At 72.3% G+C, this 109,467-nt stretch carries 109 protein-coding genes and 1 pseudogene (2 of these 110 cut by a window edge); 55 read left to right on the top strand and 55 right to left on the bottom strand.

The annotated features are described in order from the left end of the window. Window positions 1-197, bottom strand: partial view of an aldehyde dehydrogenase family protein gene (locus tag ACU4ZT_RS14355; RefSeq protein WP_445337417.1) — the 5' end (the start) only. It extends 1,294 nt beyond the left edge of the window; 197 of the gene's 1,491 nt are visible here — the first part of the coding sequence; the start codon lies at window positions 195-197; its stop codon lies off the left edge, out of view. A gap of 251 nt (window positions 198-448) precedes the next feature. On the opposite strand from ACU4ZT_RS14355, the gene ACU4ZT_RS14350 reads away from it, so the two are divergent. Beyond that, complete coding sequence (locus ACU4ZT_RS14350) at window positions 449-679, top strand: RNA-binding protein (protein WP_063071588.1); 231 nt, start codon at window positions 449-451, stop codon at window positions 677-679. Further along, window positions 660-1,037, top strand: coding sequence for a hypothetical protein (locus tag ACU4ZT_RS14345; protein WP_063071589.1), 378 nt, complete (start codon window positions 660-662; stop codon window positions 1,035-1,037). The genes ACU4ZT_RS14350 and ACU4ZT_RS14345 overlap by 20 nt, the downstream gene beginning before the upstream one ends. A gap of 19 nt (window positions 1,038-1,056) precedes the next feature. Here the strand turns inward: ACU4ZT_RS14345 and ACU4ZT_RS14340 are convergent, their stop codons facing one another. The 4 genes from ACU4ZT_RS14340 to ACU4ZT_RS14325 all read right to left on the bottom strand — a co-directional run bounded on the left by ACU4ZT_RS14340 (window position 1,057) and on the right by ACU4ZT_RS14325 (window position 6,284). Continuing rightward, window positions 1,057-2,892 (bottom strand): glycoside hydrolase family 35 protein, encoded by a 1,836-nt coding sequence (locus ACU4ZT_RS14340; RefSeq protein WP_445337416.1) that lies wholly within the window; start codon window positions 2,890-2,892, stop codon window positions 1,057-1,059. 83 nt (window positions 2,893-2,975) lie between these two features. Further along, window positions 2,976-4,328, bottom strand: a complete 1,353-nt coding sequence (locus ACU4ZT_RS14335) for an ABC transporter substrate-binding protein (RefSeq protein WP_414748929.1) — start codon at window positions 4,326-4,328, stop codon at window positions 2,976-2,978. Between the two features lie 61 nt (window positions 4,329-4,389). Beyond that, a complete protein-coding gene (locus ACU4ZT_RS14330) occupies window positions 4,390-5,340 on the bottom strand; it encodes a carbohydrate ABC transporter permease (protein ID WP_445337415.1) in 951 nt (316 codons plus the stop codon). A gap of 2 nt (window positions 5,341-5,342) precedes the next feature. Beyond that, a complete protein-coding gene (locus ACU4ZT_RS14325) occupies window positions 5,343-6,284 on the bottom strand; it encodes a carbohydrate ABC transporter permease (RefSeq protein WP_063071593.1) in 942 nt (313 codons plus the stop codon). Between the two features lie 110 nt (window positions 6,285-6,394). Between ACU4ZT_RS14325 and ACU4ZT_RS14320 the strand changes: the two genes are divergently transcribed. Continuing rightward, window positions 6,395-7,465 carry a LacI family DNA-binding transcriptional regulator gene (locus ACU4ZT_RS14320; RefSeq protein ID WP_270981335.1) on the top strand — a complete coding sequence of 357 codons (1,071 nt, stop codon included), beginning with the start codon at window positions 6,395-6,397 and terminating at the stop codon, window positions 7,463-7,465. A 10-nt stretch (window positions 7,466-7,475) separates the two neighbouring features. Here the strand turns inward: ACU4ZT_RS14320 and ACU4ZT_RS14315 are convergent, their stop codons facing one another. Further along, entirely contained in the window at window positions 7,476-8,573 is a 1,098-nt protein-coding gene (locus ACU4ZT_RS14315) for a polysaccharide lyase domain-containing protein (RefSeq protein WP_445337414.1), read from the bottom strand. 230 nt (window positions 8,574-8,803) lie between these two features. On the opposite strand from ACU4ZT_RS14315, the gene ACU4ZT_RS14310 reads away from it, so the two are divergent. Both ACU4ZT_RS14310 and ACU4ZT_RS14305 read left to right on the top strand, forming a co-directional pair. Further along, window positions 8,804-9,940, top strand: a complete 1,137-nt coding sequence (locus tag ACU4ZT_RS14310; protein WP_445337413.1) for a glycosyltransferase family 9 protein — start codon at window positions 8,804-8,806, stop codon at window positions 9,938-9,940. 66 nt (window positions 9,941-10,006) lie between these two features. Then, window positions 10,007-10,501, top strand: coding sequence for an HIT family protein (locus ACU4ZT_RS14305; RefSeq protein WP_445337412.1), 495 nt, complete (start codon window positions 10,007-10,009; stop codon window positions 10,499-10,501). A 72-nt stretch (window positions 10,502-10,573) separates the two neighbouring features. On the opposite strand, the gene ACU4ZT_RS14300 is transcribed toward ACU4ZT_RS14305, so the two are convergent. From ACU4ZT_RS14300 to ACU4ZT_RS14285, 4 genes are all read right to left on the bottom strand, one after another. Then, window positions 10,574-11,869 carry an alpha/beta hydrolase gene (locus tag ACU4ZT_RS14300; RefSeq protein WP_063071598.1) on the bottom strand — a complete coding sequence of 432 codons (1,296 nt, stop codon included), beginning with the start codon at window positions 11,867-11,869 and terminating at the stop codon, window positions 10,574-10,576. A 143-nt stretch (window positions 11,870-12,012) separates the two neighbouring features. Beyond that, on the bottom strand, window positions 12,013-13,377 hold the full coding sequence (locus ACU4ZT_RS14295; RefSeq protein ID WP_270981340.1) for a glycoside hydrolase family 26 protein: 1,365 nt from the start codon (window positions 13,375-13,377) through the stop codon (window positions 12,013-12,015). 111 nt (window positions 13,378-13,488) lie between these two features. Then, complete coding sequence (locus tag ACU4ZT_RS14290) at window positions 13,489-14,505, bottom strand: glycoside hydrolase family 26 protein (RefSeq protein WP_414748744.1); 1,017 nt, start codon at window positions 14,503-14,505, stop codon at window positions 13,489-13,491. Between the two features lie 167 nt (window positions 14,506-14,672). Beyond that, window positions 14,673-15,167 (bottom strand): luciferase domain-containing protein, encoded by a 495-nt coding sequence (locus ACU4ZT_RS14285; RefSeq protein WP_445337411.1) that lies wholly within the window; start codon window positions 15,165-15,167, stop codon window positions 14,673-14,675. A gap of 57 nt (window positions 15,168-15,224) precedes the next feature. Here ACU4ZT_RS14285 and ACU4ZT_RS14280 point away from each other — a divergent pair, with 57 nt between their 5' ends. The 3 genes from ACU4ZT_RS14280 to ACU4ZT_RS14270 all read left to right on the top strand — a co-directional run bounded on the left by ACU4ZT_RS14280 (window position 15,225) and on the right by ACU4ZT_RS14270 (window position 16,814). Continuing rightward, window positions 15,225-15,659: a DUF6264 family protein gene (locus ACU4ZT_RS14280; protein WP_445337410.1), complete on the top strand. Its 435-nt coding sequence runs from the start codon at window positions 15,225-15,227 to the stop codon at window positions 15,657-15,659. 52 nt (window positions 15,660-15,711) lie between these two features. Beyond that, a complete protein-coding gene (locus ACU4ZT_RS14275) occupies window positions 15,712-16,323 on the top strand; it encodes a hypothetical protein (RefSeq protein ID WP_270981345.1) in 612 nt (203 codons plus the stop codon). A gap of 113 nt (window positions 16,324-16,436) precedes the next feature. Then, a complete protein-coding gene (locus tag ACU4ZT_RS14270) occupies window positions 16,437-16,814 on the top strand; it encodes a hypothetical protein (RefSeq protein ID WP_414763953.1) in 378 nt (125 codons plus the stop codon). Window positions 16,815-16,902: 88 nt separating this feature from the next. Here ACU4ZT_RS14270 and ACU4ZT_RS14265 read toward each other — a convergent pair whose 3' ends face one another. The 13 genes and pseudogenes from ACU4ZT_RS14265 to arsB form a co-directional block, all read right to left on the bottom strand. Further along, the gene (locus ACU4ZT_RS14265) at window positions 16,903-17,607 is read right to left on the bottom strand and encodes an SDR family oxidoreductase (protein WP_043584090.1); all 705 of its coding nucleotides are present in this window, start codon (window positions 17,605-17,607) and stop codon (window positions 16,903-16,905) included. A gap of 87 nt (window positions 17,608-17,694) precedes the next feature. Further along, window positions 17,695-19,095 carry a PfkB family carbohydrate kinase gene (locus ACU4ZT_RS14260; protein WP_445337409.1) on the bottom strand — a complete coding sequence of 467 codons (1,401 nt, stop codon included), beginning with the start codon at window positions 19,093-19,095 and terminating at the stop codon, window positions 17,695-17,697. Beyond that, window positions 19,092-21,068 (bottom strand): glycosyltransferase, encoded by a 1,977-nt coding sequence (locus ACU4ZT_RS14255; protein ID WP_445337408.1) that lies wholly within the window; start codon window positions 21,066-21,068, stop codon window positions 19,092-19,094. The genes ACU4ZT_RS14260 and ACU4ZT_RS14255 overlap by 4 nt, the downstream gene beginning before the upstream one ends. Next, complete coding sequence (locus tag ACU4ZT_RS14250; protein WP_414763956.1) at window positions 21,065-22,126, bottom strand: glycosyltransferase; 1,062 nt, start codon at window positions 22,124-22,126, stop codon at window positions 21,065-21,067. Before ACU4ZT_RS14250 ends, ACU4ZT_RS14255 begins: the two co-directional genes overlap by 4 nt. Then, window positions 22,123-23,217 (bottom strand): glycosyltransferase family 9 protein, encoded by a 1,095-nt coding sequence (locus tag ACU4ZT_RS14245; protein WP_445338665.1) that lies wholly within the window; start codon window positions 23,215-23,217, stop codon window positions 22,123-22,125. The genes ACU4ZT_RS14250 and ACU4ZT_RS14245 overlap by 4 nt, the downstream gene beginning before the upstream one ends. A gap of 27 nt (window positions 23,218-23,244) precedes the next feature. Further along, window positions 23,245-23,736: pseudogene (locus ACU4ZT_RS14240) on the bottom strand (D-glycero-alpha-D-manno-heptose-1,7-bisphosphate 7-phosphatase); the annotation flags it as partial. A gap of 213 nt (window positions 23,737-23,949) precedes the next feature. Further along, window positions 23,950-24,600 (bottom strand): DUF2238 domain-containing protein, encoded by a 651-nt coding sequence (locus tag ACU4ZT_RS14235; protein ID WP_414763957.1) that lies wholly within the window; start codon window positions 24,598-24,600, stop codon window positions 23,950-23,952. Then, window positions 24,594-25,439, bottom strand: coding sequence for an endonuclease/exonuclease/phosphatase family protein (locus ACU4ZT_RS14230; protein WP_445337407.1), 846 nt, complete (start codon window positions 25,437-25,439; stop codon window positions 24,594-24,596). Before ACU4ZT_RS14230 ends, ACU4ZT_RS14235 begins: the two co-directional genes overlap by 7 nt. A 70-nt stretch (window positions 25,440-25,509) precedes the next feature. Then, entirely contained in the window at window positions 25,510-26,553 is a 1,044-nt protein-coding gene (locus ACU4ZT_RS14225; RefSeq protein ID WP_445337406.1) for a DMT family transporter, read from the bottom strand. Continuing rightward, window positions 26,534-26,905 (bottom strand): ArsR/SmtB family transcription factor, encoded by a 372-nt coding sequence (locus ACU4ZT_RS14220; RefSeq protein ID WP_094127602.1) that lies wholly within the window; start codon window positions 26,903-26,905, stop codon window positions 26,534-26,536. The genes ACU4ZT_RS14225 and ACU4ZT_RS14220 overlap by 20 nt, the downstream gene beginning before the upstream one ends. A 74-nt stretch (window positions 26,906-26,979) precedes the next feature. Beyond that, entirely contained in the window at window positions 26,980-28,305 is a 1,326-nt protein-coding gene (locus tag ACU4ZT_RS14215; RefSeq protein WP_445337405.1) for an FAD-dependent oxidoreductase, read from the bottom strand. A gap of 28 nt (window positions 28,306-28,333) precedes the next feature. Continuing rightward, entirely contained in the window at window positions 28,334-28,759 is a 426-nt protein-coding gene (locus ACU4ZT_RS14210) for an arsenate reductase ArsC (protein WP_063071610.1), read from the bottom strand. A 29-nt stretch (window positions 28,760-28,788) separates the two neighbouring features. Next, window positions 28,789-29,898 (bottom strand): ACR3 family arsenite efflux transporter, encoded by a 1,110-nt coding sequence (gene arsB / locus ACU4ZT_RS14205; protein WP_445337404.1) that lies wholly within the window; start codon window positions 29,896-29,898, stop codon window positions 28,789-28,791. Window positions 29,899-30,002: 104 nt separating this feature from the next. On the opposite strand from arsB, the gene ACU4ZT_RS14200 reads away from it, so the two are divergent. Next, a complete protein-coding gene (locus ACU4ZT_RS14200; protein ID WP_063071612.1) occupies window positions 30,003-30,353 on the top strand; it encodes an ArsR/SmtB family transcription factor in 351 nt (116 codons plus the stop codon). A gap of 30 nt (window positions 30,354-30,383) precedes the next feature. Here the strand turns inward: ACU4ZT_RS14200 and nhaA are convergent, their stop codons facing one another. The 6 genes from nhaA to ACU4ZT_RS14170 all read right to left on the bottom strand — a co-directional run bounded on the left by nhaA (window position 30,384) and on the right by ACU4ZT_RS14170 (window position 36,435). Then, complete coding sequence (gene nhaA / locus ACU4ZT_RS14195) at window positions 30,384-31,685, bottom strand: Na+/H+ antiporter NhaA (protein WP_445337403.1); 1,302 nt, start codon at window positions 31,683-31,685, stop codon at window positions 30,384-30,386. 67 nt (window positions 31,686-31,752) lie between these two features. Then, entirely contained in the window at window positions 31,753-31,920 is a 168-nt protein-coding gene (locus ACU4ZT_RS14190; protein WP_445337402.1) for a hypothetical protein, read from the bottom strand. A gap of 142 nt (window positions 31,921-32,062) precedes the next feature. Further along, window positions 32,063-32,374 carry a hypothetical protein gene (locus tag ACU4ZT_RS14185; RefSeq protein ID WP_131798120.1) on the bottom strand — a complete coding sequence of 104 codons (312 nt, stop codon included), beginning with the start codon at window positions 32,372-32,374 and terminating at the stop codon, window positions 32,063-32,065. After that, window positions 32,367-32,921, bottom strand: a complete 555-nt coding sequence (locus ACU4ZT_RS14180) for a hypothetical protein (RefSeq protein WP_445337401.1) — start codon at window positions 32,919-32,921, stop codon at window positions 32,367-32,369. Before ACU4ZT_RS14180 ends, ACU4ZT_RS14185 begins: the two co-directional genes overlap by 8 nt. A gap of 217 nt (window positions 32,922-33,138) precedes the next feature. After that, on the bottom strand, window positions 33,139-34,668 hold the full coding sequence (locus ACU4ZT_RS14175; RefSeq protein WP_414748725.1) for a SulP family inorganic anion transporter: 1,530 nt from the start codon (window positions 34,666-34,668) through the stop codon (window positions 33,139-33,141). Between the two features lie 231 nt (window positions 34,669-34,899). Beyond that, the gene (locus ACU4ZT_RS14170) at window positions 34,900-36,435 is read right to left on the bottom strand and encodes a SulP family inorganic anion transporter (protein WP_414763963.1); all 1,536 of its coding nucleotides are present in this window, start codon (window positions 36,433-36,435) and stop codon (window positions 34,900-34,902) included. Window positions 36,436-36,999: 564 nt separating this feature from the next. On the opposite strand from ACU4ZT_RS14170, the gene ACU4ZT_RS14165 reads away from it, so the two are divergent. Then, the gene (locus ACU4ZT_RS14165) at window positions 37,000-38,697 is read left to right on the top strand and encodes a ribonuclease J (protein WP_445337400.1); all 1,698 of its coding nucleotides are present in this window, start codon (window positions 37,000-37,002) and stop codon (window positions 38,695-38,697) included. Window positions 38,698-38,969: 272 nt separating this feature from the next. Here the strand turns inward: ACU4ZT_RS14165 and bla are convergent, their stop codons facing one another. Then, entirely contained in the window at window positions 38,970-39,968 is a 999-nt protein-coding gene (gene bla, locus ACU4ZT_RS14160; protein ID WP_445337399.1) for a class A beta-lactamase, read from the bottom strand. A 278-nt stretch (window positions 39,969-40,246) separates the two neighbouring features. Between bla and ACU4ZT_RS14155 the strand changes: the two genes are divergently transcribed. The 3 genes from ACU4ZT_RS14155 to ACU4ZT_RS14145 all read left to right on the top strand — a co-directional run bounded on the left by ACU4ZT_RS14155 (window position 40,247) and on the right by ACU4ZT_RS14145 (window position 42,692). Continuing rightward, window positions 40,247-40,912: a DedA family protein gene (locus ACU4ZT_RS14155; protein ID WP_445337398.1), complete on the top strand. Its 666-nt coding sequence runs from the start codon at window positions 40,247-40,249 to the stop codon at window positions 40,910-40,912. 371 nt (window positions 40,913-41,283) lie between these two features. Then, entirely contained in the window at window positions 41,284-41,766 is a 483-nt protein-coding gene (locus ACU4ZT_RS14150) for a TIR domain-containing protein (protein WP_445337397.1), read from the top strand. Continuing rightward, entirely contained in the window at window positions 41,763-42,692 is a 930-nt protein-coding gene (locus tag ACU4ZT_RS14145) for an HIT family protein (protein WP_445337396.1), read from the top strand. The genes ACU4ZT_RS14150 and ACU4ZT_RS14145 overlap by 4 nt, the downstream gene beginning before the upstream one ends. 82 nt (window positions 42,693-42,774) lie before the next feature. Here the strand turns inward: ACU4ZT_RS14145 and ACU4ZT_RS14140 are convergent, their stop codons facing one another. Then, window positions 42,775-44,268, bottom strand: coding sequence for a toll/interleukin-1 receptor domain-containing protein (locus tag ACU4ZT_RS14140; protein WP_445337395.1), 1,494 nt, complete (start codon window positions 44,266-44,268; stop codon window positions 42,775-42,777). A gap of 174 nt (window positions 44,269-44,442) precedes the next feature. On the opposite strand from ACU4ZT_RS14140, the gene ACU4ZT_RS14135 reads away from it, so the two are divergent. Continuing rightward, the gene (locus ACU4ZT_RS14135) at window positions 44,443-45,522 is read left to right on the top strand and encodes a glycosyltransferase family 9 protein (RefSeq protein WP_445337394.1); all 1,080 of its coding nucleotides are present in this window, start codon (window positions 44,443-44,445) and stop codon (window positions 45,520-45,522) included. A 21-nt stretch (window positions 45,523-45,543) separates the two neighbouring features. Here ACU4ZT_RS14135 and ACU4ZT_RS14130 read toward each other — a convergent pair whose 3' ends face one another. Next, window positions 45,544-46,137 carry a hypothetical protein gene (locus ACU4ZT_RS14130; protein ID WP_445337393.1) on the bottom strand — a complete coding sequence of 198 codons (594 nt, stop codon included), beginning with the start codon at window positions 46,135-46,137 and terminating at the stop codon, window positions 45,544-45,546. Window positions 46,138-46,222: 85 nt separating this feature from the next. Next, window positions 46,223-47,287, bottom strand: coding sequence for a S66 family peptidase (locus ACU4ZT_RS14125; protein ID WP_414748720.1), 1,065 nt, complete (start codon window positions 47,285-47,287; stop codon window positions 46,223-46,225). Between the two features lie 91 nt (window positions 47,288-47,378). Between ACU4ZT_RS14125 and ACU4ZT_RS14120 the strand changes: the two genes are divergently transcribed. Then, window positions 47,379-47,549: a type II toxin-antitoxin system ParD family antitoxin gene (locus tag ACU4ZT_RS14120; RefSeq protein WP_107490182.1), complete on the top strand. Its 171-nt coding sequence runs from the start codon at window positions 47,379-47,381 to the stop codon at window positions 47,547-47,549. 60 nt (window positions 47,550-47,609) lie between these two features. On the opposite strand, the gene ACU4ZT_RS14115 is transcribed toward ACU4ZT_RS14120, so the two are convergent. Next, a complete protein-coding gene (locus ACU4ZT_RS14115; RefSeq protein WP_445337392.1) occupies window positions 47,610-48,278 on the bottom strand; it encodes a response regulator transcription factor in 669 nt (222 codons plus the stop codon). 124 nt (window positions 48,279-48,402) lie between these two features. On the opposite strand from ACU4ZT_RS14115, the gene ACU4ZT_RS14110 reads away from it, so the two are divergent. The 3 genes from ACU4ZT_RS14110 (at window position 48,403) to ACU4ZT_RS14100 (ending at window position 51,515) form a co-directional block, all read left to right on the top strand. After that, window positions 48,403-48,681, top strand: a complete 279-nt coding sequence (locus tag ACU4ZT_RS14110; RefSeq protein WP_445337391.1) for a GlsB/YeaQ/YmgE family stress response membrane protein — start codon at window positions 48,403-48,405, stop codon at window positions 48,679-48,681. A gap of 408 nt (window positions 48,682-49,089) precedes the next feature. Then, window positions 49,090-51,009 (top strand): ABC transporter ATP-binding protein, encoded by a 1,920-nt coding sequence (locus ACU4ZT_RS14105; RefSeq protein ID WP_445337390.1) that lies wholly within the window; start codon window positions 49,090-49,092, stop codon window positions 51,007-51,009. A 44-nt stretch (window positions 51,010-51,053) separates the two neighbouring features. Then, on the top strand, window positions 51,054-51,515 hold the full coding sequence (locus ACU4ZT_RS14100) for a hypothetical protein (protein WP_414748716.1): 462 nt from the start codon (window positions 51,054-51,056) through the stop codon (window positions 51,513-51,515). 25 nt (window positions 51,516-51,540) lie between these two features. On the opposite strand, the gene ACU4ZT_RS14095 is transcribed toward ACU4ZT_RS14100, so the two are convergent. After that, window positions 51,541-52,413: a sugar phosphate isomerase/epimerase family protein gene (locus ACU4ZT_RS14095; RefSeq protein ID WP_445337389.1), complete on the bottom strand. Its 873-nt coding sequence runs from the start codon at window positions 52,411-52,413 to the stop codon at window positions 51,541-51,543. A gap of 177 nt (window positions 52,414-52,590) precedes the next feature. On the opposite strand from ACU4ZT_RS14095, the gene ACU4ZT_RS14090 reads away from it, so the two are divergent. From ACU4ZT_RS14090 to ACU4ZT_RS14080, 3 genes are all read left to right on the top strand, one after another. Beyond that, window positions 52,591-53,322 (top strand): ThuA domain-containing protein, encoded by a 732-nt coding sequence (locus ACU4ZT_RS14090; protein WP_063071630.1) that lies wholly within the window; start codon window positions 52,591-52,593, stop codon window positions 53,320-53,322. Next, window positions 53,319-54,395, top strand: coding sequence for a Gfo/Idh/MocA family protein (locus tag ACU4ZT_RS14085; protein WP_445337388.1), 1,077 nt, complete (start codon window positions 53,319-53,321; stop codon window positions 54,393-54,395). Before ACU4ZT_RS14090 ends, ACU4ZT_RS14085 begins: the two co-directional genes overlap by 4 nt. Window positions 54,396-54,507: 112 nt before the next feature. Then, window positions 54,508-55,113 (top strand): nitroreductase family protein, encoded by a 606-nt coding sequence (locus ACU4ZT_RS14080; RefSeq protein WP_063071632.1) that lies wholly within the window; start codon window positions 54,508-54,510, stop codon window positions 55,111-55,113. A 118-nt stretch (window positions 55,114-55,231) separates the two neighbouring features. Here the strand turns inward: ACU4ZT_RS14080 and ACU4ZT_RS14075 are convergent, their stop codons facing one another. Continuing rightward, window positions 55,232-55,639 (bottom strand): hypothetical protein, encoded by a 408-nt coding sequence (locus tag ACU4ZT_RS14075; RefSeq protein WP_414748711.1) that lies wholly within the window; start codon window positions 55,637-55,639, stop codon window positions 55,232-55,234. Next, entirely contained in the window at window positions 55,636-55,779 is a 144-nt protein-coding gene (locus ACU4ZT_RS14070) for a hypothetical protein (RefSeq protein ID WP_175345459.1), read from the bottom strand. Before ACU4ZT_RS14070 ends, ACU4ZT_RS14075 begins: the two co-directional genes overlap by 4 nt. Window positions 55,780-56,021: 242 nt before the next feature. Here ACU4ZT_RS14070 and ACU4ZT_RS14065 point away from each other — a divergent pair, with 242 nt between their 5' ends. Further along, entirely contained in the window at window positions 56,022-57,404 is a 1,383-nt protein-coding gene (locus ACU4ZT_RS14065) for a serine hydrolase domain-containing protein (RefSeq protein WP_445337387.1), read from the top strand. Between the two features lie 189 nt (window positions 57,405-57,593). Next, complete coding sequence (locus ACU4ZT_RS14060; protein WP_445337386.1) at window positions 57,594-59,018, top strand: acid phosphatase; 1,425 nt, start codon at window positions 57,594-57,596, stop codon at window positions 59,016-59,018. An 88-nt stretch (window positions 59,019-59,106) separates the two neighbouring features. On the opposite strand, the gene ACU4ZT_RS14055 is transcribed toward ACU4ZT_RS14060, so the two are convergent. From ACU4ZT_RS14055 to ACU4ZT_RS14040, 4 genes are all read right to left on the bottom strand, one after another. Next, window positions 59,107-60,771, bottom strand: a complete 1,665-nt coding sequence (locus tag ACU4ZT_RS14055; RefSeq protein WP_445337385.1) for a catalase — start codon at window positions 60,769-60,771, stop codon at window positions 59,107-59,109. Window positions 60,772-60,884: 113 nt separating this feature from the next. Next, entirely contained in the window at window positions 60,885-62,813 is a 1,929-nt protein-coding gene (locus ACU4ZT_RS14050; protein ID WP_445337384.1) for an amidase, read from the bottom strand. Window positions 62,814-62,946: 133 nt separating this feature from the next. Continuing rightward, window positions 62,947-63,129, bottom strand: a complete 183-nt coding sequence (locus ACU4ZT_RS14045; protein WP_445337383.1) for a PspC domain-containing protein — start codon at window positions 63,127-63,129, stop codon at window positions 62,947-62,949. Window positions 63,130-63,195: 66 nt separating this feature from the next. Then, window positions 63,196-63,627: a hypothetical protein gene (locus tag ACU4ZT_RS14040; RefSeq protein ID WP_445337382.1), complete on the bottom strand. Its 432-nt coding sequence runs from the start codon at window positions 63,625-63,627 to the stop codon at window positions 63,196-63,198. A gap of 204 nt (window positions 63,628-63,831) precedes the next feature. On the opposite strand from ACU4ZT_RS14040, the gene ACU4ZT_RS14035 reads away from it, so the two are divergent. Continuing rightward, on the top strand, window positions 63,832-64,425 hold the full coding sequence (locus ACU4ZT_RS14035; RefSeq protein ID WP_063070759.1) for an ANTAR domain-containing protein: 594 nt from the start codon (window positions 63,832-63,834) through the stop codon (window positions 64,423-64,425). A gap of 137 nt (window positions 64,426-64,562) precedes the next feature. Here the strand turns inward: ACU4ZT_RS14035 and ACU4ZT_RS14030 are convergent, their stop codons facing one another. Next, on the bottom strand, window positions 64,563-65,558 hold the full coding sequence (locus ACU4ZT_RS14030) for a sigma-70 family RNA polymerase sigma factor (RefSeq protein WP_445337381.1): 996 nt from the start codon (window positions 65,556-65,558) through the stop codon (window positions 64,563-64,565). Between the two features lie 251 nt (window positions 65,559-65,809). Here ACU4ZT_RS14030 and ACU4ZT_RS14025 point away from each other — a divergent pair, with 251 nt between their 5' ends. Then, a complete protein-coding gene (locus ACU4ZT_RS14025; protein WP_445337380.1) occupies window positions 65,810-67,342 on the top strand; it encodes an amino acid permease in 1,533 nt (510 codons plus the stop codon). A gap of 144 nt (window positions 67,343-67,486) precedes the next feature. On the opposite strand, the gene ACU4ZT_RS14020 is transcribed toward ACU4ZT_RS14025, so the two are convergent. The 3 genes from ACU4ZT_RS14020 to ACU4ZT_RS14010 all read right to left on the bottom strand — a co-directional run bounded on the left by ACU4ZT_RS14020 (window position 67,487) and on the right by ACU4ZT_RS14010 (window position 73,962). Then, window positions 67,487-68,290 carry a DNA-formamidopyrimidine glycosylase family protein gene (locus ACU4ZT_RS14020; protein ID WP_063070762.1) on the bottom strand — a complete coding sequence of 268 codons (804 nt, stop codon included), beginning with the start codon at window positions 68,288-68,290 and terminating at the stop codon, window positions 67,487-67,489. A 93-nt stretch (window positions 68,291-68,383) separates the two neighbouring features. Beyond that, window positions 68,384-73,228 (bottom strand): DNA glycosylase AlkZ-like family protein, encoded by a 4,845-nt coding sequence (locus tag ACU4ZT_RS14015; RefSeq protein ID WP_445337379.1) that lies wholly within the window; start codon window positions 73,226-73,228, stop codon window positions 68,384-68,386. Window positions 73,229-73,320: 92 nt separating this feature from the next. Beyond that, complete coding sequence (locus tag ACU4ZT_RS14010) at window positions 73,321-73,962, bottom strand: alpha/beta hydrolase (RefSeq protein ID WP_414748703.1); 642 nt, start codon at window positions 73,960-73,962, stop codon at window positions 73,321-73,323. Window positions 73,963-74,166: 204 nt separating this feature from the next. Here ACU4ZT_RS14010 and ACU4ZT_RS14005 point away from each other — a divergent pair, with 204 nt between their 5' ends. Further along, the gene (locus tag ACU4ZT_RS14005; protein ID WP_043668722.1) at window positions 74,167-74,721 is read left to right on the top strand and encodes an NUDIX hydrolase family protein; all 555 of its coding nucleotides are present in this window, start codon (window positions 74,167-74,169) and stop codon (window positions 74,719-74,721) included. A gap of 90 nt (window positions 74,722-74,811) precedes the next feature. Here the strand turns inward: ACU4ZT_RS14005 and ACU4ZT_RS14000 are convergent, their stop codons facing one another. From ACU4ZT_RS14000 to ACU4ZT_RS13985, 4 genes are all read right to left on the bottom strand, one after another. Continuing rightward, window positions 74,812-75,435 (bottom strand): TetR/AcrR family transcriptional regulator, encoded by a 624-nt coding sequence (locus tag ACU4ZT_RS14000; protein ID WP_063070765.1) that lies wholly within the window; start codon window positions 75,433-75,435, stop codon window positions 74,812-74,814. A gap of 200 nt (window positions 75,436-75,635) precedes the next feature. Further along, window positions 75,636-77,183, bottom strand: a complete 1,548-nt coding sequence (locus ACU4ZT_RS13995) for a DEAD/DEAH box helicase (protein WP_414763986.1) — start codon at window positions 77,181-77,183, stop codon at window positions 75,636-75,638. A gap of 235 nt (window positions 77,184-77,418) precedes the next feature. Then, window positions 77,419-78,066 carry a DUF1684 domain-containing protein gene (locus ACU4ZT_RS13990; RefSeq protein ID WP_063070775.1) on the bottom strand — a complete coding sequence of 216 codons (648 nt, stop codon included), beginning with the start codon at window positions 78,064-78,066 and terminating at the stop codon, window positions 77,419-77,421. A gap of 85 nt (window positions 78,067-78,151) precedes the next feature. After that, window positions 78,152-78,691, bottom strand: a complete 540-nt coding sequence (locus ACU4ZT_RS13985) for a hypothetical protein (protein WP_063070767.1) — start codon at window positions 78,689-78,691, stop codon at window positions 78,152-78,154. Between the two features lie 69 nt (window positions 78,692-78,760). Between ACU4ZT_RS13985 and ACU4ZT_RS13980 the strand changes: the two genes are divergently transcribed. The 3 genes from ACU4ZT_RS13980 (at window position 78,761) to ACU4ZT_RS13970 (ending at window position 80,372) form a co-directional block, all read left to right on the top strand. After that, a complete protein-coding gene (locus ACU4ZT_RS13980; RefSeq protein WP_063070768.1) occupies window positions 78,761-79,261 on the top strand; it encodes an EVE domain-containing protein in 501 nt (166 codons plus the stop codon). After that, on the top strand, window positions 79,245-79,841 hold the full coding sequence (locus ACU4ZT_RS13975) for a 2-phosphosulfolactate phosphatase (protein WP_414748702.1): 597 nt from the start codon (window positions 79,245-79,247) through the stop codon (window positions 79,839-79,841). Before ACU4ZT_RS13980 ends, ACU4ZT_RS13975 begins: the two co-directional genes overlap by 17 nt. Window positions 79,842-80,069: 228 nt before the next feature. Beyond that, window positions 80,070-80,372, top strand: coding sequence for a DUF427 domain-containing protein (locus ACU4ZT_RS13970; RefSeq protein WP_414748701.1), 303 nt, complete (start codon window positions 80,070-80,072; stop codon window positions 80,370-80,372). 10 nt (window positions 80,373-80,382) lie between these two features. Here ACU4ZT_RS13970 and ACU4ZT_RS13965 read toward each other — a convergent pair whose 3' ends face one another. Genes ACU4ZT_RS13965 through ACU4ZT_RS13940 form a run of 6 tightly spaced genes read right to left on the bottom strand, consistent with a single transcriptional unit; the run spans window position 80,383 to window position 84,975 of the window. Then, the gene (locus ACU4ZT_RS13965) at window positions 80,383-81,096 is read right to left on the bottom strand and encodes a CGNR zinc finger domain-containing protein (protein WP_445337378.1); all 714 of its coding nucleotides are present in this window, start codon (window positions 81,094-81,096) and stop codon (window positions 80,383-80,385) included. Then, window positions 81,093-81,590 (bottom strand): SprT-like domain-containing protein, encoded by a 498-nt coding sequence (locus ACU4ZT_RS13960; RefSeq protein WP_063070772.1) that lies wholly within the window; start codon window positions 81,588-81,590, stop codon window positions 81,093-81,095. The genes ACU4ZT_RS13965 and ACU4ZT_RS13960 overlap by 4 nt, the downstream gene beginning before the upstream one ends. Before the next feature lie 36 nt (window positions 81,591-81,626). Next, window positions 81,627-82,157, bottom strand: coding sequence for a hypothetical protein (locus ACU4ZT_RS13955; RefSeq protein WP_063070773.1), 531 nt, complete (start codon window positions 82,155-82,157; stop codon window positions 81,627-81,629). A gap of 10 nt (window positions 82,158-82,167) precedes the next feature. Then, window positions 82,168-83,352: a PQQ-dependent sugar dehydrogenase gene (locus ACU4ZT_RS13950; RefSeq protein ID WP_445337377.1), complete on the bottom strand. Its 1,185-nt coding sequence runs from the start codon at window positions 83,350-83,352 to the stop codon at window positions 82,168-82,170. Window positions 83,353-83,395: 43 nt separating this feature from the next. Beyond that, window positions 83,396-84,253 (bottom strand): spermidine synthase, encoded by an 858-nt coding sequence (locus tag ACU4ZT_RS13945; protein ID WP_445337376.1) that lies wholly within the window; start codon window positions 84,251-84,253, stop codon window positions 83,396-83,398. A gap of 53 nt (window positions 84,254-84,306) precedes the next feature. After that, on the bottom strand, window positions 84,307-84,975 hold the full coding sequence (locus ACU4ZT_RS13940) for an MBL fold metallo-hydrolase (RefSeq protein ID WP_445337375.1): 669 nt from the start codon (window positions 84,973-84,975) through the stop codon (window positions 84,307-84,309). Window positions 84,976-85,280: 305 nt separating this feature from the next. Between ACU4ZT_RS13940 and rpoB the strand changes: the two genes are divergently transcribed. The 26 genes from rpoB to rplX form a co-directional block, all read left to right on the top strand. Continuing rightward, window positions 85,281-88,769, top strand: coding sequence for a DNA-directed RNA polymerase subunit beta (gene rpoB, locus ACU4ZT_RS13935; RefSeq protein ID WP_063070778.1), 3,489 nt, complete (start codon window positions 85,281-85,283; stop codon window positions 88,767-88,769). Between the two features lie 47 nt (window positions 88,770-88,816). Beyond that, window positions 88,817-92,716: a DNA-directed RNA polymerase subunit beta' gene (locus ACU4ZT_RS13930; protein WP_063070779.1), complete on the top strand. Its 3,900-nt coding sequence runs from the start codon at window positions 88,817-88,819 to the stop codon at window positions 92,714-92,716. 141 nt (window positions 92,717-92,857) lie between these two features. After that, a complete protein-coding gene (locus tag ACU4ZT_RS13925) occupies window positions 92,858-93,334 on the top strand; it encodes a hypothetical protein (RefSeq protein ID WP_254654464.1) in 477 nt (158 codons plus the stop codon). A gap of 179 nt (window positions 93,335-93,513) precedes the next feature. Next, window positions 93,514-94,362 (top strand): amino acid ABC transporter substrate-binding protein, encoded by an 849-nt coding sequence (locus tag ACU4ZT_RS13920; protein WP_063070781.1) that lies wholly within the window; start codon window positions 93,514-93,516, stop codon window positions 94,360-94,362. Window positions 94,363-94,406: 44 nt separating this feature from the next. Then, window positions 94,407-95,072, top strand: a complete 666-nt coding sequence (locus tag ACU4ZT_RS13915) for an amino acid ABC transporter permease (protein WP_414763991.1) — start codon at window positions 94,407-94,409, stop codon at window positions 95,070-95,072. Continuing rightward, entirely contained in the window at window positions 95,059-95,889 is an 831-nt protein-coding gene (locus ACU4ZT_RS13910) for an amino acid ABC transporter ATP-binding protein (RefSeq protein WP_063070783.1), read from the top strand. The genes ACU4ZT_RS13915 and ACU4ZT_RS13910 overlap by 14 nt, the downstream gene beginning before the upstream one ends. A 73-nt stretch (window positions 95,890-95,962) precedes the next feature. Further along, window positions 95,963-96,946, top strand: coding sequence for a hypothetical protein (locus ACU4ZT_RS13905; RefSeq protein ID WP_063070784.1), 984 nt, complete (start codon window positions 95,963-95,965; stop codon window positions 96,944-96,946). Between the two features lie 19 nt (window positions 96,947-96,965). Further along, complete coding sequence (locus ACU4ZT_RS13900) at window positions 96,966-97,391, top strand: DUF6121 family protein (protein WP_270981773.1); 426 nt, start codon at window positions 96,966-96,968, stop codon at window positions 97,389-97,391. Between the two features lie 264 nt (window positions 97,392-97,655). Beyond that, window positions 97,656-98,030: a 30S ribosomal protein S12 gene (rpsL, locus tag ACU4ZT_RS13895; protein WP_012039312.1), complete on the top strand. Its 375-nt coding sequence runs from the start codon at window positions 97,656-97,658 to the stop codon at window positions 98,028-98,030. Beyond that, the gene (gene rpsG / locus ACU4ZT_RS13890; protein ID WP_012039311.1) at window positions 98,030-98,500 is read left to right on the top strand and encodes a 30S ribosomal protein S7; all 471 of its coding nucleotides are present in this window, start codon (window positions 98,030-98,032) and stop codon (window positions 98,498-98,500) included. The genes rpsL and rpsG overlap by 1 nt, the downstream gene beginning before the upstream one ends. Before the next feature lie 47 nt (window positions 98,501-98,547). Then, entirely contained in the window at window positions 98,548-100,662 is a 2,115-nt protein-coding gene (fusA, locus tag ACU4ZT_RS13885; RefSeq protein ID WP_063070785.1) for an elongation factor G, read from the top strand. Between the two features lie 112 nt (window positions 100,663-100,774). Then, the gene (tuf, locus tag ACU4ZT_RS13880; RefSeq protein WP_063070786.1) at window positions 100,775-101,968 is read left to right on the top strand and encodes an elongation factor Tu; all 1,194 of its coding nucleotides are present in this window, start codon (window positions 100,775-100,777) and stop codon (window positions 101,966-101,968) included. Window positions 101,969-102,125: 157 nt separating this feature from the next. Further along, window positions 102,126-103,094, top strand: a complete 969-nt coding sequence (locus ACU4ZT_RS13875) for a DNA topoisomerase IB (protein WP_063070787.1) — start codon at window positions 102,126-102,128, stop codon at window positions 103,092-103,094. Between the two features lie 439 nt (window positions 103,095-103,533). Then, window positions 103,534-103,842: a 30S ribosomal protein S10 gene (rpsJ, locus tag ACU4ZT_RS13870; protein ID WP_012039307.1), complete on the top strand. Its 309-nt coding sequence runs from the start codon at window positions 103,534-103,536 to the stop codon at window positions 103,840-103,842. 8 nt (window positions 103,843-103,850) lie between these two features. After that, window positions 103,851-104,504 (top strand): 50S ribosomal protein L3, encoded by a 654-nt coding sequence (gene rplC, locus ACU4ZT_RS13865; RefSeq protein ID WP_063070788.1) that lies wholly within the window; start codon window positions 103,851-103,853, stop codon window positions 104,502-104,504. Window positions 104,505-104,506: 2 nt separating this feature from the next. Beyond that, entirely contained in the window at window positions 104,507-105,163 is a 657-nt protein-coding gene (rplD, locus tag ACU4ZT_RS13860; protein WP_063070789.1) for a 50S ribosomal protein L4, read from the top strand. Further along, window positions 105,160-105,459: a 50S ribosomal protein L23 gene (gene rplW / locus ACU4ZT_RS13855; RefSeq protein WP_012039304.1), complete on the top strand. Its 300-nt coding sequence runs from the start codon at window positions 105,160-105,162 to the stop codon at window positions 105,457-105,459. Before rplD ends, rplW begins: the two co-directional genes overlap by 4 nt. Before the next feature lie 22 nt (window positions 105,460-105,481). Further along, a complete protein-coding gene (rplB, locus tag ACU4ZT_RS13850) occupies window positions 105,482-106,321 on the top strand; it encodes a 50S ribosomal protein L2 (RefSeq protein ID WP_063070790.1) in 840 nt (279 codons plus the stop codon). 12 nt (window positions 106,322-106,333) lie between these two features. Continuing rightward, complete coding sequence (rpsS, locus tag ACU4ZT_RS13845) at window positions 106,334-106,615, top strand: 30S ribosomal protein S19 (protein ID WP_063070791.1); 282 nt, start codon at window positions 106,334-106,336, stop codon at window positions 106,613-106,615. A 25-nt stretch (window positions 106,616-106,640) separates the two neighbouring features. Further along, a complete protein-coding gene (rplV, locus tag ACU4ZT_RS13840) occupies window positions 106,641-107,033 on the top strand; it encodes a 50S ribosomal protein L22 (protein WP_063070792.1) in 393 nt (130 codons plus the stop codon). Beyond that, window positions 107,033-107,830 carry a 30S ribosomal protein S3 gene (rpsC, locus tag ACU4ZT_RS13835; protein WP_012039300.1) on the top strand — a complete coding sequence of 266 codons (798 nt, stop codon included), beginning with the start codon at window positions 107,033-107,035 and terminating at the stop codon, window positions 107,828-107,830. Before rplV ends, rpsC begins: the two co-directional genes overlap by 1 nt. 2 nt (window positions 107,831-107,832) lie before the next feature. Beyond that, window positions 107,833-108,252 carry a 50S ribosomal protein L16 gene (gene rplP, locus ACU4ZT_RS13830; protein ID WP_063070793.1) on the top strand — a complete coding sequence of 140 codons (420 nt, stop codon included), beginning with the start codon at window positions 107,833-107,835 and terminating at the stop codon, window positions 108,250-108,252. Further along, the gene (gene rpmC / locus ACU4ZT_RS13825) at window positions 108,252-108,578 is read left to right on the top strand and encodes a 50S ribosomal protein L29 (RefSeq protein WP_063070794.1); all 327 of its coding nucleotides are present in this window, start codon (window positions 108,252-108,254) and stop codon (window positions 108,576-108,578) included. The genes rplP and rpmC overlap by 1 nt, the downstream gene beginning before the upstream one ends. A gap of 2 nt (window positions 108,579-108,580) precedes the next feature. After that, on the top strand, window positions 108,581-108,877 hold the full coding sequence (gene rpsQ, locus ACU4ZT_RS13820) for a 30S ribosomal protein S17 (RefSeq protein WP_063070795.1): 297 nt from the start codon (window positions 108,581-108,583) through the stop codon (window positions 108,875-108,877). Between the two features lie 28 nt (window positions 108,878-108,905). Beyond that, window positions 108,906-109,274: a 50S ribosomal protein L14 gene (rplN, locus tag ACU4ZT_RS13815; RefSeq protein ID WP_012039296.1), complete on the top strand. Its 369-nt coding sequence runs from the start codon at window positions 108,906-108,908 to the stop codon at window positions 109,272-109,274. Between the two features lie 2 nt (window positions 109,275-109,276). Next, window positions 109,277-109,467 carry the 5' portion of a 50S ribosomal protein L24 gene (gene rplX / locus ACU4ZT_RS13810; RefSeq protein ID WP_063070796.1) on the top strand. The gene runs 169 nt beyond the window's last position, so 191 of the gene's 360 nt are visible here — the first part of the coding sequence; it begins with the start codon at window positions 109,277-109,279; the stop codon falls past the right edge of the window.

The raw sequence follows: 109,467 nt of genomic DNA, 5'->3' as shown, positions 1-109,467 counted from the left end.
GGCGGCATCGCGGCCCAGGCGGCGGATGCGGCGACCGAGCGGCGCACCGCGGCGTCCACCTCCTCGGGGCTCGACGCGTCGATGTCGCCCACGGGCGAGCCGTCGCGCGGATCCGTGATCCGCAGCGTCCCGGGTCCGGCCTCGGGCTCCTCGGGGTCGATCAGGGCGTCCAGGTCGAGTGCGGTGTCCGTGGTCACAGGTCTCCTCGCGGGGTCGGCGGCCCGCGGATGCGCGGCCGGGGGCGCTCGCGCGCCACCCGGCCCGTACCCACTTCCCCGGTGTCCCACACGGGGCGTCGGCTCCTCCCCGAAGTCCGGATCCGCCCCTGGTCCCCGGATGCGCTGGTCGGCTACATTGGGCGCGCACCCGCCGACATGGTGCGTCCATGACACCGCGATGGGCGCCCTCGTCCGAGAAGCACGGCGTTCCCCAGGACGACCAGGTCCACATGCTCCTCCATCCGAACTACGTCCAGCACCTGCGCAGCGAGGAACCTGATGGCGGACGCATCACGCTCTACATCGGCCACCCCCATGGTCAGACGGAGCGCGAGGTGGAGATCCTGGTGAGGACGTTCCCCGGAGCACGGCGGGAGGCACTTGTCTTCCACGCCATGCCGCTGGGCCCGAAGTACCGCCGTTATCGAGAGGAGCACCCGGATGGCCGACATGACGGATGAGGAGTACGAAGCCCTCGCCACGCGACTCACGGATCCCGACCGCCCCGTCGAGGCCATGGGTCCGCCGCTGACGGGCGAGGCCGCGGCCGCCTACGGGCGCGCCTTCATGCTCCGCGAGTACGGATCCATGGAGGCCATCGAGAAGGCGATCGAGGATGCCCGGCGGTACGACGCCGAGAAGCGCGCGACCGCGGACCCGGACCCGAGCCCCGCCTCCGAGTCGGTCGTCCGCGCCGTCATCTCCGCCGCCGACTCCGCGGCCTTCCGCGAGCTGGAGCGGCGCAGCGGGCTGGAGCAGGCGGAGCTCGTGCGCCGCGCGGTGCACGAGCTCCTCGTCGCCGAGAAGCTCGTCAGCTGAGCGCTCCGGCCGCGCCCGGCTACGGCTCCAGGTGCCCCAGCTCCGGCTGCGCCAGGAACGCCACGATCGGATCCGCCGCGGCACCCGTCTCGAACACGACGAGGTCGTTGCGGCCCGCGCGGAGCTGCGCGCCCGGCACGTAGAGCGTGTGCTGCGGGCCGCGGGTCCAGTAGCGGCCGAGCGCGAAGCCGTTGACGAACGCGACGCCCTTGCCCCACGAGCGCGTGTCGAGGAAGAGGTCGGCGGGCGCCTCCAGCTCGAACGACGCGTGCGCGAGCACGGGCCCGTCGAGGAAGCGGACGGGCGCATCGGGCTCAGCCGACGCATCCGCGTCCGGCACCTCGGCCCCGCGCGGCGCGTCCGCGATGACGGCCGCCGACGCCACCGCCGCGGCCATCGCGCCGAGGTCGAGCGGCAGGCTCTCCCAGTCGACGAGCTCCTCGCCGTCGAGCGTCGCCGGCCCGATGAGGCCCTTCGCCTCGCCGATGCGCACGCCGTAGTTGACGCGCCCCTGGTCCTCCACGAGCACCTCGAGCATCCGGCCGGGCGGCACCGCGATCGCCGTCTCGTGCTGGTCGCGCTGGATCACGCCGACGCGTACGCCGTCCACCGACACCACGGCGCGGTCGCGCACCTCGCCGAACGACAGCACGCGCGCATCGTCGGACGCGGGCAGCGCGACGCGGTGCAGCGCGAACCCGCGGAACACGCCGAGCGCGTCCATCGACGGCACGGCGGGCGTCGCGCGCCAGGCGGCGGGATCCGCCACGAGGTCCGCGAGCGGCACGACCGCGTCGAACGCCGTCCGGAACGCGGGCGCGTCGCCGCGCTGCGCGGGCACCTCGTCGGGCACGGACCGGTAGCGGGCGATCACGTCGCGGAACGCGAAGAACTTAGCGCTCGGGGATCCGGTCTCGTCCAGCGGGGCGTCGTAGTCGTACGAGGTGACGTGCGACTGGTAGGTGCCCTTGTGGTTGGCGCCGTTCGTGAAGCCGAAGTTGGTGCCGCCGTGGAACATGTAGATGTTCACGGACGCGCCCGCGGCGAGCAGCGCGTCGAGCTCGGCGGCGGCGTCGGCCGCGGAGGTCGTGTGGTGGTGCTCGCCCCAGTGGTCGAACCAGCCGTCCCAGAACTCGCTGCACATGAGCGGGCCGGTCGGCTGGTGGCGGCGCAGGGTGGCGAGGCGCTCGGTGGCGCGCGAGCCGAAGGATCCCGTGCGGTGCAGCTCGTCGAGGCTGCCGCGGGAGAGCATCTCGTCGGTGGGCTGGTCGACGGTCGTCAGCGGCACGATGATGCCGGACTCGCGCGTGAGGTCGACGAGGTGCCGGAGGTAGTCGGCGTCGTCGCCGTACGCGCCGTACTCATTCTCGATCTGCACGAGGATCACGGGCCCGCCCATGTCGATCTGCCGCGGCGCGACGATCTCGTACACGCGGCGGAGGAACTCGTCGACGGCCGCGAGGTACAGCGGGTCGCTGCGGCGGACGCCCACCGCGGGATCCTCGAACAGCCAGCCGGGGAGCCCGCCGCCGTCCCACTCCGCGCAGATGTAGGGGCCGGGGCGCACGATCGCGTGCATGCCCTCCGCGTGCACCAGGTCGAGGAAGCGGCCGAGGTCGAGGCCGTCGCTCGTGTCGAACGCGCCGCGCTCGGGGGAGTGGGCGTTCCAGGCGACGTACGTCTCGATGGTGTCGAGGCCCATGAGGCGGGCCTTGCGGATCCGGTCGGCCCACTGGTCGGGGTGCACGCGGAAGTAGTGGAGCGCGCCCGCGATGACGCGGTGCGGTCGGCCGTCGAGCTCGAAGTCGTCGGCGCCGATGCGGAAGCGGGTGCTGGTGGCGGGGAGGCCGGGCATGGTCGTGTCCTCAGGGGTGCGGGATGGCAGGGGAGAGGGGAGGCGCGACTCGCGTCGCACCTCCCCTCGTCGTGCGGGTGCTGCTACTTCACGTCGACGGTGAAGCCCTGCTGCTGGCCGTACTCGGCAGCCGCCTTGCCCCACGCCTCGAGGACGGGGTCGAGCGAGGTGCCGCCGGAGTACGCCGACGAGGCCGAGTCGCTGAAGATGCTGTTCGTGTAGACCTGGAAGGGCAGGTACTGCCAGTCCGGGACGACCTCCTTCGAGGCCGCGCTGAGCACCTCGTTGATCTTCTGCCCGCCGAAGTACTCGGGCGCCTCGGCGAGGAACTCGGGGCTGTTCAGGTCGGCCGTGGTGGAGGGGAAGCCGCCGGCGTCGAAGGAGATCTTGCGACCCTCCTCGTTCGCGGTCGTGAACTTCGCGAACTCCGCCGCGACGAGCTTGTTGGCCGACTGCTGCATGACGGCGATGGAGGATCCACCGCTCTCCGCGGTCGCGGTGTCACCCGCGGTGTACTGCGGCATGGGGGCGACGCGCCACTGGCCGGAGCCCGCGGTGGCCTGCGCCTCGAGGTTGCCGGGCATCCAGGCGCCGGTGATCAGCGTCGCGATGGATCCGTCGCCGAGGCCGCGGAACCACTCGTCGGTCCAGCCGGGCGTCTGGGCGAGCGAGCCGCCCTCGACGAGCTTGTTCCACATGGCCGTGTACTTCTTGGCGCCCGCGTCCTGCATGTCGATGGTGACCTTGTCGCCGTCGACCTTGTAGGGCTTGCCGCCGGCCTGCCAGATCATGCTCGTGGTGAAGCCGGCGTCGCCGGAGTCGCTGGTGATGTACTGGTTCGGGTCGGCGGCGTGCATCTTCTCCGCCGCGGCGACGTACTCGTCCCACGTGGTGGGGACGGCGATCTGGTACTTGTCGAAGACGTCCTGGCGGTAGAACATCGCCATGGGGCCCGAGTCCTGCGGCAGCGCGTAGAGGGCGTCGCCCTCGGTGACGGCGTTCCAGGTGGACGCCGTGAACTGGTCCTTCAGGTCCGTGTAGCCGTAGCCCGAGAGGTCGGCGAGGGACTTGCCGAGCGCGAACTGCGGGATCGCGAAGTACTCGATCTGCGCCACGTCGGGGGCGCCCTTGCCCGCCTTGATGGCGTTCTGGAGCTTCGTGTACTGGTCGGCGCCGGTGCCGACGTTCTGCACGTCGACCGTGACCTTCGGGTGCGCCTTCTCGAACGCCTCCGCGATCGGCTTGATGGCCGGGGCCCAGCCCCAGACGGTGATGGAGGACTGCGTGTCGAGGGCCTTCGCGAGGTCGTCGGCCGAGGCGGAGTCGGCGCTGGCGCCGCCGGATCCGGAGGAGCACGCCGCGAGGGAGCCCGCGAGGACGATGCCGAGGCCGAGCGCGATGGCGCGCTTCGCCCTGCGGGGGAACGAGATGGACATGGTGGTGCCTTTCACTTCTTCGTGGTGGTGAGGGGAGGTGCGGAGGAGCTGTCGGAGGGCGCTACGCCTTGACGCCGCCGGCCGAGAGGCCGGACTGCCAGTAGCGCTGGAGGAAGAGGAACGCGATCACGATCGGGATGATCGCGAGGAACGAGCCCGTGATGACGAGGTTGTAGATCGGCTGGCCGCCCACGGTGGTGGACTGCGCGTTCCACTGGTTGAGGCCCACCGTGAGGGGGTACCAGCGGGAGTCGCTCAGCATGATCAGGGGCAGGAAGTAGTTGTTCCAGGTCGCGACGATCGAGAACAGCAGCACCGTGATGAGGCCGGGCGACAGGAGCCGCAGGCTGATCGTGAAGAAGGTGCGGATCTCGCTCGAGCCGTCGATCCGCGCCGCCTCGAGGATCTCCTCGGGCACCGAGTCGACCGCGTAGGTCCAGATGAGGTACAGGCCGAAGGGGCTGATGAGCGACGGCAGGATGATCGCCCACGGGGTGCTCGTGAGGCCCATCTGGCTGAAGAGCAGGAAGGTCGGCACCGCGAGGGCGGTGCCGGGGATCGCGACGGCGCCGAGCACCACCGCGAACACGATCTTCTTGCCCGGGAAGTCGAACTTCGCCAGGCCGTAGCCCGCGAGGGTGGCGAGCAGCGTGGCGCCGCCCGCTCCGACGACCACGTAGATCAGCGTGTTGCCGAGCCAGCGCACGAACTCGCCGTTGCCGTACGTCAGCACGCCCAGGATGTTGTCCCACAGCGCGAAGTCGCCCGAGAACCAGAGGCCGAACGAGCTGAACAGCGCGTCCTGCGTCTTGGTCGAGTTGACCAGGAGCCAGAACAGGGGGAGCACGGAGTAGATGAGCAGCAGCGACATCACGATGGTGAGCACGATGCTGCGGCGCTCGCGCGGGGCGCCGGCGGAGCGGCGGCGCTTGGGCGAGCGGTCCGCCGGGGCGTCGCGGACGGGCGTGCCGGCGTCGGGCGCGGCGAGGGGGGTTCCGGTGAGGGTCGACACGGTCAGCTGTCCTTCCGGGTGCCGACGAGCTGCACCACGTAGGCGACCACCATCGTCAGGACGCCCATGATGATCGCGATGGCGGCGGAGTAGTTGAACTCCTGTCCCGCGAAGGACAGGTTGTAGGCGTACATGTTCGGCGTGAAGAACGAGCTGATGCCGTTCGGCGCCAGCGTCTGCAGGATGTTCGGCTCGTTGAAGAGCTGGAAGCTGCCGATGATCGAGAAGATCACGCCGATGACCAGCGCACCGCGGATGGCGGGCAGCTTGATGCCGGTGACGATGCGGAACGGGCCCGCGCCGTCGAGCTCGGCGGCCTCGTAGAGGTCGGGCGAGATGACGCGGAGGGCCGCGTAGAACAGCAGCATGTTGTAGCCGACGAACTCCCACGTGACGATGTTGCCGATCGACGCGAGGATCCAGCTCTGCGAGAGCAGGTCGGGGAGGTCCCAGCCGGTGGCCTGCTCCAGGTTGCCGACGAGGCCGAAGCGGTTGCCGTAGATGAAGCCCCACATGAGCGCCGCGACGACCGCGGGGACGGCGTAGGGCAGGAAGATCGAGATGCGGAAGAACGCCGTGAGGTGGAGGCGGGCCGAGTCGAGCGCGAGCGCCGCGAAGAGGGCGACGAACAGCATGATCGGCACCTGCACCACGAGGAACAGCGCGACGCGGCCGAGGGCCTCCCAGAACTGCGCGTCCCGGAAGGCACGCGTGTAGTTGTCGATGCCGACGAACGAGTTGCCGCCGATCATCCGCTCCTGGAACAGGCTGAGGTAGATCGAGTAGCCGACGGGCGCGATGAGCACGACGAGGAAGACCACGAGGAACGGGGCCACGAACCACAGCCCCGTCCAGCGTCGCTTGTCGCGTCGCATCGGGGCGCCGCTCGGGCGGGCTGCGTCGGGCGCCGTCGGCCGGGCGGCCGAGGTCGACATCGTCGTCATGTGCTTCCACTTCGTCGGGGGATCGCGGCGCCATCAGCCCATCGGGGGAGGGCTGTCACCCACCTCGGGAAGATTGGGTGTTTGCGCAAACATCTGTGATGCTCGCAACCATGACATCTCCACCGTCGGCCGTCAAGTCGGGCGGCCGGCGCACGCCCGGCGGCCGCACCGTGTCGATGGCGGACGTCGCGGCGCACGCCGGCGTCTCCGCCCAGACCGTCTCCCGCGTGTCCAACGGCGCGCAGAACGTGGAGGCCTCGACCCGCCAGCGCGTGGTCGACGCGATGGCCGAGCTCGGCTACCGGCCGAACAGCGCGGCCCGGGCGCTGAAGACCGGCCGCTTCCGCAGCATCGGCATCATCATGTTCACGCTCTCCACCCTCGGGAACATGCGCACGCTCGACGCGATCGTCACCGCCGCATCCGATGCCGGGTACACGATCACGCTGATGCCCGTGCCGCACCCCACCGAGGGGGAGGTGGCCGGCGCGTTCAGCCGGCTGCAGGAGGAGGCGGTCGACGGGGTCGTCATCATCATCGAGGCGCACATGCTCGACCGCGCCGACGTGATCATCCCCGTGGGGCTGCCCGTCGTGATCATCGACTCCGACGCGGGCGACCCGTTCGTGGTCGTCGACACCGACCAGGAGCAGGGCACGCGGCTCGTCACCCAGCACCTGCTGGACCTCGGCCACACCGCGATCGTGCACGTCGCCGGCCCGTCCACCTCGTACTCCGCGGCCCGGCGCGCGGCGGAGTGGCGCGCGACGATGGTCGACGCCGGGCTCTCCCCGGAGGATCCCGCGCAGGGCGACTGGACCACCGCGTCCGGCTACCGCATCGGGAAGGAGCTCGGGCAGCGCGCCGACATCACCGGCATCGTGGCCGCGAACGACCAGATGGCCCTCGGGATCCTGCACGCGCTGCACGAGCTCGGCCGCGACGTGCCGGGGGACATCAGCGTGGTCGGCTTCGACGACACGGAGGAGTCGAGCTCGTTCTGGCCGCCGCTCACGACCGTGCACCAGGACTTCACCGAGATCGGCCGCCGCTCCATGCAGGTGCTGCTGGAGATGCTCGAGGGGCGCGCGCCGTCGCACGACCGCATCGTGCCGACGCGGCTCGTGGTGCGCGAGAGCGCGGCGGCGCCGCGGGCCGGCTCCCGGGCGACCCGCGGCTGAGCGCTCCGCGTCAGGTGCGCACGACCCCTCGTGCCGACGTCGCGCGGGATGCGCGCGGCGGCAGCGGCTTGCCCGGTGCGACCGTGCCCGTCGTCTGGATGAAGGTGTTGCCGCCCTCGAACAGCGCGTAGGTGTCCCCGGGTGAGTCGAGGTGGATCGCGATGGGGTTGTTCGAGTGGTCGAACCGGCAGCCCTCCACGATGACGCGGCCGCCGCTGCCGACCTCGAGGGCGGCGTACTGCCCGGATCCGGCCTGCGTGTTGTCGAAGACCACCCCCTTCACGTCGACGTCGCCGCGGAGCAGCGGCCGCCCCCGCATGAGCGGTCCGATGTGGTCGCCCACCAGGTTCACGTGGAGGTGCCCGGTGGTGGCGTAGCTGTCCTGCGCGTTCGCGCCGACGAGGATCCCGAGGCGCTCGGAGGCGAGCGGCTGGAGGCCGAAGCCCCAGTCCCAGCGGATGCTCGGATCGATGTCCGCGTACGCGCGCGAGTAGGAGAACGTGCTGTTCGAGATGGTGACGTCGTCGGCCCCGCGGGTCACCGACATGAGGTCGTCGGTGGTGTCGTACGCGACGATGCGGTCGATGGTCACGTGCGCGGCACCGCGCACGCTGATGGCCTCGTAGTTGACGCCCGCGCCGTGCGGCCTCGTCGCGGCGCCGGAGAGCGCGACGAGGTCGGAGAGGCGTCCGTGCAGGGTGAGGCCGCGCACGGTCACGTCGTGGAGGGCGCCCGCGTAGGTGTGGTCGTAGATCCGCAGCTGGATGTTCACGAGCTCCACGGTCGGGGTGGCGCCCTCGATGAGCGTGCCGCTCGATGCCGCGTCGAGCACATCGACGAAGACGGGAGAGGGGCCGCCGTAGAGCGACGTGGTGATGACGATGTGGTGCACGTGCTTCGCGATCGCGGTGCGCAGCGCATCGACGCTGGCGACGCGGGCGGTCGCGCCGGCGCCGGTCGCGGACGAGCCCGAGGTGAGGGCGGCGTTGGTGGTCGTCGCGGCGGCGGCGGGAGCGGCGGCGTCCGCCGGAGCGGTCGGGCCGGTGCCCGTGAGGGCGACGAGGAGGAGCGTGCCGGCGAGCGCGGCGGGCAGGGGACGGATGCGCATGGATGCCTCTCGGAGAGGCGCCGAGGCCCGCGGGCCGCGACGCGGGAGGATGCGCGGCCCCCGTCTGGCGACGCGGCCACGCTGTCAGACGGCCGTCTGATGCGTCACCGTAACGGCGGGCTCGACGGCGTCGGGCGGCCTCCGCACAGCGCATCCCGCCCCAGCGTTTCGACCGGCCCGCCGCGGGGAACGGGGTGGGGGACCCGCCCGCTCGACCAGGAGGCCCGCCCGTGCCCGTCGTCGCCCCGCTCCACGAGACCTTCCCTTGCGTCCGCTCCATCGCCGTGCTGCGCGGCGGCGGCCTCGGCGACCTGATCTTCGCGCTGCCGGCGATCGCCGCGCTGCGGGCCGCGTACCCGGGCGCGCGGATCACGCTGCTCGGCACGCCGCTGCACGGCGCGCTGCTGGCGGGCCGGCCGGGAGCGCCCGAGGAGATCGAGGTGCTGCCGGTGGCGCACGGGGTGCGGGACGTGCCGGGCACGGATCCGGACCCCGCGGAGGTCGAGGCGTTCGCCGCCCGGATGCGCGCGCGCCGCTTCGACCTCGCCGTGCAGGTGCACGGCGGCGGCCGGAACTCCAACCCGTTCCTGCTGCGGCTCGGCGCGCGGCACACCGTGGGCACCGCGACCGACGACGCCGAGCGGCTCGAGCGCGTGATCCCGTACGTCTACTACCAGCACGAGGTGCTGCGCGGGCTCGAGGTCGCGGGGCTCGCGGGGGCGCGGATCGCGGACCTCGAGCCGGTCGTCGAGGTGACCGATGCCGAGCGGGACGCCGCCACGCGGCACCTGGCGGGCGCGCCCGGCGGGCTCGTCGTGATCCACCCGGGCGCCACGGACGTGCGCCGCCGCTGGCCCGTGGAACGGTTCGCGGAGATCGCGCGCCGGGCCGCCGCCGACGACGCGCAGGTGGTCGTGGTCGGCGACGCGACGGATGCCGCCGACGCCGACCGCATCGTCGCGCTCGGCCGCGACGGCCTGCCGGCCGAGCAGGCCGCGCGGATCGCCTCGCTCGCCGACTCGCTCACGCTGGGCGAGCTGGCCGGCCTCTTCACCCACGCCGACGTCGTGCTCGGCAACGACAGCGGCCCGCGCCACCTCGCGCAGGCCGTGGGCGCGCGCACGGTCGGCGTGTTCTGGTTCGGCAACGTGATCAACGCGGCGGCGTTCGGCCGCACCCGCCACCGGATCCACATGGCCTGGACCACGCGCTGCCCCGTCTGCGGCGTCGACGTGACGCAGGTCGGCTGGACGGCGGAGCGCTGCGCCCACGACCCGTCGTACGTGGTCGACGTGCAGGTGGACGACGTGCACGCCGACGTGGAGCAGCTGCGGCGGGCGTCGCTCGGGGATCGCGTCACGGTCTGAGGCCCGCGTCGGCCGCGCCTGGTGACGGGGCGCGCGCGGATCCGCCGGGTCGGCGAGCATCGGCGGATGGACTGGCGAGAGGACCGCATCGGCTCGGCCGCGCGCGGCGAGAACCCGACCGTGCTGCGCGAGCTGGGAGCGGGGTACGCCGTCATCGGCGACGTGCAGTTCCTGCCCGGCTACTGCGTGCTGCTCGCGAAGGATCCGCGGGCCACCGCGCTCGCCGAGCTGCCGCGGATCGAGCGCGTGCGCTTCCTGGCGGACGCCGACCTGCTCGCGACCGCGGTCGAGCGCGCGTGCCGGGCGGCGGATCCGGCCTTCCGCCGCGTCAACCTCGAGGTGCTGGGCAACGCCGACGCCTTCGTGCACGCGCACGTCTGGCCGCGGTACGCGTGGGAGCCGCCGGCGCTCACGCGGCGTCCGGTGTGGCTGCACGCGGAGGAGCGGTGGGCGGATCCGGCGACGGCGCTGGGCGACGCGCACGCAACGCTGCGGGCGCGGATCACCGCGGAGCTCGACGCGCTCGTGGCGGCGGACGACGTCTCAGTCCGCGCCGGCTGAGACGAAACCTCTCGGTCGCCCTCTCGGCGAACGATCAACTCAGAGTTGACTGTTGCTTCGGTGACCTCGCCGTCATCGAGGATCGGTCGCGAGCGCCTCCGTCGGCCGCATCGTCGTCGCGATCGCCGCGTTGCGCAGCGACTCGGTGCCCGCGTCGAGGTAGCCGAAGCTGCGCTCGTGGGCGGCGTACTCCTGCTTGCGCAGGGTCGGATCCTGGATGGTCGTCCACGCCGCCGACCGCGGGTCGTCGTTCCAGCGCGAGTGCAGCACGGGGGCGTGGCCGGTCACCGGGAGGAGGCCGCGCGACGGATCGCCGTCGACCTGGATCACGGTGGCGCCGAAGCCGGGCGCACGCGGATCCTGCCGCGACAGCCGGCCCCACACCGCCTCCGCGTCGTCGGCCGCCTCGCCCGCGTAGACGTGCCGGGCGTGCAGGTCACGCACGCCGGCGATGCCGTCCTCGACGCCGGCCGAGCCGAGCATCACGAACGAGTAGACGCCGAGGTCGCGGGCGGCGAGCGCGTCGGCGGCCATCGTGGAACCGTACGAGTGCGCGATGACGCTCACGGTGGCGAGGTCGCCGTGCGCGCGCGCCGCCCGCAGCCCCTGGATCTCGCTCGCCAGCAGCGGGGCGCCGCGCTCCGCGCTGTCGCCGAGCGTCGCGTCGATGCCGGGGGCCGGTGTCCGGTAGCCGATCCACGCGACCACGGCATGCGCGGCCGGCGCGCCCACGGCCGCCTGCGCGTCGTACACGTTCTGCGCGGTCTCGGTCCAGAGCTGCATGTCGTCGGTGTAGGTGCCCATGCCGGGGACGGTGAAGGTGACCTGGCGCGCGGTGTCGAGATCACCCACGGCGATGGCGGCGAGCGGCGGATCCCTGTGCGTGAACGACACGAGGGTGCGCCGCGGCCCGCCCTTCGACCGGAGCGCCTCGCGGATCGCGGTGAGGGCGGTGAGCCGGTCGCGCGCGGCCGCGTCGCCGGGGTGCGCCGCGACCGCCGCCTCCTCGGTCGCGAGACGCGCCGCCAGCTGGCGGCGGTTGGCGGCGTCGCGGGAGGCGTAGTCCACGCCGTCGAGGTTGCCGATGAGACCGGACGAGTGCCGGATCAGGGTGCGCTGGCGCTTCCGGTCCTTCGCGGCCCACCAGCTGACGACGTGTGCGGGAGCGGCGTCGCGCACCTGCAGCTCGAGGGACGGGTGCGCGGCGATCATGCGCTGCGCCTGCGCGTCGGAGAGGGCGGCGTACCGGTCGAGCTGCGCGAAGCCGGCGTCGACGCCGCCTCCGGGCGGGGCCGGGAGGATGAGGAGCCCGACGAGCACGGCGGCGAGGGCGAGCGCGGTCTCGCGTCGACGATGCGCCCGGGTCACGTGCGCCTCCTCATCGGGCGCTCCGCCGGAAGGGTGCGCTCGTCAGATGGTAGGTCGTCCGGATCGGGCTCCGGCCGTGCGCCGACTGCACGCGCGCTGGGCACCGGGCATGCGCTCGCCGTGCACGGGAGGCGGACAGCGGGTCAGCCGCGCCGCAACGCGAGCGCGTCGCGGAGGGCGGTGGCGGAGGCCGCGGTGCTGTCGATGCGCCAGTCCGCCTCCTTCTGGAAGTCGAACCACACGAAGCCGAGCACGTCGGGCTGTGCCTGCAGGTACGCGACGAGGTCGCGGTTCCAGGCGGACTTGGATCCGCCGACCTCGCTCGACGCCACCTCGCCGATGACGAGCGGCTTGCCGGGCGCGACCGCGCGGAGGCGGTCGATGCCGGGGCCGAACAGCGTGGCCGGATCCGTCCAGCGCTGGCCGGGCGCGGAGCCCCAGTTGTAGCCGTCGAGCGCGACGACGTCGACCTGGTCGCTGCCGGGGTAGAGCGAGGCGAGGTCGGTGGATCCCGGGTACGGCACGTTCGGGCTCCACACCCACTTCACGTTGGTGGCACCCTGCGCGGCGATGAGGTCGTGCACGTGCTTCCACGCCGCGACGTAGGAGCCGGGCGCGTTGCCGTTGACGCCGTCCGACCACGGGTACCAGTTGCCGTTCATCTCGTGGCCGTAGCGGAGGTAGACGGTCTTGCCGTACTTCGCGAGGTCGGCGCCCCACGAGCGGATGTAGGCGTCGTGGTCGCCGGCGACGATGCGCGCATTCGTGTACGCGGACTGGGTGGTGCCCGCGCCGCCCTGCCACGGCTCCCACGTGAGGAGGCTGTCGGCGCCGCGCGCGGCGACGCTCTGGAGGCCCTGGATCGGGGCCGGGTGCGTGAAGTCGACGTGGCTCATCACGATGGACGGGCTCTCGCCGAGCTCGACGGAGGCGGCGTCGAGCTCGCCGTTCGCGGTGGGGCCGCCGGGGGTCGAGAGGCCGAGGCGCAGGCGGGCGGAGCTGATGGCGGGGGCCGACGAGGTGGCGGGGGCGGGCGTCGCGGCGGCCGGGACGGTCGGCGTCGCGGCGGGCGCCGGGGTCGTCGTCGGCGCGGGCGCCGGGGTGGCGAGGCGGGCGGATCCGCTCGACTTCGCCGGGGCCACCGTGAACGTCGTCGCGGCGGAGCGCGTGCCGGAGGTCGCGGTGATCTTGATGGTCGAGAGCGCGGTGCGGGGGATGGAGATCGCGGTCGTGAACGTGCCCGTGGCGGTGGTCGTGATGCTCTTCGCGGCGGACCCGGCGGCGACGACCGCGGCCTTCTTCGCCGTGAAGCCCCTGCCCGTGACGGTCACGGCCGTGCCGACGGGGCCGGAGGCGACGGAGAGGACGACCGCGGCGGGGGCCGTGGGGACGGGCTGCGCCGCGGCGGCGCGGGAGGCGACGGCCGGTGCGACGAGCACGGTCGCCGTCACGACCGCCGGTGCGACGGCGGTGACGACAGCGCATTTGAGGCGGCGACGAGTGGGCATGGCATAGGGTCCTTCCCCCGATGGATGTATGCGATCGTATGTACTTCGGCGCCCTCCGTCCAGCGGATGTCCGTCTGGCGACGGGATCCGCTGGCGGGGGCTGAGCGGCTATCAGACGCGGCGGGCGGCGAGCGCGTCGCGGATGGCCGTGGCGGAGGCCGCGGAGCTGCCGATGCGCCAGTCCGCCTCCTTGTCCATGTCGAACCAGACGAAGGCGACCACGTCGGGCTGGGCCTGCAGGAACGCGACGAGGTCGGTGTCCCACGCGGCCTTGGATCCGCCCACCTCGGACGACGCGGTCTCGGCGATGATGATGGGCTTGCCCGCCGCCACGGCACGCAGCCGCTCGAGGCCGAAGCCGAAGAGGTCGGACGGCGAGACCCAGGCGCGGCCGGCGACGCCGGTGCCCCAGTTGTAGCCGTCGAGCCCGACGACGTCGACGTACGCGGCGCCCGGGTAGAGGCCGGCGAGCGGGGTGGATCCGGTGTACGGCACGTTCGGGGTCCAGACCCAGCGCACGTTGGTGGCGCCCTGGGCGACGACGACGTCGTGCACGTGCTTCCACGCGGCGACGTAGGAGCCCGGCGCGTTGCCGTTGACCCCCTCGGCCCACGGGTACCAGTCGCCGTTCATCTCGTGCGCGTAGCGGAGGGAGACGGGGCCGCCCCAGGCGGCCAGCTGGGTGCCCCACTCGCGGAGGTAGGCGTCGTGGTCGCCCGCGAGGATGCTCGCGTTCGAGAAGCCGGGCTGGTTCACGCCGGCCCCGGCCTTCCACGGCTCCCACGTGAGGAGGCTCTCGGCGCCGCGTGCGCGGACCTGGTCGAGGGCGGCGATGGGCGGCGCCTGCGTGAAGTCGGCGTAGGAGAGCACGATGCTCGGGTCCTCGCCGACCTGCGCGGCGACCTGGTCGAGCTCGCCGCCGGCGGTGGGACCGCCGGGGGTCGCGACGCCGAAGCGGAGCCGGGCGTCGGAGACGGTGGGGGCGGCGCTGACGGCGGTCGGCGCGGTGCTCGCGGCGCCGCTGCTGGCGGCGTTGGCGGGGGATGCTGCGGTGAGGATCCCGGCGGTGAGGGCGGCACCCAGGAGGAGGGTGGTCGCGAGGCGGATGGGGCGGTGGTGGTGCTGCATTGTGTCCAATTTTCTGCGGATGTCCGCTCCCTGGAAGCTATCCGACGCTCCTCGGGCTGGACCGCCCGATGTCCGCTCACGGCCGGACGGTCAGGGGATGGTCGGGTCCGCTCGCGTCCGCGCATCCGTCCGCCCGTGCGCCCGTGATCTGCCGAGCGGCGACGCGCTCAGCCCTCGGCGACGGGGAGGTGCGCCGGCTGCTCGTCGCCGGGGTCGCGCGCGAAGGCGATGGACTCCTCGATCAGGCTGACCACCACGTCGACCTCCGCCTCGTCGCGCGGGCCGTAGACGAGGAACTCGGTGCCGTAGTCCTCGTACTGGTGCGGCGTCGCCCAGCCGAGCGCGGTCAGCTCGGTGCCGCGGGGGACCGGGAGGCAGAGGTGCAGGGACGTGTCGTCGACGCCGTGCAGGTGCACGGGCTCGAGGCGGCCCTCCGGCGCGAGCGACGCCCAGGGGACGATCGGCTCGGCGAGGTCCTCGAGGAAGAGGCCGCGCGACGTGGCGGGGGACACCTGGCTGTGGCTCTCGCGCACCCCGGGCAGCGCGAACGCGCGCGCGACGAGACGGCCCCAGAGCTCCGGTGTCGCGCGGTCGGTGAGCTGCCGCTGCGGGCCCTCGTCGGAGAGGGTCGGGCGCGGGCCGCGGCGTGGGGTGGAGATCACCCGTCGAACGTATCGGCGTGGCTAGGGTGCCGGAAACCCCCGGACGACGGAGACGCGATGAGCTACGACGAGTACGAGCACGCCTTCGATGAGGCGCCGCGCGCCGGTGTCCGCAGGTCGCGCGCGCCGTGGGCGGGACGGCGGGAGCCGCGCGAGCGGAAGGCGCCGGGCTGGGGCGACCGGGTCGCGGTGGTGATCCTCTTGGGCGTCGAGGGGATCGTCGCGTGCGGGGCGTACCTGCAGGTCCTCCTCAGCGGCATGTTCTTCGACCGATGCGCGGACCCGTCTCTCACCTGCGACTACGCGCTCGGGGACGTGGTGATGACGGTGGCGCGCGCCGCGGTGGCTGTCGTCGTGATCCTGTCGGTGGTCGCCGTCGTCCTCCGGAGCGTGCGGCGGCGGTCGGCGTGGTGGGTGCCGCTCGCCGGGTGCGTCGCCCTGGTCGCCGTGACGTACGGCACCGGAGGCCTCATGGATCTCGCGGCGACGTGAGCCGAGCCCGCCGCCGTGGGAGCGTGGGACGCATCCGACCCGAGGAGCCCGCATGACCACGTACCCGTACGAGTCGCAGTGGGGCGACCTCGCCTGCAACGCGCCCCTCATCGAGCGCGGCGAGAGCCCGGCCGGGTTCTTCGACTGGCGCACCGAGGGCTATCCGTCGGAGGCCGAGTACCTCTTCTGGTCCGGGCACGTGTGCGGGCTGGCGGGGCTGCGGTCGGTGCTCAAGGCGTGGATCCCCGCGGCCGGCGCGCTCGGCATGCACGAGCTGATCACGCGCGCCGTCGCCCGCGCCGCCCTCACGCGTGACGGCGACGACGTCGGCGGGCTGTACTACCGGCCGTTCGCGGAGTGGGTGCGCGACGACTTCGGGATCGAGGCGCTCGTGCACCCGCGGATCGACGTGCCCGAGCTGCTCGCCGAGGTGGGCGAGGGGCGGGTGGTGCTCGCGTCGGTGTCGTCGGAGATCCGCTACCCGGAGCGGCCGGCGACCCGGCGCGGCGGGCACCTCGTGCTGGTGCACGCGTTCGACGGGGAGACAGCGACGTTCCACAACCCGTCGGGCGTGGGATCCACGGCGGCGGACGCGCGGCTCGGGGTGGCGGACTTCGCGCGGTTCTCGGCCGAGCGCGGGGTGACGCTGGTGCGGCCGGGCTGAGCGGACGCGACTCGCGGATCGCCCGCGCCGCAAGACCCTTCCGCGGCGGACGCCGGACCGCTACCGTCGCGCACACCCGCCGATGCGCGGGCCCGACTCCGACGGAGGACACCATGAGCCAGCAGCAGACCATGCAGCGCCCGAGCCTCGCCGGGCCGGAGCCGATCCGGCCGCCGTACGACGCCCGGCTCGCGATGATCCTGCTCGTGACCGAGGGGGTGCTCGCGTTCGCGGGCCTCATCGCGATGGTGGTCGCGAGCTGGATCCCGGACCGCTGCGGCACGCCCGGCTGCGACTACCCCCTCGGCGTGCTGGCTTCGCGGCTCTGGGTCGCGGGCACGATCGGCGTCCTCGTCCTCTCCATCGTCGCGACGGTCGTCTGCCGCACGCGCCGCGTGAACGCGTGGTGGGCGCCGGCGACGGGCATCGTGCTGATCGTCGGCATCAACGTGGCGGCGCAGATCATGACGGGTATCGCGACGACGCCCTGACGGATGCCCGACGGACGAGACGAGCCCGGCCCCGCGTGATGCGGGGCCGGGCTCGTGTCGTGCGTGCAGGGTGCGGATCAGCCGCGGCTCACGGCCAGCTGTCCTCCAGCTCGTGCGTGATGACGAGCTCGCGGATCTCGCAGCCGCGCGGCTGGCCGAGGATGAACATCACGCTGTCGGCGACGGCGGCCGGGTCGTTGAGGTTCGCGTCGGAGCCGGGCTTGTACTTCGGGTCGCGGTCGTCGAAGAAGTGGGTCTTCATGCCGGAGGGGATCAGCGTGGTGACGCCGACCTCGCCCTTCGTCTCGGCAGCCAGCGCGCGCGTGAAGCCGAGCACGCCGAACTTCGAGGCACAGTAGGCGGTCGCGTCGGAGACGGCCTTGATGGCGAGCGACGACGCGACGGTGACGACGCGGCCGTGCGACTCGGTGAGGAACGGCAGCGCCGCGCGGACGACGGCGACCGTGCCCATGAGGTTCACGCCGATGACCTTCTCCCACTCGGTGGGCGCCACGTCGACGAGGCGGCCGCAGCGGTCGATGCCCGCGGCGGTGACCACGGCATCCAGCCCGCCGTGCGCCTGGGCGATCTCGGTGACGAGCGCCTCGGTGGCGCGGGTGTCGGAGACGTCGATGCGGTGCGCCTCCATGCCGGTGACGCTCGACGTGTCGAGGTCGAGCACGATGGGCTCGCCGCCGGCCGCGAGCACCGCCTGCGCGACCGCGGCGCCGAGCCCGGACGCGCCTCCGGTGATGAGGACGCGGCCGGTGCTGGGGCGGGGGGAGTCGGTCATGGGTGTTCCTTCCGTGGTGCGGATCGCGCCCGTTCGGCGCGGGGGTGCGGGGGAGTCGTGCGGATCAGGGGGTCAGCGGATCAGGGCTCAGCCGACGCGGGCGAGCGCGCCCGCGAGCTTCGTGGTGGAGCGGCCGGGGTGGTACGGGACGGTGACGGCCTGGCCGCCCCACTCGGCGATGACCGCCGCCTCGGGGAGGTCCTCAGCGCGGTAGTCGCCGCCCTTGACCCAGAGGTCGGGTTTGATCGAGCGCAACGCCTCCTCGGGGGTGTCCTCGGAGAAGAGCACGACCGCGTCCACCACGCCGAGCGACATCAGCAGATCCACGCGGTCCTCCTCGGTCATGATCGGGCGCTCGGGGCCCTTGAGGCGGCGCACCGAGTCGTCCGAGTTGAGGAGCACGACCAGGCAGTCGCCGAGCGCGCGGGCCGCGGCGAGGGTGCGGGCGTGGCCGGCGTGCACGAGGTCGAAGCAGCCGCCGGTCGCGACGACGGTGCCGCCGGCGGCACGGGTCGCGCGCACGACCTGGAGGGCGCTCGCCGCGTGGCCGCCGATGGGGCGCGCGGCGGGCGGGCCCACGAGGGTGGCGACGCCGCCCGCGTCGACGTACTCGGCGGCGGAGGCGACGGCGTCGCGCACGGCGTCCTCCACCGCGGATCCGGCGGCCAGCGCCGCGAGGGCCGTGGCCGCCAGGCGGTCGCCCGCGCCGCACGGGTCGCCGGTCGCGACGAGCGGGGCGGGCACGACGACGGGCATGGATGCGCCCGCCGCACCCGACGCGGGAGCGGAGCCCGACGCGGGAGCCGACACGAGCAGGGCGCCGCGCTCGCTCATGGTGACGGCGACCGTGCCGACGCCCCACATCTCGCGGAGGATCCGGGCGGCGTCGGCGGCCGCCGACACGTCGCGCCCGGCTAGCCCGGAGAACGCGCGCGCCTCGGCCAGGTTCGGGGTGGCGAGCGCGGTGTTCGGGACGGGCGGCTCGCCCGCGGGGTGCGGATCCCACACGAGCGGCACCACGGCGGCGCGCGCGTCGAGGGCGGCGCGGAGGCGCGGGTCGCGCGTGACGCCGCGGCCGTAGTCGGCGACCACGATGGCATCGGCCGTGGCGATCGCGTCGAGCATCTCGTCGGTCGCCTCCGGCGTGGGTGGCGGCGCGCAGCCCTCGTCGATGCGGGCGATGGCGTGGCCGTCGGCGCGGACGCGGGTCTTCACGGGCGTGGGCGCGCCCGACGGGCCGGCGACCACCTCGATCCGATCGAGGCACGCGCGCAGCGTCTCCGCGCGGTGGTCGTCGGAGAGCACGGTGACGAGGCGCACGTCGTGGCCGTCGCGCGCGAGCATCGTGGCGACGAGGCCGGCGCCGCCCGCGCGGGGCAGCGACTCCTCCACCTCGATCACCGGCACGGGCGCGTCGGGGCTGAGCCGGTGCGCGGCGCCGGTCATGTCGACGTCGAGGAGCACGTCGCCGACCACGACGATCCTCATGCCGGCACCTCCGCGGGAGCGGCCGTGGTGGATGCGGGCGTGACCGTCACGGGGACGGCGGCGGAGACGGCGGCGGGGGCGGACGCGGGCGCGGCGGATCCCGGCGACGCGGGCGCCGCATCCGCGGTCGCCGACGCGCGCGCGGCCGCCCGGTCGTTCGCCTGCAGGCGGCTCTCGAACGCGCGGCAGATCGCGTGCACGGCCACCAGCTGCGCCTCCTGCACGTTGGCCGAGGGGCCGTCGAGCGCGAGGGACTCGTCGCACGCCTCCACGAGCGGGTTCGGGCCCGGCCCGGTCATCGCCCAGGTGGTGGCGCCGGCGGCGCGCGCGGCGGCCGCCGCCTTCAGCAGGTTGACGCTGCGGCCGCTCGTCGAGAGGAGCACGACGATGTCGCCGGATCTCGCGTGCGCGTGCACCTGCCGGGCGAACACCTCGTCGAAGCCGTAGTCGTTGCCGATCGCGGTGACGGCCGACGACTCCGAGTGCAGCGCGATGGCGGAGAACGGGCGGCGGTCGCCGTCGAACCGGCCCACCAGCTCGCTCGTGAGGTGCTGGGCCTCGGCCGCGGATCCGCCGTTGCCGGCCGCGATGAGGCGCGCGCCGTGGCTGAGGCGGTCGGCCATCTCACTGCCCCACGCGGTGAGGCGCGGCGCGTGGGAGCGGAGCGCCTGGAGCACCGGGGCGAGCGCGTCGAGGTGGGCGTCGACCACGGTCGGGTCGGCGGGCAGCTCGTCAACGGCGGCGTCCTGGATCACGGCGCGGTACGCGTCCGCGGTGCGCGCGGCGACCGTCGCCCAGGAGTAGCCGTGCTCCATGCGGTCGCGGCCGGCGCGGCCGAGGGCGCGGCGGCGGGCGGGATCGGCGAGCAGCTCCCCGAGCGCGTCGGCGATGGCGGCGGGGTCGCGCGGCGGCACGAGGATCCCGGTCACGCCGTCCACGACGCTGTCGGTGAGCCCGCCCACGGACGACGCGACGACGGGCACGCCGGAGGCCATCGCCTCGAGCGGCACGATGCCGAACGGCTCGTACCAGGGCGCGCACACGACCACGTCGGCGGTGCGCATCACGGCGGGCATGTCGGCCTGGGAGACGCGGCCGTGCAGGCGCACGCGGTCGGCGACCCCGGCGGCGCGGGCGGCGTCCATCAGGCGGCGGGCCTCGGCGTCCTCGGTGGCGCTCGCGGCGTCGCCGGAGCCGCCGACGATCACGAGCTCGACGTCCCGGTGGCCGCGGTCGGCGAGGATCCCGAGGGCCGTGATCGCGAGGTCGACGCCCTTGCGCGGCACCAGGCGGCCGACGACCATGACGCGCATCGGGGCGTCGGCGGCTGCGGCGGCGTACGACCGCGGCGTGAAGTGCCCGATGTCGACGCCGCACGGGATGACGGTGATGCGGGCCGCGTCGACGCCCGCGCGCACGAGCTCCGCGGCCTCGTCGGAGCAGGTCGCGATGACGGCGTCGGCGCGGCGGCCGACGCCCGGCTCCAGGTGCGTGCGCTCGGCGGGGCTCGTGTCGTCGGCGCCGAGGTGGCGGCGCTTCACGGATCCGAGCGCGTGGAAGGTGTGCAGCACGGGCGGGGCCGCGGCGGCGCCCACCGGGGAGGACGCGAGGCGCGCGGCCGCGTCGAGGGCCGCGACCCCGGACATCCAGAAGTGGCTGTGCACCACGTCGGGCCTGTTGGTGCGCCAGTCGGCCAGCAGCCCGTCGGCGAGCTCGCCCATGTGGGGGAGGAGGTCGTCCTTGGGGACCGCGCGCGCGGGTCCGGCGTCGAGGTGCACGACCTCCACGCCGGGCGCGAACGCGACACGGGCGGGCAGCGCCTCGTCGTCACGGCGCGTGTAGACGGTGACGGTGTGGCCCTCGTCCGCGAGCGCCGCGGACAGCGCCGCGACGTGCACGTTCTGGCCGCCGGCGTCGACCCCGCCGAGGGTGGCCAGCGGGCTGGCGTGCTCCGAGATCATCGCGATCCTCATCGTGTCGTCCTCTCGTCGAGCGGGTGGTGCGGGTGGTGCGGGGGAGTCGGGGAGCCGGATGCGGCGGGCGCGCGGCGGGACCGGCGCGCGGCCGCGGCATCCACCGCGTCGTGCAGCACGGCGTCCATGTCGCGGAGGAAGCGGCCGAGCGAGTAGCGGGCGAGCGCGGCCTCCCGGGCGACGCGGCCGCGGCGGGCGGCCTCGCCGGGATCCGCGGCGAGCAGCCGGGCCGCGCGCACGAGGTCGGCCGGGTCGGACGAGATCGCGCCCGCGTCGGGCGGCACCGCGCGCGACGCCTCGGTCGCGTCGAGCACGAGCACGGGCACGCCCAAGTGCATCGCCTCGAGCAGCGACAGGCCGAGCGAGGTCCAGCGGTGCGGGTGCACGTAGGCGCGCAGCCGCGCGAGCTCGGGGTGCATGCGGGCCGTGGGGAGGTCGCCGCGGGGGACGAGGCGCTCGCCGAGGTCGGGGAACGCGCCGGGCAGCAGGTCCGTCCCCATCCCGAACACCTCGACGGGCGCGACCGCCGCGAACGCGGGCAGCAGGTCGGTGCCGGTGATGCGACCGCGGCGCACGGGCTCGTTGATCACCGCGCCGAACGATGCGACCTCGCCCGTGTAGAGCGCACCGGGGTCGGGCACGCCGTGCTCGACGACGGTCGTGGGCGCGGATCCGGTGTCCCACATGAGCGCGTTGAAGCGCGTGACGTGGATCACCGGGATGTCGTCGCGGTCGGCGAGCGCGTGCACGGTCTCGGTCGGGGCGCCGCGCGGGGTGTTGTGCTCGAGGAAGACGGCCGGCACGTCGGATCCGAGGCGGCGGCCGAGCAGGCGCTCCGCCTCCTCGATCTCGGCGACGCGCTGGAGGAGCACCAGGTCGACGTGCGTCTCGTGCAGGGACGACGGATCCACCTCGCGCGCGCTCGCGGGCCAGTCGCGTCCGCCGCGGCCGAGGCCCCAGCCGTCGCGCGCGGGCGTGGTCGGGAACAGGATCTCGTGGGATCCGCGCACGAACGAGTCGGTCCAGCCACCGTGGACGTGCCACATCAGGATCCTCATGCGGGCACCTCCGCGGTCGCGCGCGAGCCGGTGCCGCCCGTGCCGCCGGTGGTCGCGAGCAGGCGCTCGACCGCGTCGGCGACCTCCGCGGGCGAGACGCCGGCGAGGCACGGGTGGCCGGGCACGGGGCAGTCGCGCGCGCGGCTGAGCTTGCAGGGCGCGTCCTGGTCGCCGAGCAGGATCACGGGCACGCGGTACGGCGCCCAGCGGATCGGCGGCACGACGGGCGAGAACAGGCTCACGACCGGGAGGCCCACCGCGGCGGCGAGGTGCGCGGGCCCGGTGTTGCCGCTCACGAGCACGGCCGCGCGGCGCATCAGCGCGCCGAGGCCGGCGAGGTCAGTGCGGCCGCCGAGATCGAGGGCGGCGGATCCGGCGACGTGCGCCGTGAGGTCCCGCTCGTCGGGGCCGCCGGTGACGACCACGGGGATCCCGCGCGCGACGAGGAGCGCGACCGCGTCCCGGTGCTGGTCGGCCGGGTAGGAGCGCGCGCCGACCGCGGCGCCCGGGTGCACGAGCGCGAACGGGCCGTCGGGGAGGAGCGCGGCCACGTCATCCGGCAGCGCGGCGTCGAGCACGGCGAGACGGCCGTCGTCGTCGGCCGGCAGCGCGTGCCCGCCCGCGGCGGCGATCGCGAGGGCGCGCTCGGGCTCGGGCTGGTCCTCGTCGAGGTCCTCGCCGGGCTTCAGGCGCACGTCGAGGAGGGAGCCGGCGTAGTCGACGCTGGCGCCCGTGATCCGCCGCACGCCCGCCAGGCGCAGCAGCAGCGCGAGCGGGAGCGGCGACTGGTGGAAGGACGTGAGGATGACGGCCTCGTCCGCGTGGACCTCGGCGAGGATCGCGTGCAGGGCGTCGACGGACGCGGCGTCGGCGGCGGGCGCGGGGGAGGAGATCCACGGGGAGTCCCACACGTGCACCGCGTGCACGCCGGGCAGCAGCCGGCCGGCGGACGCGCCGCGCGGACCGCAGAGCAGGTGGACCTCGACGCGCGGGTCGGCGGCGACCGCGCGCACCGCGGGCCCCGAGATCAGCACGTCGCCCACGGAGTCGAGCCGCACGACGAGCACCCGGCGGGGCGCGGGGTCGTGGATCAGCAGGTGCACCGCGTCGAGGATCGTCGGCGCCACCAGCTCCGCCTCGGCCACCTCCTCCTCGCGCGTGACGGGCGTCGGCACGAGCACGCCGCGCGCGCCGGCGTTCCGGGCGGCGCCCATGTCGGCGGCGATGTCGCCCACGACCGCGACGGTCGACGGATCCACGCCCCACGTCCGGCAGGCCTCGAGCACCATGCCGGGCTGCGGCTTCCGGCAGTCGCAGCCGTCGTCGGATCCGTGCGGGCACAGCAGCACGAGGTCGAACGCGCCGAGCAGCTCCTGCACGCGCGCGTTCACGGCGTCGGCCTGCGCGCGGGTGATGAGGCCGCGCGCGATCCCGGACTGGTTGGTGACCATGCCGACGCGGAGGCCCGCCGCGCGCACGGCGTCGATCGCCTCGCGGGCGCCGGGCATGAGGGTGACGAGCGCCGGATCCCCGTTGTACGGCACATCGACGACGAGGGTCCCGTCCCGGTCGAACAGGACGGCCTCGAGGTGGTTCCCGGGCGAGCGCATGGTCGGCCCGTACCCGACTGCTCCTCGACCCAAACCCGCCGCGGAGCACTTCTCCTCCGACGGACAGGACCCGCCAGCGCGGCGAGGAGCAGCGCCCCCGCGCGAGGAGCAGCAGCGCCCACGGACGGGGGCGCGGGGATGGGGGCGCGGAGCGGACGCGGTCGCCGGGCGCGGCGCCGCGCGTCGGCACGGCCCGACCGCGGGCGCCGCGGATCAGCGCGCGGGCGCCCCCGCGATCCACCGCGACCGCGCCAGCAGCATCGGCATGAGCGGCGCGACGAGCAGCGCGCCCAGCCCGCCGACCGCCATGTCGCCGATCGTGTCCGTGTAGCCCGTGAGGATCGCCGGGTCGAGCCACGTCTGCCCCGCCCACTCGCCGAGCTCCCACAGCGCCGAGAGCGCGAGGCCCACCGTGAGGCTGAGGAACCCGAGGGGCAGCGGCCGCCGGTCGACCACCACGCCCGCGCGGTCGGCGAGCAGGATCACGAGCGCGGCGAGGGCCGCCGTCGTGACGAGGTGCGCGGGGATGTCCCACCACGGCAGCCGCTCGTAGAGGTCGAGCCGGTTGCTCGCGGCGGAGACGAGCGTAGTGATCCCGATCGCGAGGTCCAGCCCGGGCCGCGCCCCGAGACCCCGCGGCGCCACGAGCCCGAGCAGCGCGAGCGCGAACATCGCGGAGGTGACGCCCGTCCACGCGAACACCGAGAAGAGGAACGTGAGCAGCCCGATCACGCGGACGACGTCGGCGAGCACCGCCGTGATCCCGCGCGGCGGCTGCAGGAAGGTGAGCCCGGCCAGCCCGGCGAAGGCCGCGACGTCCTCGGGCGGGGCCGGTGCGTCCGGCGGGGTCGGATCCGTCAGCACCGCACCACCGCCTGCAGTGCCTCGTGATCGCTCGGCGCGCGGCCGCCGACGCGCGTGGTGTTGATGCCGACCCGCTCGACCTCGACGTCGGGCGTCACGAGCATCCAGTCGATCCGGCGTGTGGTGCGCTTCGGCGCCTTGTAGTTGGACCAGGTGCCCCACTCGGGCGTGAGGCGCTCGCGCGCGGCGGGCCACGCGTCGACGAGCGCGCCGGACTCCACGAGCAGCCGGTGCGGCGCGGTGTCGACGCCCGCGTTGGTGTCGCCGGAGACGATCGTGGGGACCTGCACCTCGGCGACGATCTCGAGCATCATCCGCGCGGACTCCTCGCGCGAGCGGCGCGACAGGTGGTCGAAGTGCGTGTTCACGTGCCGGAGGGGCAGGCCCGTCGCGCGGTCGGTGAAGTCGGCGACCACGGCGATCCGCGGCACCATGTTGCCCCAGCTGCGGGACCCGGCGACCGCGGGCGTGTCCGACAGCGCGACCTGCCGCCAGCTCGTGAGCTCGAGGCGGCGCGTGTCGTAGAAGGTGGGGCAGCCCTCGCCGTGGCCGTCGGCGTTGCGGCCGTGCCCGATCCGTCGGTAGTGCCGCCCGAGCGCGTGCGACAGCGCGCGGCCCTGCGTGGGCATCGCCTCCTGCGTGCCGAGGAGCGCCGGCTGCTCGCGCTGGAGGAGCTCGGCCAGGAGCGGCTCGCGGTCAGCCCAGCGGTCGGGGCTGCCCGGCCGGTAGCGGCGGAACAGGCGCCGGATGTTGTACGTCATCACGTGCAGTGCGGGGGCCTCGACCGGGCCGATCAGCGCCCGCCCGTCCGTGAGGGTGCCGTCGGCGCTCGGGATCATGCCTCCATCGTCCCCCAGCCCGGCGGCGGCGTCCGCGGCTGGCGGGGAACCGTCACCGGCGCGGGCGCCGTCAGTGCCCGTGCCGGTGGTGGCTGTCCGGGTAGTGCTCGTGCGTGTGGGTGATCGGGTCGTGCGTGTGCTCGTGGCGGTGCCGCGTGCCCGCCGCCACGGGTTCGGCGTGGTCGTGCTCGTGGTGCGCGTCGTGCGTGTGCCAGTGGTCGTGCGTCACGGCCTCGTGGGTGTGCTCGTGCTCGTGGCGCTCGGTGAGGTGCAGCACGATGCCGACGGCCATGAGGATCCCGGCGGCGGCCAGCGGCCACGTCACGGGCTCGCCGAGCGCGATCGCGAGGAGCGCGCCGAAGAACGGCGCGACCGAGTAGTAGGCGCCGGCCCGCGCCGTGCCCACGTGCCGGAGCGCGACGATGAACAGCACGAGGCTCACCCCGTAGGCGAGGAACCCGACGGACATGGCCGCCGCGACGGCGCCCGGAGCCGGCAGCTGCGCGCCCACGAGGAACGCGAGCGCGAGGTTCACGGGTCCGGCGACGCCGCCCTTCACCGCGGCCAGCCACGTGGCGTCGGCGAGCGCCACCTTCCGGGTGAGGTTATTGTCGATGCCCCAGGAGAGGCACGCGCCGAGGATCGCGAGGGCGGGCCACGGGCTGCCGAGCTCGACGCCCTGCGGCACGGTGATCAGCACGGCGCCCGCGACGATCGCGAGCATGCCGAGCACGATCCGCCGGTCGGCGTTCTCGCGGAACACGACCCAGGCGAGCACCGCCGTCGCGACGCCCTCCGCGTTGAGGAGCAGCGAGGCGCCCGAGGCGGGCATGCCCACGAGGCCGACGAGCAGGAGCAGGGGGCCGAGGATCCCGCCGAAGAGGATCGCGCCGGCGAGCGGGAGGCGCTCGCCGCGGGCGAGGCGCACGCGCGGCGACCGGCGGATCACGCGGATCAGCCCCAGCCCGATGCCGGAGCCCGTGTAGAGGAGGCCCGCGAGCAGCCACGGGCTCACCGAGTCGAGGAGCAGCTTCGCCGCCGGGGTGCCCGCGCCGAAGAGCACCGCGGAGAGCAGCGCCGCCTGGACGCCGCGGCTAGCGAGCGCCGTCCGCACGCGCGGACTCCTCGTGGTGGTGGGCGCCCGATCCGTCGAGCTGGTGCTCGGCCTGGAAGATCGCGTCGGTCACGAGCTGGCGCGCGTGCTCGTCGACGAGCCGGTAGAACACGCGCGTGCCCTCCTGCCGCGTCGCGACGACGCGCGACAGCCGCAGCTTGGCGAGGTGCTGCGAGACCGCGGCGGGCGACTTGCCCACGCGCTCGGCGAGGTCGTTGACGGGCAGCTCGCCGTCGCGGAGGGCGAGCACGATCCGCACGCGCGTGGCGTCGGCGAGCATCGCGAACACCTCGACCGCGAGCTCGACGTGCTGGCTATCGGGGTGGCGGCCGCACCTGCTATCTGCATCCATGCGCAGATTCTTGCACATGGATCCGGATCGCGCGTCGCGTCATCGCCCGGTCGGCGCAGGTGCGTCCCTGCGGATCAGGCGCAGCAGCCGCCCCCGTCGGATCCGCTGCCGAGGTCGGTCGAGCACACGCCGGTCTCGGGCAGCACGAGCTGCAGGCGGCGGGCGGCGTCGTGGCGGCCGGCGAGCTCGTCGGCGATGGAGCGGACCTGCTCGTAGCCGGTGGCGAGCAGGAACGTGGGTGCGCGGCCGTAGCTCTTCATGCCGGCGATGAAGAACCCGGGCTCGGGGTGCGCGAGCTCCGCGACACCGTGGGCCGGGACGCTGCCGCAGGAGTGCAGGTTCGGGTCGATCAGCGGGGCCAGCAGGCGCGGCGCCTCGACGATCTCGTCCAGCGAGAGCCGGATCTCGCGCAGCATGCCGAGGTCCGGGCGGAACCCGGTGGCGTTGACGACGACGTCGGCCTCGATCTGGTGCAGCTCGTCCCGGCGCCGCCCGACGAGCGCGACCCGGCCGTCCTCGGCGGACGCCACCCGGTCGATCTCGAACCGGTCGACGAGGGTGATCATGCCCTGGCGGACGAGGTCGTGGACGACCCCGCCGAGGGCACCGCGCTCGGGCAGCTCGTCCCCGGCGGACCCGTAGACGCGGACGGGCGTCGTGGAGCGGATGGCCCAGGTGATGCTGGTGCCGGGCTCCTCGCGGGCGAGGGCGGCGAGCGCGACGAGGGTGCTCGCGGCCGAGTGGCCCGCGCCGACGACGACCACGTGCTGGCCCGCGAACCGCGCCCGATCCGCGCCGCGGACGTCGGGCAGGGCGTGACTGATCTTGTCGGCGACCTCGGCGGGGACCGCGGGTGTGAGCCCATCGGAGGTGAGGGGGTTCGGGGAGGAGTAGGTGCCGGAGGTGTCGATGACGGCCCGGGCGAGGACGTCCTCGGTCCCCGCGGCCGACTCGAGGCGGAGGAGGAACGGGGCGGATCCGCGCCGGGCGGAGCGGGTGCGGTCCATGCCCTGCCGGGTCACCGCCCGCACCCGTGCGCCGTAGCGGATCCGCGGGGCGAGCTCCGGCGTCGCGGCCAGCGGGGCGAGGTAGGCGTCGACGAGGTCGTGCCCGGTCGGCAGGCGCTTCGCCGCGGGCGCGTCCCATCCGGCGGCGTCGAGGAGCCGCGCGGCGGCGTCGTCGACGAGGAACTCCCACGGGGAGAACAGGCGCGTGTGGCCCCACCGCCGGACGGCGGCACCCGCGGTGTCGCCCGCTTCGTAGACGGTGACGTCGATGCCGCGCTCGAGCAGCTGCGCGGCCGCGGCGAGCCCGACGGGGCCGGCGCCGATGATCGCGACGGGCAGGCCGGCGAGGCGCCGCTCGTCGGTGCGGGGCGGGACGGTCAGCGTCATCGACATGCGGGGCTCCTCGGAGGTGGTGGGTGGATCAGCGGGTGGCGGGCAGGAGCTCGGCGAGGAGCTGCCGCACGCGGTCCTTGATGTCGTCGCGGATGGGACGGACCTCGTCGAGGGCCTTGCCCTTGGGGTCGGTGAGCTCCCAGTCCTCGTACCGCTTGCCGGGGAAGACCGGGCACACGTCGCCGCAGCCCATGGTGATGACGACGTCGGAGTCCTTCACCTGCTCGGTGGTCATGAGCTGCGGGACGGCCTGGGAGATGTCGATGCCCTCCTCGGCCATGGCCTGGATCGCGACGGGGTTGATCTGGTCGCCGGGCTCGGAGCCGCCGGAGCGGACCTGGACGGCGCCGCCGGAGAGCTCGCGCATGTACCCGGCGGCCATCTGCGAGCGGCCGGCGTTGTGGATGCAGACGAACAGGACGGTGGGGGCGGTGGCGGTGGCGGTGTCGGTCATCGGGGTCTCCTCGGCGGATGGGGTGGACGTCAGGCTCGGTCGGCGACCGGGTCGAGCGCAGGGACGGCTTGGGCCGCATCGGGGGCGCGTCCTGGGAACAGCCGCGGGCGCAGCCACAGGGCGGCGTAGACGAGCGCGAGCAGCGCCGGCACCTCGATCAGCGGGCCGACGATCCCGGCGAGGGCCTGCCCGGAGGTCGCGCCGAAGGTCCCGATCGCCACCGCGATGGCGAGCTCGAAGTTGTTGCCCGCGGCGGTGAAGGCGAGGGTCGTGGTGCGCTCGTAGCCGAGGCCCACGGCCTTCCCGAGCAGGAACCCGGCGAGGAACGTGACGGCGAAGTAGATGACCAGCGGGATCGCGATGCGGACCACGTCGAGCGGACGGCCGATGACCTGCTGCCCCTGGAGCGCGAAGAGCATGACGATCGTGAACAGCAGCCCGTAGAGGGCGAACGGGCCGACCTTCGGCAGGAACCGGTCCTCGTACCAGGTGCGTCCCTTGGTGCGTTCGCCGATGCGGCGGGAGAGGTATCCGGCCAGGAGCGGGATCCCGAGGAACACGAGCACGGATGCGGTGATGGCCCAGAACGAGAACCCCGCGCTCGTGGTCGGAAGCCCCAGCCAGGACGGCAGGAGCTGGAGGTAGAACCAGCCGAGCGCGCCGAATGCGAGCACCTGGAAGACGCTGTTGACCGCGACGAGGAACGCCGCCGCCTCCCGGTCGCCGCACGCGAGGTCGTTCCAGATCAGCACCATCGCGATGCAGCGCGCGAGGCCCACGATGATGAGCCCGGTGCGGTATTCGGGCAGGTCCGGGAGCAGCAACCAGGCGAGCGCGAACATCAGCGCGGGGCCGACGATCCAGTTCATGGCGAGCGAGGAGATCAGCAAGCGCCGGTCGCCCGCGACGGCGCGGGCGTCCGAGTAGCGGACCTTCGCGAGCACCGGGTACATCATCACCAGCAGCCCGACCGCGATCGGCACGCTCACCGATCCGATGCTGGACGCGTGCAGCGCCTCGCCGACCACCGGTGCGAAGACAGCCAGCAGGAGGCCGGCGCCCATCGCGGCGAGGATCCACACCGGCAGCAGCCGGTCGGTGGTGCCGAGGCGGACGGGAGCGGGAGCAGCAGGAGGCATCGAGGGGTGTCGCGACTTCCGGTCGGCGGGTCATCGACGTGCGTCGATGACCTGAGCATGACGCAGCCCATCGACAGCTGTCAATGTGTGCGAGGATCGGGCGCATGGCCGTCCTCGACATGCTCCCCCTCACGGACGTGACCGCGTGCTGCGCGCCGCTCACGCGGGAGGTCATGAGCGCCGACGGTGCGGACAAGCTCGCCCGCTCGCTGCGTGCGATCGCGGACCCCGCCCGGCTCCGCCTCATCTCGATGGTGGCCGCGCACGACGGCCAGGAGGCCTGCGTGTGCGACCTCACCGAGCCGCTCGGCCTCGGGCAGTCGACGGTCTCGCACCACCTCAAGGTGCTCGTCGACGCCGGGATCCTCAGCCGCGACAAGCGCGGCAGCTGGGCGTACTACCGCCTCGTGCCGGGCGCGCTCGACGCACTCGCCGGGCTGCTCCGCACCGTCTGAGCCCGGCCGAGGAGCGCTGCGCGGTCGCCCTCAGGCGTCCGCGGATCCGGCCCCGTCGCCCCGCGCCTCCGCCGGCAGCCGCCGCCCGCGCACGGCGAGGATCGTCCCGCCCACGACCGCCGAGATCAGCGAGCCCACGAGCACGCCGACCTTCACCACGTCGTCCTGCGCGCTGCCCGTGCCGTAGGCGAGCTCGCCCACGAGGAGCGAGACCGTGAAGCCGATGCCCGCGACGAAGGAGAGGCCCACGACGTCGGGCCAGCGGAGCGTCGGGTCGAGGCGGATGCCCGGCAGGCGCGTCACGAGCAGCGACGCGCCCGTGATCCCCGCGGCCTTGCCCACGACGAGCGCCACGACGATCCCGATGGCGACGCTGTCGGACAGCGACTCCCGCAGCCCGTCGAGCCCGCCGACCGCGACCCCGGCGGAGAGGAACGCGAAGACCGGCACCGCGACGCCGGAGGAGACCGGCGACCAGCGCTCGGCGAAGTGGTGCGTGAGGGCGTGCCGCTCCTCGTGCCCGTCGGCGTCCCGGTGCGTGACGCCGGCGCGGGCGGTCGCGACGGCGGGCACCAGGATCCCGAGGACGACGCCGGCGATGGTCGCGTGGATCCCCGACGCGTGCACGAGCGCCCACGCCGCGACGCCCAGCGGGATGAGCACGTACCAGGCCCGCACGCCGCGGCGCACGAGGATCCCGAACGCGGCGAGCGGAACGAGCGCCAGCAGCAGCGGCACGAACGCGATGCCCGCCGTGTAGAAGACGGCGATGATCGTGATCGCCAGCAGGTCGTCGACCACCGCGAGAGTGAGCAGGAACGTCCGGAGCGCGGGCGGCAGCCGCTTGCCGACCACCGCGACCACGGCGACCGCGAACGCGATGTCGGTCGCGGCGGGGATCGCCCAGCCCTGCAGGGCCTCGGATCCGGCGCTGAGGTTGATCAGCGTGAAGATCGCCGCGGGCACGATCACGCCGCCCACCGCCGCCGCGATCGGCAGGGTCGCGACGCGCGGATCCCGCAAGGACCCCGCCACGAACTCCTGCTTGAGCTCGAGGCCGACGACGAAGAAGAAGATCGCGAGCAGCCCGTCGGCGGCCCACGTGCCGACGCTGAGGTGGAGGTGCAGCGCCTCGGGGCCGAACTCGAATCCGCGGACGCGCTCGTAGAGGTCGGCGGCCGGGCTGTTCGCCACGACGAGGGCGAGCACGGTCGCGATGAGCAGGAGGATCCCGCCGGTCGTGTCGCCGCTGAGGAACCGGGCGAGCCGGGCACCGCGGCCGGGCGCGGCGGGCGCGTGCGGAGGGGTGGGCAGGGGTTCAGAGGAGGTCATGTGCGTCTTCCGTCGACGAGCGCGAGCAGGGCGTCTCCGCTCCGGCGCCGTGATCGACGGGAGCGGCCTACTCGGCTGGCGGCGGGCAGCCGGCGATCTCGCCGTGCGCGTTGCTGCCCCAAAGGCTCATCCACCCGTTCGTGCCCGAGGTGCGCTTGGTCAGCAGCAGCCGCTTCGGGTACGCCTGGCGGCCGACGCGGGTGCGTCGGGTCGCGGCGGAGAGGAGGTGGGGCACGGATCCAGCGTAACCGGCGGGCGAGTGGCTGCCCCGTGGGGGATCGGTGGCGGCACGGTGTCAAGCGGCTCTCGCGGCTCTGCCTGTCCCCTGCAGGGACGGATGCGATGCATGGACCGCATCCGTCCCTGCGCGCCACGCGTCAGAACCAGAGGTCGATGGTGAAGTCGAAGCGATCTCCGGCCTGCGCCTGCAGCTCCTTCAGGAGGCGGAAACCCTCGCGTTGGAACCAACGACGCCGCTCCTCGGACCCGAACAAACCCGTTTCCTCGTCGGCATGCTGTCGGAAGAACGTCGCCCAGTCGACCAACCGCTGCTTCAGCTCCGGCGTGACCACCTCGTCCCACGCCACAGGCGGCCCGACGCCGATGCCATCATTCAGTGGCCATTTCTGCCCGTAGTCGACGGAGAGTCGGAGGGGGCGTCGACGTGCATCTGTGCTCTTCTCAGTCACGGACGCCTGCGCAATCCGGGACGATGGTCGGATACGAGGTGATGACCTTCCGAGTGTTCGCAGACACGATGACCGTCGGGTTGTAGACGCTCAGAAGCGCACCATCCTCATCGTGGATCTCGATGGACGTCGAGTAGCACAGCTTGCTGTCGCCTTCCGGTTCCGGATCGTCAGCACGAATGGATTGATCGGTCATGAACATCATGAGATCGTCCCAGTTCCCGCCTCCTCCGGCGCTGTCCACGATGGCTTGCCAGTCCCCTTGGTGACGATCGCGGATGTGGTTGTAGCCGCTCACCCACATGTCGTCATCGTCCTTGTCCCCACAGAACATGTCGAGATGCCCTGCCGTCACATCCCACGACTGGACACTGACATCACCGAATCCGGCGTTGCACAGCGCGATGGTGGTCGCGCTCAGCTTCTCGTCTCCGAGGCCTGGCGGCGTGCCCGTACTGGCACGCGTCGCTGCCTGGGCCCCGGACACAGGGCCGATCATCGCGGCCGTGACCATCGCCGCCGCCAGGATCTTCTGATGCATCTTCATGTTCCCGCTCCTCACGAGGATCATGCGGAAGTGCGCACCAGGGCTCGTCGCCCGGGGCGCATCCGCCCTATGTGCTGAATGACGACAAGCCAACTCAGAGCGCGGTGCTCCCGCCGGTCTGATACACAGGCAAGCGGCACGCGGAAGTCGCAGGCGGCGGAGCTCCCTCTGAGGGCGGTCGCAGGTCGATGGGGCACCACCCGTCGGGGCGTGCCCGTCAGTGCCCGGCGCCGAGGTTCCCGGCGAGGCGGCCGTGCATCGCGGCGGAGGAGTCGTTCATGCCGGTGATCTCCGCGCGCTTGCCGTGGCGCTCGTACTTCGTGGTGATCGCGTCGAGCGCGGCGACCGTGGAGGCGTCCCACACGTGCGAGCCCGACATGTCGATGACCACGCGCGCGGGGTCGGCGGCGTAGTCGAACTGCGTCGTGAGGTCGTTGCTGGAGGCGAAGAACAGCTCGCCGATCACGGCGTAGTGCGCGGTCTCCGTGCCATCTTCGTCCGTCCGGAGCGTGCGCTCCACGGTCGCGAAGTGCGCGACGCGGCGGGCGAACACGATCATCGCGGCGATGACGCCGACGATGACGCCGATGGCGAGGTTGTCGGTGATCACGACGATCACGACGGTGAGCACCATCACGAGCGTCTCGCCCACGGGCATGCGGCGCAGCGTCGAGGGCCGGATGCTGTGCCAGTCGAACGTGCCGACCGAGACCATGATCATGACCGCCACGAGCGCGGCCATCGGGATGATCGCGACGACGTCGCCGAGGCCCACCACGAGGATCAGCAGGAACACGCCCGCGAGGAACGTGGAGATGCGGGTGCGGGCGCCGGACGCCTTCACGTTGATCATCGTCTGGCCGATCATCGCGCAGCCGCCCATGCCGCCGAAGAGGCCCGAGAGGATGTTCGCGCCGCCCTGGCCGAGCGTCTCGCGGGTCTTGCGCGACGGGGTGTCGGTGATGTCGTCGACGAGCTTGGCGGTCATCAGCGACTCGAGGATCCCCACGAGCGCGACGGCGAGCGCGTACGGCGCGATGATCCGCAGCGTCTCGAGCGTGAGCGGCACGTCCGGGATGAAGAGGGTCGGCAGGCTGTCGGGCAGCGCGCCTTCGTCGCCGACGGTCGGGACGGCGAGCGCGGTGGCGACCGTCGCGACGGTGACCACGATGATCGCGACGAGCGGCGCGGGCACGGCCTTCGTGAAGCGCGGCATCACGACCATGATCACGATGCCCACCGCGACCAGCGGGTACACGAGCCACGGCACGCCCACGAGGTTCGGGATCTGCGCGGAGAAGATGAGGATGGCCAGCGCGTTGACGAACCCGACCATCACGCTGCGCGGCACGAAGCGCATGAGCTTCGCGACGCCGAGGAGGCCGAGGACGATCTGGAAGAGCCCGCCGAGGATGACGGTGGCGATGAGGTAGTCGAGCCCGTGGTCGCGCACGAGCGGCGCGACGACGAGCGCGACGGCGCCGGTGGCCGCGGTGATCATGGCGGGCCGGCCGCCGAGGAACGCGATGGCGACGGCCATCACGAACGACGAGAACAGGCCGACGCGCGGATCCACCCCCGCGATGATCGAGAAGGAGATGGCCTCGGGGATCAGCGCGAGCGCGACGACGAGGCCGGCGAGCACCTCGCGGCTGAGGAGGCGCGGGTTCCTCAGCGCCTCGAGGACGGTCGGGCTGCCGTGGCGCACCGCGGGCGTGCGGACGGCGGGGGCGGGGGCTGCGGGCATGACGACTCCGGGGCGGTGGCGGGTGCAGGGGGCGGGAGGGCGCCGGCGGCCCGGAGGCGGACGCGGTGGCGTCCCGGTGCGGCAGGCGGGGGCGGCGCCGACGATCGGTCGGGCCGCGTCCCTATCGTAACGTGAGGGTAGGGTCCGCCGCCGCGATCGGCCGCGATCGGCCGCGATCGGCCGCGATCGGCCGCGATCGGCCGCGATCGGTCGGCGATCGGTCCGCGCCGGTCAGTGTCCGGCGCCGAGGTTCCCGGCGAGGCGCGCGTGCATGGCGGTGGAGGCGGCGTTCATCCCGACGATCTCCGCTTCCTTGCCGTGCTGGTGGTACTTCGTGGTGATCGCGTCCAGCGCCGCGACGGTGGAGGCGTCCCAGACGTGGGATCCGCTCATGTCGATGAGCACGCGCTCCGGGTCGCCCGCGTAGTCGAACTGCGTCGTGAGGTCGTTGCTCGAGGCGAAGAACAGCTCCCCGACGACCTCGTAGTGCACGGTCTCGTGTCCGGTGGAGTCGACGCTGATGCGCCGGTCGACCGTGGCGAAGTGCGCCACCCGGCGGGCGAACACGATCATCGCGACGACCACGCCCGCGACCACGCCGATGGCGAGGTTGTGGGTGGCCACGACGATCACGACGGTGAGCACCATGACCGCGGTCTCGCCGAGCGGCATGCGCTTCAGCGTCGACGGTCGGATGCTGTGCCAGTCGAAGGTGCCGACCGAGACGATGATCATCACCGACACGAGCGCGGCCATGGGGATGATCGCGACGATGTCACCGAGGCCGACCACGAGCACGAGCACGAAGATCCCGGCGAGGAAGGTCGAGATGCGGGTGCGCGCGCCCGAGGCCTTCACGTTGATGAGCGTCTGGCCGATCATCGCGCAGCCGCCCATCCCGCCGAAGAACCCGGAGAGCACGTTCGCGGCGCCCTGGCCCCAGGCCTCGCGGGTCTTGTGGCTGGGGGAGTCGGTGATGTCGTCGACGAGCTTCGCGGTCATCAGCGACTCGAGGATCCCGACCACGGCCATCGCGGCCGCGTACGGCGCGATGATGCGGAGGGTCTCGAACGTGAGCGGCACATCGGGGAGGAACAGCGACGGGAGGCTGCGGGGGAGCTCGCCCTCGTCGCCGACGCGCGGCACGCCGATGCCCATCACGACCACGGCGGCGGTCAGCAGCACGATCGCGACCAGCGGCGCCGGGACGGCCTTCGTCAGCCGCGGCAGGAACACGATGATCGCGAGCCCCACCGCGACCAGCGGGTACACCGCCCACGGCACGCCGATGAGCTGCGGCAGCTGCGACGTGAAGATGAGGATGGCGAGCGCGTTCACGAAGCCGACCATCACCGAACGCGGGATGAAGCGCATGAGCCTCGCGACGCCGATCACCGCGAAGAGCACCTGGAACACGCCGCCGAGGATCACGGTGGCGATGAGGTAGTCGAGCCCGTGGTCGCGGGCGACCGGCGCGATGACGAGCGCGATGGCGCCCGTGGCCGCGGTGATCATGGCGGGGCGCCCGCCGAGGAACGCGATGGAGACGGCCATCACGAACGAGGAGAAGAGGCCGACGCGCGGATCCACGCCCGCGATGATCGAGAACGAGATGGCCTCGGGGATGAGCGCGAGCGCGACGACGAGGCCCGCGAGGACCTCGCGGCTGAGCATGCGCGGGTCCTTCAGCGCCTGGAGGACGGTCGGGCCGGACGGCGGTCGGTGGCGGACCGGTGCGGTGGTGCGGGTCGGGGTGCGGGTGGGCATGGTGGTGCTCCGTTCTGTCGCGGGCGTCGCGCCCGCTCTGGTGAGGATCGGGGCGCGTCGTCGCGCGGTGCTGCGGCTGCCGCGCGGGGCGTCAGCGGGAGCGGAGGGGATCGGAGGGGATCGGAGCGGGGCTCCGGAACCCTACCCTAACGTGAGGGTAGAGTTGGTGTCACGTCGGATCGGGACCGGGCTCGACGCGACGGCCGCGCCGCCCCCGCACGGGCACCCGGTCGGGGCGGCGCGGTACAGTGCTGTCGACGGGCTCGGCACGATCGGCCCGGGGACGCGCTCGTCGCGGCGCATCGCGCACCGACCCGCACGACCGCGAGACGGGCCCTGGGCCTCGATCGATCCCGTCCCACCGCGCCCGCTCCGGCACCACCGCCGGTCCGCGTGCGGCGCATGCGCTCGTCGTCCGCGATCCGGTGCGGCACCACCCCGCACGACCAGATGGACGCCCGGCATCGCCGCTGAGTCCAGCATCATCCGCGTGGCGCGCATCGCGCGTCCGCCCCCTGACATCACCTGCACGACACACCAGCACGACACCACCAGAAAGGCACCATGCCTCCCACCACCGCGCACTCCCTCGACCTCGCCAAGCCCGGGCGCCTGCCCCGCGGCGGCATGCGGATCACCCCGCTCGGCGGCCTCGGCGACGTCGGCCGCAACATGACGATCTTCGAGCAGGACGGCGAGCTGCTCGTCGTCGACTGCGGCGTGCTCTTCCCCGAGGAGACGCAGCCCGGCATCGACGTGATCCTCCCCGACTTCAGCGCCCTCCGCGGCCGTCTCGACAAGATCAAGGGCATCGTGCTCACGCACGGCCACGAGGACCACATCGGCGGCGTCCCGTACCTCCTCAAGGAGCGCCCGGACATCCCGATCATCGGCTCCCGCCTCACGCTCGCGTTCATCACCGCGAAGCTCGAGGAGCACAAGATCAAGCCCGTCACGCGCGAGGTGAAGGAGGGCGACCGCATCGACGCCGGCGTCTTCGACCTCGAGTTCATCGCCGTGAACCACTCCATCCCGGACGGCCTCGCCGTCGCGATCCGCACGCAGGCCGGCCTGATCCTGCACACGGGCGACTTCAAGATGGACCAGTTCCCGCTCGACCGCCGCCTCACCGACCTGGGCGCGTTCGCGCGCCTCGGCGAGGAGGGCGTCGACCTGTTCCTCACCGACTCCACCAACGCGGAGGTCCCCGGCTTCACGACCGCCGAGCAGGACATCGCGCCGGCCATCGAGCAGGTGTTCCGCAAGGCGCCCAAGCGCATCGTCGTCTCCAGCTTCGCGAGCCACGTGCACCGCATCCAGCAGGTGCTCGACGCCGCCGACACGCACGGCCGCAAGGTCGCGTTCGTGGGCCGCTCGATGGTGCGCAACATGAAGATCGCCGCCGACCTCGGGTACCTCAAGGTGCCGAAGGGGCTCATCGTCGACCTCAAGCAGCTCGAGAAGATGCCCGACGCGAAGGTCGTGCTCGTCTGCACCGGCTCGCAGGGCGAGCCGATGGCCGCGCTCAGCCGCATGGCGCGCCGCGAGCACATCATCGAGGTGGGCGAGGGCGACACGATCCTCCTCGCCAGCTCGCTCATCCCCGGCAACGAGAACGCCATCTACGGCGTGATCAACGGCCTCATCCGCTGGGGCGCCGACGTCGTGCACAAGGGCAACGCCAAGGTGCACGTCTCCGGCCACGCCAGCGCCGGCGAGCTCGTCTACTGCTACAACCTCGTCAAGCCGAAGGGCGTCCTGCCCGTGCACGGCGAGTGGCGCCACCTCGTCGCCAACGCCGCGCTCGCGGTGAAGACGGGCGTGCCCGAGAGCAACGTCCACATCATCGAGGACGGCGTGAGCGTCGACCTCGTCAAGGGCCGCGCCACCGTCTCCGGCCGGATCCCCGCGCCCTACGTCTTCGTCGACGGCGCCACCATCGGCGTCGCCACGGAGAAGGCCCTCGAGGACCGCCGCACGCTCGCCGAGGAGGGGCACATCACCGTGCTCGGGATCTTCGACGAGCCGAGCCAGAAGCTCCTCGACCCGGCCGAGTTCCTCACGCGCGGCTTCGTCGCGCACGACGGCTGGAAGAAGGAGGCGGAGGCCGCGGTCAGCAAGGCCCTCCAGGCCGCCGCCGGTCGCCGCCGCCTCGACGGCCCCGCCGCCGAGCGCGCGATGAGCGAGGGCCTGTCCCGCTGGCTGCAGCGCCAGCACCGTCGCCAGCCGGTCATCACGGCCGTGGTGGTCGACGCCGACTAGCTCGACACGCACCACCGGATCCCCCGGGATCCGACCCTCCGGCCGGCGGAGCGCTCAGGCGCCCGCCGGCCGCGGCATGCCCGGCGCCGCTCCGTGGGGTCGCTCGCGCATGACGCCCGCCGCCGAGAGCACCCGCCTACGGATCGCGGGAGGCCCGGCGGACCGGGCTCCGCGCCGAGCTCGACCGCGTGCGACGCGGGGCGCTGATCCGGTCGTGCCGCCGGCGCTGACGGCGCCGGGTCGCTGACGGCACCGTGCGCCGACCCCGCGGCTCAGCCGAGCGCGCCCAGCGCCTCCGCCGCGGCCTTCGCGGCGCCGGAGATCAGCGCGTCGTCGGCGACCGCGTCCTGCTGCTGCTTCGACGAGTGCACCGCGATGACGATGGGCGCGGCATCCGGGCGCCAGATCACCGCGACGTCGCCGCGGCTCGCGTAGGCGCCGCTGCCCGACTTGTCGCCGACCGTCCACTCCGTCGGCAGCTCGGCGCGCACGAGCGTGGCGCCCGTCTGCGTCGCCGTCAGCCAGCCGGTGAAGAGGGCGCGCTCGTCGTCGTCGAGCGGATCCGCGAGGGCACCCGGACCGCCCAGCGCGTAGGCCCGCATCAGCGCGGCGGCCGCGCGCGGGGTGGTCGTGTCGCGGTCGTCGCCGGGGATCGCCTCGTTGAGCATCGGCTCGGTGCGGGAGACGACCGTCGTGTCGTCGCCCAGGGCGGTGAGCGCGGCGTCCAGCTCGGCGGGGCCGCCGATGGCCTCGAGCAGCAGGTTGGCGGCCGTGTTGTCGCTGCGCGTCATCGCCGCCTCCGCCAGCTCGCGGAGGGTCATCGTGCCGCCGACGCGCGTCTCGGTGACGGGCGCGTAGGCGAGGATGTCGGCCGCCTCGATCGGCACGGCGCGCTCCATCCCGGCGATGCCGACGCGGTCGAGCAGCGCGGCCGCGAGCGGGGCCTTGATGGTGGAGGCGTACGCGAACCGCTCGTCCGCGCGCCAGGAGACCTCGGCGCCCGTGCCGGTGTCGATCGCGTGCACGCCGAGGCGCGCGCCGAAGCGCTGCTCGAGGGCGGTGAAGGCGGCGTCGGCGGCGGCTCGCTCGACCGCGGGGGCGGCGGATGCGGACGGCGCGGCGCTCGCGGGCGGGGTCGCGGTCGGGGCCTCGGCGGGTGTGGCTGCGCATCCCGCGAGGAGGGCGGCGGCGAGCGTCGCGGCGATCGCGGCGCGGGCTGTGCGGGCCGTGCGGCGGGCTGTGCGGGCTGCGCGGCGGGCGGGGTGGATCACGGCGGGCTCCTCGGGAGGTGTCGGGCGGGAGGCGGTGCGGCGCGGGCCGCGGATCCAGCCTCTCGTGCGCGGGCGGGCGCGTCGTCCCCCGGGCGGTGCAGGCACGTCCCCCGCGCGGACCACGCACGGGCCAAGGCGCGGCCGACGCGCGGCCCACAAGCCCGATTCAGCGGATGTGGAAATCTGTTCCCTAGGCTGCGCGGGGTCCCCGACGCGGGACCCCGGCATCCGACCGATGCGCACCCCGACGCCCGACCCCCCGAGAGACGAGAGGCCGCATGAGCGCCATCACCGCAGTGACCCCCGGCGAGATCCATCCGAGCGAGGGGTACGACGGCTTCGTCGGCTGGGTCCTCTCCCTCATCGAGACGCTGGGGGAGGTGGGCGTGGGCCTCGCCGTGCTCATCGAGACGTTCGTGCCGCCGATCCCGTCGGAGGCGATCCTCCCCGTCGCCGGCTTCCTCTCCTACGAGGGCCGCATGAGCGCGTGGGGCGCCTGGGCCGCGGCCACCGTCGGCGCGCTCGTGGGCGCGCTCATCTGGTACGCGATCGGCGCCGCGCTCGGCCGCGACCGCACCCGCCGCCTCGTCGGCCGGATCCCGCTGCTCGACCACGCCGACTTCGACAAGGCCGAGGCCTTCTTCGCGCGCTGGGGCGGCACGGCCGTGCTCCTGGGCCGCTGCGTGCCGCTCGTGCGCTCCTTCATCTCGATCCCGGCGGGTATCGAGCGCATGCCGCTCGCGCGGTTCTCGCTCTACACGGTGCTCGGATCCGGCGCCTGGAACGCCATCTGGGTGGGCCTCGGCTTCGCGTTCGGCCCGGCGATCCGCCCGGTGCTCGAGGAGTGGAGCGGCCTGATCTCGTACGCGGCGGTCGGCGTCATCGCGCTGCTGGTGCTGTGGTTCGTGGTGTCGCGGCTGATCCGGAGGGTGCGGGCGGCCTGAGAGCGGCTCACACGCCCGACGGATCCACCCGCACTCCCGTGAGGAGGATCGACGCGTCCGCGAGCCCCTGCAGGGTCGCGTCGTGCGTCGAGACGAGCGTGGTCGTGCCCACGGCGCTGACCACGTCGAGGAGGAGTTCGGACCTAGACGGGCCGCTCTGAGCCGTTGACTGTAGTGCGTCACGAGGAACGCGCCTTCGTGGATCCGCTATGCGCTCAGCTCGAGGTGCGAATAATCCGGTTGAAAATCAGAGTGCTCGATTTGCCGCGTGAAGCATGGCTTTAGTGCGAGAAGGTCTTGACTTGAGTGTGAATGCGGCTAGGCTGGCAGTAAGTCGAATTTGGAACCCGAACCGAATCTGAGGAATATCCATGGCCAAGGCCGTCTTTTTTAGCTTTTATTACGACAATGATGTGCATCGTGTTCAGCTTGTTCGCAACATCAACGCTCTTGAGGGTCAGCCCGAGTTGACGGCACAGGCCTGGGAGGAAGTTAAGGCCAAGGGTCCAAAAGCTATTCAGGTGTGGATTGATGAAAAGATGAAAGGCAAGTCGGCGGTGATCGTGCTGATTGGAGAGGAGACGGCTTCGCGCCCGTGGGTGAAGTACGAGATCCTGCGCGCATGGGAGTTGAAGAAGCCCCTCTTGGGGGTTCGTATTCATGGGCTGTCTTCGCTCGGTAAAGTCGGCGCGAAGGGTCAGGATCCTTTCACTGCTGCTGGGTTGACCGGCATTCCGGTATTCGACCCCACGGTTCATACGGTTGCTGGACCAATTGACACGAAGGCTACCTACGCGGCCGTGGTTGCAAATCTGCCGGGCTGGGCGGAGCGAGGAGTGATCAAGCCCGAATGAGGTTTGGTTCGAAGTGCCCATTTTGTGAGATAGTGCGGGGTAAGGAATCGTCGGCGCATATTGTTTATCGCGGCGAGCACGTCGTAGTATTTGGGCCGCTCGACCCGGCAACTAAGGGCCATATCCTCGTTGTGCCCGAGCGTCATGTGCGCAGTGTTTGGGACTTAATGCCTTCCGAAGCATCAGATCTTTCGACAGTGACGTTGACCTTCGCTAAGCTTATCCACGAGAAGTTAAGTCCCGCCGGCCTCAACATCATTCAATCAAATGGTGCTGCGGCAACGCAGACTGTCCCTCACGTCCATGTGCACCTGGTTCCGCGTTACACAGACGACAAAATGACCATTGAATGGCCCTTGGGGTCTGGGGTCGAGCCTACATTGCAATCCGAGGTCTTGCGGGCAATGAACCAAGGTGTTGTGCCGCAATCTGCGGTTGTCTCTCCAGAGGATAAGCGTCAGCATTTATCGCTTATTCAGGCTGTCATAACTCGCATGTCGCAAGCCTCCTCGAGCGCCAAGACTTGGCTGCTTCCGGTCGTTGTCGCGTCGTATGGGTATGCAATTGCCGAGCGACAGGCTTGGGCGGCGATAATTGGCGTATTGGCGACCATGGTGTTCCTTGTGTTGGACGCGAATTATCTCAAGCAGGAGCGCTCCTTTCGTTCCCTCTACGATGAGGTTGCCCAAGGGGGTATAGTCCGTAACTTCTCGATGAATGCTTCTCTTGCGGGCACGCGCAACCGCGCAAGCGACTATTGGCCCAATTGGACAGAGTTCGCATCCTGGGCAATCGCGCCCTTTTATGCTCCCATCATTGTGGGTGGTCTCACAATTCTTGGTCTGTTGTGGGCGACGCCGAGGAATGGCGCGGATGCGGCACTAAATCACTTAATGATGTGGTTGTTGTGTCCAGGCGTGCGATGATTCTGCGACTGAGTGTGCCTGGCGCGTGTATTTAAGAGCGATTTTGAGAGTAGTGATGCGGAAGGGTGCCTGGCGTCGCATTTCAGTAGAGATGGTGCTTACGGCTGACGTCTTTGAAATTTGTGCCGTATCCGATTATGGCATTTTTCGCTCGAAGGTTATCACCACCAAAAAGCCCTGCTTTTAGCGGGCCCCAGCCGTTTCCTTCGGTAATCATCTCATCATTTATTCTATCCACGGCGTCTGCTTGGGAATAAGAATCGTTCCAGGTGGCTTGTCCGTACCAGGAAGAGGATCTCCAGCTGGCGTTCTCTTGCTCAAGCAGGTCTGTGGACACTATGCCTAAGAGCACTTCGGCCCGACTATAGGCATGCCTCAAATCATCGTCTGTCAGGAATTGATCCTCAAGCACTGGTTCGAGGGTGCGGAGAAGCCAGTCGCTCATCGGAGTGTGACGCTTCCCGATCTTTCGAGCGACTAGCTGCTCGATGACCTCCGATGAATCGCTGCCTTCTGCGTCACTAACTGCCAAAGTGTTGGCTAATAATTCATTGCTGTTGACTGGCGTCCAGGGAGTGATGCAATTCGGTAAAGATACCTGCCTTTGGCGACGGTCGGTGGCGGTCGAAGTTACGATTGCGCGGAACGTCTCCCAGTTGCTGGCGGCCGACGAGGCCACCGAGCCGGTCACTAAGAGGCATAGGGCGGGTAGCTGACGCAGTGCGATAAGGTCTGTCCTCCCACTGCTGGGCTGCAATGCGGCATTTGCAATTGCTCGCAGCGGCTGTGTCCAAATACTTATGGATTGAGTATCGCCCCAGCGTGCGGCTACCTGAATAGATGCGCATAGTGGGAGGCAAAGATCGACGAGTTCCCGAGCTCGGCTGGCTGCGGTAGCCGTCATTTGCGCATTCGTTGCGTCGTCGGCGCTTAGGGGCCAGCAGTCTGGGCCAGCGATGGCCGACAAGACGCGTCGGGCTTCGGATCTCACGATGTCATCCAGGGCAATGGCTTGCCTAGGATCGTTTAGCATGGACTTAGTTGTACTTCGCATTAGTTCCAGTCGACTTTCAGTCGACGCCACTGAAATGGCTGCATTCACCTGGGTCGTGTTGACTGGTCCAGATGCGAAGCTGTCTCGGATTTGAGTGATCAAAGCCGCAACCTCGGGTCCGTAGTTATCGCCAAAAAGGTCAACGTAGTTTAGGTCATTAATGGTTTTACCGGCCCCTATGCTCCAAGGGGGAACCTCGCCGTTGTCGAATCGTATTGGGATGAGCCAATTTACACCCGGTGGTCTAAGCCGAATCTCATCTACGGCGAGAGAGAGCTCTTCGTTCATGTGAGATTTGGACTTGGCGCGAGAATTGTCCGAGAAGCAAGCAAGAAAAAATAACGAATCAGCTTTAATGGCTTCTTGTATCTTCGCCTTCCAGGCGTCCCCAGGAGCTAGATCTTTTCTGTCGCGCCAATACGGAATTTTAGCGCGCTCGAGTATCTTGCATAGCTTGTCGACCTCGACTGCATCTTCGCCCACGTAGGAAATGAATGCGCGCTTTGGCTCGGATGTGTCCATGCGGCCGAGTCTAGGGACTAAGCGGCAGAGAGGCTAGGGCCACGGCCTTTACTGCACTCGGACCAGGGCGAGGGTGTCTTTCGTTACTTCGTGGCTGACCGAGTCATCTGTAATAGGCGGGCACGAGTATCAGGCCGACGAGCCACCGCGTCTCCCCTCTGCCAGGCTGGATCCATGCACACGCCCGGCGTCCGCCCCGCCCTCCCCGACGCCGCCCGCTCGGTCCCGCTTCCTGGGCCCGCTGCCGATGCCGCGCTGACAGTCGATGCCGCGTCCCCTGCCGAGATCCTCGTCCTCCGCGCCATCAAGCTCGGCGACATCCTCGTGGCCGTCCCCGCGCTCCGCGCCATCCGCCGCGCGCACCCCGACGCCCGCATCTCGCTCGCGACCACGGGCTGGCTCGCGCCCGTCGTTAAGCTCCTCGGAATGGTCGACGAGCACCTCCCGCAGCAGGGCTTCGACCACCCCATCGCGCGCGAACCCGGCACGGTCGACCTCGCGATCAACCTGCACGGCGCCGGCATCGAGAGCCGCACGCTCCTGCACGAGCTGCGAGCGCACCGCACCCTCGGCCACGCCGCCCCAGAGCTCGACGGGATGCCCGCCGCCGACGGCCCCGCCTGGGAGGACCACGTCCTCGAGCGCTACCGCTGGGCCCGGCTCGTGTCCTGGCACGGCATGCCCGCGGATCCGGACGACGTCGGGATCCTCGTCCCCGCCGAGCCGCCCGTCGCCGAGCACGCCGTGGTGATCCACGTGGGCGCCGCCTACGGATCCCGCCAGTGGCCCGTCGACCGCTTCGCCGAGGTCGCCCGCGCGCTCGCCGACGAGGGCCGCAGGGTCGTCTTCACCGGAAGCGACAAGGAGCGCGAGCGCGCCCTCGAGGTCGCCGCCCTCGCCGGCATGCCCACGGAGACCGTGCTCGCGGGCGAGCTCGCCCTCGACGCGTTCGCCGGGATCATCGCCGCCGCCGACCTCGTGATCTCCGCCGACACCGGCGCCGCCCACCTCGCGACCGCCTACGGCATCCCCTCGGTCGTGATCTTCGGCCCGGCCCCGCCCGAGGAGTGGGGCCCGCCCGCGTCCGGCCCGCACATCGTGCTGACCGACGCGGCGCAGCGCCTCGGTGACACCTTCTCAAGCGTCCCGGATCCGGCGCTCCTCGCGATCACGCCCGCGCACGTCCTCGAGGCGGCGCGCTCCCTCGACGGGCACCGCGTGGTCCGGCCGCTCACGGGCGAGCCGCGCGACTGATCTTCCTGGCGCCAGGACGGCTCAGCGCCGCAGCCGCATGACCTCGAACGCGAGGTCCACCGGGATCGCGAGCGGCTGCTCCGTGAGCGGCACCTCGTGCCGGAAGCGCTCGTCGCCGATCCCCGTGACGATGCGCGCGAGCTCGCCCTCGCGATGCACTTCGACCAGGTGCACCCCCGGCACGTTGTCGTCGAGGTGACCCTCAAGTGAAGCGAGGTCGTAGTGCAGCGTCAGCCAGATCGCCCACGGCGTCATGTCGGACGGGAAGCTCTGCCAGCAGTCCGTGTCCAGCGGCGCGAGCGGCATCGCGGCGGCGATGCCCGCGTGGATCTCCTCGCTCGTCGCCCACGCCGGGACGCGGATCCGGTGCCCCGACGTCGTGATCAGCGTCGACGAGTCCTCCGCGAACTCGACGCCCTCGACGATCGCGACGCCCTCCGGCTGCGACCGCTCCACGAGCGTCAGCCGCGAGAGCAGGTTCCCGCGGAACGTCGCGCCACGCGGAAGGTTCGAGTGCTCGGGCGGCGCGGGCGGATCCGAGGACCCGGCCGACGAGATGCCCTCATCGCCATGCTGCCCGGGCGGCGGCCCCTCGCTCCGTGCGGTCGAGGTCATTCGCGCGCGCATGGACGCCGTCATGACGACCGCGCGGCCGTCCGTCACTCCCCCCTGGTCCCCATCCACCTCGTCCACGTCGACGTCAGCTGTAGTCCGCGAACACCGTCTTCGCCGCCCCGTCGAGCCGCACCCTGCCGCCGTGGGGCAGGATCCACTGCGGCCGCGTGTGCCCGAACGGCACGCCCACGCACACGACGGCGCGCGGGTTGTAGCGGTCGACCTGCTCGATGATCGTGTCGCGCTGCTCCGCCCGCAGCCGCGCGCGCTCCTCGGCCGACGGCACCGGCGCGCCCATCACGATGGTCGGCGGCCGGGCGACGAGCACGCCCGCGACGACGTCGAGGATCCCGCGCTCGCCGAGCCCGCGCACCCACCGCCGCACGCTGTCGGCCGACGGCACCTCCTCGCTCGTCTCCAGCAGCAGGATCCCGCCCTCGAGCTTCGCGACCTCGGGCATGCGCCCGGCCATCGCGATCTGGTCGATCACCTCGATGCAGCCGCCCCACGTCGGCCCCTCCACGGTCTTCGCGGGCCCGGCCCACTTCCACGGCTCGGTCGTGTGGCGCTCGCCGTGCTCGGTGAGCGCGCGAGGATCCGTCCAGTCGATCCCGAAGTCCTCCGACTCCCCGGGCTCGGTGATCTCGAGCGTCCCGCCGTCGATCAGCGCCGCCCGCAGCGATCGCAGGTGCACGTCGTCGATGCCGGGCCCGGCGCCGAGGTGCACCTGGGTGGATCCGCCGTAGAAGGAGGGGATGCCGAGCCCGGCGAGCAGGTTGTGCAGGTTCGTGTTGTCGCTGTAGCCGAGGAACGGCTTGGGGTTCCGGGACAGCTCCTCGATGTCGACGTGCGGCACCACGGTGACCTGGTCGTCCCCGCCGATGGTCGAGACGATGGCGCGGATGGAGTCGTCGGCGAACGCGGCCGTGATGTCGGCGGCGCGGTCCTTGGCCGACGCCCCGAGCCGCCGCGTGGTCGGGTACTCGACGGGCACCAGCCCGGTCGCCTCCTGCAGCCGCCGCATCGCCTGCTCGTGCACCTCGGGCGCGATCCCGGGGGCCGCGAACGCGGGCGACAGCACCGCCACCCGGTCTCCCGCCTTCGCCTTGGGCACGGACTTGCGGAAGCGGGAGGAGGTGGAGGGGATCATGCGGGTCATGCTCCCAGAGGAGGCCGGGAGCGCGCGGACTCCGCCCCGCTGCGCCCTTCCCTCCTGTGCCGATCTTCGGTATCCATGCTCCATGGCACAAGACAGCTTGAGCGGCCGGGACGCGTCCCTCTCCCGACAGGTGGTATCCGGGCGAGACCGGTCCGCAAGGGAGGTGCTGCGGGCCGCGCTGGTCGTGGGGGAAGCGAGCGGCGACGCCGCACCATTCGACGTGGAAGCGTTCATCGCGGCCAAGCGCGCCTGACCGCCTGCCGGTTCAGGCCCGTGGCGACCGCGGGGGGGGGGGGGGGATCGGATGGATGCCCTACGGCCCACCCAGCCAATGATCGATCCGGTGATGATCCGGGCTGAACCCGTGCCCCACGCCCCAGATGACCGCCTGGGTGCGGCTCTGCACCTGGATCTTGCGGTAGATCGAGCGGATGTAGCTCTTCACCGTGTTGGGGGAGAGGTACGTGAGCGCCGCGACCTCCTGGTTGCTCTTGCCCTGCGTGATGAGCGCGAGGATCTCCGACTCGCGGTCCGTGATCCCCTCGCGCTTGCCCGGCCAGTCGAGCGAGGGCGCGCTCGCGGCCCGCAGCGGCGCGTCGTTGAAGAGCTCCTCGCCGGAGTGGATCCGCTCGAGCGCCTCCACGAGCTCCCGCGCCGGCAGCGCCTTGGAGAGGTAGCCCTGCACGCCCTGCCGGCGGGCGTCGGCGATCAGCTCGGGCTGGAAGTTCCAGGTGTAGACGACCACGCGGCGGGCCCGCGGGTTCCGCACCAGCTCGGCGATCTCGTGGTGGTCGGACTCCGGCTGCGCGAACGAGTCGTAGAGCACGATGTCGATGTCGTCGGAGAGGGCCGCGTTCGCGTCGATCTCGGCGACGAGCACGCGGTCGCGGTAGTCGTCGAACATGTGGGCGAGGCCCTTCAGCACCACGTCGTAGTCGTCGACGAGCGCGATCGTGACGGGGCGGGTGCGGGTGGCGGGCATGGATCCAGGATCCCACCCTCAGGGGTGTGCTCCCACACCCCGGAGGGTGGTTGGTTGAGGTCATCGCCCCGAACGGGCACCACCGCGCGTCTTCCTGACGTGCTCGCACAGAAGAGAGATCACCATGCTCGGACTCATTATCAGCCTCATCGTCGTCGGCCTCATCGCGGGTTTCATCGCCCGCGCGGTCGTGCCGGGCCGTCAGAACCTGGGCGTCCTCAAGACGATCCTGCTCGGGATCATCGGCTCGTTCGTCGGCGGCTTCCTCGGCTTCCTGCTCTTCCAGCACGATGCCATGGAGGGCTTCTTCCAGCCGGCCGGCATCGTCGGCTCGATCATCGGCGCCATCATCGTGCTCTTCATCTACGTGAAGGTCGGCGGCCGCAAGTCCGTGCGCCGCTGAACACGCCCGGGCGAGCCCTGGACGCGCTGGCGCGCCCCGGACGACCGCCGGTAGCGGGAGCAGTGGAGGGGCGGGTCGCCGAGGAGGCGGCCCGCCCCTCCGGCGTGCGCGGTCCGATCATGTGCGGCAGTCGGGCGAGGGCGGCATCCGTCCAATGAGCGGGCCGCCCGGGCGCATCCGGTGTCGGCTCCCTGTCCGAGGACGTGATCGCGCCGTCCGTGGCTCATGATGGGCATGCGCCCGCCGGCAGGACGACCCGTCCACGCTCCGTCCGCGGATCCGGTCGCGACGACGACGTCGCCGGCCGGGCATCGATGCGGACACCGCCCGGCCCGCCGCCGGGACGTCCGACCCCGGGCGGACCGCCGCTCGCCCGAGCGGAGCGCAGCGCCCACGAGAGGAACCACCATGAGCATGGAAGGCGTCGCCTGGAGCTCGCTCTACAAGATCTCCAGCGCCCGCGACGACGCGCGCGGCATCTCGCGCGCGTCCGTGAAGCGGATCCTGACGTTCGCCGTGCCGTACCGGGCGAAGCTGCTCGTCTTCATCGGGCTGTCCGTGGTCGGCGCGTTCCTCGCCGTCGCGACGCCGGTGCTCGCCGGCCAGGTGGTCGACGTCATCGTGGCCCGGGGCGAGGTGGGCACCATCGTCCGGCTCGCCGTCGTCATCGCCCTCGTGGCCGTGGCCGACGCCGCCGTCTCGCTCGTGACCCGCTGGTTCTCGGCGCGCATCGGCGAGGGCGTGATCCTCGACCTCCGCACCGCCGTCTTCGACCACGTGCAGAGGATGCCGATCGCGTTCTTCACCCGCACGCGCACCGGCGCCCTCGTGAGCCGCCTCAACAACGACGTGATCGGCGCGCAGCAGGCCTTCAGCGGCACGCTCTCCGGCGTGGTCACGAACCTCGTGGCGCTGATCCTCACCCTCGCCGTCATGCTCAGCACGTCGTGGCTCGTGACCGTGCTCGCGGTGATCATGCTCCCCCTCTTCCTCGTGCCCGCGCGCCGCATGGGCGGTCGCCTCGCCGCGCTCCGCCGAGAGGCCGCCGACCACAACTCGGCGATGAGCACGCAGATGACCGAGCGGTTCTCGGCGCCCGGCGCCACCCTCGTGAAGCTGTTCGGCCGGCCCGACGAGGAGTCCGCCGAGTTCCGCGTGCGCGCCGCCCGCGTCCGCGACATCGGCGTGCGCACCGCGATGCTCCAGTTCGTCTTCGTCACCGCGCTGATGCTCGTCTCCGCGCTCGCCCTCGCTCTCGTCTACGGGCTCGGCGGCTTCCTCGCGCTGTCCGACCAGCTCGACACCGGCGAGGTCGTCACGCTCGCGCTCCTCCTCACGCGCCTGTACGCGCCGCTGACGAGCCTCGCGAACGCGCGGGTCGAGATCATGAGCGCGGTCGTCAGCTTCGAGCGCGTCTTCGAGGTGCTGGATCTCGTGCCCCTCATCCAGGAGAAGCCCGACGCCGTCACGGTGCCCGCGGGGCCCGTGTCCGTGGAGTTCGACGACGTGCGCTTCGCCTACCCGTCCGCCGACAAGGTGTCGCTCGCCTCCCTCGAGGAGGTCGCCACGCTCGACACCCGCGGCGGCGACGAGGTGCTGCACGGCGTGTCCTTCCGGATCGAGGCGGGGCAGACCGTGGCGCTCGTCGGCACCTCCGGCGCCGGCAAGTCCACGATCGCGCAGCTGCTCTCGCGCCTCTACGACGTCGACAGCGGCGCCGTGCGCCTCGCGGGGACGGACGTGCGCGACGTCACCTTCGCCTCCATGCGGCACACGCTCGGCATGGTGACGCAGGACGGCCACCTCTTCCACGAGACGATCCTGTCCAACCTGCGCCTGGCGCGGCCCGACGCGACCGACGACGAGGTGTGGGACGCCGTGCGCCGCGCCCGGCTCGAGCCGCTCGTCCGCTCCCTGCCCGACCAGCTCGACACCATGGTGGGGGAGCGCGGCTACCGGCTCTCCGGCGGCGAGCGCCAGCGCATGACCATCGCGCGGCTCCTGCTCGCGCAGCCGCGCGTCGTCATCCTCGACGAGGCGACGGCCGCGCTCGACTCCACGTCGGAGGCCGCGGTGCAGGCCGCGCTCAGCGAGGCGCTCGAGGGGCGGACGGCCCTCGTCATCGCCCACCGCCTCTCCACGATCCGCAGCGCGGACATGATCCTCGTGGTCGAGGACGGCGCCATCGTCGAGCGCGGCACGCACGACGAGCTGCTCGCTGCGGGCGGCCGCTACGAGGAGCTGCACCGGACGCAGTTCGCGGTGCGGAAGGCGGTAGCGGCGGATGAGGTGCCGGCGGACGCGGCGCTCGCCGAGCCCGGCCGCTGAGGGGGCGCCCTGGGCGCGGTAGCCCGCGCCGATACGGTGGCGGGATGAGCGCACCCCCGGCCGGCACCCGTCGCGGGCCGTGGGATCCCGTCGACCGGGTCATCGCGTTCGTCACCTCGCGCGCCCTGCTCCTCGGTGCGACGCTCGGCCTCGCGTACCTCACCGCGGCCGTCACGGGGGACGAGCTCCTCACCGACCCGCTGATCCCGGGGTCCGGGTTCGGGGCCGTCCTCGTGCCGCCGCTCGCCGGCGTCCTCACGCTCCTGGTCTGGCTGTGCGCGTCGGGCGCGGTCCGGCTGGCCCGCCGCAGCCGGGTCGCCTCGCTCGTGGGGCTGGGGGCCTGCGGCGCCGCCGAGGCCGCCCTCGTCGCGGCGGGCATCCCCTCGACGATGAACGTGCGGCCCGTGTCCGTCGTCGGCGCGGTCGTCCTCGCGGGAGGATCCGCGGCCCTCCTGCTGCGCGCGCACGGCGCGGTGGGCGGACGCGCGCGCGTCGCCGCCCCCTAACGCGGCCGAGGCACCACGACGGGCATCACCCGAACACCCGCCGCACCACCTCGAACTCCTGCTCCAGGCCGTCCCACTCGTCGGATCCGTCGGGCCGGCTCGACTCGTTCACCATCGCGAGGGCGCCCTGGAAGCCCGCGTCCTGGAGCACGCGGAGGGAGCGGGCGTAGTCGACCTCGTCGAGGCGGCCGTCGTCGTGGCGGTGCGCCTTGGCATGGCAGGTGACCGCGTGCGGGGCGATGCGCGCGAGCTGCTCGTGCTTGTCGGGCATCGTCCAGTTGCCGAGGTCGATGAGGAGGCGGATGTCGCCCGCGTCGGCCAAGAGGGCGAGCACGGCGTCGGCGTCGGGCATCATCTCGCGCCAGTTCTCGACGACCACCTGGATGCCCGGGTGCGCGTCCGCGAGCCGCGACATGCGCCGCGCGCTCGACGCGAGCAGCTCCGGGGTGGGCGCGCTGCGGCCGGCGCCGACGCGGGCGTGGTGCGCGCCGAGGGTGAGGGCGTCGTCGAGCCGCTCGGAGATCCACCGCTCGTGCAGGTCGGCGTCGGTGGGGTGGGTGAGGTCGCCGTCGTCGACGAGGAACGCGTCGAGCACGATGGCCGACGACTCGAGCGACGACCGCAGCTCCTCCAGGTAGGAGGCGTCGCGCGTGGGCAGCTGGAAGTGGGCGAGCTGCACCGCCCGGTAGCCGCGGCGGGCGAGCTCGGCGGGCAGGTCGAGGAGGTCGAGCGCCCCGGCGGCGCGGGTGACGGAGCCGGATCCGTCCGGGCCGGCGACGCGCGGATGCCCGAGCGTCCCGTCGAGCGACCAGGCGTGGACGGCCTTGTCGGTGGGGCGGGTGGATCCGGTGGGACGCGTGGATCCGGTCGGGCCGGCGGACCCGCTCGGGCCCGTCATCGGATCGCTCCGGTCGGGTCGTGGGCGATGGCGTTCATGCGGCCTCCGGGTCGCCCGCATCGGCGCGGGGCATGCGTACGATCGTAGGCGCGGGCACGCCGCGGCGTCCGGGGTGATCCCGGGCCGACCCGGCCGCACGACGCCCGCTCCCCCGATCACCGCCCGATGAGGAGCGCCATGGACATCGTCGTCTGGAACGAGAACGTGCACGAGAGCCGGGGTGACGCGACGGTCCTGTCGCACTACCCGGACGGGATCCACGCGGTCGTCGCCGACGGCCTCCGCGAGCTGCTGGGCGACGAGGCGCAGGTGAGCACGGCGACCCTCCAGGAGGATCAGCACGGCCTCACCGAGGAGCGCCTCGCCGCCACCGACGTCGTCTACTGGTGGGGGCACGTCGCGCACGGCGACGTCTCCGACGAGGTCGTCGCACGCGTGATCCGCCACGTGCACGCAGGCATGGGCCTCGTGGTGCTGCACTCCGGCCACTACTCGAAGGTGTTCACGCGCCTCATGGGCACGACCTGCTCGCTCAAGTGGCGGAACGACGGCGAGCGCGAGCTGGTCTGGACCATCGCGCCGCAGCACCCCATCGCCGAGGGGATCCCGCACCCGATCGTCATCGACCGGCAGGAGATGTACGGCGAGCAGTTCGACATCCCGCGCCCCGACGAGGAGGTGTTCCTCTCCACCTTCGCGGGCGGCGAGGTGTTCCGCTCGGGCGTCGCGTACCACCGCGGACGCGGCCGGGTCTTCTACTTCTCGCCGGGTGACCAGGAGTACCCCGTGTACCACCACCCCGACATCCGCCGCGTGCTCGCGAACGCCGCCCGCTGGGTCGCGCCGACCGACGGCCGCGCCGACCTCACGGCCGACGAGCACCCGCGCGACTGGTTCCTCGCCCGATGAGCGCCACGGAGAAGCCGGCCGCTCCCGCGTACGACGGCCCCCGCGTCCGCGTGATCCATGTCGGCCTCGGCGGCTGGGGCGGCGACTGGGCGCGGAACGCCGTGCCGCAGGTCGCCGAGATCGAGGTCGCAGGCGTCGTCGATCCGAGCGAGCCCACCCGCGAGAAGGTCCGCGCGCTGCTCGGCCTGCCGGCGTCGGTCGCGTTCGCGTCGCTGGCCGACGCGCTCGCCGCGGTGGAGGCGGACGCCGTGATCATCACCGCGCCGGCCGTCACGCACGCGCCCCTCGCGCTGGAGGCGCTCGAGGCCGGCAAGCACGTGATCGTCGAGAAGCCGTTCGCGAACTCGACCGCGGAGGCCGCCGCCGTGGTCCGCCGGGGCGAGGAGCTGGGCCTCATCGTGCAGGTCAGCCAGAACTACCGCTGGTACCCGGCGCCGCGGCGCGTGCGCGAGCTGCTCGCGGCCGACGCGCTGGGCGAGGTCGCGACCATCGAGATCGACTTCCGCCAGTGGGACAACGACGAGCCCGAGGAGTACCCGCACTACCGGTTCCCGCAGCCGATCATCAACGACATGGCGATCCACCACTTCGACCTGATCCGCATGATCACCGGCCGCGAGGCCGTCCGCGTGTACGCGCGCACCAGCCGGCCGTCGTTCAGCAACTACCGCGACCCGGCGGTCGCCTCGATGGTCATCGAGCTGGAGGGCGGCCTCGTCGTCGACTACCGCGGCAGCTGGCTGCACCGGGGACCCGCGACGCCGTGGGCCGGGGAGTGGCGCATCTCCGGCGCCGACGGCGAACTGACCTTCACCAGCCGCGGCGAGGGCGTCTCGGCCGACCGGGTCGGGATCCGCGACGCCGCGGGCGCCGAGCGCGAGCTCGACCTCGAGACGCTCCCGCTCACGGGCCGCGCCGCGGGCCTCCGGGCCTTCGCCCTCTCGATCCTCGGCGGCCCGCCGCCCGAGACGAGCGGCCGCGACAACCTCGGCAGCCTCGCGCTGATGGAGGCCGCGGGCCGCTCCGCGGAGTCCGGACAGGTGGAGGACGTGCGCGACCCGCTCGCGGACTGACGCGCGGGCTCGGCCGTCCCTGCGTCCCGCAGGAATAGCCGGGCCGCGTGCCGCCTTGTGATCCGCGAGGCCCGACGGCGTGCCGACCCCGACCCCCGACCGAAGGACGGCCATGACCCTCACCGAGAGCACCACCCCCGCATCCACCGCCCGCACCGCCGACACGGCCGTGCCGCTCGTGCGCGAGCTCGACACCCGCTGGAGCCCGCGCTCCTTCGACAAGGACGCCACCGTCTCCGACGCGCAGCTCGACGCCCTGCTCGAGGCCGCGCGCTGGGCCCCGTCCGGCAGCAACCAGCAGCCGCGCCGCTTCATCGTCGCCCGCCGCGGCACGCACGCGTTCGACACGATCGTCGACTCGCTCGTCGGCTTCAACGCCGCGTGGGCCGTGAACGCGTCGGCGCTCGTCGTAGCGATCGCCGAGACCTCCACGGTCGAGGGCGAGAAGCGGCCCTACGCCGCGTACGACCTCGGCCAGGCCGTCGCCCACCTCTCCGTGCAGGCGCAGGCCGAGGGCCTGCACACGCATCAGATGGCCGGCGTCGAGTTCGACAAGCTCTCGGCCGCGTTCGACCTGCCCGAGAACCTGCAGCCGCTCACGGTCACGGCCGTCGGCACGGTCGCCCCGGCCGACGCGCTCGAGGGCCCGCTCGCCGAGCGCGAGACCGCGCCGCGCTCGCGCCTGCCGCTGTCCGAGCTGGTGCTCGTCCGCGAGTAGCGGATCCCGCGCGCCCGCGGCTGTCGACCTCCGGGTCGGCGGCCGCCGTCGTTCCCGGGCGGTGTCGCCTGCGGGCATCCGGAGCGGGCGTCGGCGTCGGATGCGGAACGCGCCCGCGTCAGCCGCCGAGCACGCGCCCCACGAGGTCGCGGAGGAACGGGATCGCGTCCTGCACCTGGTCGACGCCCGCGATCACGGTGGCGACGAGCGGCCACGCGGATCCGACGAGCGTCGCCACCACCGCGGAGACCGCCGCGACCCACGCGACGCGGCCGTCCCGGGTGCGGGCGGCGATGCCGAGCATCACGAGCGCGACCACCAGCGACACCCCGACGCCGAGCGCGATGAGGGTCACGGGCACGTCGAGCTGGCCGGCGGTCGCCGCGTCGGCCGCGCCGACGAACCCGAGCACGGGCAGCAGCACGACTGCCACGACCACGATCGCCGCGACGAGCGCGGTGACGGCGGCCGCGCGCGCGGACCGCGGGCGGCGACGGCGGGCGGGGCCGGCGGCGCGGGCGCTCATCGGGCGGCTCCGGCCGCGGCTCCTGCCGAGCGGGCGGATGCGGTCGGGCGGGCGGATGCGGTCGCGCGGGCGCGGGCGCGGGCGGGGACGGGCGCGGATGCGGGCTGCGCGGCGCGGGATCCGCGGGTCGGGTCGATCATCGGTGCTCCTGTCGGGTGGTGCGTCACCCAGGAGACGGGACGGGCCCGCACGTCATCCCGCGCGCCCAGCCGGCGCCCAGCGGGGAGCGCCAGACGTTCGCTCTCCGGATGGGCCGCGGTGCCCGCCCTTCGCTCGGCGGATGCGTCGCGCATCCGCCCACCTGTCGCGACGTCGGGTCCCGCTCCGCCCGGTTCGCGTAGAGTCCGGCACACCCGCCGTCCCCGATCCCCGGAGCACCCCCATGACCGAGATCCTCGAGTACGTCCGCACCTGGCTCGACCACCGCGTCTGGCAGACCCGCGTCCCCGGCGCCCAGGTCGCCATCGCCCGGCACGGCGAGATCGTGCTGTCCGAGGCGTTCGGGGTCGCGGATCCCACGACCGACGCGCCGCTCACCCCCGCGCACCTGTTCCGCGTGGCCTCGCACTCCAAGACGTTCACCGCGACCGCGATCCTCCAGCTCGCCGAGCAGGGCGCCCTCCGTCTCGACGACCGGCTCGGCCAGCACGTGCCCGAGCTCGTCGACGCCGGCTCCGAGCTCGCCGACGTCACCCTCGCTGCCCTCCTCGAGCACGGCGCGGGCGTCCTCCGCGACGGGTTCGACGGCGACCACTGGCAGCACTCCGCCCCGTTCCCCGACCGCGCGCACCTCCTCGCCATCGCGACGACGCCCGGCGTCGCCAAGGTCGCACCCGACACCGCGTTCAACTACTCCAACATCGGGTACTCCCTGCTCGGCCTCGTCGTCGAGGCGGCGTCCGGCCTCTCCTTCGCGGAGTACCTGGCCACGCGCATCGCCGCCCCGCTCGGCCTCCGCGACACCACCGCCGAGTACGACCCCGCGCGGGCCGACGAGTACGCGGCGGCCTCCACCTCGCTCCGCACCTCCCGCGAGCGCGCCGTCCTCCCGCACGTCGACACCCGGGCGATGGCCGCCGCCACGGGCGTCACGAGCACCGCGTCCGAGCTGGTGTCGTTCTTCTCCGCGCTCGTGCTGTCGGACGACGAGCGGCTCCTCACGGCCGCGTCGAAGCGCGTGCAGCAGCGGCCGCGGTACGCCAGCAGCGCGGATCCGGCCGGCACCCGCCGCTACGGCTACGGCCTCATCATCGAGCGCGTCGGATCCGGCGACAGCGAGGCCACCGTGATCGGCCACTCGGGCGGGTACCCGGGCCACATCACCCGCACGGCGGTGGATCCCGCGAGCGGCTGGGCGGTCACCGTCCTCACGAACGCGATCGACGGCCCCGCTGCCGCGCTCAGCACGGGCATCCTCGAGCTGCTCCTCGCCGACTCCGCCGCGACCGACGCCGAGCGCGCCGCCGTCGATGCGCCCTTCACCGGCCGCTTCGCCAACGTGTGGGGGATGCAGGACTTCCAGGTGGTCGGCGACCGCTTCCTCCGCATCGACCCGACCGCGGAGCACCCGCTCGAGTCGGTCGACGTGCTGGAGCGTACGGGCGACTCGTCGGCGCGCATCGTCGAGGGCGACGGGTTCGGGTCCGTCGGCGAGGAGATCACGGTCGAGCGGGCTGCCGACGGCTCCGTCGACCGGATCCGCGGGGGCGGCGGCATGACGCTGGAGCCGCTCGTGCGCGAGTGGGTCCCGCGCTCGCGCGGCTGACGCGTCGGCGCGTCCGTCCTCGGGACGCTGCCGGACGGCGGACGGCGGATGCCGGATGGCGGGACGACAGGACGGCGGGACGGGAACGATCCCTGCTCCTCGCCGCCCGGCCATGCGCGGTTCACCCGGCGGAGGTCGCGCGGCCACGGTCCCTCCTTATGGTGCGGGAGGCCGATCGGCCGACCACCCATGGAAGGCACGCTCATCCCCACCATCACGACCGCCCGTCCGCGCGCCCGCGTCGCCGCGCTCCTCTCCGCCACCGCGATCCTCGGGGTCGTCCTCGCCGGTGCCGGCGCCTCCTCCGCGCAGGCCGCGACCGCGTCCGCGCCGTTCGACCAGGCCACGATCGACCACGTCTACGCGTCCGACGCGACCTACGACTTCGTCCCCATGCTCGACGCGTTCCCCGCGCTGAAGAGCGGCCGGCCGGACATCATGCAGATCAACGACGACATGACCGTGCGGATCAACCAGACCGCTCCGAAGGCGCAGTCGGACCGCGCGATCATCGACCAGTACGCCGACATGTCCGTGTCGATGTCCGACGGCCTGGGCGCCCGCCTCGGCGCGATCTACAAGGCCGCGCGCGACGCCGGGCAGCTGCCGAAGACCGCGGCGCTCCTCAACAAGGAGAACGGCCTCGTCGGACGCGGCGGGTCGACGGGCCCGGCCAAGAACCACTACGCCAACCCGCGGCCCTACGTCGCCTTCCCCGAGCGCCTCCAGTACCGCGACAAGCCCGGCGGCAACGCGTGGGCCGGCCACGACGGCTCCTACCCGAGCGGCCACACGTCGCAGGCGTTCTGGCAGGGTGTCTCGCTCGCGACGATGCTGCCGGAGCTCGCCCCGCAGATCCTCGCCCGCGCGTCCGACGCCGGGAACAACCGCATCGTGATGGGCGCGCACTACCCGATCGACGTGATGGCCGGGCACATGATGGGCCAGAAGATCGTCCAGCGCCGCTGGGCCGACCCCGAGTTCCGCGACCTCTACGCGCAGGCCGCGTCGGAGCTGCGGCAGGTGCTCGAGGCCGGATGCGGCGCGACGCTCGCGGTCTGCGTCGCCGCGGACACCCCGTACCTCCCGACCGACCAGGCGCTCGCGGTCTACCGCCAGCGGCTGACCTACGGCTTCCCGCTCGTCGGTGCCGCCGGCCAGCCGATGACCGTGCCGGACGGCGCCGAGTCGCTCCTCCGCTCCAGCCGCCCCGAGCTGACCGACGCCCAGCGCCGCCAGGTGCTCGCCCTCACCGCGATCGACTCGGGCGAGCCGCTCGACCTCGGCACGGCCGGCAGCTGGGAGCGCATCGACCTCGCGGCCGCGATGACCGCGAAGATCACGGTCGCGGCCGACGGCACGGTCTCCCTCGCGGGCGCCGCGACCGTGGATCCGTCTCCCGCGCCGGCCGCCTCGTCCGCCCCCGCGGACCCCGGCGCGACGAGGGGCGGATCCGCTGCCACCCACCCCGCCGCCCGCGGCGCCGCGCACGCCGCGACCCTCGCCCGCACCGGATCCGACCTCGCCCCCGGCACCCTCGCCGCGGCCCTCGGCCTGCTGGTCGCGGGCGGCGGACTGGTGCTCGTGCGCCGCCGCCGGTCCGCGCGCGGCTGACCGACCGCGTCCCGGACGCACCAGAGGGGCGGGTGGCCGATGCCACCCGCCCCTCTCCGTCGTCCCGCGTGATCCGCGGCGCCGCGTCCTACGCCGCGTCGACCAGGTTCCGCCGGGCGTCCGGCACGCAGTGCGTCAGCACGAGGCCCGTGACGTCGCGCGGACCGTTGTGCCCGAGGTTCGCGAGTCGCGCCAGGTCCGCCTCCGAGAGCGTCTGCGACTGCAGCGGCGGCAGGTCCTTCACCTCGTCGAGCGTGATCCCGAGGCCGTCGCCCACGCGCTGCCCGAGCTCGTCCTCCACCAGGTACAGGTGCCAGACCATGCGCTCCTGCACGCCGCGCGAGCCCTGCCCGATGAGCTCCACGAAGTTGGCGACGAGGTCGTCGCGCTCCCACTGCTCCATGAGCAGGTAGCGCTGGCCGGCCTGCGTGTAGTCGTCGGTGCGGGGGATCCGCTTCCGGGTGAGCCGGCCGGTGATCTCCGGACCCTGCTCGTCGTGCGTCGGGTGCTGCCCCTCGCGCAACCCGCCGTCGATGGACGGCTCGTAGTTGATGTGCGGGCTCTGGCCGCCGTGATCCTGGTGGAACGTCATCTGCCCGTCGCGCTGGTTCGTCGCCACCTTCGCGTGCTGCGGCGCGTTCACCGGCAGCTGGAGGTAGTTCGGGCCCACCCGGTAGCGCTGCGCGTCCGAGTAGGAGAAGGTGCGGCCGACGAGCATCTTGTCGTCGGAGAAGTCGAGGCCGTCCACGAGCACGCCGGTGCCGAACGAGAGCTGCTCGTTCTCGGCGAAGTGGTTGGTCACGTTCCGGTCGAGCACCATCTTCCCGACGGTCTTCGGCGGGAAGTCGTTCTCGGGCCAGAGCTTGGTGTCGTCGAGCGGGTCGAAGTCGAGCTCCGGGTGGTCGTGGTCGTCCATCAGCTGCACGCGCAGCTCCCACTCGGGGAAGTCGCCGCGCTCGATGGCCTCGTAGAGGTCCTTTGAGGCGTGGCCGAGGTCGCCGCCCTGCACGACGGCCGCGTCGGCCGCCGTCATGCTGCTCACGCCCGCCTTCGGGATCCAGTGGTACTTCACGAGCTTCGTGCCGCCGTCGGCGTCCACCCACTTGTAGGTGTTCACGCCGAAGCCCTGCATGTGGCGGTAGTCGGCGGGGATGCCGCGCGGGCTGAACAGGTTGACGATGAGGTGCATCGACTCCGGCGTCTGCGAGATGAAGTCGAAGATGCGGCCCGGATCCTGGCGGAACGTCACGGGGTCGGGCTTGAACGCGTGGATCACGTCGGGGAACTTGATCGCGTCGCGGATGAAGAACACGCCGAGGTCGTTGCCCACGAGGTCCCAGTTGCCGTCCTCCGTGTAGAACTTCACGGCGAACCCGCGCGGGTCGCGGGCGGCCTCGGAGGAGTCGCGGCCGCCGATCACCGTGGAGAACCGGATCGCGACGTCGGTGCGCTTGCCGGCCTCCTGGAAGAGCTTGGCGCGCGTGTACTTCGCGATGGGCTCGTCGCCCCACGTGCCGGTGGCCTCGAAGTAGCCGAACGCGACGGCGCCGCGCGCGTGCACGACGCGCTCCGGGATCCGCTCGCGGTCGAAGTGGCTGATCTTCTCGAGGAACTGGTAGTTCTCCAGCGTCGCGGGGCCGCGGGCGCCCACGGTGCGCTGGTTCTGGTTGTCGTAGACGGGGTGGCCCTGGCGGTTGGTGAGGACCTCGCGGTCGTCGCCGTCGGCGGGGCTCTGGGAGGAGACGTCGGTCATGGGGAGTCCTTTCGTCGTCGTCCCCCCAGCCTGCCGAGCGGGCGGCGACACGCCCAGCGCCGGGCCCCGACTCCCAGCGCATGCGGACGGCGCTCCGGGCGCGGGCCGCGGGGTCAGCCCGCGCGGCCCCCGGCCCACCGGCGGCGGCGCAGGACGCCGACGGCCACGACCGCGGCGCCCGCGAGCGCGAGTCCCGCGGCGATCACGGCGTTCTGCGCGAGCGTGTTGACGCCCACCCCGGCGATGCGCGCGGCGCCGGCGGCCTGCGGGACGGATGCCGGGGACGCTGGCCCGGGATCCGTCGCGTCTTCCGCCGCCGCCTCCTCGCGCTCGCCGGGCGCCGGCGGTTCCGCATCCTCGGACGCCGCGAGCTCCGGCGTCGACGCGGGCGCGACCCGGTTCATCGTCGCCCGCTCGTACGCGTGGGCCATGGCGAGCAGGTCGCCGTCGCGGCTGCGCGGGGCCGCGAGCTCGAGGCCGACGGGCGCGCCGGTCGACGTGAAGCCCGCGGGCACCGAGATCGACGGGATGCCCGTGTTCGCGCCGATGTCGCAGAAGGTCGTGCCGGCCCAGGCGGGCGTCGCGCTGGTGGCGCTCGTCGGCATCGCGAGCGCGTCGATCCCGTGCTCGACGAAGAACGCGTCCATCGCGGCCCTGCCCGCGTCCTGCTCGGCGATCGCCGTCTCGTAGTCGGGGTGCGGGATGTCGCGCTGGCCGAGGAAGTGCGCGATGTCGCCGTCGGTGAGCGCGCTCGGCCGGTCGGCCATCACGTCGGAGAACGTGAGCACGTCCGCGGGCGCGGTGCGCGCGGCGACGCGCGCCGGCCAGGTCGCGGGTGTCTCGCGGAGGAAGCGGTCGATGGACGGGCGCATGTCCATCCAGCCGCCGCTCTGCAGCGTCCCCTCCACGAATTCGCGCGTCAGCGGTACCTCCACCACCTCGGCGCCCTGGGCCTCGAGGTCGCGCACGGCCTGCTCGATCAGCGCGGTCGTCTCCGCGAGGCCCGGCTTCTCCGGGTCCTCCTCGAACGACCAGCGCACGACGCCGATCCGCTTGCCCGCCAGCGCGTCCGGGCGGAGGCCCGCGACGTAGGCGTCGGTGCGCTGCGCGTCGGCGACCTCGGTGAGCGGATCCGCCGGGTCGCGCCCCGCGAGCACCTCCATGAGCAGCGCGGCGTCGGCGACGGTGGTGGTCATCGGCCCCACGACGTCCTGCCGCGGGGAGAGCGGCACGACGCCCGCCGTGCTCGTGAGGCCCATGGTCGGCCGGAATCCCACGAGGCTCTGGTGCGCGGCCGGGCCGAGGACGGATCCGCACGAGTCGGTGCCGAGGCCCGCCGGCGCGTACGCGGCCGCGACCGCCGCGCCCGTGCCGCCGCTGGATCCGCTCGCGCTCCAGGACAGGTCGTACGGGTTCGCGGTGCGGCCGCGCGCGGAGCTGAGCGTGTGGGTGCCGTGCCACGCGAACTCCGACATGTTCGTCTTCGCGAGGATGATCGCGCCGGCCGCCCGGAGCCGGGCCACGACGGTCGCGTCGTCGGCCGTGCGGTAGTCGCGGAGCACGGCGCTGCCCGCGGTGGTGGGCATGTCGGCGGTGGCGAGGTTGTCCTTCACCACCACGGGCACGCCGTGGAGCGGACCCCGGACGGTGCCGGCGGCGCGCTCCGCGTCGCGCTCGGCGGCCGTGGCGAGCGCCTCGTCGTTGACGGTGATGACGGCCTTCAGCCCCTTCCGGTCGCCCTGCGGGTCGTCGTAGGCGGCGATCCGGGCGAGGTAGGCGCGGGTCAGCTCGACCGACGTCGTGCCGCCGGAGGAGAGGAGCGCGGCGGCGTCGGCGAGGGTCAGGCCGACGACGGCCGGGGCGGTCACGGGCGCGTCCGTCGCGGCGCGGGCGACAGGGGAGCCGAGGCCGAGGCCGATCCCGATGCCGCCGAGCGCGAGCGCGGTCGCGAGCGCGGTCGCGAGGGCGCCCGCCGCGAGGGCGCGGGCCACGCGGCCGCACGCGCCGCTGATCCGCGTGCGGGGGCGGCGGCGAGCGGGCATGCAGATCCATCCGGACGGGGGAGGGGCGTCTCCCCAGTCTGGGAACCGGGTGTTGCGGCGGCGTTTCGGGCGCGGGACGATCCGGGGTCGCCGCCTACGGTGCGGCGCGCGGGCGGGGCGCCCACCGGCCGGGTCAGCGCTGCTTGGGGAACAGGATCCAGAGGATCAGGTACAGCAGCACCTGCGGACCGGGCAGCACGATGGAGATCACGAAGATCAGCCGCACGAGGAACGCGCTGATGCCGAAGCGGTTGGCGAGGGCGGCGCAGACGCCGGCGATGATCTTCCCGCGACGGGGACGCATGAGGGTGGCCATGCACCGAGCATGGCAGGCGCGGGTGCGCGGCGGGTGGACCGCGGCGCGCATCGGACCCGCGGCGGATCAGGCGGGGTCGTCGCTCGCGGACGCTCCGGCCCAGCCCGACAGCGCGCGCGCCTCGTCGAGCGCCGCGATGACCTTCTGCCCGCCCCACACGACGAACAGGAGCCGCTGCCCGGTCTCGAGGGTCACCGCGAGAAGGCGGGTGAGCCCGCTCGAGGCGTCGTGGGCGTCCGCGATCCGGGCGATCGGCACGTCCAGCTGGCCCCGCACGAAGTTCACCGGGTGCGCGCGGAACCGGAGTCCGTCGGTCGTCACCGTGAGGACCCCGCCGACCGCTTCCGTGCCGGCGAGGCGGGTGACGCCCGGGTCGGGTCTGCCGCTCGCGCGGGGGAAGGTGTCGATGCGCAGCGGGCCGGAGCCCTGCGTGGCGAGGTCGATGACCACGTTGGCGGGGCGACGGATGAGGGTGTGCGGTGCGGAGGGCTCGGTCACGCCCCGACGCTAGCGCTCGGTGCCGCGCGCCCGTCGGAGCAGCGGACGTCTCCCCGTGAGTTCTCCCGCGTCTCGCTTTGGGCACAAACCCATGGTGCGATACTCGTAGCGTCGAGCCGGGGCTCGGCGTCTCCTCGCGGTGCGGCGGGCCAGGGCGGAGCCGCCCATCGAGCCGCCGACGCCCCGATCAGCGGGAGGAGTCGGATGGAGCAGCACCGGTCGGCCCTGCCCGCGCGCGTCGTCGCCGCGTTCCACTCCGCCCCGAGCCGCGCCGCCGGGGTGGACCTCCTGCTCGCCGCCCTCCTCGACTCCTCGTCCGCCACGGGCGCCGCCGTCGTGCTGCCGCGAGCGGCCGAGGTCGCCGTCGCGGGGGAGACCGGGGCGGACCTGCGGGCGCTGCTGTCCTCGCCCGACCCGTCCGGCGGATCCGGCGTCGTGGTCGTCGGGATGGACGATGCCGCCTCCGCGGTGCCGGGCACGGACAGCGACCTCGGCGCCGGTGCCGTCGCGCTGCACCGCGCGTCGGGGCCGCTCGGCGAGGCCGATCGCGTGGTCGCCGAGGAGGTGGCCGTGCACGCGCGCATCGCGCTCGCCGCGTGGGACTCCGCCGACGACCTCGCCCGCGGCCTCGCCTCGCGCTCCGTCATCGGGCAGGCGCAGGGCATCCTCATGGAGCGGTTCTCGCTCGACGCCGACCGCGCCTTCCAGGTGCTCCGCCGCTACTCGCAGGACGGCAACGTCAAGCTCGTCGAGGTCGCCCGCCGCGTGATCGAGACGGGTGCGCTGCCCACCGCCTGAGCCGATCCCCGCGCGCCGCGGCCCTCCCGTCGCGGGATGCCGCACCCGAGATCACGCCCGGCGGCGCTCCCGCCACGCGATGCCGCAGCCGCGATCACGCTCAGCAGTGCTCCCGTCGCGCGGTGCCGCACCCGACGTCAGGCCGAGCGGCGGTCCGCCACGCGCGCCCGGATCGGCGACACCTCCGCGAGCGGCGCGGCCTCGGGCAGCGCCTCCGGCTCGCCGCGCGTGAGCTCGGCGCGCAGTCGCCCGAGGATGCGCGCGAGCAGCCGCGACACCTGCATCTGCGTCACGCCGAGCTCCGCGGCGATCTCGCTCTGGCTGCACTCGTCGACGAAGCGGAGGTGCAGGATCCGCCGGTCGCGCTCGCTGAGCACCCCGCGCGCCGCGTCGAGCAGCACGCTGCGCTCGGTGCGGGCGTAGCCGGGGTCGTCGGCTCCGAGGGTCTCGGCGAGCGACGTGCCCTCCTCCTCGTGCACCGTGAAGTCGAGGGAGGCCGGCCGCAGGCTGGAGTGCGCGGCCAGCGCCTCGGCGACCTCCTCGCGCGTGTGCCCGGTGTGCGCGGCGAGCTCCGCGTCGGTCGGGGTCCGGCCGAGCCGCTGCGCGAGCGCGGGCGCGACCGCGACGAGCGCGTGCCGCAGCTCCTGGACCTGCCGGGGCGGACGCACGACCCAGCCGTTGTCGCGCAGGTGGCGCTTGATCTCGCCGGAGATGGTCGGGATCGCGAACGAGACGAACGGCGCGCCGAAGCCGGGGTCGTAGCGGCGGGCGGCCTTCACGAGGCCGAGGTAGCCGACCTGGCGGAGGTCGCTCCAGTCGTGGGCGCGGCCCGAGTGCTGGCGGGCGAGCTGGTCGGCGAGCTCGAGGTGGTCGAGCACGATCTGGTCGTGGAGGCGGCGGCGCTCGGCCTCGCCCGTCGGATCCTCGCCCGCGGCGGCGGCGCGCACGAACCGGTCGTGCGTCACCCGGCGCTTCTCCTCGCGCGCGGCGGCGAGTCCGGCGGGCACGGCGGCCGTGCGCGGCAGCGTCGCCGGCACCCGCGACGGCGCCGTCGTCCGCGGCGCGGATGCGGCTGGACGCGGCGAGGCGGACGAGGTGGCGACGGGGGCGCGCGAGCGCAGCGATGCGGTCACTCGGGACCTTCCGGACGGGTGTCGGACGCGGCACGCTGCTTGACCGCTCCTCCAGAGAAGCACTGCTCCTCGGGCGCGCCTAGGTCGGCCGAGCACTTCTCCTCCTGCTTCTCCTGCTCCGCCGGTGGGCCGGGCGTGTCGATCGGGCGCGGATCCGCACCAGTCCGGAGCAGCGCCCCCGGCCGGGGGCTCGGCCCGCCCGCCGGTAGGCTCGATCCCCGTTCCCCGCCGCCCCACCGAACGGACGCCCCATGAGCCTGTTCCGCACCAAGAGCATCGAGTCGTCGCTCGCCGACGCCGCGGGAGGCGAACGCAGCCTCACCCGCTCCCTCGGCACGTGGGACCTCATGCTGATGGGCGTGGCCGTCGCGGTCGGCGCCGGCATCTTCTCCGTCGGCGCGAAGGCCGCCGGGAACTACGCCGGACCGTCCGTCACGCTCGCGTTCGTGCTCGCCGCCGTCACGTGCGGCCTCGCCATCATGTGCTACGCCGAGTTCGCCTCAGCCGTGCCCGTCGCGGGCAGCGCGTACACGTTCACCTACGCGACCATGGGCGAGCTGCTCGCGTGGATCATCGGCTGGGACCTCATCCTCGAGATGCTCACGGCGGCCGCGGTCATCGCGAAGTACTGGGGCATCTACCTGGAGTCGGCGCTGAAGCTCGCGGGGCTCGACATCCCGTCGACCATCACCGTCTTCGGCCTCGGTATCAGCTGGGGCGCGGTGCTCATCACCGCGATCTTCACCGTGCTGCTCGTGCTCGGCACCAAGCTCTCCAGCCGCGTCTCGAGCGTCTTCACCGTGCTCAAGGTCGCGGTCGTGCTGTTCGTGATCGTGGTCGGCGCCTTCTACGTGAAGGCCGAGAACTACTCGCCGTTCATCCCGCCGCAGCGCCCCGCCGAGGGCGCATCGGCCGACGTCTGGACCCAGTCGCTCTTCTCCTGGGCGAGCGGCCAGGAGCCCACGCAGTACGGCCTCTACGGCCTGCTCGCCGGCGCCTCGCTCGTGTTCTTCGCGTTCATCGGCTTCGACGTCGTCGCCACGAGCGCCGAGGAGGTCAAGGACCCGCAGCGCACCCTGCCGCGCGGCATCTTCGCGGGCCTCGCGGTCGTCACCGTGCTCTACGTGCTCGTGACCCTCGTGCTCACCGGCATGGTGCCGTACACGGTGCTGGCGGACGCGAAGGAGCCGTCGCTCACGACCGCCTTCACCGCGGTGGGCGCCGGATGGGCGGCGCAGGTCATCTCCATCGGCACGCTGCTCGGCCTCACCACCGTGCTCATGGTGCTGCTGCTCGGCCTCGCGCGCGTGGTCTTCGCGATGAGCCGCGACGGCCTCCTGCCGCGCGGCCTCAGCCGCACCTCGGCGAAGCGCCGCACGCCGGTGCGGGTGCAGATCATCGCGGGCGTCGTGGTCGCGGCCCTCGCCGGGTTCACCGACGTCGGCGTGCTCGAGGAGATGATCAACATCGGCACGCTGTCCGCGTTCGTGCTCGTGAGCATCGGCGTGATCGTGCTGCGGCGCAAGCGCCCCGACATCCGCGCGTCGTTCCGCGTGCCCTTCATGCCGTGGCTGCCGATCCTCTCGGCCGTGCTCTGCGTGTGGCTGATGCTCAACCTCACGACGCTCACCTGGGTGCGCTTCCTCGTCTGGCTCGCGCTCGGCTTCGCCGTGTACTTCCTCTACGGACGCCGCCACTCGCTCGTCGGCAAGGAGGAGGCGCGGATCGCCGCGGGCGGGGAGCCCGCGCCCGAGCTGCCGTCGGCGGCGACGCCGCGGGACTGATCCCGGTCGCCCCCGCGACGCCCCTCGCGGCCGCCGTGTCCTCCCGCACGCGGCGGGCGCCGTGCGTGGTGCGGTCGTCGTGCGTGGTGCGGGCACCGTGCGGGGTGCAGGCGCCATGCGTGGCGCGTGCGTCGGCGGCGCGCGTCAGGTCTGGCAGCGCGGGCACCAGTAGGTGACCCGGTCCTGCGAGCCCATCCCGGGGCGGACCGGATCGCCGAGCTGGCCCTGCTGGATCCTGGTGCCGCAGCGGAGGCACGGCTTGCCCTTGCGCCCGTAGACCCAGTCGGTGCGGCCGCGGCGGAGGTCGCCCGTGGTGGTGCGCTCGATGCGGTCGCGGTTGGCGCGCATGGTGCGGCGGGCGAGGGCGATCATCGCGGGCAGGTCGGCCACCTCGCGCACCGGCCGCGTGGGCAGCACGCCGCGCAGGAAGCAGAGCTCGGCCCGGTAGACGTTGCCGATGCCCGCGGCGTTCCGCTGGTCGAGCAGCGCCAGGCCGATGGGCCGGTCGGGCTGCGCCTCGATGCGCCGCACGACCTCCGCCGCCGCCTCCTCGCCCCAGTCCGGCCCGAGGATGTCCGGCCCGAGGTGTCCGACGACCGTGTGCTCCTGGTCGCGCGGGATCACCTCCAGCACGCCCAGCGAGAACCCCACCGTGACGCGCTCCGCCGTCTCGAGCACGACGCGCGCCTCGAACGCCGGCCGCCGCCACGCGGTGCCGTGCTGGTAGATGTGCCAGGAGCCCTCCATCTTGAGGTGGCTGTGGATCGTGACGTCGCCGATCCGATGCAGGATGTGCTTCCCGACGCTCACCACCTCGTCGACCTCCTGCCCGGCGAGGTCGAGCGTCGCGTACTTCGGCACGCGGAAGTCGCTGCGCGTGAGCACCTGCCCGCCGATCGCCTCGTGCAGGTGCGCGGCGGTGCGGTAGACGGTGTCGCCCTCAGGCACGGGCGCGTCCCGCGACGGGGGTCGCGATCGCGCCGGCGTCGGCGCTCGCAGCCGGGCGCGCCACCGTGCCCGCGCGCCCGCGCCCGCGCCCGCTCACGACCGCATCCGCAGCCCGCGCGGCGTCGCCGAGAAGCCGTGCTCCTGCAGCGCCGCCCCGAGCGGCGTGCCCAGGATGAACGCGCCGTTGACCCTCTCGATCGCGAGCTTCGCGACCCCGCCGCGCCGCACGATCCCGCCGAGCGACTCGGCCGCCGCGCGCAGGACCGCCTCGTCGTCGTCGAACTGCAGCACGGTCTTGCCGCCGCGCTCCACGTAGAGCACGAGCTCGCCGTCGACCAGCACCACGAGCGCGCCCGCCTTCCGGCCGGCGCGGTGGCCGGTGGGCCGCTCGCCCCGCGCGTCGACGCTGCCGGCGAGCGCGACGGTGCTGCCGCTGCCGCTGCCGCTGCCGCTGCCGCTCGCGCCGCCTGCCTCTGCCTCGGCGTCCGGGCTCGCGCCCGCGCCGTCGTGCCCCTCGGCCGACGACCCGTCGAGCTGCGGCCACGGCAGCGCCGCCCCGTAGGCGTTGGCCGGATCCGTGGCCGCGAGCGTCAGCGCGTTCAACGGCCGCTCGCCCGCATCCGGATCCCGCGTGAACCCGCGCAGCCGGTCGACCGTGCCGCCGGTGGAGAACTGCGCCGCGCCCAGCGTCTCGATGAAGTACCCGCGGCGCGCACGACCCGTGTCCTCGAAGCCCGCGAGCACCTTGTACGTGAGCGCGAAGCCGCCGGGCACGCGCTCGGTCATGACGGACCCGCGCGTGACCACCCCGTACCGCTCCAGCAGCAGCTCGGCCGTGCCCGCGGCGCGCACGGTGGCGTCGGTCTCGGCGAGCGGCACGATCGACCAGCGCCCGGCCGCCGTCGGCGGCCCGGTGCGTGTGGGCATGTCGGGCCGCGGCATCCGCCCGCCGCGGTACATGCGCCCGCGCGGCGCCCGCTGCGGCGTCTTGTGCACGGTGGATCCGCCCGCGAGCAGCGCCCGCAGCGGCGACAGCGTGTCGTTCGTGACGAGGCCCGCCCACACGAGGTCCCACAGCGCGGTGACGAGCGCCTTGTCGTCCGTGGATCCGACGGCGTCGCTCAGCTGCCGGAAGAAGTAGCCGCCGCCCGTGCCGAGCGTGGTGAGGATCTCGCGCTGCAGCTCGTCGGTGTCGTGCGCGTCGGGCTCGGGGAGCGTCAGCGCCACCTGGTCGGCGAGGTGCAGGCTGACCCAGCCGTCGGCGCCCGCGAGCGTGCCGGCGCCCGACCAGATGACCTCGCCCGTGGACGTGAGCTCGTCGAGGAACGCAGGGCTGTAGTCGCGCACCCGGGCGGGCAGCACGAGCGTCTCCCACGCGGAGGCGGGTACGGGCGCGCCCGCGAGCTGCTCGATGACCTGCAGGACGCCGTCGACACCGCGGAGCCCGCGTTCGCGATCCGCTCCCGCCACGTGCTGCCACGCCGGGAGGAACCTGGCGTACGCGGCCCGTTCGACCGGCTCGACCTCGCTGCGGAGCGCTGCGAGCGACCGGCTGCGGAGGCGACGCAGCACCTCGACGTCGCACCACTCGCTGCCGGAGGCGCCCGGCCGGAACTCGCCCTCGACCACGCGCCGCTGAGCGCCGAGCCGGGCGAGCGTGTCGGCGATGACGGCGGATCCGAGGCCGATGCCGGTGGCCGCGTCCGCGATGGTGAACGGGCCGTGCGTGCGCGCGTACCGGCCGACGAGGTCGCCCAGCGGATCGGCCACGGGCTCGACGAACGCGAGCGGCGTGCCGATGGGGAGCGGCACCCCGAGGGCGTCGCGGAGGCGGCTCGCGTCCTCGATGGCGGCGACGCGCGGCTGCCCTCCGAACGACACGCGGAGCGCGCGCTTGCCGGCGACGAGCGCGTCGAGGTGGTCGGCGGCGGATCCGGCCTCCTCGGGCTCCAGGCGCGCCGCGACCTCCTCGGCGTCGAGCGGCCCGAGGATCCGCAGCAGGTCGGCCACGCCCTCGAGCCCCTTCGCGCGCCGGTCGGGCGCGAGCCGCTGCAGCTCCAGCTCGGTGCGCGCGATGACCGCCGGATCGAGCAGCTCGCGCAGCTCCGCCCGGCCCAGGAGCTCCGAGAGCAGCCCGGCGTCGAGCGAGAGCGCGGCGGCCCGGCGCTCGGCGAGCGGGCTGTCGCCCTCGTACATGAAGGCGCCGACGTAGCTGAACAGGAGGCTGCGCGCGAACGGCGACGCGTCCTCCGTGGTGGTCTCGACGATCTTGATGCGCCGGGCCTCGATGTCCTTCGCGAGCGACGTGAGCGCGGGCAGGTCGTAGACGTCCTGCAGCACCTCGCGCACGGTCTCGAGCACGATCGGGAATGCGGGGAACTTCCGCGCGACGTCGAGCAGCTGCGACGCGCGCTGGCGCTGCTGCCAGAGCGGCGAGCGGCGGCCGGGGTTGTAGCGCGGAAGCAGCAGCGCGCGGGCGGCGCACTCCCGGAAGCGCGACGCGAAGAGGGCCGATCCGCCCACCTCGCGCGTGACGATGGCGTCGAGCTCGTCCGGCTCGAACACGAACAGGTCGGCCCCCGGCGGCTCGCCGTCGGTCTCGGGGATGCGCACGACGATGCCGTCGTCGTTGGCCATGGTGGCGCCGTCGATGCCGTACAGCTCGGTGACGCGCGCCCCGACCGCGAGCGCCCACGGCGCGTGCACCTGCATCCCGTAGGGGGAGTGCAGCACCACGCGCCAGTCGCCCAGCTCGTCGCGGAAGCGCTCGACCACGAGGGTGCGGTCGTTCGGCACGTGGCCGGTGGCCTTCTTCTGGTCGTCGAGGAACGCGAGGAGGTTGTTCACGGCCCGGTCGTCGAGGCCCACGCGGCCGGCGCGCGCCCGGGCGTCGTCCACCGCGGATCCGGACAGCTCGCGCACGAACGCCCCGATGGCGCGGCCGAGCTCGAGCGGCCGGCCGAGCCCGTCGCCCTTCCAGAACGGGAGCTTGCCGGGTTCGCCGAAGGCGGGCGTGACGAGCACGCGGTCGTGCGTGATCTCCTGGATCCGCCAGCTCGTGGCCCCCAGCGCGAACACGTCGCCGACGCGCGACTCGTAGACCATCTCCTCGTCGAGCTCGCCCACGCGCGACGCCTTCTCGCCCACCATGAACACGCCGAACAGGCCGCGGTCGGGGATGGTGCCGCCGGAGGTGACCGCGAGCCGCTGCGCGCCCGGCCGCCCCTCGATGGTGCCCTCGTCGCGGTCCCACACGATGCGCGGTCGCAGCTCCGCGAACTCGTCGGACGGGTAGCGGCCGCTCAGCAGGTCGAGCGTGGCCTCGTACGCGGAGCGCGGCAGGGTCGCGAACGGCGCGCTCCGCCGCACGATGTCGAACCACTCCTCGACGCCCACCGACTCGAGCGCGACGGCCGCCACCGTCTGCTGCGCGAGCACGTCGAGCGGGTTCGCGGGCACGCGCAACGACTCGATCTGCCCGCTCGCCATGCGCTCGGCGGCGACGGCCGAGTGGATGAGGTCGGCCCGGTGCTTGGGGAAGATGACGCCGCGCGAGACCTCCCCCACCTGGTGCCCGGCGCGGCCGACGCGCTGCAGGCCGCTCGCGACCGACGGCGGCGCCTCGACCTGCACGACCAGGTCGACGTCGCCCATGTCGATGCCGAGCTCGAGGCTCGAGGTGGCGACCACGCAGCGCAGGCGCCCGGACTTCAGGTCGTCCTCGATGAGGGCGCGCTGCTCCTTCGAGACGGATCCGTGGTGCGCCTTGGCGAGCACCGGATCCGCGCCCTCCGTGCTCCCCGCCTGCGCCATGACCTCGGCGGGCGGGCGCGCGGCCGTGCGGCGTGTGGCGGAGAACGCGGTGGCGTCCGCGCCGCCGCCCGACGACGTCGACGTCGCGGACGTGAGCGCCGCGGCCCCCGCGAGCACGGGCACGGCATCCGCGGTGGCCTCCGCCGAGCCGGACGCGATCACCCGCCCCTCCGCGTCGATCCGCCCCTCCTCGATGCGCCCGGTGTAAATCTCGTTGAGCCGGGCCGTGAGCCGCTCCGCCAGCCGCCTGCTGTTCGTGAAGACGATGGACGACGTGTGCTGGAGCACGAGGTCGACGATGCCCTCCTCCACGTGCGGCCAGATGGACCCCTGCTGCGGCGCGTCGCCCTGCGCCGCCGACCCCTCGAGCGGCGCCGTGGTGCCGAGCTCGGTCATGTCGTCGACCGGCACGATGACCCGGAGGTCGAACTCCTTGGTGTTCTTCGGCGACACGATCGACACGGGCGAGCGCCCGCCGAGGAACCGCGCCACCTCCTCGGGCGGCCGCACGGTGGCTGACAGCCCGATCCGCTGGGCGGGCTTCTCGAGCAGCGCGTCGAGCCGCTCGAGCGAGAGCGCGAGGTGGCTGCCGCGCTTGGTGGCCGCGACCGCATGCACCTCGTCGACGATGACCGTCTCGACCCCCGCGAGCGTCTCGCGCGCGGCGGAGGTGAGCATGAGGAACAGCGACTCGGGCGTGGTGATGAGGATGTCCGGCGGCGTCTTCGCGAGCGCGCGCCGGTCGGCCGCGGGGGTGTCGCCCGAGCGCACGCCGACGGTGACCTCGGGCGGCTCGGCGCCCAGCCGCTTCGCCGTCTGCACGATGCCCACGAGCGGCGAGCGGAGGTTGCGCTCCACGTCGACCGCGAGCGCCTTCAGTGGCGAGATGTAGAGGACGCGCGTGCGGCGCATCGGATCCTCCGGCGCGGGCCGCGAGGCCAGCCGGTCGATGGACCACAGGAACGCCGCGAGCGTCTTGCCGGATCCGGTGGGCGCCACGACGAGCGCGTGCGACCCCTTCTGCACGGCCTCCCACGCGCCCACCTGCGCGGGGGTCGGGCCGGGGAACGCGCCCTGGAACCACTCCCGGGTGGCCGGGGAGAAGCGCGCGAGGACGGGATCCATCTGCTCATCCTCCTCCGGACCACCGACATCGGCGCCCGGCCGGATGCTCGCCGGGCTCTCGCCGGACGAAGGCCGCGCGGCCTGGTCCCGCGTCAGCCCGCGTGCTCGCGGATGAACGCCGACACGTCCCGCAGCTCCGGCGCCGACACCGAGTGCGGGAGGTCCTCGTAGATGCGCTCGGTGAGGTCGGTGTGGGCGCCGATCCACGCGCTCGTGCGGGCGACGGCCGCGTCCGGGATCACCTGGTCGGCCGTGCCGCGGCCCCAGAAGACCGGCGTCGGCCCGGCTGCCAGCGCCGCATCGCCCGCGTGCTCGCCGCGCACGGAGAACCCGCTGAGCTGCACCGCGTACGAGAACCGTCCGGGCGCGAGCCGCAGCAGCTGGAGCGCGGTCGCGCCGCCCTGGCTGAAGCCGAGCAGGCCCACGGATCGCGGCGGCACGGGCAGCGCGTCGAGCCAGTCGAGCACGCCCTGCGCGGCGGCGTCGGCGGCCTCCGGATCCGGGTCGCCGGTGGATCCGGGCACGATCGGGAACCACGCGAACCCGCCCTGCAGGGGGAGGGGCGCGCGGAGCGACGCGACCACCGGCCCGAGCGGCAGGTACGGCGACAGCCCGAAGAGGTCGCCCTCGTGCGAGCCGTAGCCGTGCAGCAGCAGGAGCAGCGGTCGATCGGCGAGCTCGGCGATGGAGGCCGACCAGAGGACGGCGTCGGGATCCAGCGGGAGAGCGGTCACGGATGTCCTCGTCGACGGGCCGGGCGGCGGCGGATGCGCGGACGCGGGGATCGGCCGGCGCGCCCATCCTCGCATCCGCCCCTGGGCGGCGCCGGGCCGGCGGTGTCCACTACGACAGCCACGAGCACGGGCGCGCGGACGACGGCACCCGTCCGCCAGCGCGCCGGGTGGTCGCCGCGCTCCGGCCGTGGGTCACAATGGACCATGACCGTTCGCACCCCGGACCCGAACATCCCCGACCCGAACTCCGGCTGGCTGTCGGACGTGGAGCTCGCGCAGATCCGGCAGCGGCTGCCCCTCCTCTACGTGGAGGCCGTGCCCGTGCGGGTCGACGGCATGGGCCGGGTGAAGGACATCGGCGTGCTCCTGCGCGCCACGGTCACCGGCCAGATGACCCGGATGCTCGTCTCCGGCCGCGTCATGTACGGCGAGACCCTGCGCGACGCGCTGTTCCGCCACCTCGAGAAGGACCTCGGGCCGATGGCGTTCCCGCAGCTCCCCGCGAACCCGACGCCGTTCTCGGTCGCCGAGTACTTCCCCTTCCCCGGTGCGAGCCCGTACACGGACGACCGGCAGCACGCCGTGTCGCTCGCCTACGTGGTGCCCGTGACCGGCACGTGCGATCCGCGCCAGGACGCGCTCGAGATCACGTGGATGACGCCCGAGGAGGCCGCGTCCGACGCCGTCTCCGCTGACATGGAGGGCGGCCGCGGCGCGCTGCTCCGCGCGGCCCTCGCCTCGGTGGGCGTGCTGCCCTAGCCGGTCGACGCCCCGAGCGCGGGCACCGCCCGGACGGCGATCGGCCCGCGCCGAGGGCGCGGGCCGAGGGGTGGAGCGGAGCGACCGGGATCAGACGGCGGCCGCGCGCTCCGCGAACGCCGGCGGCTCGAGGTAGTGGCGGCGCAGGTCCTCGAAGGCCTCGCTCGCACCCGCGCCGACGCCGTAGCAGCGCTGCACGTGCAGCCCGTCCATGGCGGAGAGCACGACGGCTGCCGCCGCCTCCGGGTCGAGCCCGGGATCGATGAGGCCGCGCGCCTGGTCGACGACGACGCCGGCCGTGATGCGCTCGAGCTCGCGGGCGCGGCGCTCGCGGAAGAGCAGGTGCAGCGGGTGACCGGCAGCGGACGCCTCCGACGACACGACGGCGATGACGCGCGTGAGGCACGCGCTCTGCTCGCCGTCGGCGATGACGACGGCCGCGTGCTCCGCGACGCTGCGCGGGCGGTGCAGCTCGATGGCGGCAGCGAGGCGCTCCTCGCGGCGCGCCAGCACGGCGAGGAGCAGCTCCTCCTTGCCGGTGAAGTGGTGCAGCAGGCCGGCCGGCGTGATCTCGGCGCGGGAGGCGATCTCGCGCAGCGAGCTGCCGCGGTATCCCTGCTCGGCGAAGACCTCGATGGCCGTGCGGATGAGGAGCTCCCTGCGCTCCAGGCCCTTGCGGTAGGGGCCACGGGTGGCGAGGGCGGCGCGAGTCATTGGCACACCGTAGCCGCATGCGCCTGGGATCCCGCGCGACCGTCCCCAGGTCGTGCCTCGACTGTGGAGGATCGGGGCACGGACGCGTCGTCGGCGCGGGTGCGCGCCGTCCCGGATCGGCGGCGCGAGGACGACGGAGGGCCCCCGTCGTCGACGGGGGCCCTCGGTGTCATGCCGGCGTGCGCTGCACGCCGCGCGGTCTAGCGTCCGCTGGAGACGCGGCGGTGCGTGCGCGCACGACCGCCGGCCGCGGCGCCGCCGGAGGCCGCGGGGCGCTCCTGGCGGGGACGCGCGGTGCCGACGGACGAGCCGCCGCCGAAGCCCTCGGAGGAGGTGCTGAAGGTGCGGGGCGTGCCGCCGCCGCGCTGTCCGCCGGATGCGGCGCCGTCGCGGCGACCCGATGCGGCGCCCTCACGGCGACCGCCGCCGACGGGCGCGCCGTCGCGGGCCGCGCGCTTGCGCTGCGCGTTGGCGCCCTGCGAGCGTCCGGCACCGTTGGCGCGGCCGCCCTGCGACTGGCGCTGGGTGGTCTCGCGGACCGACTTCGTCTCGCGGGGCGCGGGCTTCACGTACGCCGCGACGGCGCCCGTCAGCTCGGCCACGGCGGGGGAGGACTCGGTGACCTGCTGCGGCGTGACGTGGATGTCGGCCTTGCGCATCAGGAGCTGCACGTCCTTGCGCTGCGCCGGCAGCATGATCGTGACGACGTCGCCCGCGGAGCCCGCGCGCGCCGTGCGGCCCGAGCGGTGCAGGTACGCCTTGTGCTCGGCCGGCGGGTCGACGTGGATCACGAGCTCGATGTCGTCGACGTGCACGCCGCGCGCCGCGACGTCGGTGGCCACGAGGACCTTGACGTCGCCCGCGGAGAACGCCGCGAGGTTGCGGTCGCGGGCGACCTGCGAGAGGTTGCCGTGCAGGTCCACCGACGGGATGCCCGCGTCGGTGAGCTGCTTCGCGAGCTTCTTCGCGTGGTGCTTCGTGCGCATGAAGAGGATGCGGCGGCCGGAGCCGGACGCGAGCTTCTGCACGAGGAGGCGCTTGGCCTCGACGTCGGTCGCCTCGAACACGTGGTGCGTCATGGCCGCGACGGGCGAGTTCGCCTCGTCGACGGAGTGCAGCACCTGGTCGTGCAGGTAGCGGCGCACGAGCTTGTCCACGCCGTTGTCGAGCGTGGCGGAGAACAGCATGCGCTGGCCGGTGTTCGGGGTCTTGTCGAGGATCCGCGTCACGACGGGCAGGAAGCCCAGGTCGGCCATGTGGTCGGCCTCGTCGAGGACGGTGATCTCCACGGCGTCGAGGTTCACGAAGCCCTGCTTCATGAGGTCCTCGAGGCGGCCGGGGCAGGCCACGACCACGTCGACGCCGGCCTTGAGGGCCGCGACCTGGCGCTGCTGCGAGACGCCGCCGAAGATCGTCGTGGTGGTGAGGTTGTACGCCTCCGCGAGCGGCGCCATGGCGGCCGTGATCTGCGTGGCGAGCTCGCGGGTCGGCGCGAGGATGAGGCCGAGCGGGCGGCCCGGGCGACGACGGCCGCCGGCGAGACCGCCGCCGAGGCGCGCGATCATCGGGATGGCGAACGCCAGCGTCTTGCCGGAGCCCGTCTTGCCGCGGCCGAGCACGTCGCGGCCGTTCAGGGTGTCGGGGAGCGTGTCGACCTGGATGGGGAACGGCGTCGTGATGCCGTTCGCCGTGAGGGCCTGGACGAGGGGTGCGGGCACGCCGAGCGCGCCGAAGGTGTCAGTGGACATGCGGGGGAGTTGCCTTCCAGGCAGGGGTCCGCCCCGGTGTGCGTTCTCGGGATGTGCGATGACGCACGGAAGCGGAGGATGGCGAAGGCGCCGATGGGCGCATCCGTTCGCCAAAAGAAAGATGTCACTCGACCCCGTCGGCCTGTGCGGCGATCTGATCGGGGCGAGGAGGGAACGCGTTCTCTCGACGCAGGGAGCACGATGGTGTGCTCGCAAGTCCTCCCACCGTAGCAGGTCAGCTCGGGGAGAAGCCCATCTCGCCCACGGGCACCTCGAATCCGAGCACGTTCCCGGCGGGCGCGAGGGGGCAGGCCCACTCGGGGTCGTAGGCGCAGGAGGGGTTGTAGGCGAAGTTGAGGTCGACCACGATCGAACCGGGCGCACCCGGGCCGAGGTCGGATCCCTTCACCGTGTCGAGCAGGTACCGGCCGCCCCCGTAGGTGCCGCCCTCGCGCCGGTGCGAGGCGTCCTTCACCGGCAGGTGCAGGCCGCCGCCGTAGCTGGCGAGGCGCCAGACGTCGAGGGTGCCGGCCTCACGTCCGTCGGCCGCGGGGAGGTGCACGGATCCGAGCAGCTCGAACGGGACGACGCCGTCGGTGCCCGTCTCGACCTCGTGGCGCTCCTCGCCGCGGTCGTCGTGGATCTCCAGCTCGAACCGCCACGCCGGGTCGTAGTCCGCCACGTCGAGACGGTCGAAGTCCGCGCGGTGCTCGGGGAGGAGCGGCGTCGCCGGGTGGCTGCGGAACAGGTCGTCGCGCGTCCGCCGCCAGATCGCGTGCGCGGCCGCGGGATCCGTCTGCGCGACCCAGCGCACCTCCGCGTACATCTCGTGCGTGCGGCGGCGCCAGTCGGCGACGTGGAGGGCGGTCTCGGCGGAGGGCATGGGGACACCGTACGCGTCGGGCGCCGCGGGGCGCGGGGACGCGGTGCCGGACATCGTCCGGAGGACAGCCCGCGTCGGGCGCTCGTCAGGCGGCGGATGAGTCGGCGCCGGCGTCGTCCGCCGTGGGCTCCCAGTCGTACGCCCACGTCGGCGCGAGCTGGCGCAGCCGGAACGCGCGCCACTGCCAGAAGGCCCAGAAGGTCGGCCACATGGCCGGGCCGAGGAGCCCGGCCTCGAACTCGAGCTGGTCGCGGAAGAGGGTCTTCACGCGGCCGTCGGCGTCCGGGCCCGCGGGATCCGCGGAGACGGCCATGCTGTGCCGCATGCTCGTGGGGATCGCCATGAGCCCGGAGATCCCGTGACCGTCGTCGCGCACGATGCGCACGCCCTCGACGCGCGGCTTCATGTCGCGCAGGCGGATGCTCTGGCGACCGGCCGTGAACGGCCCGGTCTGCATCGCGGCGACGTGCTCGCGGCCGTCCCAGCTCGAGGGGAAGCCGCCGTCCTCCACCGGCACGAAGTCCACGAGCGGGCCCGCGACCTCGCGCATCACGGTGGGCGAGTGGAGCGCGCGCCAGGCGGCGTCGGGATCGCAGTCGAGGATGGTCTTCAGCAGCACGCGCATGCCCCCAGTGTGCTCCGCGCGGCTGGGCGCGCCCGCCGCCCGGCCGCCGTGGGACAGGATGGGACGGACATGATCAGGTACTGGGTGGGCGTCGTCTCGCGCGACCGCGTGCTCGACGGCCTGGACCTCGGCATCGCGCAGGTCAACCGCGGCGCCCGCGAACCCGTCGAGCGACTCGGCGAGGCCGACGGCTTCGTCTACTACTCGCCGCGCGAGTCGTACCCCGACGGGCAGCTCCTCCGCTCCTTCACGGCGATCGGCCGGGTCGCCGACGCCGCGCCGTACCAGGGCCGCGTCGGCGAGTGGCGGCCGTGGCGGCGCCGGATGGAGTGGGACCTCGGCGCGGTCGACGCGCCCATCCGCCCGCTCGTCCCCGTGCTCGACTTCACGCGCGACTCGCTCGAGTGGGGCCGGAAGCTCGCGCCGGGGCTGCTCGAGATCACGCGCGACGACTTCGAGGTGATCCGGCAGGCCATGCGCCGCGGGGCGCCCGAGCCGTCGCGCCGCGTCATCCGCGGAGGGTCCGGGCCGTGGACGCCCGTAGCATCGGATCGTGACCTCCTCCGCTGACGCCGCGCACCCGGACCCGGACCCGTCGACGCAGGCCCGCTACCAGGTGCGGCTCGACGGCGGCGTGGCCGGCGCCCGCCGCATCGCGACCGGCGCCGACGTCATCGTTTGGGTCGACGCCCTGCCGTCCGTCCCGCCGCCCACCGCCGCCCGGCGCGACGAGGTCCTCGCGACCATGCCCGCGCGCCCGGCCGTCGTGAGCGCCGGGCTCGCCGACGCCCCCGCCGTCGCCGACTGGATCCTCGCCCTCCAGACCGCGCTCGGCCGCCGCGCGTACGTGGCCGTGGTGGCCGCGGGCGCGGTGGAGGCCGACGGGTCCTGGCGCGCCTGCGCCGAGGACCAGCTCGCCGCGGGCGCCGTGGTCGACGCGCTCGCCGCCCTCGGGATCGACGCGACGTCGCCCGAGGCCGCCGTCGCGTGCGCGGCGTACCAGCAGCTCCGACCGGCCGTCGGGCACCTCGTGACCGCGAGCGTCTCCGCCCGCCGCCTCGCCGCCGCCGGACACGACGGGGCGGTCGCCGAGGCGCTCGCCGCGGGTCCCGCCGACGTGGTCGTGCACCGCCTCCACCGCGACGCCTGACCCCACGGACCGCTCAGCCGCCGAGCCGCCGAGCCGCCGGACCACCTGGCCACTGGACCACCCGGCCACCCGGCCACCCGGCCGCCGCATCGCCCGGCCGTCGGCCGCCCGCCCTGGCCGGATCCCGCCGCCGTCGCCCGCCGCGGGAACACGCCCCCAGGCGCGCGTGTTCTGCTGTGTCAGGCGCCGCCGCCCGCGCGACGCACGCACCGTCAGGAAAGGCACCCCATGAAGGCAGTCATCAACGGCGTCACCGTCGCCGAGGCCCCGAAGGACGACCTCATCGAGATCGAGGGCAACTGGTACTTCCCGCCCGCGAGCGTCGACATGTCGCTCCTCGCGGAGACCAGCACGCCCTACCACTGCCCGTGGAAGGGCGACACGCAGTACTACTCCGTGAAGGACGGCGACACCGTCCTGCAGGACCGCGCCTGGTCGTACCCGACGCCCATCCCCTCCTCGTTCGACCGCGTGGGCCGCGACTACAGCGGCTACCTCGCGTTCTGGAAGGAGGTCCGCGTCGGCGAGTGACGCGGATCGGTCACGACGGCTCGGGGGCTCCGGCTCCCGGGCCGTCGTCGCGTCCGCGGACGGGCACGGGCGCGGCGGGGGTCGCGGTCCGCAGGGGCGCCACGCGGGCCGGGATCCCCGTCCGCCGCTCCCGCAGCTGCCGCGCGCGGTGGGCGCGCACCTTCGCGCGGTTGCCGCAGCGCCGCATCGAGCACCAGCGGCGGGTGCCCGAACGGGTCGTGTCGAGGTAGAGCACCGTGCAGTCGTCGGCCGAGCAGCGGTGGATGCGCTCGGATCCCGCCCCGAACACCGCCACCGCGTCGCGCGCGGCGGACGCGAGCGCCTGCGCGGGGCGGGCGAGCGCCCGGCCGGCCTGGCGGGATCCGCCGCCGAGCGCCGGCGGGAGGTCGGGCGTCGCCGCGTACAGGTTGAGCACGTCGACATCGCGCGGCGCGGGCTCCCGGCCGTCGGCGAGGGCCGCCGCGATGTCGCCGATCGCCTGCCGGAGGGTGCGCGCGTCCGCGAGGTCGCGCTCGCCCGGCTCCGAGACGGGCGCCAGGTGCTCGCTCAGCCAGGCGCCGAGCGCGGCCACGTCGGGCAGCGTCTCGCGCGGCTCCGGATCCCCGAGCGCGCCCGTGTAGGCGAGGTCGAGGCTCACGGCGCCCGTGTCGAGGAACCAGCGCAGGCCGTCGGGGTCGTCGATCCACTGCCCGGTCGGCCGCTCGGATCCGGGCGCCCGGCTCACGCGGCGCCCTCGCGGTGCGCGGAGGCCGCCGAGGATCCCGACGGCACCTCGCGCTTGGTCCACGCGATGAGGTGCGCCCGGTCGAAGCGCTTCGAGCACAGCCCGCAGGCGAGCGGCCGGGTCGGCTTCCGGTAGCGGAAGTGCGCGTGGCCGGCCGGGCACGCGCCCACCCACGGCGCGAGCTCCTCGGCGACGGCGCCCGAGTGCAGCCGCGATCCCTCGTAGCCGAGCTCCGCGGCCACCTTCTTCCACCTCGGGCCATGCCCGGCGCGGGATCCGGCCAGCGCGTGCGCGACCTCGTGCAGCAGCACCTGGTGGATCTCGTCGTCCTCGAAGCGCCCCGCGAGGTGCCGCGACACCGTGATGCGCTTGTCGCCGTAGTGGCAGGCGCCGGCCCGCGTGCGGGCGTGGTCGAACGCGAAGGACCAGGAGGGGTCGAGGTGCAGCGCGATCAGGGCCTCGGCCCAGATGCGCACGCGGGCGAGATCAGCCACGGCCGGCCGCCGTCGGCCGGGGGAGGAGGGGGCCCATCACGCGGGCTGGGCGGCGATGCGCTCCTTGGCGACGTCGATCGCGAGCGCCGAGCTCTCGAGCTGGTCGCTGGGCAGGCCCTCGCGGGTGCGGAGCGTGTACGCGTCCTCGAAGTCGCTGAGCGCGAGGCGGTAGTCGCCGCGGTCGAAGTGCACCTTGCCGCGGTGCTGGAGCGCGAAGGCCTCCAGCGCGTACCACTCGTGCGCGCGGGCCTCGTCGACGCAGCCGCCGAGGTCCTGGAGCGCGATGTCGAGCTTGCCCTGGTACTGCTGCACCTGGGCGCGGCGGATGCGGCAGGCGAGCAGCGTCTCCCGGTCGCCCGTGAAGCGCGCCTGGCGGACCGCGGCGTTCGCCATGTCCCACGCCTCGTCGAGCCGGCCGAGCATGCGCAGGAGCGCCACCTTCTCGGTGATCGCGGAGAGGCTGCGGAGGTTCTCCAGCTCGTCCAGGCGCTCGCCGGCCGCCCGCAGGTCCACCTTCTCCCGGAGGGTGTCCCTGTCGTAGCCGATGATGATCGCGGTGCCTGTCACGAGGAAGAGATTATCCCGCCTGGATCGGCATGAGCTCGACCCGGAGCAGCTTGTCGTCGCCCTCGCGCGGCGTCCCGCGGCCGTCGGTGTTGTTCGTGAGCATGCGCAGCGAGCCGTCGGGTGCGGCCTGCACGTCGCGGATCCGGCCGAACTCGCGCGTGTAGAACTCGGTCACGCGCTCGTCGGGGATGGGGTCGGTGACGACGGCGCCGGGCCGGATGACCCAGAGGCGCTGGCCGCCGAGGCCCGCCATGAAGATCGTGTCGCCCGCGACCGCGATGCCGCTCGGGCTCGCGTCGCCGGTCCTCCACTGGTGCACGGGGTCGACGTACCCGTCGTCAGCGGCGTCGTCCGTCGCGCCCTCCACGACCGGCCAGCCGTAGTTCCCGCCGGGCCGGATGAGGTTCAGCTCGTCCCAGGTGTCCTGCCCGAACTCCGCGGACCAGAGGTTGCCGTCGGCGTCCCATGCGATCCCCTGCGGGTTCCGGTGCCCGAGCGAGTAGACGGGCGAGCCGGGCGTCGGGTTGTCGGGCGCGCCCTGCCCGTCGGGCGTGAGGCGGAGGATCTTGCCGGCGAGCGAGATCGGGTCCTGCGCGGCGTCGCGGAGGTTCGCGTCGCCCGTGGTCGCGTAGAGCATGCCGTCGGGACCGAACGCGATGCGGCCGCCGTTGTGGTTCGCGTCGCGCGGGATCCCCGTGACGACGTCCTCGGCCGGCCCGAGCCCGAGCGATCCGGGCTCGCCCGTGACGTCCATGCGCACGATGCGGTTGTCGACGGGGCTCGTCAGGTACGCGTAGAGCTGCGTGGCGCCCTCGGCCTCGCGGACGGCGATCCCGAGCAGCCCGCCCTCGCCGAGCGGACCCACGCCCGCGACCGTGCCGGCCGTGCGCGTGGTCCCGTCGCCGAGCACCTCGACGATCCGGGCCGTGTCCCGCTCGCTGACGAGCAGCGCGCCCGACGGCAGCTCCGCGGTCGACCACGGCGACACGAGGCCCGTCGTGATCGCCGTCGGGGTGCCGGAGGGGGCGACGCCGGCGCTCGCCGCGTCCGTGCTCGTGGGGGAGGGCGACGGCGGCTCGGTCGCGCGCACGTCCACGGGCGAGCCGTCGTCGGTGGTGCAGCCCGTGAGCGCGACGAGGGCGGCGAGCCCGAGCGCGGCGAGGCGCGCCGGGCGGGTGCGGGAGCGGCGGTTCATGGGACTCCGGTGGATCGGCGGGCGACGTCGCCCGGGTGCCCGGTCAGGGCCTCGTCTGGAAGACGCTGCGGGCGGGGGAGGGGGACGGCACGGCGGTGGCGTCGGTGACGACGGACGCGCCCGCGATGAAGTCGGCGAGCTCGCGGCCCTCGACGACCTTCGCGGGGTGCGGCCCGCCCGCGAGCAGGCGCGGGACGAAGTCGAACGGGAGCGGCGTGGCCGACGCCGCGAACACGACGTTGCCGAAGCGGCGGCCCTTGAGCACCTGCGTCTCGGCGAGCGCGGCGACGTGCGGCAGCACGTCCCGGATGGTCGCCGCCTGCCCGCGCGCGAACGCGAGGCCGTGGCCGTCGGCGACGTTGACGGTCATGATCCCGCCGGGCGCGAGGAACGACGCCGCCTCCGCGTGGAACTCGCGGCTCGTGATGTGGGCGGGCGTGCGGGCGCCGCTGAACACGTCCGTCACGACGAGGTCGACGGATCCGCGGAGGCCCTGCGGCAGCCGCCCCAGCACGTCGCGCGCGTCGCCGTAGCGGAGCCGGATGGAGGCCTTCCGCGACCACGGCAGGTGCTCGCGCACGAGGTCGACGAGGTCCTGCTCCAGCTCGATGACCTGCTGGCGGGATCCGGGCCGGGTGGCCTCGACGTACCGCGGGATGGTGAGGGCGCCGGCGCCGAGGTGCAGCGCCGTGATGGGCTGGCCGGGGTCGCCGAGCAGGTCGATGACGTGCCCCGTGCGCTGCACGTACTCGAAGAACAGCTCACCCGGGTCGTCCATGTTCACGTGCGACTGGGGCGTGCCGTCGACCACGAGCTGGTACGCGCCCGGCACGAACCGGTCGGGCTCGATGACGGCCCGGTGCCCGCTCAGGGACAGGACGGTCGACGGGTGCTCGGGCATCTCCTCAGCCTAGGCGCAGGCCCCGGGCGTCGACCGGGCGGCCCGGCGTCCCGTCACCAGCCGCGCGCCCGCCAGCCGGCGAGGGATCCGCGCTCGGCGCCGAGCGTCGTCGCGTCGCCGTGGCCGGGGTGCACGATCGCGTCGTCGGGGAAGCGCGCGAAGAGGCGCTCCTCCACGTCGTCCACCAGCTGCCGGAAGCGGTCCGCGTCGCCTCCCGTGTTCCCGACGCCCCCGGGGAAGAGCGAGTCGCCCGTGAAGAGGTGCACGCTGCCGTCGCCCGGCTCGAGGACGAGCGCGACGCTCCCCGGGGTGTGGCCGCGGAGCGCGACGACGCCGACCGTCACGCCGCCGAACGCCACCTCGTCGCCGTGCGCGAGCCGCCGGTCCGCGTCGACCGGCAGGTCGCCCGCGTCGGCCGCGCCCACGGCGCTGGTCGCGCCGGTCGCGTCGAGCAGGGCCGCGAGCGCCCCGTGGTGGTCGGCGTGCCCGTGGGTGGTGACGACGACGGCGAGGCGGCCGACGGGATCCGGCTCCGCCACCAGGGCCAGCAGCCGGTCGACGTCGGCGGCCGCGTCGACGAGCAGGCGCTCGCCGGAGTCGAGGTCGGTGAGGAGGTACGCGTCGTTGTCCATGGGGCCGACGGAGGCCTTCCGGATCTCCACGTCGCCCGCCCGGTGCACGTGCGAGGGGCCGCCGGAGGTCACGTGCCAGGGAGCGCTCATGCCCCGACGCTACCCGCGGCGGGAGGGCCGGGATCAGGGCGACCGGACGTTATACACCGAGACACGCCGAGGATGCAAGATTCCGCTGGACATGGCGCGTCGCGACCCGTATGGTGATCCTTTGCGCTCCCACTCCCTTTTGCCTTCATATTGCGGTCGGTCATCGTGTGCGCTCGGGTCCATCCCGAGCCCCACCCGCGAGGTGTGGCGAGCAACTCCATCAGGATCGGCACGGGTCACCACCCGGGTCGGTCTCGGCGTATCGACGACATCGGAGCCCGACGGGGCCCACGGAGGTAATTTCCTTGGCTGCTGCGCGCAACGCAACTCCCACTCCCCAGAACGGTCGCGACGCATCGCGTCTCTCGTTCGCGAAGATCACTGACACCCTCACCGTCCCCGACCTGCTCGCGCTGCAGACCGAGAGCTTCGACTGGCTCGTCGGCTCGGACGCGTGGAAGCGCCGGGTCGAGGAGGGCACCGCGCAGGGTCGCACCGACCTGGCCCTCAACTCCGGCCTCGAGGAGATCTTCGAGGAGATCTCCCCCATCGAGGACCTGGGCGAGACCATGCAGCTCGGGTTCACGAACCCGTACCTCGAGGAGCAGAAGTACTCCATCGACGAGTGCAAGGAGCGGGGCAAGACCTACTCCGCCCCCCTCTACGTCGAGGCCGAGTTCATGAACCACCTCACGGGTGAGATCAAGACCCAGACGGTCTTCATGGGCGACTTCCCCCTCATGACGGAGAAGGGCACGTTCATCATCAACGGCACCGAGCGTGTCGTCGTGTCCCAGCTCGTCCGCTCGCCCGGCGTGTACTTCGAGCGCCAGCAGGAGAAGACCTCCGACAAGGACATCTACTCCGCCCGCGTCATCCCGTCCCGCGGCGCCTGGCTCGAGTTCGAGATCGACAAGCGCGACCAGGTCGGTGTCCGCATCGACCGCAAGCGCAAGCAGTCGGTCACCGTGTTCCTGAAGGCCCTCGGCCTCACCAGCGAGCAGATCCTCGAGGAATTCAAGGGCGTCGCGTCCATCGAGCTCACGCTCGAGAAGGACTCCATCCTCACCAAGGAGGAGGCCCTCAAGGACATCTACCGCAAGCTCCGTCCCGGCGAGCAGGTCGCCGCCGAGGCCGCCCGCGCGCTGCTCGACAACTTCTACTTCAACCCGAAGCGCTACGACCTGGCGAAGGTGGGTCGCTACAAGATCAACCGCAAGCTCGGCATCGACAAGCAGCTCACCGACTCGGTGCTGACGGTCGAGGACATCCTCGCGACCATCAAGTACCTCGTCTCGCTGCACGCCAACGAGACGAAGATGAACGGCACGCGCGACGGCAAGCCCGTCGAGCTCCGCCTCGACGTGGACGACATCGACCACTTCGGCAACCGCCGCATCCGCGCGGTCGGCGAGCTCATCCAGAACCAGGTGCGCACCGGCCTGTCCCGCATGGAGCGCGTCGTCCGCGAGCGCATGACCACGCAGGACATCGAGGCCATCACGCCGCAGACCCTGATCAACGTGCGCCCCGTCGTCGCCGCGATCAAGGAGTTCTTCGGTACGAGCCAGCTGTCGCAGTTCATGGACCAGAACAACCCGCTCGCGGGTCTCACCCACAAGCGCCGCCTCTCGGCGCTCGGCCCGGGTGGTCTGTCCCGTGAGCGCGCCGGCGTCGAGGTCCGCGACGTCCACCCGTCGCACTACGGCCGCATGTGCCCCATCGAGACCCCGGAAGGCCCGAACATCGGCCTGATCGGCTCGCTGGCGTCGTTCGCCCGCATCAACTCGTTCGGCTTCATCGAGACCCCGTACCGTCGCGTCGTCGACGGCGTGGTCACCGACACGATCGACTACCTCACGGCCAGCGAGGAGGACGAGTTCCTCGTCGCCCAGGCCAACGCGCCCCTCACGAAGGACTTCCGCTTCGCGGAGGACCGCGTCCTCGTCCGCCCCAAGGGCGGTGAGGTGGAGCTCGTCGCGAAGGAGAACGTCCACTACATGGACGTCTCCCCGCGCCAGATGGTGTCGGTCGCGACCTCGCTCATCCCGTTCCTCGAGCACGACGACGCGAACCGGGCCCTCATGGGCGCGAACATGCAGCGTCAGGCCGTCCCGCTGCTGCGCAGCGAGAGCCCGCTCGTCGGCACCGGCATGGAGGGCTACGCGGCGATCGACGCCGGCGACGTCCTCACCGCCGACGCCGCGGGTGTCGTGCAGGAGGTTTCGGCCGAGGTCGTCACCATCCAGCTCGACGCGGGCGGCACGCAGACCTACTACCTGCGCAAGTTCGACCGCTCCAACCAGGGCACGAGCTACAACCACCGCGTCCTGGTCTCGGCCGGCGACCGCATCGAGGCCGGCGAGGTCATCGCCGACGGCCCCGCCACGGAGAACGGCGAGCTCGCGCTCGGCAAGAACCTGCTCGTCGCGTTCATGCCGTGGGAGGGCCACAACTTCGAGGACGCCATCATCCTGAGCCAGAACCTGGTCAAGGACGACACCCTCTCCTCCATCCACATCGAGGAGTACGAGGTCGACGCGCGCGACACCAAGCTCGGCAAGGAGGAGATCACCCGCGACCTCCCCAACGTCAGCCCGGAGCTGCTCGCCGACCTCGACGAGCGCGGCATCATCCGCATCGGCGCCGAGGTCCGCCCCGGCGACATCCTCGTGGGCAAGGTCACGCCGAAGGGCGAGACCGAGCTCAGCGCCGAGGAGCGCCTGCTGCGCGCGATCTTCAACGAGAAGAGCCGCGAGGTCCGCGACACGTCCCTGAAGGTGCCCCACGGCGAGCAGGGCACGATCATCGGCGTCAAGGTCTTCGACTCGCAGGACGGCGACGACGAGCTCGGCTCGGGCGTCAACCAGCGCGTCGTGGTGTTCATCGCGCAGAAGCGCAAGATCACCGAGGGCGACAAGCTCGCCGGCCGTCACGGCAACAAGGGCGTCATCTCCAAGATCCTGCCGGTCGAGGACATGCCGTTCCTCGCCGACGGGACCCCGGTCGACGTCATCCTCAACCCGCTCGGCATCCCCGGCCGCATGAACTTCGGCCAGGTCCTGGAGACCCACCTCGGGTGGATCGCCAAGCAGGGCTGGGAGGTCGAGGGCAAGCCGAAGTGGGCCGAGCGCCTGCCCGACCACGCGCGCCAGGCCCCGGCCGGCACGAAGGTCGCCACCCCGGTGTTCGACGGAGCGCTCGAGGAGGAGATCGCCGGCCTGCTCGACTCGACGACGGTCACCCGCGACGGCGACCGCCTCATCGGGTCCAGCGGCAAGACGCGCCTGTTCGACGGCCGCTCCGGCGAGCCGTTCCCCGAGCCCGTCTCGGTCGGCTACATGTACATCCTGAAGCTGCACCACCTGGTGGACGACAAGATCCACGCGCGCTCGACGGGTCCCTACTCGATGATCACGCAGCAGCCCCTGGGCGGTAAGGCCCAGTTCGGCGGCCAGCGGTTCGGCGAGATGGAGGTGTGGGCGCTCGAGGCATACGGAGCGGCCTACGCGCTCCAGGAGCTCCTCACCATCAAGTCGGACGACATCCTCGGCCGCGTGAAGGTGTACGAGGCCATCGTCAAGGGCGAGAACATCCAGGAACCGGGTATCCCCGAGTCCTTCAAGGTCCTGATCAAGGAGATGCAGTCCCTCTGCCTGAACGTCGAGGTCCTCTCGGCGGACGGCCAGGCGGTCAGCCTGCGCGACACGGATGACGAGGTCTTCCGCGCGGCGGAGGAGCTCGGCATCAACATCTCCACCCGCTTCGAGTCGTCCAGCATCGACGACATCTAAGCCCGACACGACTTTCGACTCGAAGCTTTCCAAGGAGAGAAGGAAAATTGCTCGACGTAACAACTTTCGATGAGCTGCGGATCGGCCTGGCCACGGCCGACGACATCCGCCGCTGGTCGCACGGTGAGGTCAAGAAGCCCGAGACCATCAACTACCGCACGCTGAAGCCCGAGAAGGACGGCCTCTTCGGAGAGCAGATCTTCGGACCCAGCCGCGACTGGGAGTGCTCCTGCGGCAAGTACAAGCGGGTGCGCTTCAAGGGCATCGTCTGCGAGCGCTGCGGCGTCGAGGTCACCAAGTCCGCGGTCCGCCGCGAGCGCATGGGCCACATCGAGCTCGCCGCGCCCGTCACGCACATCTGGTACTTCAAGGGCGTCCCGTCGCGCCTCGGCTACCTGCTCGACATGGCGCCGAAGGACCTCGAGAAGGTCATCTACTTCGCCGCCTACATGGTGATCAGCGTGGACGAGGATGCTCGCCACGAGGACATGCCCGGCCTCGAGAACGAGCTCCGGCTCGAGATCAAGACCCTGCAGGACCAGCGCGACAGCCAGATCGCGGAGCGCCTCGGGCGCCTCGAGACCGACCTGGCCGCGCTGGAGGCCGAGGGCGCCAAGAGCGACCAGAAGCGCCGCGCGAAGGACGGCGCCGAGAAGGAGATGGGTCAGACGCGCAAGGCGTTCGACGAGGACATCTCCCGCCTCGAGCGTGTCTGGGAGGAGTTCCGCAGCCTCAAGGTCGGCGAGCTCAAGCCCGAGGACGCCGTCTTCCACGAGCTGCAGGACCGCTTCGGCATCTACTTCGAGGCCCACATGGGCGCCGAGGCGATCCAGAAGCGCCTGGAGGCCTTCGACCTCGAGGCCGAGGGGGAGCTGCTCCGCGAGCAGATCGCCACCGGCAAGGGCCAGAAGAAGATCCGCGCCATCAAGCGCCTGCGCGTCGTCAGCTCCTTCCTCGCCACCGGCAACTCGCCGGCCGCGATGGTGCTGCAGGTCGTCCCGGTCATCCCGCCGGAGCTGCGCCCGATGGTGCAGCTCGACGGCGGCCGCTTCGCGACCAGCGACCTGAACGACCTGTACCGCCGCGTCATCAACCGCAACAACCGCCTCCGTCGTCTGCTGGATCTCGGCGCCCCCGAGATCATCGTGAACAACGAGAAGCGCATGCTGCAGGAGGCCGTCGACGCGCTGTTCGACAACGGCCGCCGCGGTCGTCCCGTCACGGGCACCGGCAACCGCGCGCTCAAGTCCCTCAGCGACATGCTGAAGGGCAAGCAGGGCCGGTTCCGCCAGAACCTGCTCGGCAAGCGCGTGGACTACTCGGGCCGATCGGTCATCATCGTCGGACCGCAGCTCAAGCTGCACCAGTGCGGTCTGCCCAAGCAGATGGCGCTCGAGCTGTTCAAGCCGTTCGTCATCAAGCGCCTGATCGACCTGAGCCACGCCCAGAACATCAAGGCCGCCAAGCGCATGGTCGAGCGCAGCCGCGGACAGGTGTGGGACGTGCTCGAGGAGATCATCCGCGAGCGCCCCGTGCTGCTCAACCGCGCGCCCACGCTCCACCGCCTGGGCATCCAGGCGTTCGAGCCCCAGCTCGTGGAGGGCAAGGCCATCCAGCTGCACCCGCTCGTCTGCGCCGCGTTCAACGCGGACTTCGACGGCGACCAGATGGCCGTCCACCTGCCCCTGTCGGTCGAGGCCCAGGCCGAGGCGCGCATCCTGATGCTCGCCTCGAACAACATCCTCAAGCCGTCGGACGGACGCCCGGTCACCCTGCCCACGCAGGACATGATCATCGGCCTGCACCACCTGACCACCCTCAAGGAGGGCGTCGCCGGTGAGGGTCGCGCGTTCAGCTCGGTGGCCGAGGCCATCCTGGCGAAGGACCAGCTCTCGCTGGACCTCAACGCCAAGGTGCGCATCCGCCTGCACGACCTCTACTTCGCCGAGGGCGAGACGCCCGAGGGCGTCGAGCTCGACGAGAAGGGCAAGACGGTCGGTCCCGTGCTGCTCGAGACCACCCTCGGTCGCGCGCTGTTCAACGAGACCCTGCCGGTCGACTACCCCTACATCGAGGCCGTCGCCGACAAGGGCAAGCTCTCCGAGATCGTCAACGACCTCGCGGAGCGCTACCCCAAGGTCGAGGTCGCCGCGGCGCTCGACCGGATCAAGGACGCGGGCTTCTACTGGGCCACGCGCTCCGGCGTCACGGTCGCGCTCTCCGACGTGCTGACCCCGCCCACCAAGGCGGCCATCCTGTCGGGCTACGAGAAGCAGGCCGCCAAGGTCCAGGGCCAGTTCGAGAAGGGCCTCACGACGAACGCCGAGCGTCGTCAGGAGCTCATCGAGATCTGGAACAAGGCCACGGCCGAGGTCGCGAAGGCGATGGAGGACAACCTCCCCGCCGACAACAACATCAACCGCATGGTGTCCTCCGGGGCACGAGGCAACTGGATGCAGGTCCGCCAGATCGCCGGCATGCGCGGCCTCGTGTCGAACCCGAAGGGCGAGATCATCCCCCGCCCGATCGTCCACTCGTACCGCGAGGGCCTGACGGTGGCGGAGTACTTCATCTCCACCCACGGCGCCCGCAAGGGACTGGCCGACACCGCGCTGCGCACCGCCGACTCCGGGTACCTCACCCGTCGTCTGGTGGACGTGTCGCAGGACGTCATCATCCGCGAGGACGACTGCGGCACCGGCCGTGGCCTCGACCTGCCGATCGCCACCCCGGCGGCGGACGGCACGTCGGTCCGCGACTCCAACGTGGAGAACTCCGTGTACGCCCGCTCGCTGGCCGCCGACGCGGTCAACGAGGCCGGCGAGGTCGTCGCCCCCGCGGGCAGCGACGTCGGCGACGTCATGATCGACCACCTGATCGCGGCCGGCGTGCACGAGATCAAGGTGCGCTCGGTCCTCACGTGCGAGTCCGCCGTCGGCGTGTGCGCGGCCTGCTACGGCCGCTCGCTCGCCACGGGCAAGCTCGTCGACATCGGCGAGGCCGTCGGCATCATCGCGGCCCAGTCGATCGGCGAGCCCGGCACGCAGCTCACGATGCGCACCTTCCACACCGGTGGTGTGGCATCGGCGGACGACATCACGCAGGGTCTGCCCCGCGTGCAGGAGCTCTTCGAGGCCCGCACCCCCAAGGGCGCGTCGCCGATCGCGGAGGCCGCCGGTCGCATCACGATCGAGGACACGGATCGCAGCCGCAAGGTGATCCTGACCCCGGACAACGGCGACGAGCCGCACATCTACCCGGTGCTCAAGCGCGCGACCCTCCTCGTCGAGGACGGCCAGCACGTCGAGCTCGGGCAGCAGCTGCACGTCGGCGCCATCGACCCGAAGGAGGTCCTCCGGGTCAAGGGCGTGCGCGAGGTGCAGAAGCACCTCGTGGGCGGTGTCCAGGGCGTCTACCGCTCGCAGGGCGTCCCGATCCACGACAAGCACATCGAGGTCATCGTGCGGCAGATGCTGCGCAAGGTCACGGTCGTCGAGCACGGCGACACCGACCTCCTCCCCGGTGAGCTGGTCGACCGGGCCCGCTACAACGAGGTCAACCGCGCCACGCTGACGGAGGGCAAGAAGACCGCCTCCGCCCGTCAGGAGGTCATGGGCATCACCAAGGCCTCGCTCGCGACCGAGTCGTGGCTGTCGGCCGCGTCCTTCCAGGAGACGACCCGCGTGCTCACGCAGGCCGCCATGGAGGGCAAGTCCGACCCGCTGATGGGCCTCAAGGAGAACGTCATCATCGGCAAGCTGATCCCGGCCGGCACGGGGCTCGCGAAGTACCGCGACGTCACCGTCACCGCGACGGAGGAGGCCAAGGCCGAGCGCTACCCGAACCGCATCTTCACGGATGAGTCGGTGTTCAACGAGTCCGACCTGAGCTTCGTCGACTTCGACAGCTTCAGCTCGGACGACTACACGCCCGGCACCTACAACTAGGACCGCCGGCGCGCGAGCGCACGATGAGAAGGGCCCCGCTCCGGCGGGGCCCTTCCTCGTCCCCGGCCCCTCTCCCGGCCGGCGATACAGTGGGGCGCGTACCGGCGGCCCCGCGCCGGGACCCGAGGAGGCGTCGTGCGGATGCTCGAGGACGTGGTCCTGGCCTGGCGCGCGCACGCCCTCCGCCACGCGACCGAGGCGGCCTCGTCGGCGACCGGGCCGTGCGGATCCTGCGCCGCGTGCGACGCGTCCGCGTTCGCCCAGCACGAGGCGATCCCCCGCGACGCCCCGCACTCCGCCATGCACCCGCTGCTGGCCGCCCTCGAGACGGCCCGCGCCGAGGCCGCCCAGGACGCACGCGAGCGCCTCTACCTCGACTCCCGCGGCCCCGTGTACCGCGACCATCCCTTCGGCATGCCCGCGTTCGTCGACTACGGCGAGCACCACGCGGAGATCCAGCAGGCGGTCGACGCCGCCCTCGCACGCGAGCTGGCGCCTCTCGCGCCCGTCATCCGCCAGGCCCTCGACCGCATCGTGAACCTGCGGCTCGAGGAGCTCGAGGGCGAGATCGGCCCTGTGGGGGAAGGCGACGGCACGGATCCCGAGCCGCTCTTCTGACGGGCGGGTGAGTCGCCGCGCCGGCCGGGCGTCATCCGCCGACATGGGAATACCGACGTGGCGTCGGCGTTGAGACCATGGCGGACGGCGCTCCCCGGCAGACCCGGGCATCCCGCCGCCGCTTCCGCATCCCGCACGCGCCGATCCCCCGCGGATCCGCCGAGAACGCAAGGACCCCCATGACCCTCCGCTCCCGCCTCCGTCCCGCACTCGCCCTCACGGGCCTCGTCGCCGTCGCCGCCCTCGGCCTCGCCGGCTGCGCCTCGGGCGACGCGGGCACGGGCGGCGGCACGGGCACCTCCGGCACGCCGGCAGCCGCCTCGAGCCTCTCCGACGTGAAGGCCGCGGGCGAGCTGGTCATCGGCACCGAGGGCACCTACTCGCCGTTCTCCTTCCACGAGGGATCCGGCTCCGGCGCGCTCTCCGGCTACGACGTCGAGGTCGCCACGGCGGTCGCGGGGAAGCTCGGCGTGAAGCCGGTCTTCGAGGAGACCCAGTTCGACGGGATCTTCGCCGGCCTCGAGTCCGGCCGCTGGGACGTCATCGCGAACCAGATCTCCATCACCGACGACCGGAAGAAGGCCTACGACTTCTCCGAGCCGTACACGGTGTCGCCGGGCGTGATCATCGTGAAGGGCTCGGACTCCGGCATCTCCTCGTTCACCGACCTCGCCGGCAAGACCACCGCGCAGTCGCTCACCAGCAACTGGAACGAGCTCGCCACGAAGAGCGGCGCCAAGGTGGAGGCCGTCGAGGGCTTCGCGCAGGCCGTCGCGCTCCTCCAGCAGGGCCGGGTCGACGCGACGATCAACGACCGCCTCACGCTCCTCGACTACCAGAAGCAGCAGGGCGCCTCCGACCTGCAGGTCGCCGCCGAGACCGACGACCCGTCGCTCAGCGCGCTCGTCTTCCGCAAGGGCAGCGACGACCTCGTCACCGCGGTCGACCAGGCCCTCGCCGACCTGCGCGCCGACGGCACGCTCGCGCAGATCTCCGAGAAGTACTTCGGCGCGGACGTCTCCCAGTAGCCGCCCGCGTACGCTGACGGTCGAGGACGGGACGAGGGGGACGCATGTCGAGGGAGTGGGAGCTGATCCTGTCGTCCTTCGGGCCGCTCACGCTCGAGACGATCCGCGGCACCATCCCGCTCGCGCTCGTCACGTTCGTCCTCGGGCTCGTGATCGCGCTGGGCATCGCGCTGATGCGCCTCTACGGCAACCGCGTGGTCTCCGCGATCGCCCGGTTCTACATCTCCGTCGTGCGGGGCACGCCGCTGCTGGTGCAGCTCTTCGTCATCTTCTACGGCCTCCCGGCCATCGGCGTCGTGCTGCCGCCGTGGCCGAGCGCGGTCATCGCCCTGTCGGTGAACGTCGGCGGGTACGCCGCCGAGATCATCCGGGCGTCGATCCTCTCCGTGCCCCGCGGGCAGTGGGAGGCGGGCCACACCATCGGCATGTCCCGGGCCATGACGCTGCGGCGCGTCATCGTGCCGCAGGCCGCGCGTGTGTCCGTGCCGCCGCTGTCGAACACCTTCATCAGCCTCGTGAAGGACACGTCCCTCACCTCGACCATCCTCGTGACCGAGCTCTTCCGGCAGTCGCAGCAGATCGCGGCCGTCACGGGCGAGTTCATGATCCTCTACCTCGAGGCCGCGCTGATCTACTGGCTCGTCTGCCTCGTGCTGTCGTTCGCGCAGACCCGCCTCGAGAGGAGGCTCGACCGGTATGTCGCCCACTGATCCCGCGCCCGTGGCGCCCCGTGCGCCCGGAGAGCCCGTCCTCACCGTCCGGGGGCTCCGCAAGTCGTTCGGCGACAACGAGGTCCTCCGCTCCATCGACCTCGAGGTGCGCCGCGGCGGCGTGACCGCGCTCATCGGCCCGAGCGGATCCGGCAAGACCACCGTCCTCCGCTCGCTCAACGGCCTCGAGGTGCCCGAGGCCGGCGTCGTCGAGGTGGCGGCCGCCGACGCCGACTCGCGCGCCGGCACCACGGGCCCGCTCCGCGTGGACTTCGGCGCGAAGCCGCGGAACCGCGAGCTCCTCGCCCTCCGCGACCGCTCCGCGATGGTCTTCCAGCAGTACAACCTGTTCCCGCACCGGACGGTGCTGGAGAACGTCATCGAGGGTCCTGTCCACGTGCAGCGCCGGCCCGTGGCCGAGGCGACGCGCGAGGCGGAGGAGCTGCTCGCGCGCGTCGGCCTCGCCGACAAACGCGACCAGCACCCGTTCCAGCTCTCCGGCGGCCAGCAGCAGCGCGTGGGCATCGTGCGCGCGCTCGCGCTGCGGCCGCAGATCCTGCTCTTCGACGAGCCGACGTCCGCGCTCGACCCGGAGCTCGTGGGCGAGGTGCTGAGCGTGATCAAGGAGCTCGCCGACGAGTCCTGGACGATGGTGATCGTGACGCACGAGCTCGCGTTCGCCCGGCAGGTCGCGGACGAGGTCGTCTTCATGGACGGCGGGGTCGTGGTCGAGCGCGGGCATCCGTCGCAGCTGCTCCAGCACCCGGCCGAGGAGCGCACGCGGCGCTTCCTCCAGCGCCTCCTCGAGCCGTTCTAGGCCCCCTGTCCGTTCTGGCCGATCCCCGGCACGCCGCCCGGGTGCGCGGCCCGCGCCGAGGTAGGTTCGTGCCATGACCGACGACAGGCCCGCCCCGCACCGACAGCCCGACGAGGCCGACCAGCCGCGGGACGCCCGCCCCGCCGACGAGTCGACGGCCGCCGCCTTCGACGACGGCCCCGCCGACCGCACGGTCGACGACGCCCGCGCCGACAACACCTCGACCTTCGACGAGACGGCCTTCGCCGCCCCGGTCGACGAGGACCACGAGTCCCGCGAGGCACGCGAGCGCGAGTCCCGCGAGGCGGAGGCCCGCATCGCCGAGGCCCGCGAGCGCGATGCCCGGGAGCGCGAGTCCCGCGAGGTCGAGGCGCGCGAGGCGGAGGCGCGCCAGCGCGACGTCGAGGAGCGGGAGCGCCGCGAGCGCGAGGCCCGCGAGGCCGACGCCCGCGAGCGCGACGAGCGCGACCGCCGGGCCCGCGACGAGGAGACGGCGCGCCAGTCGCAGCCCATCTACGTCCAGGCGCCGACCCCGCCGGAGAAGCGCGGCAACCGCGGCTTCGGCGTGCTCATCGCCGTCGTCGCCGGCATCCTCTTCGCCCTGCTCTTCTCGCTCGGCGCAGCGCTCCTCGGCTCGGTCCGCGACCCGAACGCGTTCGGCGACTCCTTCACGCGCTACATCTCGTCGCCCGTCTTCTACGTCCCGGCGATCGCGTTCCTCGTCCTGTTCGTCCTGTTGACGCTCCTCGTGAACCGCGGCGGCTGGTGGGCGTTCGTCCTCGGCGGCCTGCCGATGGCGATCCTCGTCTACGTCGCCTACGTCGCGACGCGCCTCCTGCAGAACGACGTGCTCGCCCTGGCGCCGTCCGAGCAGGCGCTCGTGCTGCAGCGCATCGTGACCTTCCCCGACGGGATCCTCGCGGGCCTGCTCGCGCGCGAGCTCATCACCTGGTTCGGCCTCGGCATCAGCGCCCGCGGTCGCCGCGTGAAGGCCAAGAACACCGAGGCGCGCGCCGAGTACGACCGCAAGCTGCAGGAGCAGCCGGACCACCGCTGACGCGTGACAGGCTGGGGGAGTGATCCCCCTCCTGGCCGCCGTGATGCACGTCGCGCTCGTCGTCTGCCTCTTCGGCTTCGTCGCCCTGTTCGGAGGCGACGACGTGATCCCCGAGCGGGATGCCGGCGTGCTGCTCGGCCCGGTCATGGTGGTCTCGGCCACCCTCGTCTTCGCCGGCGGGCTGATCCGCACGACGCGGGAGGCCGACCGCGAGCGCCGGATCCCGGCGGCCGGGGTGCTCGGCTGGGCTGCGGCGTCGTGGCTGGCCTACGGGATCCTCGGCGGCGCGCTCTACCTCCTCGGCGGGGCCGACGCGTTCGCGAGCCTCGCGTTCGCCGGGCGGCATCTGGTGGATCCGTTCGGGATCGCCGTGCTCGGGGTATCCGCGCTCCTCGGCCTCGGGGCCGTGGCCTTGGCCGCTCGGGGCCCCTCGTCCACCGTTTGACCGGCGAGTCGCGGAACTGTATCGTTGCGGGGGTGTGCGCTCAGGCGTGCGCTCGTGTCGTGCCGTGAAGTCGGGGCGCCCGAGCCGGCCATACGCGCACCGTCCAGGGTTCGGTCATTCGGCCGGCCCCCACGGCATACCCGCCGGCGCCTCCCACTCCCGTGGTCGGCGGACGCGCGGGTCCAGTTGAACTCGATCCCGTCCGCGGGCGTCGAATGCTGACCATCAACCCGCTGTCACCGTGCAGCATCGAGGAGTCCCGTAGTGCCAACCATCCAGCAGCTGGTCCGCAAGGGCCGCACGCCCAAGGTCGTCAAGACCAAGGCGCCCGCCCTGAAGGCCAACCCGCAGCAGCGCGGCGTCTGCACCCGCGTGTACACGACCACGCCGAAGAAGCCGAACTCGGCTCTCCGCAAGGTCGCCCGCGTCAAGCTCAGCAACGGCCAGGAGGTGACGGCCTACATCCCCGGTGAGGGCCACAACCTGCAGGAGCACTCCATGGTGCTCGTCCGCGGCGGTCGCGTGAAGGACCTCCCCGGCGTGCGCTACAAGATCGTCCGCGGCGCGCTCGACACCCAGGCCGTGAAGAACCGCAAGCAGGCTCGCAGCCGGTACGGCGCGAAGATGGAGAAGAAGTAATGCCTCGCAAGGGTCCCGCCCCCAAGCGCCCTGTCGTCGCAGATCCCGTCTACGGTGCGCCGATCGTCAGCCAGCTCGTCAACAAGATCCTGCTCGACGGCAAGAAGGGCCTCGCCGAGAAGATCGTGTACGACGCCCTCGCCGGCGTCGCCGCCAAGAACGGCCAGGACGCCGTCGTCACGCTGAAGAAGGCGCTCGACAACGTCCGTCCGGCCCTCGAGGTGCGTTCGCGCCGCGTGGGTGGCTCCACCTACCAGGTGCCGATCGAGGTCAAGCCGCACCGCGCGAACACCCTCGCGCTCCGCTGGCTCACGACGTACGCCAAGTCGCGTCGCGAGAAGACCATGACCGAGCGTCTCACCAACGAGATCCTCGACGCATCCAACGGCCTCGGTGCCGCGGTCAAGCGCCGCGAGGACACCCACAAGATGGCCGAGTCGAACAAGGCCTTCGCGCACTACCGCTGGTAGTCGTTCACCTCGTTCGACAGCACCACCAACCCCTTTCGGAGGAACCTGTGGCACAGGACGTGCTCACCGACCTGAACAAGGTCCGCAACATCGGCATCATGGCTCACATCGATGCCGGCAAGACCACCACCACCGAGCGCATCCTGTTCTACACGGGCATCACTCACAAGATCGGCGAGGTCCACGACGGCGCCGCCACGATGGACTGGATGGCCCAGGAGCAGGAGCGCGGCATCACGATCACGTCCGCCGCGACGACGTGCTTCTGGAACAAGAACCAGATCAACATCATCGACACCCCCGGGCACGTCGACTTCACCGTCGAGGTGGAGCGTTCGCTCCGCGTCCTCGACGGCGCGGTCGCCGTGTTCGACGGCAAGGAGGGCGTCGAGCCCCAGTCCGAGACGGTGTGGCGCCAGGCCGACAAGTACGACGTGCCGCGCATCTGCTTCGTCAACAAGATGGACAAGCTCGGTGCGGACTTCTACTTCACGGTCGACACCATCGTGAACCGCCTCGGCGCCAAGCCGCTGGTCATCCAGCTGCCCATCGGCGCCGAGAGCGGCTTCGAGGGCGTCATCGACCTGGTCGAGATGCGCGCGCTCACGTGGCGCGGCGACTCCAAGGGAGACGTCGAGCTCGGTGCGAAGTACGAGATCGAGGAGATCCCCGCGGACCTGAAGGACAAGGCGGACGAGTACCGGGCCAAGCTGCTCGAGACCGTCGCCGAGACCGACGACGCGCTGCTCGAGAAGTACTTCGGCGGCGAGGAGCTGACGGTGGCGGAGATCAAGGCCGCCATCCGCAAGCTCACCGTCAACAGCGAGATCTACCCCGTGCTGTGCGGCTCCGCGTTCAAGAACCGCGGCGTCCAGCCGATGCTCGACGCGGTGATCGACTACCTCCCCAGCCCGCTCGACGTGCCCCCCATGGAGGGCCACGACGTGCGCGACGAGGAGAAGATCATCATCCGCAAGCCCGACGCGACCGAGCCGTTCTCGGCTCTCGCGTTCAAGGTCGCGGTGCACCCGTTCTTCGGCCGCCTCACGTACGTCCGGGTCTACTCGGGCACCATCGCGGGCGGCTCGCAGGTCATCAACTCGACCAAGGGCAAGAAGGAGCGCATCGGCAAGATCTTCCAGATGCACTCCAACAAGGAGAACCCGGTCGACTCGGTCACCGCCGGTCACATCTACGCGGTCATCGGCCTCAAGGACACGACCACGGGCGACACGCTCTGCGACCCGAGCGAGCAGATCGTGCTCGAGTCCATGACGTTCCCCGAGCCCGTCATCGAGGTCGCGATCGAGCCGAAGACGAAGGCCGACCAGGAGAAGCTGGGTGTCGCCATCCAGAAGCTCGCCGAGGAGGACCCGACCTTCCGCACCGAGCAGAACCAGGAGACCGGTCAGACGGTCATCAAGGGCATGGGCGAGCTCCACCTCGACATCCTGGTCGACCGCATGAAGCGCGAGTTCAACGTCGAGGCGAACGTGGGCAAGCCGCAGGTCGCGTACCGCGAGACCATCCGCGGCACGGTCGACAAGCACGACTTCACCCACAAGAAGCAGACGGGTGGATCGGGCCAGTTCGCCAAGATCCAGATCAAGATCGAGCCCATGGAGGTGACCGCGGAGAAGACCTACGAGTTCGACAACAAGGTCACCGGCGGTCGCGTCCCGCGGGAGTACATCCCCTCGGTCGACGCGGGCATCCAGGACGCGCTCCAGGTCGGCGTCCTCGCCGGCTACCCGATGGTCGGCGTGAAGGCGACGCTGCTCGACGGCGCCGCGCACGACGTCGACTCCTCGGAGATGGCGTTCAAGATCGCCGGCTCGATGGCCTTCAAGGAGGCCGCGCGCAAGGCGAAGCCCGTGCTGCTCGAGCCGCTCATGGCCGTCGAGGTCCGCACGCCCGAGGAGTACATGGGCGACGTCATCGGCGACCTGAACTCGCGGCGCGGGCAGATCCAGGCGATGGAGGACGCCAGCGGTGTGAAGGTCATCACCGCGAACGTCCCCCTGTCGGAGATGTTCGGCTACGTCGGCGACCTGAGGAGCAAGACCTCGGGCCGCGCGGTGTACTCGATGAGCTTCGGCAGCTACGCCGAGGTCCCGAAGGCTGTCGCCGACGAGATCGTCCAGAAGAACAAGGGCGAGTAGCCCTCCAGTTCGAGCGGCATCCGCCGTTTCAGTACCATAAGCAAGATCTCCAACACGCAGGGCGTCCGGGAACACCGGACGCCCCGCAACCGAGTCCTGAGGAGGACCCACAGTGGGTAAGGCCAAGTTCGAGCGGACCAAGCCGCACGTCAACATCGGAACGATCGGTCACGTCGACCACGGCAAGACGACGCTGACGGCAGCGATCTCCAAGGTCCTGGCGGACAAGTACCCGTCGGCGACCAACGTGCAGCGCGACTTCGCGTCCATCGACTCCGCTCCCGAGGAGCGCCAGCGTGGCATCACGATCAACATCTCGCACGTCGAGTACGAGACGCCCAAGCGTCACTACGCTCACGTCGACGCCCCGGGTCACGCTGACTACATCAAGAACATGATCACGGGCGCGGCGCAGATGGACGGCGCGATCCTCGTGGTCGCCGCCACCGACGGCCCCATGGCCCAGACGCGCGAGCACGTGCTGCTCGCGAAGCAGGTCGGCGTGCCGTACCTGCTCGTCGCGCTCAACAAGTCCGACATGGTCGACGACGAGGAGATCCTCGAGCTCGTCGAGCTCGAGGTCCGCGAGCTGCTCTCCAGCCAGGACTTCGACGGCGACAACGCCCCCGTCGTCCAGGTCTCCGGCCTCAAGGCGCTCGAGGGCGACGAGAAGTGGGTCGAGCAGATCGTCAAGCTCATGGACGCGGTCGACGAGTCCATCCCGGAGCCCGTCCGCGACAAGGACAAGCCGTTCCTCATGCCCGTCGAGGACGTCTTCACGATCACCGGTCGTGGAACCGTCGTCACGGGTCGCGCCGAGCGCGGCACGCTGGCCATCAACTCGGACGTCGAGATCGTGGGCATCCGTCCCACCGTCAAGACCACCGTCACGGGCATCGAGATGTTCCACAAGCAGCTCGACGAGGCCTGGGCCGGCGAGAACTGCGGTCTCCTGCTCCGCGGCACCAAGCGCGAGGACGTCGAGCGCGGCCAGGTCATCGTCAAGCCGGGTTCGGTCACGCCGCACACCGACTTCGAGGGCACCGCGTACATCCTCTCCAAGGAGGAGGGCGGGCGTCACAACCCGTTCTACGCGAACTACCGCCCGCAGTTCTACTTCCGCACCACCGACGTCACCGGCGTCATCACGCTGCCCGAGGGCACCGAGATGGTCATGCCCGGCGACACCACCGACATGAACGTCGCGCTGATCCAGCCGATCGCCATGGAGGAGGGCCTCGGCTTCGCCATCCGCGAGGGTGGCCGCACCGTCGGCGCCGGCACGGTCACGAAGATCATCAAGTAGCACCCCGCACCACCAGCACCACCTCCGACAGGGTCGGGCCGTCATGGCCCGGCCCTGTCGGCCGTTAACCGGCGACGGAGATCACGGGCTCCTGCGGATGGGGGCGCCTGATCGATCGTGGGCTAACGAACGGTGTCCCGGCGCGTAGGTTCGAGGGATGGTCAGACTCCGGCGCAGCGACGCCACCGGCAAGGGCTACACGCGCAAGCGCTCCGGCACGGGCTGGACCTACCTCGACTCCGACGGGAACCGCGTCACCGACCGGGCGCTGCGGGCGCGCATGGAGCACCTCGGCATCCCGCCCGCGTGGACCGACGTGTGGATCGCGCCGTACGAGAACGGGCACGTGCAGGCCACGGGAATGGACAGCGCGGGCCGACGGCAGTACATCTACCACCCGACCTGGCGCGAGCAGAAGGACCGGATCAAGTTCGACCGCGCCCTGCAGCTCGCCGAGTCGCTCCCGGCCGCGCGCCGCCAGGTCACGATGCACCTCCGTCAGGACGGCTTCACGCGCGAGCGCGCGCTGGCCGCCGGCTTCCGGATGCTCGACACGGGCAGCCTCCGGGTGGGCAGCGAGCGCTACACGGAGTCGAACGGCAGCCACGGGCTGTCCACGCTCCTCTGCTCGCACGTGACGATCCACGGTGACACCGTCCACCTCGAGTTCCCCGCGAAGAGCGGGCAGGAGTGGTCGAGCGACATCCGGGACGCCGACCTCGTGAAGGCCATCCGGGGCCTCAAGCGCCGCGGCCCGAACGCGCGGCTGCTGGCCTACGAGGACGGCCGCACGTGGCACCCGCTGGGGGCCGCGGACATCAACGACTACGTGCGCGAGCGGACGGGCGGCGAGTTCACCGCGAAGGACTTCCGCACCCTGCACGGCACGGTCGCCGCGGCGATCAGCCTCGCGAAGCACGGGCCGGAGCCGACCAAGGGCAAGCGGCAGCGGGCGCTCGCGCAGGCCTACCGCGACGCGGCGGAGGTGCTGAGCAACACCCCGACCATCGCGAAGAACAGCTACGTGGACCCGCGTCTCGTCGACGAGTACGTGCACGGCCGGACCATCGATCCGCAGCGCACCGCGTCGGGCGAGACGGAGCTCCGGGTGCTGCTGTTCCGGTGACCCGACGGCGGTCGGGAGCCGGCTGGGCGGAGGCGGCGTGAGGCCCGGAATCACGGGGGAGCGGGCGCGACACGCCCGGGTTGCACGCATGGCCGGACTGTGACAAACTCGTCTAGTTCAACATTCCGGTGCACGCCGCCCTGCGCGCGAGACACCGGATCACTGCCAGGCAGTGCATAGCCGCCCGGAGCGCACGTCGCTCCCTGGGCAGGTTAGGCCGCGGGCAGCAGAGCAGAGGCACACGACACCCACCGGATGAGCACCGCTCGTCCGCGCCCGCATGCGGGCGGGTGCACGAGCTGCCCGAGGCCGCGTCCCACGATGCGCGCCCGGGTGCACCACGGATCGGCGCGCCACGAGGCGCACCGCTCCGAGCGAGGGACACACGCGTCCAATACGGTCCGAGGCCGCATGACGCACGAAAGAGAGAGAGTCACGCATGGCGGGACAGAAGATCCGCATCCGACTTAAGTCGTACGACCACTCGGTCATCGACTCCTCGGCCCGGAAGATCGTCGACACGGTGACCCGCGCGGGCGCCACGGTCGTCGGCCCGGTGCCGCTGCCCACGGAGAAGAACGTGATCTGCGTGATCCGTTCCCCCCACAAGTACAAGGACAGCCGCGAGCACTTCGAGATGCGCACGCACAAGCGTCTGATCGACATCGTCGACCCGACGCCGAAGGCGGTCGACTCGCTCATGCGACTCGACCTCCCGGCCGACGTCAACATCGAGATCAAGCTCTAAGGGAACCCATGTCTACCGCTAACAGGACTTTCACCGGTCTGCTCGGCACGAAGCTGGGCATGACGCAGGTGTGGGACGAGAACAACAAGCTCATCCCCGTGACCGTCGTCCAGATCACCCCGAACGTCGTCACCCAGGTGCGCACGCCCGAGGTCGACGGCTACGGCGCGATCCAGATCGCCTACGGCCAGATCGACCCGCGCAAGGCCGACAAGCCGAGCACCGGCCACTTCGACAAGGCCGGCGTCACGCCGCGCCGCCACCTCACCGAGGTCCGCACCGCCGACTTCGCCGAGTACACGCTCGGCCAGGAGATCACGGTCGGCGCCTTCGAGGTCGGCGCCAAGGTCGACGTCGTCGGCACCAGCAAGGGCAAGGGCTTCGCCGGCGTCATGAAGCGCCACAACTTCCGGGGCGACAACGCCTCGCACGGTGCGCACCGCAACCACCGCAAGGCCGGCTCCATCGGCGCCTCCTCGACCCCCAGCCGTGTCTTCAAGGGCATGCGCATGGCCGGTCGCATGGGCGGCGAGCGCGTCACCGTGCTGAACCTCGTCGTCCACAGCGTGGACGCCGAGAAGGGCCTCCTGCTCGTCAAGGGCGCAGTGCCCGGCGCGCGTGGCCGCATCGTCTTCGTCCGCAACGCAGTGAAGGGGAAGTAGTCATGGCTACCGACACCCAGCTCGACGTCCTCGACGCGACCGGTGCAGTCACCGGCTCCGTCGACCTGCCCGCGTCGATCTTCGACGTGCAGACCAACGTCCCGCTCATCCACCAGGTCGTCGTCGCCCAGCTCGCCGCGGCGCGCCAGGGAACGCACAAGACCAAGGGCCGCGGCGAGGTCTCCGGCGCCGGCCGCAAGCCGTTCAAGCAGAAGGGCACCGGCCGCGCTCGTCAGGGCTCCATCCGCGCGCCCCAGATGACCGGCGGTGGCATCGTCCACGGCCCGACGCCCCGCAGCTACGCGCAGCGCACCCCCAAGAAGATGATCGCCGCGGCTCTCCTCGGCGCCCTCTCCGACCGCGCGCGCGGCGCCCGCCTCCACGTCATCGAGAGCCTCTCCGCCGGAGACGTCCCCTCGACGAAGACCGTGGTCGCGCTGCTCGAGGGCATCGCCACGAGCAAGCACGTGCTCATCGTCCTGGAGCGCACCGACGAGGTCAGCCTCCGCAGCGTGCGCAACATCCCGACGGTCCACGTGCTGTCCTACGACCAGCTCAACGCGTACGACGTGCTCGTGAGCGACGACATCGTCTTCACGAAGGGCGCGTTCGACGCGTTCGTCGAGTCGAAGACGGCCAAGGAAGAGGTTGCCGCATGAGCGCCACCCAGAAGGACCCCCGCGACATCATCATCGCGCCGGTCGTCTCCGAGAAGAGCTACGGCCTGATCGACCAGGGCAAGTACACGTTCATCGTGGACCCCCGCTCGAACAAGACGGAGATCAAGCTCGCGATCGAGAAGATCTTCGGCGTGCAGGTGGCGTCGGTCAACACGCTCAACAAGCAGGGCAAGACCCGCCGGACCAAGTTCGGGATGGGCAAGCGCAAGGACACCAAGCGCGCCATCGTCTCCCTCAAGTCGGGCTCCATCGACATCTTCACGACCGTCGGCTGAGACCGGGACTAGGAAAACACCAATGGCCATTCGCAAGTACAAGCCCACGACCCCGGGTCGTCGCGGTTCGTCCGTCGCCGACTTCGTGGAGATCACGCGCTCGACGCCCGAGAAGTCGCTGCTGCGCCCCCTCTCCAAGACCGGTGGACGCAACAACCAGGGCCGCATCACCACGCGTCACATCGGTGGCGGCCACAAGCGCCAGTACCGGGTCATCGACTTCAAGCGCAACGACAAGGACGGCGTCCTCGCCACCGTCGCGCACATCGAGTACGACCCCAACCGCACGGCGCGCATCGCGCTCCTGCACTTCATCGACGGCACGAAGCGCTACATCCTCGCGCCGAACAAGCTGCAGCAGGGCGACAAGATCGAGTCCGGCGCCCTGGCCGACATCAAGCCGGGCAACAACCTGCCGCTGCGCAACATCCCGACGGGTACCGTCATCCACGCCATCGAGCTCCGCCCCGGTGGCGGCGCGAAGATGGCCCGCTCCGCCGGCGCCTCCGTGCGCCTGGTGGCGAAGGACGGCCCCTACGCCCAGCTGCGCCTGCCCTCCGGCGAGATCCGGAACGTCGATGCGCGCTGCCGCGCGACCATCGGCGAGGTCGGCAACGCCGAGCAGTCGAACATCAACTGGGGCAAGGCCGGCCGCATGCGCTGGAAGGGCGTCCGCCCGACAGTCCGCGGTGTCGCCATGAACCCGGTCGACCACCCGCACGGTGGTGGTGAGGGCAAGACCTCCGGTGGACGCCACCCGGTCAGCCCGTGGGGCCAGAAGGAAGGCCGCACGCGCCACATCAACAAGCCCAGCGACAAGCTCATCGTTCGCCGCCGCAACGCCGGCAAGAAGCGCAAGTAGGAGTTGTAGAAGATGCCACGCAGTCTGAAGAAGGGCCCCTTCGTCGACGACCACCTGCTCCGCAAGGTGATCTCGGCGAACGAGGCCAGCAGCAAGAACGTGATCAAGACCTGGTCGCGCCGATCGATGATCATCCCGGCGATGCTGGGTCACACCATCGCGGTGCACGACGGTCGCAAGCACACCCCGGTGTTCATCACCGAGTCGATGGTGGGCCACAAGCTCGGCGAGTTCGCTCTCACGCGCACCTTCCGCGGCCACGTGAAGGACGACAAGAAGGGTCGTCGTCGCTAACGCGGCGACGAGAAGGAGGAGAGAAATGGTGGAGTCGATCGCACGCGTGCGTCACATCCGCGTCACCCCCCAGAAGGCCCGTCGTGTCGTGGACATGATCCGCGGGAAGCAGGCCGAGGAGGCCCTGGCCATCCTGAAGTTCGCGCCCCAGGGCGCGAGCGAGCCGGTGTACAAGCTGGTGGCCTCGGCCATGGCGAACGCGCGGGTCAAGGCCGACGCGTCCAACAGCTTCCTGGCCGAGCAGGACCTCTACATCGCCAAGGCGTTCGTGGACGAGGGCACCACCCTCAAGCGGTTCCAGCCGCGCGCACAGGGTCGCGCATTCCGTATCAACAAGCGCACCAGCCACATCACGGTCGTCCTCGCGACGCCGGATGAGGCGGACGTGGCGACGACCACGAAGAAGGCGAGCAAGTAATGGGACAGAAGGTCAACCCGTACGGGTTCCGTCTCGGGATCACCACCGACCACGTGTCGCGCTGGTTCTCGGACAGCACGAAGAAGGGGCAGCGTTACAGCGACTACGTCGCCGAGGACGTGCGCATCCGCACCATGCTCAAGACGAGCCTCGACCGCGCCGGTGTGGCGCGCATCGAGATCGAGCGCACCCGTGACCGCGTCCGCGTGGACATCTACACGGCGCGCCCGGGCATCGTCATCGGACGCCGCGGCGTCGAGGCCGAGCGCATCCGCGCCGACCTCGAGAAGCTCACGGGCAAGCAGATCCAGCTCAACATCCTCGAGGTGAAGAACCCCGAGGCCGAGGCTCAGCTGGTCGCCCAGGGCATCGCCGAGCAGCTGGCGGGTCGCGTGGCCTTCCGCCGCGCGATGCGCAAGGGCCTGCAGGGCGCGCAGCGCGCCGGCGCCAAGGGCGTCCGCATCCAGGTGTCCGGCCGTCTCGGCGGCGCCGAGATGAGCCGGTCGGAGTTCTACCGCGAGGGCCGCGTGCCGCTGCACACCCTCCGCGCGAACATCGACTACGGCTTCTACGAGGCCCGCACCTCCTTCGGCCGCATCGGCGTGAAGGTCTGGGTCTACAAGGGCGACATCACGAACAAGGATCTCGCTCGCGAGCAGGCGAACCAGAAGTCGTCCCGCCCCGAGCGCCGTAACGACCGTTCCGACGGTCGGACCGGGGACCGCCGCACCAACGCGCCGCGCACCGCGCCGGCCGCCGAGGCAGCGCCGGTCGCCGCAGCAGGAGTTGAGGCGTAACCATGTTGATCCCCCGCAAGCTCAAGCACCGCAAGCAGCACCACCCGGGTCGAACCGGTCACGCGACGGGCGGCACCGTGGTGTCGTTCGGCGAGTACGGCATCCAGGCCCTCACGCCCGCCTACGTCACGAACCGGCAGATCGAGTCCGCTCGAATCGCCATGACGCGTCACGTCAAGCGCGGCGGCAAGGTGTACATCAACATCTTCCCCGACCGCCCGATCACCAAGAAGCCCGCCGAGACCCGCATGGGTTCCGGCAAGGGCTCGGTCGAATGGTGGGTCGCGAACGTCAAGCCGGGCCGCGTGCTCTTCGAGCTCTCCGGAGTCGACGAGGTCACGGCGCGCGAGGCGCTCACCCGGGCCATCCACAAGCTGCCCCTCAAGGCACGCATCATCAAGCGCGAGGAAGGCGACGCATAATGGCGATCGGTTCCAAGGAGCTCGCCCCCGTCGAGCTGGACACTTTCGAGGACGAGCGACTCGTCGAAGAGCTGAAGAAGGCCAAGGAGGAGCTGTTCAACCTGCGCTTCCAGTCGGCCACCGGTCAGCTCGACAGCCACGGCCGCCTGCGCGCCGTCAAGCGCGACATCGCTCGGATCTACACGGTCATCCGCGAGCGCGAGCTGGGCATCCGTCCCACGCCCGCCCCCGTCGAGGTCCCCGAGAAGCCCGAGAAGAAGAAGGCGACGAAGAAGGCCGCGAAGGCCGACGACGCCGCCGTCACCGAGAAGGCTGAGGAGGCTTGATCATGGCGAACGCCGAAGAGAAGAACACGGCTGACACCGCGACGGTCGACCGCGGCTACCGCAAGTCGCGTCGTGGCTACGTCACCAGCGACAAGATGGACAAGACCATCGTCGTCGAGGTCGAGGACCGCGTGAAGCACCCGCTGTACGGCAAGGTCATCCGCCGCACCTCCAAGGTCAAGGCGCACGACGAGGCGAACACCGCCGGCATCGGCGACCTGGTCCTGATCAACGAGACCCGTCCCCTCAGCGCCTCCAAGCGCTGGCGCCTGGTCGAGATCCTCGAGAAGGCCAAGTAGCCCCGGCTGCTTGGATGAAGGAGCAACAGTGATTCAGCAGGAATCCCGCCTGAAGATCGCCGACAACACCGGTGCCAAGGAGATCTTGACCATCCGCGTGCTCGGTGGCTCGGGTCGTCGCTACGCCGGACTCGGGGACGTCATCGTCGCGACCGTCAAGGACGCGATCCCCGGCGGCAACGTCAAGAAGGGCGAGGTCGTCAAGGCGGTCATCGTCCGCACCAAGAAGGAGACGCGCCGTCCCGACGGCTCGTACATCAAGTTCGACGAGAACGCGGCCGTCATCCTGAACAGCAACGGGGAGCCCCGCGGCACCCGCATCTTCGGACCGGTGGGCCGCGAGCTCCGGGACAAGAAGTTCATGAAGATCATCTCGCTGGCACCGGAGGTCATTTAGTCATGGCGAACATCAAGAAGGGTGACCTCGTGCAGGTCATCACGGGTCGCACGCAGGCCAAGGGCGGCGACCGGGGCAAGCAGGGCAAGGTCCTGTCCGTCCTGGTCGAGCGCAACCGCGTCGTCGTCGAGGGCGTGAACTTCGTCACGAAGCACGTCCGCGTCGGCCAGACGCAGCGCGGCTCCAAGACGGG

The sequence above is a fragment of the Clavibacter davisi genome, assembly GCF_052751415.1.
This window is presented reverse-complemented; position numbering and strand designations above follow the sequence as displayed.

Excerpts from the sequence above, each read along its gene's own strand:
- ACU4ZT_RS14350 (WP_063071588.1), top strand. The coding sequence starts at position 449 with ATGCTCCTCCATCCGAACTACGTCCAGCACCTGCGCAGCGAGGAACCT.
- ACU4ZT_RS14345 (WP_063071589.1), top strand. The coding sequence starts at position 660 with ATGGCCGACATGACGGATGAGGAGTACGAAGCCCTCGCCACGCGACTC.
- ACU4ZT_RS14340 (WP_445337416.1), bottom strand. The coding sequence starts at position 2,892 with ATGCCCGGCCTCCCCGCCACCAGCACCCGCTTCCGCATCGGCGCCGAC.
- ACU4ZT_RS14335 (WP_414748929.1), bottom strand. The coding sequence starts at position 4,328 with ATGTCCATCTCGTTCCCCCGCAGGGCGAAGCGCGCCATCGCGCTCGGC.
- ACU4ZT_RS14325 (WP_063071593.1), bottom strand. The coding sequence starts at position 6,284 with ATGACGACGATGTCGACCTCGGCCGCCCGGCCGACGGCGCCCGACGCA.
- ACU4ZT_RS14320 (WP_270981335.1), top strand. The coding sequence starts at position 6,395 with ATGACATCTCCACCGTCGGCCGTCAAGTCGGGCGGCCGGCGCACGCCC.
- ACU4ZT_RS14315 (WP_445337414.1), bottom strand. The coding sequence starts at position 8,573 with ATGCGCATCCGTCCCCTGCCCGCCGCGCTCGCCGGCACGCTCCTCCTC.
- ACU4ZT_RS14305 (WP_445337412.1), top strand. The coding sequence starts at position 10,007 with ATGGACTGGCGAGAGGACCGCATCGGCTCGGCCGCGCGCGGCGAGAAC.
- ACU4ZT_RS14295 (WP_270981340.1), bottom strand. The coding sequence starts at position 13,377 with ATGCCCACTCGTCGCCGCCTCAAATGCGCTGTCGTCACCGCCGTCGCA.
- ACU4ZT_RS14290 (WP_414748744.1), bottom strand. The coding sequence starts at position 14,505 with ATGCAGCACCACCACCGCCCCATCCGCCTCGCGACCACCCTCCTCCTG.
- ACU4ZT_RS14280 (WP_445337410.1), top strand. The coding sequence starts at position 15,225 with ATGAGCTACGACGAGTACGAGCACGCCTTCGATGAGGCGCCGCGCGCC.
- ACU4ZT_RS14275 (WP_270981345.1), top strand. The coding sequence starts at position 15,712 with ATGACCACGTACCCGTACGAGTCGCAGTGGGGCGACCTCGCCTGCAAC.
- ACU4ZT_RS14270 (WP_414763953.1), top strand. The coding sequence starts at position 16,437 with ATGAGCCAGCAGCAGACCATGCAGCGCCCGAGCCTCGCCGGGCCGGAG.
- ACU4ZT_RS14265 (WP_043584090.1), bottom strand. The coding sequence starts at position 17,607 with ATGACCGACTCCCCCCGCCCCAGCACCGGCCGCGTCCTCATCACCGGA.
- ACU4ZT_RS14260 (WP_445337409.1), bottom strand. The coding sequence starts at position 19,095 with ATGAGGATCGTCGTGGTCGGCGACGTGCTCCTCGACGTCGACATGACC.
- ACU4ZT_RS14255 (WP_445337408.1), bottom strand. The coding sequence starts at position 21,068 with ATGAGGATCGCGATGATCTCGGAGCACGCCAGCCCGCTGGCCACCCTC.
- ACU4ZT_RS14250 (WP_414763956.1), bottom strand. The coding sequence starts at position 22,126 with ATGAGGATCCTGATGTGGCACGTCCACGGTGGCTGGACCGACTCGTTC.
- ACU4ZT_RS14230 (WP_445337407.1), bottom strand. The coding sequence starts at position 25,439 with ATGATCCCGAGCGCCGACGGCACCCTCACGGACGGGCGGGCGCTGATC.
- ACU4ZT_RS14220 (WP_094127602.1), bottom strand. The coding sequence starts at position 26,905 with ATGGATGCAGATAGCAGGTGCGGCCGCCACCCCGATAGCCAGCACGTC.
- ACU4ZT_RS14215 (WP_445337405.1), bottom strand. The coding sequence starts at position 28,305 with ATGTCGATGACGCTGACCGTCCCGCCCCGCACCGACGAGCGGCGCCTC.
- ACU4ZT_RS14210 (WP_063071610.1), bottom strand. The coding sequence starts at position 28,759 with ATGACCGACACCGCCACCGCCACCGCCCCCACCGTCCTGTTCGTCTGC.
- arsB (WP_445337404.1), bottom strand. The coding sequence starts at position 29,898 with ATGCCTCCTGCTGCTCCCGCTCCCGTCCGCCTCGGCACCACCGACCGG.
- ACU4ZT_RS14200 (WP_063071612.1), top strand. The coding sequence starts at position 30,003 with ATGGCCGTCCTCGACATGCTCCCCCTCACGGACGTGACCGCGTGCTGC.
- nhaA (WP_445337403.1), bottom strand. The coding sequence starts at position 31,685 with ATGACCTCCTCTGAACCCCTGCCCACCCCTCCGCACGCGCCCGCCGCG.
- ACU4ZT_RS14180 (WP_445337401.1), bottom strand. The coding sequence starts at position 32,921 with ATGAAGATGCATCAGAAGATCCTGGCGGCGGCGATGGTCACGGCCGCG.
- ACU4ZT_RS14175 (WP_414748725.1), bottom strand. The coding sequence starts at position 34,668 with ATGCCCGCAGCCCCCGCCCCCGCCGTCCGCACGCCCGCGGTGCGCCAC.
- ACU4ZT_RS14170 (WP_414763963.1), bottom strand. The coding sequence starts at position 36,435 with ATGCCCACCCGCACCCCGACCCGCACCACCGCACCGGTCCGCCACCGA.
- ACU4ZT_RS14165 (WP_445337400.1), top strand. The coding sequence starts at position 37,000 with ATGCCTCCCACCACCGCGCACTCCCTCGACCTCGCCAAGCCCGGGCGC.
- ACU4ZT_RS14155 (WP_445337398.1), top strand. The coding sequence starts at position 40,247 with ATGAGCGCCATCACCGCAGTGACCCCCGGCGAGATCCATCCGAGCGAG.
- ACU4ZT_RS14150 (WP_445337397.1), top strand. The coding sequence starts at position 41,284 with ATGGCCAAGGCCGTCTTTTTTAGCTTTTATTACGACAATGATGTGCAT.
- ACU4ZT_RS14145 (WP_445337396.1), top strand. The coding sequence starts at position 41,763 with ATGAGGTTTGGTTCGAAGTGCCCATTTTGTGAGATAGTGCGGGGTAAG.
- ACU4ZT_RS14140 (WP_445337395.1), bottom strand. The coding sequence starts at position 44,268 with ATGGACACATCCGAGCCAAAGCGCGCATTCATTTCCTACGTGGGCGAA.
- ACU4ZT_RS14135 (WP_445337394.1), top strand. The coding sequence starts at position 44,443 with ATGCACACGCCCGGCGTCCGCCCCGCCCTCCCCGACGCCGCCCGCTCG.
- ACU4ZT_RS14130 (WP_445337393.1), bottom strand. The coding sequence starts at position 46,137 with ATGACCTCGACCGCACGGAGCGAGGGGCCGCCGCCCGGGCAGCATGGC.
- ACU4ZT_RS14125 (WP_414748720.1), bottom strand. The coding sequence starts at position 47,287 with ATGATCCCCTCCACCTCCTCCCGCTTCCGCAAGTCCGTGCCCAAGGCG.
- ACU4ZT_RS14120 (WP_107490182.1), top strand. The coding sequence starts at position 47,379 with ATGGCACAAGACAGCTTGAGCGGCCGGGACGCGTCCCTCTCCCGACAG.
- ACU4ZT_RS14115 (WP_445337392.1), bottom strand. The coding sequence starts at position 48,278 with ATGCCCGCCACCCGCACCCGCCCCGTCACGATCGCGCTCGTCGACGAC.
- ACU4ZT_RS14110 (WP_445337391.1), top strand. The coding sequence starts at position 48,403 with ATGCTCGGACTCATTATCAGCCTCATCGTCGTCGGCCTCATCGCGGGT.
- ACU4ZT_RS14105 (WP_445337390.1), top strand. The coding sequence starts at position 49,090 with ATGAGCATGGAAGGCGTCGCCTGGAGCTCGCTCTACAAGATCTCCAGC.
- ACU4ZT_RS14100 (WP_414748716.1), top strand. The coding sequence starts at position 51,054 with ATGAGCGCACCCCCGGCCGGCACCCGTCGCGGGCCGTGGGATCCCGTC.
- ACU4ZT_RS14095 (WP_445337389.1), bottom strand. The coding sequence starts at position 52,413 with ATGACGGGCCCGAGCGGGTCCGCCGGCCCGACCGGATCCACGCGTCCC.
- ACU4ZT_RS14090 (WP_063071630.1), top strand. The coding sequence starts at position 52,591 with ATGGACATCGTCGTCTGGAACGAGAACGTGCACGAGAGCCGGGGTGAC.
- ACU4ZT_RS14085 (WP_445337388.1), top strand. The coding sequence starts at position 53,319 with ATGAGCGCCACGGAGAAGCCGGCCGCTCCCGCGTACGACGGCCCCCGC.
- ACU4ZT_RS14080 (WP_063071632.1), top strand. The coding sequence starts at position 54,508 with ATGACCCTCACCGAGAGCACCACCCCCGCATCCACCGCCCGCACCGCC.
- ACU4ZT_RS14075 (WP_414748711.1), bottom strand. The coding sequence starts at position 55,639 with ATGAGCGCCCGCGCCGCCGGCCCCGCCCGCCGTCGCCGCCCGCGGTCC.
- ACU4ZT_RS14070 (WP_175345459.1), bottom strand. The coding sequence starts at position 55,779 with ATGATCGACCCGACCCGCGGATCCCGCGCCGCGCAGCCCGCATCCGCG.
- ACU4ZT_RS14065 (WP_445337387.1), top strand. The coding sequence starts at position 56,022 with ATGACCGAGATCCTCGAGTACGTCCGCACCTGGCTCGACCACCGCGTC.
- ACU4ZT_RS14060 (WP_445337386.1), top strand. The coding sequence starts at position 57,594 with ATGGAAGGCACGCTCATCCCCACCATCACGACCGCCCGTCCGCGCGCC.
- ACU4ZT_RS14055 (WP_445337385.1), bottom strand. The coding sequence starts at position 60,771 with ATGACCGACGTCTCCTCCCAGAGCCCCGCCGACGGCGACGACCGCGAG.
- ACU4ZT_RS14050 (WP_445337384.1), bottom strand. The coding sequence starts at position 62,813 with ATGCCCGCTCGCCGCCGCCCCCGCACGCGGATCAGCGGCGCGTGCGGC.
- ACU4ZT_RS14045 (WP_445337383.1), bottom strand. The coding sequence starts at position 63,129 with ATGGCCACCCTCATGCGTCCCCGTCGCGGGAAGATCATCGCCGGCGTC.
- ACU4ZT_RS14035 (WP_063070759.1), top strand. The coding sequence starts at position 63,832 with ATGGAGCAGCACCGGTCGGCCCTGCCCGCGCGCGTCGTCGCCGCGTTC.
- ACU4ZT_RS14025 (WP_445337380.1), top strand. The coding sequence starts at position 65,810 with ATGAGCCTGTTCCGCACCAAGAGCATCGAGTCGTCGCTCGCCGACGCC.
- ACU4ZT_RS14015 (WP_445337379.1), bottom strand. The coding sequence starts at position 73,228 with ATGGATCCCGTCCTCGCGCGCTTCTCCCCGGCCACCCGGGAGTGGTTC.
- ACU4ZT_RS14005 (WP_043668722.1), top strand. The coding sequence starts at position 74,167 with ATGACCGTTCGCACCCCGGACCCGAACATCCCCGACCCGAACTCCGGC.
- ACU4ZT_RS14000 (WP_063070765.1), bottom strand. The coding sequence starts at position 75,435 with ATGACTCGCGCCGCCCTCGCCACCCGTGGCCCCTACCGCAAGGGCCTG.
- ACU4ZT_RS13995 (WP_414763986.1), bottom strand. The coding sequence starts at position 77,183 with ATGTCCACTGACACCTTCGGCGCGCTCGGCGTGCCCGCACCCCTCGTC.
- ACU4ZT_RS13990 (WP_063070775.1), bottom strand. The coding sequence starts at position 78,066 with ATGCCCTCCGCCGAGACCGCCCTCCACGTCGCCGACTGGCGCCGCCGC.
- ACU4ZT_RS13985 (WP_063070767.1), bottom strand. The coding sequence starts at position 78,691 with ATGCGCGTGCTGCTGAAGACCATCCTCGACTGCGATCCCGACGCCGCC.
- ACU4ZT_RS13980 (WP_063070768.1), top strand. The coding sequence starts at position 78,761 with ATGATCAGGTACTGGGTGGGCGTCGTCTCGCGCGACCGCGTGCTCGAC.
- ACU4ZT_RS13970 (WP_414748701.1), top strand. The coding sequence starts at position 80,070 with ATGAAGGCAGTCATCAACGGCGTCACCGTCGCCGAGGCCCCGAAGGAC.
- ACU4ZT_RS13950 (WP_445337377.1), bottom strand. The coding sequence starts at position 83,352 with ATGAACCGCCGCTCCCGCACCCGCCCGGCGCGCCTCGCCGCGCTCGGG.
- ACU4ZT_RS13945 (WP_445337376.1), bottom strand. The coding sequence starts at position 84,253 with ATGCCCGAGCACCCGTCGACCGTCCTGTCCCTGAGCGGGCACCGGGCC.
- ACU4ZT_RS13940 (WP_445337375.1), bottom strand. The coding sequence starts at position 84,975 with ATGAGCGCTCCCTGGCACGTGACCTCCGGCGGCCCCTCGCACGTGCAC.
- ACU4ZT_RS13925 (WP_254654464.1), top strand. The coding sequence starts at position 92,858 with ATGCTCGAGGACGTGGTCCTGGCCTGGCGCGCGCACGCCCTCCGCCAC.
- ACU4ZT_RS13920 (WP_063070781.1), top strand. The coding sequence starts at position 93,514 with ATGACCCTCCGCTCCCGCCTCCGTCCCGCACTCGCCCTCACGGGCCTC.
- ACU4ZT_RS13915 (WP_414763991.1), top strand. The coding sequence starts at position 94,407 with ATGTCGAGGGAGTGGGAGCTGATCCTGTCGTCCTTCGGGCCGCTCACG.
- ACU4ZT_RS13910 (WP_063070783.1), top strand. The coding sequence starts at position 95,059 with ATGTCGCCCACTGATCCCGCGCCCGTGGCGCCCCGTGCGCCCGGAGAG.
- ACU4ZT_RS13905 (WP_063070784.1), top strand. The coding sequence starts at position 95,963 with ATGACCGACGACAGGCCCGCCCCGCACCGACAGCCCGACGAGGCCGAC.
- rpsG (WP_012039311.1), top strand. The coding sequence starts at position 98,030 with ATGCCTCGCAAGGGTCCCGCCCCCAAGCGCCCTGTCGTCGCAGATCCC.
- ACU4ZT_RS13875 (WP_063070787.1), top strand. The coding sequence starts at position 102,126 with ATGGTCAGACTCCGGCGCAGCGACGCCACCGGCAAGGGCTACACGCGC.
- rpsJ (WP_012039307.1), top strand. The coding sequence starts at position 103,534 with ATGGCGGGACAGAAGATCCGCATCCGACTTAAGTCGTACGACCACTCG.
- rplC (WP_063070788.1), top strand. The coding sequence starts at position 103,851 with ATGTCTACCGCTAACAGGACTTTCACCGGTCTGCTCGGCACGAAGCTG.
- rplD (WP_063070789.1), top strand. The coding sequence starts at position 104,507 with ATGGCTACCGACACCCAGCTCGACGTCCTCGACGCGACCGGTGCAGTC.
- rplW (WP_012039304.1), top strand. The coding sequence starts at position 105,160 with ATGAGCGCCACCCAGAAGGACCCCCGCGACATCATCATCGCGCCGGTC.
- rplB (WP_063070790.1), top strand. The coding sequence starts at position 105,482 with ATGGCCATTCGCAAGTACAAGCCCACGACCCCGGGTCGTCGCGGTTCG.
- rpsS (WP_063070791.1), top strand. The coding sequence starts at position 106,334 with ATGCCACGCAGTCTGAAGAAGGGCCCCTTCGTCGACGACCACCTGCTC.
- rplV (WP_063070792.1), top strand. The coding sequence starts at position 106,641 with ATGGTGGAGTCGATCGCACGCGTGCGTCACATCCGCGTCACCCCCCAG.
- rpsC (WP_012039300.1), top strand. The coding sequence starts at position 107,033 with ATGGGACAGAAGGTCAACCCGTACGGGTTCCGTCTCGGGATCACCACC.
- rplP (WP_063070793.1), top strand. The coding sequence starts at position 107,833 with ATGTTGATCCCCCGCAAGCTCAAGCACCGCAAGCAGCACCACCCGGGT.
- rpmC (WP_063070794.1), top strand. The coding sequence starts at position 108,252 with ATGGCGATCGGTTCCAAGGAGCTCGCCCCCGTCGAGCTGGACACTTTC.
- rpsQ (WP_063070795.1), top strand. The coding sequence starts at position 108,581 with ATGGCGAACGCCGAAGAGAAGAACACGGCTGACACCGCGACGGTCGAC.